At 63.7% G+C, this 105,792-nt stretch carries 113 protein-coding genes, 1 tRNA gene and 1 rRNA gene; 50 read left to right on the forward strand and 65 right to left on the reverse strand.

The features are described from left to right. Positions 1–145 precede the first annotated feature (145 nt). Both ACFRJ9_RS09840 and ACFRJ9_RS09845 read left to right on the forward strand, forming a co-directional pair. The gene (locus ACFRJ9_RS09840) at positions 146–949 is read left to right on the forward strand and encodes a putative protein N(5)-glutamine methyltransferase (protein ID WP_377666931.1); all 804 of its coding nucleotides are present in this window, start codon (positions 146–148) and stop codon (positions 947–949) included. A 263-nt stretch (positions 950–1,212) separates the two neighbouring features. After that, positions 1,213–2,847, forward strand: coding sequence for an MFS transporter (locus ACFRJ9_RS09845; protein WP_377666933.1), 1,635 nt, complete (start codon positions 1,213–1,215; stop codon positions 2,845–2,847). A 112-nt stretch (positions 2,848–2,959) separates the two neighbouring features. On the opposite strand, the gene ACFRJ9_RS09850 is transcribed toward ACFRJ9_RS09845, so the two are convergent. Next, positions 2,960–4,375, reverse strand: coding sequence for a PLP-dependent aminotransferase family protein (locus ACFRJ9_RS09850; RefSeq protein ID WP_377666934.1), 1,416 nt, complete (start codon positions 4,373–4,375; stop codon positions 2,960–2,962). Here ACFRJ9_RS09850 and ACFRJ9_RS09855 point away from each other — a divergent pair. Genes ACFRJ9_RS09855 through ACFRJ9_RS09865 form a run of 3 tightly spaced genes read left to right on the forward strand, consistent with a single transcriptional unit; the run spans position 4,374 to position 6,399 of the window. Beyond that, positions 4,374–5,306: a DMT family transporter gene (locus ACFRJ9_RS09855; protein WP_377666936.1), complete on the forward strand. Its 933-nt coding sequence runs from the start codon at positions 4,374–4,376 to the stop codon at positions 5,304–5,306. The two genes, ACFRJ9_RS09850 and ACFRJ9_RS09855, sit on opposite strands and share 2 nt — an antisense overlap. Before the next feature lie 40 nt (positions 5,307–5,346). After that, positions 5,347–5,970, forward strand: coding sequence for an FMN-binding negative transcriptional regulator (locus ACFRJ9_RS09860; protein WP_377666938.1), 624 nt, complete (start codon positions 5,347–5,349; stop codon positions 5,968–5,970). Positions 5,971–5,979: 9 nt separating this feature from the next. Beyond that, positions 5,980–6,399 (forward strand): VOC family protein, encoded by a 420-nt coding sequence (locus tag ACFRJ9_RS09865; RefSeq protein ID WP_377666940.1) that lies wholly within the window; start codon positions 5,980–5,982, stop codon positions 6,397–6,399. On the opposite strand, the gene ACFRJ9_RS09870 is transcribed toward ACFRJ9_RS09865, so the two are convergent. Further along, a complete protein-coding gene (locus tag ACFRJ9_RS09870; protein ID WP_377666942.1) occupies positions 6,372–7,406 on the reverse strand; it encodes an endonuclease/exonuclease/phosphatase family protein in 1,035 nt (344 codons plus the stop codon). The genes ACFRJ9_RS09865 and ACFRJ9_RS09870 overlap by 28 nt on opposite strands. Before the next feature lie 62 nt (positions 7,407–7,468). On the opposite strand from ACFRJ9_RS09870, the gene ACFRJ9_RS09875 reads away from it, so the two are divergent. Further along, complete coding sequence (locus ACFRJ9_RS09875; RefSeq protein WP_377666945.1) at positions 7,469–8,152, forward strand: response regulator transcription factor; 684 nt, start codon at positions 7,469–7,471, stop codon at positions 8,150–8,152. Further along, complete coding sequence (locus ACFRJ9_RS09880) at positions 8,149–9,513, forward strand: sensor histidine kinase (protein ID WP_377666948.1); 1,365 nt, start codon at positions 8,149–8,151, stop codon at positions 9,511–9,513. Before ACFRJ9_RS09875 ends, ACFRJ9_RS09880 begins: the two co-directional genes overlap by 4 nt. 12 nt (positions 9,514–9,525) lie before the next feature. Here the strand turns inward: ACFRJ9_RS09880 and ACFRJ9_RS09885 are convergent, their stop codons facing one another. Next, complete coding sequence (locus ACFRJ9_RS09885; RefSeq protein ID WP_377666951.1) at positions 9,526–10,041, reverse strand: GNAT family N-acetyltransferase; 516 nt, start codon at positions 10,039–10,041, stop codon at positions 9,526–9,528. Further along, positions 10,038–10,508: an SRPBCC family protein gene (locus ACFRJ9_RS09890; RefSeq protein ID WP_377666953.1), complete on the reverse strand. Its 471-nt coding sequence runs from the start codon at positions 10,506–10,508 to the stop codon at positions 10,038–10,040. Before ACFRJ9_RS09890 ends, ACFRJ9_RS09885 begins: the two co-directional genes overlap by 4 nt. 145 nt (positions 10,509–10,653) lie before the next feature. Between ACFRJ9_RS09890 and ACFRJ9_RS09895 the strand changes: the two genes are divergently transcribed. Further along, on the forward strand, positions 10,654–11,721 hold the full coding sequence (locus ACFRJ9_RS09895) for an FUSC family protein (RefSeq protein ID WP_377667193.1): 1,068 nt from the start codon (positions 10,654–10,656) through the stop codon (positions 11,719–11,721). Here ACFRJ9_RS09895 and ACFRJ9_RS09900 read toward each other — a convergent pair. The 5 genes from ACFRJ9_RS09900 to ACFRJ9_RS09920 all read right to left on the reverse strand — a co-directional run bounded on the left by ACFRJ9_RS09900 (position 11,684) and on the right by ACFRJ9_RS09920 (position 17,891). Beyond that, positions 11,684–12,463, reverse strand: a complete 780-nt coding sequence (locus tag ACFRJ9_RS09900; protein WP_377666956.1) for an SDR family NAD(P)-dependent oxidoreductase — start codon at positions 12,461–12,463, stop codon at positions 11,684–11,686. The two genes, ACFRJ9_RS09895 and ACFRJ9_RS09900, sit on opposite strands and share 38 nt — an antisense overlap. 100 nt (positions 12,464–12,563) lie before the next feature. Further along, entirely contained in the window at positions 12,564–14,405 is a 1,842-nt protein-coding gene (locus ACFRJ9_RS09905; protein ID WP_377666958.1) for an IucA/IucC family protein, read from the reverse strand. Further along, on the reverse strand, positions 14,402–14,992 hold the full coding sequence (locus ACFRJ9_RS09910) for a GNAT family N-acetyltransferase (RefSeq protein ID WP_377666961.1): 591 nt from the start codon (positions 14,990–14,992) through the stop codon (positions 14,402–14,404). Before ACFRJ9_RS09910 ends, ACFRJ9_RS09905 begins: the two co-directional genes overlap by 4 nt. Continuing rightward, on the reverse strand, positions 14,989–16,332 hold the full coding sequence (locus ACFRJ9_RS09915) for a lysine N(6)-hydroxylase/L-ornithine N(5)-oxygenase family protein (protein ID WP_377666963.1): 1,344 nt from the start codon (positions 16,330–16,332) through the stop codon (positions 14,989–14,991). Before ACFRJ9_RS09915 ends, ACFRJ9_RS09910 begins: the two co-directional genes overlap by 4 nt. After that, positions 16,329–17,891 carry a pyridoxal phosphate-dependent decarboxylase family protein gene (locus ACFRJ9_RS09920; protein ID WP_377666965.1) on the reverse strand — a complete coding sequence of 521 codons (1,563 nt, stop codon included), beginning with the start codon at positions 17,889–17,891 and terminating at the stop codon, positions 16,329–16,331. Before ACFRJ9_RS09920 ends, ACFRJ9_RS09915 begins: the two co-directional genes overlap by 4 nt. Before the next feature lie 277 nt (positions 17,892–18,168). Between ACFRJ9_RS09920 and ACFRJ9_RS09925 the strand changes: the two genes are divergently transcribed. Beyond that, entirely contained in the window at positions 18,169–18,522 is a 354-nt protein-coding gene (locus ACFRJ9_RS09925; protein ID WP_377666968.1) for a hypothetical protein, read from the forward strand. 239 nt (positions 18,523–18,761) lie between these two features. Here ACFRJ9_RS09925 and ACFRJ9_RS09930 read toward each other — a convergent pair whose 3' ends face one another. Beyond that, on the reverse strand, positions 18,762–20,396 hold the full coding sequence (locus ACFRJ9_RS09930) for a sigma-70 family RNA polymerase sigma factor (RefSeq protein WP_377666971.1): 1,635 nt from the start codon (positions 20,394–20,396) through the stop codon (positions 18,762–18,764). A gap of 145 nt (positions 20,397–20,541) precedes the next feature. On the opposite strand from ACFRJ9_RS09930, the gene ACFRJ9_RS09935 reads away from it, so the two are divergent. Next, a complete protein-coding gene (locus tag ACFRJ9_RS09935) occupies positions 20,542–21,123 on the forward strand; it encodes a hypothetical protein (RefSeq protein WP_377666973.1) in 582 nt (193 codons plus the stop codon). Between the two features lie 3 nt (positions 21,124–21,126). Here the strand turns inward: ACFRJ9_RS09935 and ACFRJ9_RS09940 are convergent, their stop codons facing one another. The 4 genes from ACFRJ9_RS09940 to ACFRJ9_RS09955 form a co-directional block, all read right to left on the reverse strand. Next, positions 21,127–21,483 (reverse strand): GNAT family N-acetyltransferase, encoded by a 357-nt coding sequence (locus ACFRJ9_RS09940; RefSeq protein WP_377666976.1) that lies wholly within the window; start codon positions 21,481–21,483, stop codon positions 21,127–21,129. After that, the gene (locus ACFRJ9_RS09945; RefSeq protein WP_377666978.1) at positions 21,480–22,841 is read right to left on the reverse strand and encodes an acyltransferase; all 1,362 of its coding nucleotides are present in this window, start codon (positions 22,839–22,841) and stop codon (positions 21,480–21,482) included. The genes ACFRJ9_RS09940 and ACFRJ9_RS09945 overlap by 4 nt, the downstream gene beginning before the upstream one ends. 102 nt (positions 22,842–22,943) lie before the next feature. Then, on the reverse strand, positions 22,944–24,149 hold the full coding sequence (locus ACFRJ9_RS09950) for a M20 family metallopeptidase (RefSeq protein WP_377666981.1): 1,206 nt from the start codon (positions 24,147–24,149) through the stop codon (positions 22,944–22,946). Continuing rightward, complete coding sequence (locus tag ACFRJ9_RS09955; protein WP_377666984.1) at positions 24,149–25,567, reverse strand: MFS transporter; 1,419 nt, start codon at positions 25,565–25,567, stop codon at positions 24,149–24,151. Before ACFRJ9_RS09955 ends, ACFRJ9_RS09950 begins: the two co-directional genes overlap by 1 nt. Before the next feature lie 112 nt (positions 25,568–25,679). On the opposite strand from ACFRJ9_RS09955, the gene ACFRJ9_RS09960 reads away from it, so the two are divergent. Both ACFRJ9_RS09960 and ACFRJ9_RS09965 read left to right on the forward strand, forming a co-directional pair. After that, complete coding sequence (locus ACFRJ9_RS09960) at positions 25,680–26,699, forward strand: Lrp/AsnC family transcriptional regulator (RefSeq protein ID WP_377666986.1); 1,020 nt, start codon at positions 25,680–25,682, stop codon at positions 26,697–26,699. Positions 26,700–26,764: 65 nt separating this feature from the next. Beyond that, positions 26,765–27,184 carry a VOC family protein gene (locus ACFRJ9_RS09965; RefSeq protein WP_377666988.1) on the forward strand — a complete coding sequence of 140 codons (420 nt, stop codon included), beginning with the start codon at positions 26,765–26,767 and terminating at the stop codon, positions 27,182–27,184. Here ACFRJ9_RS09965 and ACFRJ9_RS09970 read toward each other — a convergent pair. The 6 genes from ACFRJ9_RS09970 to ACFRJ9_RS09995 all read right to left on the reverse strand — a co-directional run bounded on the left by ACFRJ9_RS09970 (position 27,181) and on the right by ACFRJ9_RS09995 (position 33,024). Beyond that, positions 27,181–27,621 carry a VOC family protein gene (locus tag ACFRJ9_RS09970; protein WP_377666990.1) on the reverse strand — a complete coding sequence of 147 codons (441 nt, stop codon included), beginning with the start codon at positions 27,619–27,621 and terminating at the stop codon, positions 27,181–27,183. The genes ACFRJ9_RS09965 and ACFRJ9_RS09970 overlap by 4 nt on opposite strands. A 58-nt stretch (positions 27,622–27,679) precedes the next feature. After that, complete coding sequence (locus tag ACFRJ9_RS09975; RefSeq protein WP_377666992.1) at positions 27,680–28,072, reverse strand: DUF1304 domain-containing protein; 393 nt, start codon at positions 28,070–28,072, stop codon at positions 27,680–27,682. A gap of 39 nt (positions 28,073–28,111) precedes the next feature. Next, positions 28,112–28,987 (reverse strand): class II fructose-bisphosphate aldolase, encoded by an 876-nt coding sequence (locus ACFRJ9_RS09980; protein ID WP_377666994.1) that lies wholly within the window; start codon positions 28,985–28,987, stop codon positions 28,112–28,114. Then, the gene (locus tag ACFRJ9_RS09985; protein WP_377666996.1) at positions 28,987–30,453 is read right to left on the reverse strand and encodes a GntP family transporter; all 1,467 of its coding nucleotides are present in this window, start codon (positions 30,451–30,453) and stop codon (positions 28,987–28,989) included. The genes ACFRJ9_RS09980 and ACFRJ9_RS09985 overlap by 1 nt, the downstream gene beginning before the upstream one ends. A gap of 103 nt (positions 30,454–30,556) precedes the next feature. Continuing rightward, a complete protein-coding gene (locus ACFRJ9_RS09990; protein ID WP_377666999.1) occupies positions 30,557–31,459 on the reverse strand; it encodes an NAD(P)-dependent oxidoreductase in 903 nt (300 codons plus the stop codon). 77 nt (positions 31,460–31,536) lie between these two features. Further along, positions 31,537–33,024: a four-carbon acid sugar kinase family protein gene (locus ACFRJ9_RS09995; RefSeq protein WP_377667001.1), complete on the reverse strand. Its 1,488-nt coding sequence runs from the start codon at positions 33,022–33,024 to the stop codon at positions 31,537–31,539. A 128-nt stretch (positions 33,025–33,152) separates the two neighbouring features. Here ACFRJ9_RS09995 and ACFRJ9_RS10000 point away from each other — a divergent pair, with 128 nt between their 5' ends. Further along, on the forward strand, positions 33,153–33,956 hold the full coding sequence (locus tag ACFRJ9_RS10000) for an alpha/beta fold hydrolase (protein ID WP_377667003.1): 804 nt from the start codon (positions 33,153–33,155) through the stop codon (positions 33,954–33,956). Positions 33,957–34,033: 77 nt separating this feature from the next. Beyond that, positions 34,034–34,735 (forward strand): FadR/GntR family transcriptional regulator, encoded by a 702-nt coding sequence (locus ACFRJ9_RS10005; RefSeq protein ID WP_377667005.1) that lies wholly within the window; start codon positions 34,034–34,036, stop codon positions 34,733–34,735. Between the two features lie 72 nt (positions 34,736–34,807). Here ACFRJ9_RS10005 and ACFRJ9_RS10010 read toward each other — a convergent pair whose 3' ends face one another. After that, entirely contained in the window at positions 34,808–35,722 is a 915-nt protein-coding gene (locus tag ACFRJ9_RS10010; protein WP_377667007.1) for an AraC family transcriptional regulator, read from the reverse strand. A gap of 216 nt (positions 35,723–35,938) precedes the next feature. Here ACFRJ9_RS10010 and ACFRJ9_RS10015 point away from each other — a divergent pair, with 216 nt between their 5' ends. The 4 genes from ACFRJ9_RS10015 (at position 35,939) to ACFRJ9_RS10030 (ending at position 40,396) form a co-directional block, all read left to right on the forward strand. Next, on the forward strand, positions 35,939–36,088 hold the full coding sequence (locus tag ACFRJ9_RS10015) for a hypothetical protein (protein WP_377667009.1): 150 nt from the start codon (positions 35,939–35,941) through the stop codon (positions 36,086–36,088). 195 nt (positions 36,089–36,283) lie between these two features. Next, positions 36,284–37,909 carry a phytoene desaturase family protein gene (locus tag ACFRJ9_RS10020; RefSeq protein WP_377667011.1) on the forward strand — a complete coding sequence of 542 codons (1,626 nt, stop codon included), beginning with the start codon at positions 36,284–36,286 and terminating at the stop codon, positions 37,907–37,909. A 7-nt stretch (positions 37,910–37,916) separates the two neighbouring features. Then, on the forward strand, positions 37,917–38,723 hold the full coding sequence (locus ACFRJ9_RS10025) for a cyclase family protein (protein ID WP_377667012.1): 807 nt from the start codon (positions 37,917–37,919) through the stop codon (positions 38,721–38,723). Beyond that, on the forward strand, positions 38,720–40,396 hold the full coding sequence (locus ACFRJ9_RS10030; RefSeq protein ID WP_377667014.1) for a thiamine pyrophosphate-binding protein: 1,677 nt from the start codon (positions 38,720–38,722) through the stop codon (positions 40,394–40,396). Before ACFRJ9_RS10025 ends, ACFRJ9_RS10030 begins: the two co-directional genes overlap by 4 nt. Positions 40,397–40,476: 80 nt before the next feature. Here ACFRJ9_RS10030 and ACFRJ9_RS10035 read toward each other — a convergent pair whose 3' ends face one another. After that, on the reverse strand, positions 40,477–40,908 hold the full coding sequence (locus tag ACFRJ9_RS10035; protein ID WP_377667016.1) for a universal stress protein: 432 nt from the start codon (positions 40,906–40,908) through the stop codon (positions 40,477–40,479). Between the two features lie 206 nt (positions 40,909–41,114). On the opposite strand from ACFRJ9_RS10035, the gene ACFRJ9_RS10040 reads away from it, so the two are divergent. Beyond that, positions 41,115–41,324, forward strand: a complete 210-nt coding sequence (locus ACFRJ9_RS10040) for a dodecin (RefSeq protein WP_377667018.1) — start codon at positions 41,115–41,117, stop codon at positions 41,322–41,324. 54 nt (positions 41,325–41,378) lie between these two features. Here ACFRJ9_RS10040 and ACFRJ9_RS10045 read toward each other — a convergent pair whose 3' ends face one another. Beyond that, positions 41,379–42,260 (reverse strand): helix-turn-helix transcriptional regulator, encoded by an 882-nt coding sequence (locus tag ACFRJ9_RS10045; RefSeq protein WP_377667021.1) that lies wholly within the window; start codon positions 42,258–42,260, stop codon positions 41,379–41,381. Positions 42,261–42,480: 220 nt separating this feature from the next. On the opposite strand from ACFRJ9_RS10045, the gene ACFRJ9_RS10050 reads away from it, so the two are divergent. From ACFRJ9_RS10050 to ACFRJ9_RS10070, 5 genes are read left to right on the forward strand one after another with little or no spacing between them, the layout of a single operon-like run. Next, entirely contained in the window at positions 42,481–43,302 is an 822-nt protein-coding gene (locus tag ACFRJ9_RS10050; protein ID WP_377667023.1) for an aldo/keto reductase, read from the forward strand. Between the two features lie 19 nt (positions 43,303–43,321). Beyond that, positions 43,322–44,293, forward strand: coding sequence for an aldo/keto reductase (locus ACFRJ9_RS10055; protein ID WP_377667025.1), 972 nt, complete (start codon positions 43,322–43,324; stop codon positions 44,291–44,293). After that, the gene (locus ACFRJ9_RS10060) at positions 44,290–45,312 is read left to right on the forward strand and encodes an NAD-dependent epimerase/dehydratase family protein (protein WP_377667028.1); all 1,023 of its coding nucleotides are present in this window, start codon (positions 44,290–44,292) and stop codon (positions 45,310–45,312) included. Before ACFRJ9_RS10055 ends, ACFRJ9_RS10060 begins: the two co-directional genes overlap by 4 nt. A gap of 60 nt (positions 45,313–45,372) precedes the next feature. Continuing rightward, the gene (locus tag ACFRJ9_RS10065) at positions 45,373–46,203 is read left to right on the forward strand and encodes an aldo/keto reductase (RefSeq protein WP_377667030.1); all 831 of its coding nucleotides are present in this window, start codon (positions 45,373–45,375) and stop codon (positions 46,201–46,203) included. Positions 46,204–46,216: 13 nt separating this feature from the next. After that, entirely contained in the window at positions 46,217–47,239 is a 1,023-nt protein-coding gene (locus ACFRJ9_RS10070) for a lactonase family protein (RefSeq protein ID WP_377667196.1), read from the forward strand. 74 nt (positions 47,240–47,313) lie between these two features. Here ACFRJ9_RS10070 and ACFRJ9_RS10075 read toward each other — a convergent pair whose 3' ends face one another. From ACFRJ9_RS10075 to ACFRJ9_RS10090, 4 genes are all read right to left on the reverse strand, one after another. Next, on the reverse strand, positions 47,314–47,544 hold the full coding sequence (locus ACFRJ9_RS10075) for a hypothetical protein (protein ID WP_377667033.1): 231 nt from the start codon (positions 47,542–47,544) through the stop codon (positions 47,314–47,316). Next, positions 47,541–47,738 (reverse strand): hypothetical protein, encoded by a 198-nt coding sequence (locus ACFRJ9_RS10080; protein ID WP_377667036.1) that lies wholly within the window; start codon positions 47,736–47,738, stop codon positions 47,541–47,543. Before ACFRJ9_RS10080 ends, ACFRJ9_RS10075 begins: the two co-directional genes overlap by 4 nt. 215 nt (positions 47,739–47,953) lie before the next feature. After that, positions 47,954–48,949, reverse strand: a complete 996-nt coding sequence (locus ACFRJ9_RS10085; protein WP_377667039.1) for a hypothetical protein — start codon at positions 48,947–48,949, stop codon at positions 47,954–47,956. 1 nt (position 48,950) lies between these two features. Next, entirely contained in the window at positions 48,951–49,460 is a 510-nt protein-coding gene (locus ACFRJ9_RS10090) for an RNA polymerase sigma factor (protein WP_377667042.1), read from the reverse strand. A gap of 149 nt (positions 49,461–49,609) precedes the next feature. Between ACFRJ9_RS10090 and ACFRJ9_RS10095 the strand changes: the two genes are divergently transcribed. Next, positions 49,610–50,587 (forward strand): serine hydrolase domain-containing protein, encoded by a 978-nt coding sequence (locus ACFRJ9_RS10095; protein ID WP_377667045.1) that lies wholly within the window; start codon positions 49,610–49,612, stop codon positions 50,585–50,587. Here the strand turns inward: ACFRJ9_RS10095 and ACFRJ9_RS10100 are convergent. From ACFRJ9_RS10100 to ACFRJ9_RS10135, 8 genes are all read right to left on the reverse strand, one after another. After that, positions 50,584–51,630 (reverse strand): HoxN/HupN/NixA family nickel/cobalt transporter, encoded by a 1,047-nt coding sequence (locus ACFRJ9_RS10100; RefSeq protein WP_377667048.1) that lies wholly within the window; start codon positions 51,628–51,630, stop codon positions 50,584–50,586. The genes ACFRJ9_RS10095 and ACFRJ9_RS10100 overlap by 4 nt on opposite strands. Continuing rightward, positions 51,630–52,520: an urease accessory protein UreD gene (locus tag ACFRJ9_RS10105; protein WP_377667051.1), complete on the reverse strand. Its 891-nt coding sequence runs from the start codon at positions 52,518–52,520 to the stop codon at positions 51,630–51,632. Before ACFRJ9_RS10105 ends, ACFRJ9_RS10100 begins: the two co-directional genes overlap by 1 nt. Next, entirely contained in the window at positions 52,517–53,134 is a 618-nt protein-coding gene (ureG, locus tag ACFRJ9_RS10110; protein ID WP_377667053.1) for an urease accessory protein UreG, read from the reverse strand. Before ureG ends, ACFRJ9_RS10105 begins: the two co-directional genes overlap by 4 nt. Positions 53,135–53,147: 13 nt before the next feature. Then, positions 53,148–53,819 carry an urease accessory protein UreF gene (locus ACFRJ9_RS10115; RefSeq protein WP_377667056.1) on the reverse strand — a complete coding sequence of 224 codons (672 nt, stop codon included), beginning with the start codon at positions 53,817–53,819 and terminating at the stop codon, positions 53,148–53,150. A gap of 132 nt (positions 53,820–53,951) precedes the next feature. Further along, entirely contained in the window at positions 53,952–54,425 is a 474-nt protein-coding gene (ureE, locus tag ACFRJ9_RS10120) for an urease accessory protein UreE (RefSeq protein WP_377667059.1), read from the reverse strand. Between the two features lie 6 nt (positions 54,426–54,431). Continuing rightward, complete coding sequence (gene ureC / locus ACFRJ9_RS10125) at positions 54,432–56,162, reverse strand: urease subunit alpha (RefSeq protein WP_377667062.1); 1,731 nt, start codon at positions 56,160–56,162, stop codon at positions 54,432–54,434. Continuing rightward, positions 56,159–56,527: an urease subunit beta gene (locus ACFRJ9_RS10130; protein WP_377667065.1), complete on the reverse strand. Its 369-nt coding sequence runs from the start codon at positions 56,525–56,527 to the stop codon at positions 56,159–56,161. The genes ureC and ACFRJ9_RS10130 overlap by 4 nt, the downstream gene beginning before the upstream one ends. Before the next feature lie 8 nt (positions 56,528–56,535). Beyond that, on the reverse strand, positions 56,536–56,838 hold the full coding sequence (locus ACFRJ9_RS10135; RefSeq protein ID WP_377667068.1) for an urease subunit gamma: 303 nt from the start codon (positions 56,836–56,838) through the stop codon (positions 56,536–56,538). A 201-nt stretch (positions 56,839–57,039) separates the two neighbouring features. Between ACFRJ9_RS10135 and ACFRJ9_RS10140 the strand changes: the two genes are divergently transcribed. Next, entirely contained in the window at positions 57,040–57,558 is a 519-nt protein-coding gene (locus ACFRJ9_RS10140) for a flavin reductase family protein (RefSeq protein WP_377667070.1), read from the forward strand. Between the two features lie 20 nt (positions 57,559–57,578). On the opposite strand, the gene ACFRJ9_RS10145 is transcribed toward ACFRJ9_RS10140, so the two are convergent. The 3 genes from ACFRJ9_RS10145 to ACFRJ9_RS10155 all read right to left on the reverse strand — a co-directional run bounded on the left by ACFRJ9_RS10145 (position 57,579) and on the right by ACFRJ9_RS10155 (position 60,488). After that, positions 57,579–58,241, reverse strand: coding sequence for a heme oxygenase (biliverdin-producing) (locus ACFRJ9_RS10145; RefSeq protein WP_377667072.1), 663 nt, complete (start codon positions 58,239–58,241; stop codon positions 57,579–57,581). A gap of 121 nt (positions 58,242–58,362) precedes the next feature. Beyond that, a complete protein-coding gene (locus ACFRJ9_RS10150; protein WP_377667075.1) occupies positions 58,363–59,466 on the reverse strand; it encodes a D-TA family PLP-dependent enzyme in 1,104 nt (367 codons plus the stop codon). A gap of 17 nt (positions 59,467–59,483) precedes the next feature. Next, the gene (locus tag ACFRJ9_RS10155; RefSeq protein ID WP_377667077.1) at positions 59,484–60,488 is read right to left on the reverse strand and encodes a LacI family DNA-binding transcriptional regulator; all 1,005 of its coding nucleotides are present in this window, start codon (positions 60,486–60,488) and stop codon (positions 59,484–59,486) included. 202 nt (positions 60,489–60,690) lie between these two features. Between ACFRJ9_RS10155 and ACFRJ9_RS10160 the strand changes: the two genes are divergently transcribed. The 5 genes from ACFRJ9_RS10160 (at position 60,691) to ACFRJ9_RS10180 (ending at position 63,832) form a co-directional block, all read left to right on the forward strand. Further along, on the forward strand, positions 60,691–61,419 hold the full coding sequence (locus ACFRJ9_RS10160) for a GAF and ANTAR domain-containing protein (RefSeq protein ID WP_377667080.1): 729 nt from the start codon (positions 60,691–60,693) through the stop codon (positions 61,417–61,419). Further along, positions 61,416–62,204, forward strand: coding sequence for a GAF and ANTAR domain-containing protein (locus tag ACFRJ9_RS10165; RefSeq protein ID WP_377667082.1), 789 nt, complete (start codon positions 61,416–61,418; stop codon positions 62,202–62,204). The genes ACFRJ9_RS10160 and ACFRJ9_RS10165 overlap by 4 nt, the downstream gene beginning before the upstream one ends. A gap of 129 nt (positions 62,205–62,333) precedes the next feature. After that, positions 62,334–63,053 (forward strand): GAF and ANTAR domain-containing protein, encoded by a 720-nt coding sequence (locus ACFRJ9_RS10170; protein WP_377667083.1) that lies wholly within the window; start codon positions 62,334–62,336, stop codon positions 63,051–63,053. A gap of 10 nt (positions 63,054–63,063) precedes the next feature. Then, positions 63,064–63,375, forward strand: coding sequence for a hypothetical protein (locus ACFRJ9_RS10175; protein WP_377667085.1), 312 nt, complete (start codon positions 63,064–63,066; stop codon positions 63,373–63,375). Positions 63,376–63,469: 94 nt separating this feature from the next. Next, complete coding sequence (locus tag ACFRJ9_RS10180) at positions 63,470–63,832, forward strand: hypothetical protein (RefSeq protein ID WP_377667088.1); 363 nt, start codon at positions 63,470–63,472, stop codon at positions 63,830–63,832. Here the strand turns inward: ACFRJ9_RS10180 and ACFRJ9_RS10185 are convergent. Continuing rightward, a complete protein-coding gene (locus ACFRJ9_RS10185; RefSeq protein ID WP_377667091.1) occupies positions 63,829–65,343 on the reverse strand; it encodes an alpha-N-arabinofuranosidase in 1,515 nt (504 codons plus the stop codon). The genes ACFRJ9_RS10180 and ACFRJ9_RS10185 overlap by 4 nt on opposite strands. Positions 65,344–65,484: 141 nt before the next feature. Here ACFRJ9_RS10185 and ACFRJ9_RS10190 point away from each other — a divergent pair, with 141 nt between their 5' ends. Next, positions 65,485–66,090 (forward strand): class I SAM-dependent methyltransferase, encoded by a 606-nt coding sequence (locus ACFRJ9_RS10190; protein ID WP_377667094.1) that lies wholly within the window; start codon positions 65,485–65,487, stop codon positions 66,088–66,090. Positions 66,091–66,361: 271 nt separating this feature from the next. On the opposite strand, the gene ACFRJ9_RS10195 is transcribed toward ACFRJ9_RS10190, so the two are convergent. After that, positions 66,362–66,434: transfer RNA gene (locus ACFRJ9_RS10195), tRNA-Lys, on the reverse strand. A gap of 237 nt (positions 66,435–66,671) precedes the next feature. Here ACFRJ9_RS10195 and ACFRJ9_RS10200 point away from each other — a divergent pair. Then, positions 66,672–67,331, forward strand: a complete 660-nt coding sequence (locus ACFRJ9_RS10200) for a hypothetical protein (protein WP_377667096.1) — start codon at positions 66,672–66,674, stop codon at positions 67,329–67,331. Between the two features lie 234 nt (positions 67,332–67,565). On the opposite strand, the gene ACFRJ9_RS10205 is transcribed toward ACFRJ9_RS10200, so the two are convergent. Next, positions 67,566–68,288, reverse strand: a complete 723-nt coding sequence (locus ACFRJ9_RS10205; protein WP_377667098.1) for a hypothetical protein — start codon at positions 68,286–68,288, stop codon at positions 67,566–67,568. 197 nt (positions 68,289–68,485) lie between these two features. Between ACFRJ9_RS10205 and ACFRJ9_RS10210 the strand changes: the two genes are divergently transcribed. Next, on the forward strand, positions 68,486–69,103 hold the full coding sequence (locus tag ACFRJ9_RS10210; protein WP_377667100.1) for a DUF47 domain-containing protein: 618 nt from the start codon (positions 68,486–68,488) through the stop codon (positions 69,101–69,103). A gap of 1 nt (position 69,104) precedes the next feature. Continuing rightward, positions 69,105–70,121, forward strand: coding sequence for an anion permease (locus ACFRJ9_RS10215; protein ID WP_377667102.1), 1,017 nt, complete (start codon positions 69,105–69,107; stop codon positions 70,119–70,121). A gap of 160 nt (positions 70,122–70,281) precedes the next feature. On the opposite strand, the gene pstB is transcribed toward ACFRJ9_RS10215, so the two are convergent. The 4 genes from pstB to pstS form a co-directional block, all read right to left on the reverse strand. Then, positions 70,282–71,061 (reverse strand): phosphate ABC transporter ATP-binding protein PstB, encoded by a 780-nt coding sequence (gene pstB, locus ACFRJ9_RS10220; protein WP_377667104.1) that lies wholly within the window; start codon positions 71,059–71,061, stop codon positions 70,282–70,284. Positions 71,062–71,129: 68 nt separating this feature from the next. Next, the gene (gene pstA, locus ACFRJ9_RS10225) at positions 71,130–72,233 is read right to left on the reverse strand and encodes a phosphate ABC transporter permease PstA (protein ID WP_377667107.1); all 1,104 of its coding nucleotides are present in this window, start codon (positions 72,231–72,233) and stop codon (positions 71,130–71,132) included. Then, positions 72,234–73,163, reverse strand: a complete 930-nt coding sequence (gene pstC / locus ACFRJ9_RS10230) for a phosphate ABC transporter permease subunit PstC (protein ID WP_377667109.1) — start codon at positions 73,161–73,163, stop codon at positions 72,234–72,236. 147 nt (positions 73,164–73,310) lie between these two features. Then, positions 73,311–74,432, reverse strand: coding sequence for a phosphate ABC transporter substrate-binding protein PstS (gene pstS / locus ACFRJ9_RS10235; RefSeq protein ID WP_377667111.1), 1,122 nt, complete (start codon positions 74,430–74,432; stop codon positions 73,311–73,313). 238 nt (positions 74,433–74,670) lie between these two features. Between pstS and ACFRJ9_RS10240 the strand changes: the two genes are divergently transcribed. The 5 genes from ACFRJ9_RS10240 (at position 74,671) to disA (ending at position 80,069) form a co-directional block, all read left to right on the forward strand. Next, the gene (locus tag ACFRJ9_RS10240) at positions 74,671–75,798 is read left to right on the forward strand and encodes an aromatic acid exporter family protein (protein WP_377667114.1); all 1,128 of its coding nucleotides are present in this window, start codon (positions 74,671–74,673) and stop codon (positions 75,796–75,798) included. A gap of 111 nt (positions 75,799–75,909) precedes the next feature. Continuing rightward, positions 75,910–76,629, forward strand: a complete 720-nt coding sequence (locus ACFRJ9_RS10245) for a phosphatase PAP2 family protein (RefSeq protein WP_377667117.1) — start codon at positions 75,910–75,912, stop codon at positions 76,627–76,629. A gap of 10 nt (positions 76,630–76,639) precedes the next feature. Continuing rightward, the gene (gene radA / locus ACFRJ9_RS10250) at positions 76,640–78,013 is read left to right on the forward strand and encodes a DNA repair protein RadA (RefSeq protein WP_223947538.1); all 1,374 of its coding nucleotides are present in this window, start codon (positions 76,640–76,642) and stop codon (positions 78,011–78,013) included. 54 nt (positions 78,014–78,067) lie between these two features. Next, positions 78,068–78,691 carry a Pr6Pr family membrane protein gene (locus tag ACFRJ9_RS10255; protein WP_377667119.1) on the forward strand — a complete coding sequence of 208 codons (624 nt, stop codon included), beginning with the start codon at positions 78,068–78,070 and terminating at the stop codon, positions 78,689–78,691. A 301-nt stretch (positions 78,692–78,992) separates the two neighbouring features. Beyond that, the gene (gene disA / locus ACFRJ9_RS10260; RefSeq protein WP_024819020.1) at positions 78,993–80,069 is read left to right on the forward strand and encodes a DNA integrity scanning diadenylate cyclase DisA; all 1,077 of its coding nucleotides are present in this window, start codon (positions 78,993–78,995) and stop codon (positions 80,067–80,069) included. Between the two features lie 58 nt (positions 80,070–80,127). On the opposite strand, the gene ACFRJ9_RS10265 is transcribed toward disA, so the two are convergent. Further along, positions 80,128–80,835 (reverse strand): hypothetical protein, encoded by a 708-nt coding sequence (locus ACFRJ9_RS10265; RefSeq protein WP_377667122.1) that lies wholly within the window; start codon positions 80,833–80,835, stop codon positions 80,128–80,130. Between the two features lie 136 nt (positions 80,836–80,971). Between ACFRJ9_RS10265 and ACFRJ9_RS10270 the strand changes: the two genes are divergently transcribed. From ACFRJ9_RS10270 to ACFRJ9_RS10280, 3 genes are all read left to right on the forward strand, one after another. Further along, positions 80,972–81,934: an A/G-specific adenine glycosylase gene (locus ACFRJ9_RS10270; RefSeq protein ID WP_377667125.1), complete on the forward strand. Its 963-nt coding sequence runs from the start codon at positions 80,972–80,974 to the stop codon at positions 81,932–81,934. A gap of 110 nt (positions 81,935–82,044) precedes the next feature. Then, positions 82,045–82,524 carry a hypothetical protein gene (locus ACFRJ9_RS10275; protein WP_377667127.1) on the forward strand — a complete coding sequence of 160 codons (480 nt, stop codon included), beginning with the start codon at positions 82,045–82,047 and terminating at the stop codon, positions 82,522–82,524. A gap of 51 nt (positions 82,525–82,575) precedes the next feature. Continuing rightward, entirely contained in the window at positions 82,576–83,064 is a 489-nt protein-coding gene (locus tag ACFRJ9_RS10280; RefSeq protein ID WP_377667129.1) for a MepB family protein, read from the forward strand. Here the strand turns inward: ACFRJ9_RS10280 and ACFRJ9_RS10285 are convergent. Next, positions 83,044–83,865 carry a helix-turn-helix domain-containing protein gene (locus ACFRJ9_RS10285; RefSeq protein WP_377667131.1) on the reverse strand — a complete coding sequence of 274 codons (822 nt, stop codon included), beginning with the start codon at positions 83,863–83,865 and terminating at the stop codon, positions 83,044–83,046. The two genes, ACFRJ9_RS10280 and ACFRJ9_RS10285, sit on opposite strands and share 21 nt — an antisense overlap. Positions 83,866–83,930: 65 nt before the next feature. Between ACFRJ9_RS10285 and ACFRJ9_RS10290 the strand changes: the two genes are divergently transcribed. After that, complete coding sequence (locus ACFRJ9_RS10290) at positions 83,931–84,443, forward strand: VOC family protein (RefSeq protein WP_377667134.1); 513 nt, start codon at positions 83,931–83,933, stop codon at positions 84,441–84,443. A 20-nt stretch (positions 84,444–84,463) separates the two neighbouring features. On the opposite strand, the gene ACFRJ9_RS10295 is transcribed toward ACFRJ9_RS10290, so the two are convergent. From ACFRJ9_RS10295 to ACFRJ9_RS10335, 9 genes are all read right to left on the reverse strand, one after another. Further along, the gene (locus tag ACFRJ9_RS10295) at positions 84,464–84,823 is read right to left on the reverse strand and encodes a VOC family protein (protein WP_377667137.1); all 360 of its coding nucleotides are present in this window, start codon (positions 84,821–84,823) and stop codon (positions 84,464–84,466) included. 2 nt (positions 84,824–84,825) lie between these two features. Continuing rightward, positions 84,826–85,086, reverse strand: coding sequence for a DUF4235 domain-containing protein (locus tag ACFRJ9_RS10300; RefSeq protein WP_377667140.1), 261 nt, complete (start codon positions 85,084–85,086; stop codon positions 84,826–84,828). Between the two features lie 95 nt (positions 85,087–85,181). After that, entirely contained in the window at positions 85,182–85,358 is a 177-nt protein-coding gene (locus ACFRJ9_RS10305) for a CsbD family protein (protein WP_377667142.1), read from the reverse strand. A gap of 90 nt (positions 85,359–85,448) precedes the next feature. After that, positions 85,449–86,135 (reverse strand): dihydroxyacetone kinase phosphoryl donor subunit DhaM, encoded by a 687-nt coding sequence (gene dhaM, locus ACFRJ9_RS10310; protein ID WP_377667144.1) that lies wholly within the window; start codon positions 86,133–86,135, stop codon positions 85,449–85,451. After that, positions 86,132–86,794 carry a dihydroxyacetone kinase subunit DhaL gene (gene dhaL / locus ACFRJ9_RS10315; RefSeq protein ID WP_377667147.1) on the reverse strand — a complete coding sequence of 221 codons (663 nt, stop codon included), beginning with the start codon at positions 86,792–86,794 and terminating at the stop codon, positions 86,132–86,134. Before dhaL ends, dhaM begins: the two co-directional genes overlap by 4 nt. Positions 86,795–86,796: 2 nt before the next feature. Further along, positions 86,797–87,798: a dihydroxyacetone kinase subunit DhaK gene (gene dhaK / locus ACFRJ9_RS10320; protein WP_377667150.1), complete on the reverse strand. Its 1,002-nt coding sequence runs from the start codon at positions 87,796–87,798 to the stop codon at positions 86,797–86,799. A gap of 137 nt (positions 87,799–87,935) precedes the next feature. Continuing rightward, the gene (locus ACFRJ9_RS10325) at positions 87,936–88,145 is read right to left on the reverse strand and encodes a hypothetical protein (RefSeq protein ID WP_377667153.1); all 210 of its coding nucleotides are present in this window, start codon (positions 88,143–88,145) and stop codon (positions 87,936–87,938) included. 13 nt (positions 88,146–88,158) lie between these two features. Further along, positions 88,159–89,547: an FAD-binding oxidoreductase gene (locus tag ACFRJ9_RS10330; protein ID WP_377667156.1), complete on the reverse strand. Its 1,389-nt coding sequence runs from the start codon at positions 89,545–89,547 to the stop codon at positions 88,159–88,161. 208 nt (positions 89,548–89,755) lie between these two features. Then, positions 89,756–90,265 carry an amino-acid N-acetyltransferase gene (locus ACFRJ9_RS10335; RefSeq protein ID WP_144653232.1) on the reverse strand — a complete coding sequence of 170 codons (510 nt, stop codon included), beginning with the start codon at positions 90,263–90,265 and terminating at the stop codon, positions 89,756–89,758. A gap of 64 nt (positions 90,266–90,329) precedes the next feature. On the opposite strand from ACFRJ9_RS10335, the gene ACFRJ9_RS10340 reads away from it, so the two are divergent. Continuing rightward, a complete protein-coding gene (locus tag ACFRJ9_RS10340; RefSeq protein ID WP_377667159.1) occupies positions 90,330–90,854 on the forward strand; it encodes a Fic family protein in 525 nt (174 codons plus the stop codon). Here the strand turns inward: ACFRJ9_RS10340 and ACFRJ9_RS10345 are convergent. Together ACFRJ9_RS10345 and ACFRJ9_RS10350 are read right to left on the reverse strand one after the other, a co-directional pair. Next, positions 90,752–92,854, reverse strand: coding sequence for a S9 family peptidase (locus ACFRJ9_RS10345; protein WP_377667162.1), 2,103 nt, complete (start codon positions 92,852–92,854; stop codon positions 90,752–90,754). The two genes, ACFRJ9_RS10340 and ACFRJ9_RS10345, sit on opposite strands and share 103 nt — an antisense overlap. A gap of 81 nt (positions 92,855–92,935) precedes the next feature. Beyond that, positions 92,936–94,144, reverse strand: a complete 1,209-nt coding sequence (locus ACFRJ9_RS10350) for a glycosyltransferase (RefSeq protein ID WP_377667164.1) — start codon at positions 94,142–94,144, stop codon at positions 92,936–92,938. A gap of 113 nt (positions 94,145–94,257) precedes the next feature. Between ACFRJ9_RS10350 and ACFRJ9_RS10355 the strand changes: the two genes are divergently transcribed. After that, positions 94,258–94,941: a TetR/AcrR family transcriptional regulator C-terminal domain-containing protein gene (locus ACFRJ9_RS10355; protein ID WP_377667166.1), complete on the forward strand. Its 684-nt coding sequence runs from the start codon at positions 94,258–94,260 to the stop codon at positions 94,939–94,941. A 73-nt stretch (positions 94,942–95,014) separates the two neighbouring features. Here the strand turns inward: ACFRJ9_RS10355 and ACFRJ9_RS10360 are convergent, their stop codons facing one another. The 4 genes from ACFRJ9_RS10360 to lysS form a co-directional block, all read right to left on the reverse strand. Next, complete coding sequence (locus ACFRJ9_RS10360; RefSeq protein WP_377667169.1) at positions 95,015–97,507, reverse strand: ATP-dependent Clp protease ATP-binding subunit; 2,493 nt, start codon at positions 97,505–97,507, stop codon at positions 95,015–95,017. A 366-nt stretch (positions 97,508–97,873) separates the two neighbouring features. Continuing rightward, complete coding sequence (locus tag ACFRJ9_RS10365) at positions 97,874–98,200, reverse strand: Lsr2 family protein (protein WP_377667172.1); 327 nt, start codon at positions 98,198–98,200, stop codon at positions 97,874–97,876. A 127-nt stretch (positions 98,201–98,327) separates the two neighbouring features. Beyond that, positions 98,328–98,501, reverse strand: a complete 174-nt coding sequence (locus ACFRJ9_RS10370) for a hypothetical protein (RefSeq protein WP_377667174.1) — start codon at positions 98,499–98,501, stop codon at positions 98,328–98,330. Between the two features lie 2 nt (positions 98,502–98,503). Beyond that, entirely contained in the window at positions 98,504–100,033 is a 1,530-nt protein-coding gene (lysS, locus tag ACFRJ9_RS10375) for a lysine--tRNA ligase (RefSeq protein ID WP_377667177.1), read from the reverse strand. Between the two features lie 56 nt (positions 100,034–100,089). Between lysS and ACFRJ9_RS10380 the strand changes: the two genes are divergently transcribed. The 3 genes from ACFRJ9_RS10380 (at position 100,090) to ACFRJ9_RS10390 (ending at position 102,744) form a co-directional block, all read left to right on the forward strand. Continuing rightward, positions 100,090–100,983 (forward strand): alpha/beta fold hydrolase, encoded by an 894-nt coding sequence (locus ACFRJ9_RS10380; RefSeq protein ID WP_377667179.1) that lies wholly within the window; start codon positions 100,090–100,092, stop codon positions 100,981–100,983. A 9-nt stretch (positions 100,984–100,992) separates the two neighbouring features. Beyond that, the gene (locus tag ACFRJ9_RS10385) at positions 100,993–101,847 is read left to right on the forward strand and encodes an alpha/beta fold hydrolase (protein WP_377667181.1); all 855 of its coding nucleotides are present in this window, start codon (positions 100,993–100,995) and stop codon (positions 101,845–101,847) included. A 63-nt stretch (positions 101,848–101,910) separates the two neighbouring features. Further along, entirely contained in the window at positions 101,911–102,744 is an 834-nt protein-coding gene (locus tag ACFRJ9_RS10390) for an alpha/beta fold hydrolase (protein WP_377667183.1), read from the forward strand. Here ACFRJ9_RS10390 and ACFRJ9_RS10395 read toward each other — a convergent pair. After that, positions 102,741–103,589: an EamA family transporter gene (locus tag ACFRJ9_RS10395; protein WP_377667185.1), complete on the reverse strand. Its 849-nt coding sequence runs from the start codon at positions 103,587–103,589 to the stop codon at positions 102,741–102,743. The genes ACFRJ9_RS10390 and ACFRJ9_RS10395 overlap by 4 nt on opposite strands. Then, on the reverse strand, positions 103,586–104,479 hold the full coding sequence (locus ACFRJ9_RS10400) for an alkaline phosphatase family protein (RefSeq protein WP_377667188.1): 894 nt from the start codon (positions 104,477–104,479) through the stop codon (positions 103,586–103,588). Before ACFRJ9_RS10400 ends, ACFRJ9_RS10395 begins: the two co-directional genes overlap by 4 nt. 71 nt (positions 104,480–104,550) lie before the next feature. Between ACFRJ9_RS10400 and ACFRJ9_RS10405 the strand changes: the two genes are divergently transcribed. Further along, positions 104,551–105,414 (forward strand): LysR substrate-binding domain-containing protein, encoded by an 864-nt coding sequence (locus ACFRJ9_RS10405; RefSeq protein ID WP_377667190.1) that lies wholly within the window; start codon positions 104,551–104,553, stop codon positions 105,412–105,414. Between the two features lie 76 nt (positions 105,415–105,490). On the opposite strand, the gene rrf is transcribed toward ACFRJ9_RS10405, so the two are convergent. Then, positions 105,491–105,607 (reverse strand): 5S ribosomal RNA (gene rrf / locus ACFRJ9_RS10410). Between the last annotated feature and the right edge of the window lie 185 nt (positions 105,608–105,792).

The raw sequence follows: 105,792 nt of genomic DNA on the forward strand, positions 1-105,792 counted from the left end.
AGGCAGGGCCTCAACAGGCGTGGATTTTTGTCAGGTCAAACGCGGCAGCATGCTCAACGGCACACGCCGGTCTACTCAAAAATCAGTGTTCCCATGACTCATACCCTAACCAAGATCCTGCGGATTTGTGAACCCCTTGGCTAGCATGGCAAACGTGACCCGGAGAATGTCCATCGCCACCACCTTGCGCGCTGCCGGCTGTGTGTTCGCCGACGACGAAGCCCGCATCCTGATGGACGCCGCCCACACTTCGGAGGAACTGGCCCGCATGGTGGACCGGAGAGTCCGTGGATTGCCCCTGGAACACATCGTGGGGTGGGTGGATTTCTGCGGCAGCCGCATGGCCGTGGAGCCCGGCGTGTTTGTCCCGCGGCGTCGCACGGAGTTCCTGGTGCGGCAGGCATCGATGATCGCCAAGCCCGGTGCCGTCGTCGTCGATCTTTGCTGTGGCTCGGGTGCGGTAGGTGCGGCGCTCAGCGACCTCTTGGGGCGCTGCGAGCTACACGCAGCGGACGTGGATCCGGCGGCGACTCACTGTGCACGTCTCAACGTCGAGCCCCGTGGCGGCCGCGTCCATCAAGGTGACCTTTATGGGGCACTCCCGCTGGAACTCCTCGGGAAAGTGGACGTGCTGCTGGCCAACGCGCGCTATGTGCCCACAGGGTCCATAGGGATGATGCCGCCGGAAGCCCGGCTGCACGAGCCGATGGTGGCGCTCGACGGCGGCGCTGACGGTTTGGTCGTGCAGCGCCGGGTTGCGCATGGGGCAGCTGAGTGGCTGGCGCCGGGTGGGTCGCTGTTGATTGAAACGTCGGAGTCACAGGCCTTGGAGACCGCAAGGATCTTGGAGGAGTCCGGGCTGTTGGCAAGCGTGGTCTCGGACGGGGAACTGGACGCCACAGTGGTACTCGGGTCGAACCGCGGGATCCAGCAAACCATCAGTTTTTGACCCGTTTTTTACGCCGTTTGGTGGGCTTGGCTAAACAATTTGGTAACAACGTGCTCTGGAGGGCAAAAACGGGTCAACATCCGCGTCATTGCAGGGTAAGAGCGGGCAATGAGATGCAACACAGCTAGGCAATTTGCACCCTCAAACAGCCCAAAAATACGATCTCAACTCGGGTTTTGAGGCAAAACCACGTAAAATTGAAACCCTGCCCAGAGCGGGGCAGCAGAAGTCGCAAGCAAATGACCTCCCTAGGAGAAGCCCAAATGCCCACAGACCAAAGCAAGACCGTCTCTCCGGATGGCGCAAGGAACGCCACCGGGAACCAGGTATCGGCAGGCCACACCCCGGCCGCCGCAAACGCAGCAAACGCAGTAAAGAACGCCGCAAAGAAAACGAAGCTTCGCCCGAAGCGCCGGTTGAAAGAATCCGACGTCAACGTGGTGGACAAGCCGATGCTGAGGAAAGCACTCGGCGGCACGATCGTCGGCAACACCATGGAATGGTACGACGTCGGTGTTTTCGGCTACCTCATCACCACCATGGGCCCTGTCTTCCTGCCGGAAGCAGACAAGTCCGTCCAGACACTCTTCCTTCTGGGCACCTTCGCCGCAACCTTCATCGCGCGCCCCCTCGGTGGCGTCGTGTTCGGTTGGCTCGGCGACAAGGTTGGCCGCCAGAAGGTACTTGCAGCAACACTGATGCTGATGGCGGCAAGTACGTTCGCCGTCGGCCTCCTGCCCGGCTACGCGCAGATCGGCATCTGGGCCGCCGCGTTGCTGGTCATCCTGAAGCTCGTCCAGGGCTTCTCCACCGGTGGCGAGTACGCCGGTGCCACCACGTTCGTCAGCGAATATGCTCCGGACAAGCGCCGCGGCTACTTCGCGAGCTTCCTGGACATGGGCAGCTACATCGGCTTCGCCCTTGGTGCCGCGCTGGTGTCCGTTCTTCAGCTCACGCTGGGACAGGCCGCCATGGAGGAATGGGGTTGGAGGATTCCGTTCCTGATCGCTGGTCCCCTGGGCCTCATCGCGGTGTACTTCCGTAGCAAGATCGAGGAATCTCCCCAGTTCCAGGCCACCCTGGACGCCCAGGAAGCTTCTGCCAAGGACGCTGCATCGCAGGATGCAGCCGTCGCCAAGGGCCCCATTGGCATCATCAAGGCCTACTGGCGCCAGATCGTGCTGGCCATGATCCTCGCAGCCGCAGCCAACACCGTTGGTTACGCACTGACCTCGTACATGCCCACGTACCTCACGGACTCCAAGGGCTACGATCCCGTCCACGGCACCCTGCTGACCATCCCGGTCCTGGTGATCATGGCCGTCTGTATCCCCCTCACCGGCAAGTTGTCCGACCGTATCGGGCGCCGTCCGGTGCTGTGGATCGGCGCAGGCAGCACCATCGTCTTCGCCATCCCCGCCTTCCTGCTGATCGGCGTTGGCGAGATCTGGTCCACACTGGCCGGCCTTGCCCTCATCGCGTTCCCGGTAACGTTCTACATTGCCAACCTGGCCTCGGCCCTGCCGGCACTGTTCCCGACGTCCAGCCGCTACGGCGGAATGGGCATCGCTTACAACTTCTCGGTTGCGATCTTCGGTGGCACCACACCGTTCATCGTCCAGGGGCTCATCGAGGGCACCGGCGACGACATGATGCCGGCGTACTACCTGATGGCAACGTCCGTCGTGGGCGCGATCGCCATCTACTTCCTGCGTGAATCCGCCCAGCGCCCGCTGCCGGGCTCCATGCCCAGCGTGGACACCCAGGCAGAGGCACGCGAGCTCGTTGCCACGCAGGACACCAACCCGCTCATCAACCTGGACGAGATGCCGTTCGACGGCCAGCCCATTGATGACTCCGTGTTTGGCCGCCGCGACAAGGACTTGACCCCCGCTTAGGAATTCTTTGCCTGCAACTTCTGCATAGCGATTCAGCTGGTTCGCGGCAGCTTGCCGCCCACCGTAGCCACCAACCTCAAGGCGCTCTCCTTGATGTTGGTGGCTACGGCTGTTAAATCCCCAATTGGGATTGCACTGCCTCGCCAATAATGCGCGCACCTTCCGGGAATCCGCCGGGGTTTGGGCCGGCGTAGTTGAGCCTGATGTAGGGTCCCTCGGGTTCAGCGGGGAACCACTCCGTCCCTGCTGCAATGAGCACACCGGCTGCCTCGCAATCCTTGGTGAGTTGCTCGACGTCGAACCCGTCCGGCATCCGCAGCCACAAGTTCAAGCCGCCCTTGGGCAGGTGGCTGAGGTGCGCCTGCGGAACGTGGTCGCGCAGGCTGGTGACCAGGAGGTCGCGCCGGGACTGCAGCTGATGACTGAGTCCACGAAGGTGTGTTTGCCACCCCGGCTGAGTGACGACGTCGAGCGCTGCCGCCTGCAGCAGGCCGCTGACGTACATCGATTCTGCGGCCTGCGCGCCCATGATCCGCTCACGTGCGGGACCGCGGGCGATGACCGCCGCGATGCGGATGGACGGTGAGACGCTCTTGGTCAGGGAGCGGATGTACACCACGTGGCCGGAGTCGTCCTTGGCGGCAATCGGGACCGACGGAGTGGTGATGCCGAAGTCGTGCGCCCAGTCGTCCTCCACAAGGAACGCTCCGTGGCGCTGGACGATCCGCAGGACTTCCTCGCCGCGCTCGGCTGACCACTGGGCTCCCGTTGGATTCGCGAAGTTGGGCTGGGCATAGAACAGCCTCGCACCGGATTCCTCGAAGGCCCTGTCCAGTTCGTCGGGGTCCGGCCCATCGGGGCCGCTCGGCACAGGAATCACGTTCACCCCGGCCTGGCCGGCGGCCAGCAGCGCACCCCAGTAGCTGGGCGACTCCACCAACAATGGTTGCCCGTGTCCCACCAGCCCGCGGAAAATCGAGCTGAGTCCGCTCTGGCTTCCGGGAAGTACGACGACGTCGCTCGGCTGGGGCGGGGCGACGCCAACCGGCGTTGAGGTGCCGAGCTCCTGCGCGAACCAGGATTGCAGTTCCGGAAGGCCTTGCGCGGGCGGTCGCGACAGGGCCGCGTCTCCCCTCGCGGCGCGTGTCAGTGCGGCGCGGACCAGCCTTTCCGGCAGAAGCTCACGGGCCGGATAGCCGGAGTGGAAGGCGATGACGTCATTGGAGGCGCTGCGCATCGCGGCGGAGTTCAAGGGGCGCGCAGTTTGTGCCGAACGCAGGGCTGCGGTCTGCCAGCCGTAGTCGGCCGGCCTGGCGGTGCGATACGCCCGGACGAAGGTACCCACACCGGGACGGCTCTCAATCAGACCTTGTGCTGTAAGGGTCCTCAGTGCCTTCTGGACGGTGACCGGGCTCGCTTGGTACTCGGCCACGAGTTGGCGGGTGGATGGCAGCTTTGCCCCCGGAGCGGCTCCAGCGATCCATTCTTTTACTCGCGAGACGATGCGGGAGCTGCTATCGTTATTCATGAGTCACAATAGTAGCGCTACTACACTTTCGCGGCCAGTGGTATCCACAAAGACATCAACCGGTATCTGGTGGGGGCTCCTGGGAGTTGTTGCCTTTTCCTTCACTGTCCCACTCACACGGGTTGCTGTGGAGGGCATGTCTCCCCTTTTCATTGGGGCCGGCCGGGCAGTGGTTGCTGCAATCCTTGCAGCGCTTGCCCTCGGCCTGACACGTCAGCACTTTCCGCGCGGCATCCAATGGTTCCGGTTGGCAGTAGTTGCCGGCGGAATCGTTGCCGGCTTCCCGTTACTCACCACCTTCGCTCTCACCAGCACCTCCGCGAGCCACGGCGCCGTGGTGATCGCGCTACTGCCTGCGGCCACGGCAACGGTAGCGGTGATCCGGGGCCGCGAACGTCCACGTCCGCTGTTCTGGGTACTGACCGCGGTGGGCGTTGTAGCCGCACTGGTGTTTGCGCTGGTCCAGTCCGGCGGCTTCGGTTCGCTCCACTGGGCAGACTTGCTGTTGCTCGGGGCCGTACTGGCCGCAGCCATCGGTTATGCCGAAGGCGGGTTGCTGGCCCGCGAACTTGGTTCCTGGCAGACGATTTCCTGGGCCTTGGTGGTGGCGTCACCGGTAATGGTGCTGCTGACGATGGTTTCTTTGGGTTCGGGAATGCCTTCCGCAACACCCGTCCAATGGCTGTCCTTCGCGTACTTGGGCGTGGTGAGCATGTTCCTGGGCTTCTTCGCCTGGTACCGCGGACTCGCCATCGGGCCCATGGCGCAGGTCAGCCAGATTCAGCTGGTCCAGCCCGTCATGACCATCGCCTGGGCCGGTCTCCTGCTTGGCGAGTCGATGACGTGGACCACCGTGGTGGGTGGCTTGGCGGTGATCCTCTGCGCAGGTGCCGCTGTCCGCGTGAGGCTCAACCCGGCGTCGAGCTCTTAACGCACCTGCCGTTCCCAACGCACCTGAAAGGAAGTATTCCGTGTACACCCCAGCGCACTTCGCCGCCTCGGCGGAAGCCCTCGACTCGCTGCTCACCACTACCGGCGCCGCCAACCTCGTCACCATGTCTCCGGACGGGCTGCTGGCCACGCTCCTGCCCTTCGTATACGAACCTTCGGTTGGTGAGCACGGAGCTCTGCACGCCCATATGGCCCGCAACAACACGCAGTGGTCCTCCCCCGTTACCGGTGAGGCCCTGATGATCGTGCAAGGAGCGGATGCCTACATTTCGCCCTCTTGGTATGCCTCGAAAGCGGAGCATGGCCGCGTTGTCCCCACCTGGAACTACTCCACGGCCCACGTCTACGGCGAGCTGGTCATTCACGACGACGCCGACTGGCTGGGCAAGCATGTGCGGCGGCTGTCCAACCAGCACGAAGCCGGCATGCCGCGGCCCTGGACCGTTGACGAAGCACCGGAGCGGTTCATTGCCGGGCAGCTGAGGGCGATTGTCGGCGTCGAACTTGTGATCTCCCGGGTGGAGGCGAAGACGAAACTCAGCCAGAACCGCGCTCCAGCGGATGTCGACGGCGTGATCGCAGGGCTCCGTGCCGTGGGCGATCCGGCGAGCGCAGCCGATGTGGAACGGGCCCGGACCTCGTAGACTCGGCGCATGCGCGAGGTTGCTTCGGACTCCCCAGGGCCTAGGGGGTCCATCCACCATCTTGAGATCTGGGTGCCGCACCTTGAGCGGGCTCGGGAGGAGTGGGGCTGGCTGCTGGGCGAGCTCGGCTACGAGCCCTTCCAGGAGTGGCCCACCGGGTGCAGTTGGAAGCTCGGTGGCACCTACGTGGTGGTGGAAGGTTCCGACGTCATCACTGGAACTGCGCACCGCCGCACTGATCCGGGAGTCAACCACGTTGCCTTCCATGCGGGCACGCGGGAGAACGTGGACCGGATCCGGGCACTTGGCGCGGACGCAGGCTGGTACGAAATGTTCGAGTCCAAGTACCCCCACGCCGGCGGCCCGGACCACTACGCCGCGTACTTGATCAACACGGACAGCTATGAGGTTGAGTTGGTGGCGGGGTAAGTGGGGCGGGTTGTCCCGGGCTGCAACCGTGCCATCGTGGCCAGATGGTCCGTCCCTGGAGAGGAGATCACGGATGCACCGGTCATGGTAAAGCCGCGGAACAAAATGTGGTCCGGTCTCGTGGCGGGGAGGCGTGCCGGCCAGGTGAACCCGAAGCCGGCCCGGGCGTCGTCGAGGACTGCCAGCAATGGGGCGAAGGCGCGGTCGGTGTTGGCCGTATTAAAGTCGCCCACCACCAGCATGCGTGGCGAAGTGTCCGTTTCCACTATCCGGGTCAGTTTCTTAATCCCGTTGTTTCTGCTGCTGACGTCGCCGGGCCGGACAGAGGGCAAATGGACGGCGTAGAGCTGGACGGGACCGTCGGGCGATTCCAGCTGCACGCTCATGGCGCGTGACCAGCCGAGCCCCAAAGCGAGCGGCTCACCCTGGCTCAGCGGATACCGGCTCCATACGCCAACGGTTCCTGCCGTTTGTCGATGCCCGTATGTACCGTCCAGCAGGGGAGATATTCGTTCCAGGGTCGGCCCGGTGAGCTCCTGCAGGACCACAACGTCGGCACCTGACTCGATCAGCTCTTGGACGGCAGCGCCGGCATCGGGATTTCCTGCGCGCAGGTTTTGGGTAGCAATGGTCCATCCACTGGCCGCCTCCTGCTCCGTGGTGTCCACGGCCGATGCGGGGCCGACGCCCGCCACAAGGACTGGCAAAAAGACGACGCACCAGGCAATGAGTGCGGCGGCCACCGGAATGGCGCCGAACCAGGCTTTGGAAAGCAACGCCACCATCAGCAGTCCCGCCATGAACACTCCCAGCCAAGGCAGGAAGCTCTCGATGACCAGTGCCATCCCGTTGGCTTCCGGCACCAGTCCATGGCCGAAGAGCAATACTGTGAAAGCTCCCGCGAAGGCCCCTGCAACCCAGTCCCTGGCTCGTGGACGGCGCCGCCGGGCCTCAAGCAGCCCGCGCTGCGTGGCGGTTGCATAGGTGGTTCCGATGTCCTTATCCATGGCTCCATGGTTCAGAAAGGAACTTAAAGGATTCTGAAACCCTGCGAACTATGCTGGTGGCCATGACGGAGCCCATAACAGTCCTGGTCGTCGACGATGATCCGGACATCAGGAGCTCCCTGCAATCCTTGCTTGAAGCCTCCGGCTACCTGGTGGAATCGGCCGCTGACGGCAGGGAGGCACTCGAAAGGGTGGGCGCGACGTCCCCGGACCTGCTGGTGGCGGACGTTCTCATGCCGGTGATGGACGGACTCGGCCTCTGCCGGATGCTCCGGGCCGCCGGCAACACGGTTCCCGTGCTGCTGCTAACGGCCCGCAGCGACGTCGCTGACTGCGTTGCAGGTTTGGACGCGGGCGCGGATGACTACCTTTCCAAGCCCTTTGATCCTCATGAGTTGCTGGCACGGTTGCGCGCCATGGCACGGCGGACGGCCCACCTTCCGCATCGTCCCAACGGCTACCACGGTTTGGAACTGGTCCCGGAGGCTCATGCCGTGAGGTACAACGGGCGGTGGATTGACTTGAGCAGCACCGAGTACGCCCTTCTCTGCGTGCTGGCGGAAAATCCGGAGCAGGCGCTCAGCCGCGGCCAGATCAGTGACGCGGTGTGGGGATATGCCATGACTCCGGCGTCCAACTCCTTGGAGGTTTACATCAGCTACCTGCGCCGGAAACTCGAAGCTGACGGTGAACCGCGGCTCATCCAGACAGTGCGCGGAGTCGGCTACCGGCTGGCCGCGTCATGACGCTGAGATTGCGAATGACGCTGGTGATCGCTGCCGCCATCACCCTCACCGTCTTGGTGTTTGCTGTACTGGTTTACCTCCTGGTAGGGCACGAAGTGCGCAAGAACGAGGATCTTTCCCTGAGGCGTGAATCGGATCGCATCATCCAACTGATCCAAACCGATCCGAATTGGCAGGGCTTTTCACAATGCACCTGGGTCCGTTCGCCGGCATGCGCGCAGATCGTGGCGCCAACGCCCAGTGATGACCCGGACGCTGGTGACGGGCCGGCCTTGCCCATTACCGGGCAGATGCGGGAGGTGGCTTCGGGCGGGAGTGCCGCCTTCTTCACGGAAGCGGCCATCGGCGAAGATCCAATCCGCGTGTACGTCAGGCCGCTGCCAAATCAAAGGGCATTAGTGGTTGGAGTCAGGGACGACAGGGTGTTGGCGTCCTTTGAGCGCCTTGGTTGGCTGCTGGCGGCCACAGTGCTGGGCGCCCTCGTAGTTGCAGCGGGCACTGCCTACGTGGCCGCCAGACGCGGACTCCGACCCGTAGATCGGCTGACTGCCGTAGCCGAGAGCATCGCTCAAACCGGCAACACCGACGTCAGGATCCCTCGAAGCAACACCATCGAGATCGACAAGCTCGGCACCGCCTTCAACACAATGCTCGGCGAACTGGAACAATCCCGCCGCCAGCAGGAACAACTGATTGCCGATGCTTCCCACGAGCTGCGGACACCCCTGACCTCGCTTCGTACGAACGCTGCCATGCTCAAGAATCCCGACCTGGAACAGAGGAGTAGAGAACGCATCACAGGGGCCTTGGAGCATGAGCTGATAGGGATGCAGTCCCTCGTTGAGGACCTGATCGACTTGGCCCGCCATGAGGAGGCACCGTCCTTCGTCGAGGAAATGGACCTCAACGAACTTGTTCTCTATTGCTTGGACAACGCGCAACGGCGCTACCCGGTCATCGCGTGGACTCTGGAGGGATCCCGGCAGCACATCCTGGTGACCGGAGAACGCGCAAGGCTGGCCCGTGCGATCGCGAATTTACTGGACAATGCTGGCAAATTTACACCCGAGGCTGGCAAATTTACCCCTGCGCCGGGACAGGTCAGGGTGGCGCTCACCGTGTCCGAACGCACTGTCACTCTGGATGTGCGGGATACCGGACCAGGCATCCCGGCGCAGGATCTGGCCCACGTTTTTGACAGGTTCTACCGTTCAACCAACGCGCGAAGCGTGGCCGGATCAGGCCTGGGACTCGCTGTGGTGCACAACGTAGCCAAAGCACACAACGGCACGGCCCGGGCACATCCGAGCCCAAGCGGAGCGCACCTCAGCCTGACCCTGCCGCTGGCCGGCGGCAGCTAAGCCTCTGGAGGGCTACTTCGGCGGGACCACAGGTCGCCACATGGCTACCCGTGGCCAGCGGGTCAGGCCCAACTCAGCCTCGTGCTCCATCAGGCGGGTCAGCTCGGGACCCCAGGTTCCGGCGTCGAGCACGTCGAACCCAAGGCGCCGATAGTACGGGGCGTTCCACGGCACATCCCGGAACGTGCTCAGGGTTTGCTGCTGCATTCCGTGACCCCTGGCCCACACCCGGGCAGCGTGCAAGAGCTCGCGGCCCAGGCCCTGATGTGCTTGATCGGGGTGAACGCTGACCTGCTCCACGTGTCCGTTGCCGTCAATGATGTCCGCCAGCAAGTACGCCACGGGGTAGTCGAGCCCGTCCACGTAGACCCATGCCCGACCACCTGCCACGTAGGCGCCCAGCTCATCGACGGAGAATGGCTCGTCGTCGGCAATCCGGTCCATCCCCAATGACCTGAATGCCTGGCCCGCGGCACGCTCGATGTCCTGCAGGATCAGCAGGTCGTCCGCATGCGCGAGCCTGATCATTGCCGTGGATCCAGCGCTGGCGGTGCCTGTGCCACGAGGAATTCGTTGCGCTTCTCGATCAGGTCCTGCAGGTACCGGGCCAGGATCAGCTTCTCCGCCAAACGGCCCAACGGACCAAACGGTGCAGCGAACTCCACAGTGTCCACCATGAGGGTCCCGCTGCCCTCGGGCCGGAACTCGTGCGTGTGGCGGAGGTACTTGAAGGGGCCCTTCACCTGTTCGTCGGAGAACGACGCCGGTGCCTCCATACGCGTGATGCGGCTGGTCATGCGGAACCGGACTCCGAGGTGCCACGCCTGCCAAGTGACGGTCTCGCCCTCGGAGATCAGGCCGGAGGTGATACCGGCGATGGCTTTCTCGCGGCTCTGCGTCATGGACCCCACGTGGGCGTCGATGTTCCGGGAGAGATCGAACAGCTCCTGCGGCGGCATGGCGGAGCGGGTGCGGCAGACGAATGCGACGGGCATACCTTGATCTTCGCAGACCTTCCGCGGTCCGTGTGGCCAAGCTTGCTACGGGTTGTGACCGGGCTTATGGCGGCCGGGATGGTGATCCTGATAATTTTCGAAGACAACCCTGAATGATTGGTGGTGTTCTCCTGTGCCCGCACTTATGGCGCATGCCCGCGAACTCCACCGCCTTGGACCGGCGAACAACGATCGCCTCTCCGCCGTCCGGGTTGCCCTGAGCGTCGCAGCCCCCGGGCTGGTGTTGATTTTCATCGGCCGCCCGGACCTCATGATGTACGCCGTCTTCGGTGCGCTGACCGGAATGTATGGCCGCAACGAAACGCACCAATTCCGGCTCAAGCACCAAGCCCAGGCAGCGCTGATCCTGGTGGGCGGGCTGACCATCGGCGTGTTCTTGTCGGTCAACCACATCCATTCCTGGTGGTTGGTGCTGGTGGCAACCTTATTCGCCGGAGCTGGATCACTGTACGCCGACGCCGTGCGCCTCAAGCCGATCGGACCGTTCTTCGGCATCCTTGCTCTGGGCGCCTGTGCTTCCGTGCCCACCGATGTTCCGTTCACGACGGCGGTACTCATCGGTGCGGCGTCTGCCGCCTTTTCCCTTCTGGTGGGCTTCGTGGGCTGGTTCCGGCACCGCACCTGGGTGGCCGGGGCAGCCCGTGACGTTCCGGTCCTCCGCGGCCCGCTTCGGCAGGCAGCCCTCGTCCACGCGGCCCGTTATTCCCTCGCGGTAAGTGCTGCCGGGGCCATTGGAGTGCTGAGCGGCAGCGGGCACCCGCACTGGGCCATGGCCGCAGCCGCCGTGCCGCTGGCCGGCGCCGACCTCCCTAGCCGCGTCCACCGAGGCATCCACCGCATTGTGGGGACGTTCCTCGGGTTGGCGGTGGTCGCCGTCGTACTTTTCCCCAGTCCGCTCTCGCCGCTGCAGTACTTCCCCGGCCAAACCGCGGTGGTCCTCGCCATCCTGGTGGTGTTGTGCCAGTTCCCCACCGAGCTGTTCATGGCGCGGCACTATGGGTGGGCCATGGTGTTCTTCACGCCCGTGATCCTGCTGATCGCACAGCTTGCTGCGCCCATGGATCCCGGGGTGCTGGTGATGGAGCGTGCCATTGAGACGTTTGTGGGAGCGGTAGTGGGGATTGCCGTTGCGGTGCTTGTGCGGGCTCCCCGAGCTACGGTTTCAGGGGCCGGCGCGGCGGTCCGGACGTAAGCTTCGCCGGCATGACGCGCGCGAAGAAGCTGACCACTTTGTATCGACGTGTCGGGATGGAAACTCCCTTGCCCTTGGCGTTGTCCTCCAGCCCCTCCCGCACAACGCGCTCCGCGGTGAGCCACAGGAAACGTGGAGCCACTGACTTGTCCATGCCCATGCGGTCGTGGAATTCGGTGTGCGTAAAACCGGGGCAGACGGCGGTGACCTGCACTCCGGACTTCGCGTAGGCGATGTTTGCCCAGCGGCTGAACGTCACTTGCCAGGCCTTGGCCGCCGAGTAGCTGCCGCGGTTGGCGAACGCCGCCACACTTGCCACGTTGATGATCCGGCCTTTGCCGCGGGCCAACATGACTTCCAGCGCCGCATGGCACAACTCCATGGGCGTCTGGACGTGCAGCCGGAGATGACGGACTTCCTCTGCCAACTCGTTTCGCTCGAACGACTTCAATAGCCCGATTCCGGCGTTGTTCACCAGGACGTCCACGGGCCTTCCGGCGTCCCTGAGACGGGCGGCTACCGCCAAAACCCCGACGTCGGTGGTCAGGTCAGCGGACAAGACCTCCGCCGAGATGCTGAAGTCGCGCTCGAACTCCTCGGCTTTGGCTTTCAGGCGTTCCTCGTCGCGGGCCACCAGGACCAGGTGATGCCCGGATTCGGCCAGTTGGCGGGCGAATTCCGCGCCGAGCCCAGCTGTGGCGCCGGTAACCAGGGCGGTGAGTTCATTGGCTCGAGTCGTCATGGGCCAAGACTAGCCGCCTCCCCACCCCGCGCCGAGATGGCAGTTAATACCAATGTCTGCGAGCACCATTGTCATTTACTGTCACCTCGGCGGGAGCTGGCTAGGCGAACTTGGCCAAAGGGTTGGCCAAGCGCCCGGCCATCTGCAGACCACCGGACGGATCCGAGATGTCGAGCATCTGCTGGTTGTTGCGCAGCTGCAGGCGGTTGAGGCAGGAGAGTTCGAAGTCCGCAGCAAAAAGATCGTGCATGGCGAACTGGTCGGCAAGCTCCGGGTGGCGCTGCTGGTACTCGCGCAGCACGGCCGCGGCGGTTCCCCAGAACTCGTCCTCGCGCAGCGTCCCGTCCTCCACAAGGATTGCTCCGAGGAAGCGGAAGATGCAGTCGAACACGTCCGTGAAGATGGCCAGGACCATTTCCTCGGCAGGGATCTCGGCCTTGACGCGGGAGACTTCCTCCGGCAGTTCCAGCCGGTCCCCCATGACCACGATTTCCTCGGCAATGTCCTTCATGATCGCCCGGACCGGCACGCCGTTTTCGAGGATCAGGATGACGTTCTCACCGTGCGGCATGAATGCGAGCTCGTACTCGTAGAGGCAGTGGACCAGCGGCACGAGGTAAGCCTCGAAGTAGCGGCGCAGCCATTCGGTTGGCGCCAGGCCGGACCGTTCGATCAAGGAAGTCACAACGGACTCGCCGGACGAATCCACGTGCAGCAGCGATGCCATGGTGGCCAGTTGCTGGCCCTCCTTGAGCAACGGCAGCGGACTTTCCCTCCACAGGGCCGAGAGCATCTTGCGGTAGGGCGAACCCTTGGCCGAGGCCGCCTCGTAGTAGTGGTTGTGGTACCCGATTGCCGCGGTTTCACGGATCATGGCCAGGCCCCGGTTCTGGAGCTCCTGGTCATTGCCGATCAGTTCCTGCAGCCAGTCATTGATGGCCGGAGTTGCCTTCATGTACTGCGGAGACAGTCCGCGCATGAAGCCCATGTTCAGCACGGACATGGCCGTCTTCACGTAGGCCTTCTCCGGTGAGGTGGTGTTGAAGAACGTACGGATGGACTGCTGTGCCTGGTAGGAATCTTCGCCCGTGCCCAGGTTCACGATGTGGCGCTGGGCAATTTCTGCCGCGAACGTCACGGTGAGCTTGTTGTCCCACTGCCAGGGGTGCACCGGCATGAGGAGGTAGTCCTCGGGATCCAGGCCGGATGCCGACAACTCCGCGTTGAACCAGGCCAGAGTGGCGGGCCCGAGTTCAGCCTCGAAGTGCGTCCGGTAGTCGAGCCCGGCGCTGGAGGTGAAAACGGCCTTGCTGCGGTGCACTGCGATCCACTGCAGCTTCACCGTGGCACCGGTTTCCGGCGCGAATGCGTGGTAGTCGGCAATCCCGAATCCGAGCCGGCCGTTGTTGGCCACGAAGCAAGGATGTCCCTCGGTCATGCTGTGTTCGATGGCTTGGAAATCCGCGGCCCGGTCAGCGCCGCCGGTAATGCCCGCAGCCAACTGGGCCGAGCTGAACGGTTTGCCTTGCTTGTACGCGTGGCTTGCCAGGGTGCTGCTGACTTCCTCGAGGTACACCGGCAGCATTTCCGTCCGGATGGCCAGTGCCTCGTGGAACTCGGCGATGAAGTCCAAAGCGTCAATGGGCAATTGCTCGCCGTCGCGCAAGCGAGCAATGGAGTCAGCAAACACAGACCAGTGCTCAAGCTGCAGCACCCGGGCGCGGAAACGGTATTCGGTTGCGTCGTCGTCGCTGACTACTTTGTAGAGCCCGACCCCGGCACCCTCGTCGCGGATCAGCTCCGGAACCAGGATGCGCTCGTGCGAGAACTCGGCGATCGCCTTGCGGACCAAGTGCCGGTTGGCGGCGGCCCAGCGCTCGGGAGTCAGGTGCGTTACGGAATCAACGGCGGTGGTGGTCGCGGTGTCGGCGGTGGTGGTCACAGGGATTCTCCTCTGGTCGCCGCGACAGGCGCGGCCAGAATCGGGGTCAGGGTGGCGAGGAAGTCCTCGCGCGTGCAGAAGCTCAGGAGCCCCTGCTTGTGGTCTTCGGCAGGATCGACGGCGGGAAGGGTCACCACGCCGTGCGGGCGGAAGCCCACCTTTTCGTTCAGGACATGGATCTTGTGGTTGCGGGCATCAGGCTCGACGACGACCCGCCGGGTTGCTGGGTCATCGAACAGTTCCGTCATCACGGACTGCATGACGGCCGTGGTGTACCCGGGCCGGGGTTCGCCGTTGGGCGGGGACACCAGGAGGTGCATACCGATGTCGCCGTCCTGGACGTCGTACACGTCAGCCAACGGTGAGGACTCGGGCCGGTACCGCTCCATCAGGAAGGCGGGGGCACCGTCGTCGAGCCCCAGGAACGCTTGGTGATGGCCCGACTCGGCGATCCGCGTGTATTCCTCCACAACATCCTGCTCGGTGGCCGAAACCATGCCCCAGAACCGTGCGTACTCCTGGCTCACCCAGCTGTGGAGGACAGGTGCGTCTGCTACGGGATCGACTGGCCGGAACGTGAAGCTCATACGGTTGCTCCAGCGGTTGCCGGAACAGGAGCGGGGACGGCAGCGGGAGCGCCGAACTGCTGGAAGGCGATGCTGCGCTCCACCGGGTAGACCTCACGGCCCGTGATCTCGCGCAGGATGCAGGAGTTGCGGTAAGCAGCCATGCCGAGGTCCGGCGTGACGAAACCGTGGGTGTGCAGCTCCGCGTTCTGGACGAAGATTTCGCCGGGTTCCACGCCGGTTCCGTAGTTGCGTTCGACGTCGAAGCGGCCCTTGGCGTCGCGGCGGATGCGGTCCTGGATGCCGGCCAGGAAGGCGGGCTCTTTGTAGGTGTAGCCCGTTGCCAGCACCACGGCTTCGGACTCCAGGCTGTAGTCGCGTCCGTGTTCCTCGTGGTGCAGCTGGAGCGTGTGGGTGCCTGTGGCGGGATCCCAGTCCGCGGCGGTGAGGGACGAGTGCGTGTGCAGCTGGGTGTCCACCATGCCGGAGAGGCTCTTCGTGTAGAGGAGATCGTAGATGTCGTCGATCAGGTCCGAGTTGATGCCCTTGTACAGGTTTTTCTGGCTCTTGATCAGCGAATCGCGCTGCTCGCCCGGGAGCGAGTGGAAGTAGTCAACATACTCCGGCGACGTCATCTCGAGCGTGAGCTTGGTGTACTCCAGCGGGAAGAAGCGGCCCGAACGGGTGACCCAGTTGAGCTGGTAGCCGTAGACGTCGATTTCCTGAAGGAGTTCGTAGTAAAGCTCTGCTGCGCTCTGGCCGCTGCCCACGATGGTGATGCTGCGCTTGGCCTGCAGCTCACTCTTCCTCGACAGGTAGTCGGCGTTGTGGAGGACAAGTCCGCCAGCCTCGACTATCCCTGCACAGGAGTCGGGAACGTAAGGGGACGTTCCCGTGCCCAGGACCAGCTTGCGGGCGCGAAGCACCTCGGCGCCGTCCGGGCCCTGCACGGAAAGGCGGTACACTCCGTCGTCGTACGACACATCCAGCACATCCGTGCTAAAACGAACGGACTCAAGCTGGCCGGCCACCCACTGGCAGTACTGGTTGTACTCGGCGCGCAGCGGGTAGAAATTCTCGCGGATATAGAAGCGGTAGAGGCGGCCCGTCTGCTTCAGGAAGTTCAGGAACGAGAAAGGCGACGTCGGGTCAGCCAAGGTGACGAGGTCCGCCATGAACGGGACCTGCAGGTGCGCCGGCTCCAACATCATGCCGGGGTGCCAGTCGAAGGACTCACGGCGGTCCAGGAACACGCAGTCCAGGTGTTCCACCGGTTGGCTCAGTGCGGCAAGGCCCAGGTTGAAGGGCCCGACGCCGATGCCCGCGACGTCGTAAATCTTGCTGTTGTCTGGGGTGCTCACGCGGCGGCCTCCGTGGTGTTTGCGAGGAGGCTGGCGCCGGTCCTGCGGATCAGTTCGATGATTTCCTGGATGTCCCTCAAGCTGGCTTCAGCGTTGAGGAGGGTGAATTTGAGGTAGTGGCGGCCAGCTACCTTGGTGCCTGCAACAACGGCTTCACCAGAGGCGAAGATCGCGGCGCGGATGGCGGGGTTGAGGGCGTCTGCGGCGTCCTCGTCGATGGCCACACCGTCAACTGCCGGGCGGTAGCGGAACACCAAAGTGCTCAGCTGCGGCGCGGCGGCGAGCTCAAACTCAGCGTCGTCCGCAAGCAACGTTCCCACGCGGCCGGCGAGATCGATCGCTTCGTCAAACAGCGCACCGATGGCATCGGCGCCCATGATTCGGAGGGTCAGCCACAGCTTCAGGGCGTCAAAGCGGCGGGTGGTCTGGATGCTCTTGTCCACCTGGTTGGGGATTTCGGCCTTCGCCGCACTCTCCGGATTCAGGTAGTCCGCGTAGTAGGTGACGTGGCCCATCATGGAGCCGTTGCGGACCAGGACAGCGCTGGAGCTGACCGGCTGGAAGAAGGTCTTGTGGAAGTCCACGGTGACGGAGTCGGCCAGGTGGATGCCGTTCAGGAGATGCCGGTGACCACTGGAAACGATGAGCCCTCCACCGTAGGCAGCGTCGACGTGCAGCCAGGAGTCGTAGGCACGAACCAAAGCGGCAAGCTCCGAGAGCGGGTCCACCGAACCGAAGTCCGTGGTCCCGGCGGTGGCCACAACCGCCATCGGCACCAGACCGGCGTCGTTCGCTTCCGCCAAAGCGGCAGCGAGCGCGGTGGGGTCCATTCGGTGGTCTTCGGCGGTGGGGATGGCGATGACGGCGTCGAACCCGAGGCCCAGCATGGACGCCGACTTCTGGATGCTGAAGTGGCTGTCCGCGGAGGTGAAGATTCGGAGCCGGTCCAGCAGATGCGGCAACCGGGCGTCCTTGTTCTCAACGCGCAGCTTGGAAACGGCGTGGTTGCGGGCGATCAGCAGGGCCTGGAAGTTGGACTGGCTGCCACCGGAGGTGAACACGCCGTCAGCGTCGGCGCCGAAACCGATCCGCTCGGCAGTCCAGTCGATGAGGCGGCGCTCAATCATGGTGGCACCGGCGCTCTGGTCCCAGGTGTCCATGGAGGAGTTCACGGCCGAAAGCACGGCCTCGCCGACCAGCGCGGGGATGACCACAGGGCAGTTCAGGTGTGCGGCGTAGCGGGAGTCGTGGAAGTAGATGGCGTCCTTGAGGTACAGCTCATCGAGCTCCTCCAAGGCAGCAGCCGTGTCCGGCAGCGGACGTTCGAGGTCGACGGCACCAACTTTGGCCTTCAGCTCTGCATGCGCGACGCCGGTGAACGGCTGGGTGGTCCGCTGCACCTTGGTGGAGACAGCGTTGACTCCCTGAAGCACCTGCGCCACGTAGCTGGGCGAATTTCGTGCGTTGAACAGCTGGTTTGTGGCAGCGAGGGCCAATTCCACTTTGGAGGCAAAATCCTGCTCCTGAGCGATCTGCTCTTCGACACTAGGTGACGTCACGTCAGCTTCCTTCCATTGCGTTGGGGCGCTTGATAGCAAAGGTAAGCCTTACTTAGGCATGCCTTTCCGTCAAACTTTTGTGACCTATTTCGCTTAGAAGGCGGTTTCTGGCGGATCTACCGCGCAGTAGCGCGTCATTGACTTTTTTTCGAGCGGGTTAAGGTGCAAAATATGGCACTCTTTTCGGCCAAGGAGTGACTTGTTTGGGCCACGCCCTTGGTCCGGAGCGGAGGAGTAGAGTGCTAGGACTATCCGCGGTCAAAAGGTTGGGGACCCATTGAAAGACCACGTTCACGAGCGCCTCGGTTTCAGCGAAATCGACGAGCAAGGCAACGCAGTCCGGGCGGTGAGTCCCCACGCGCCGGAGCCCGTGGAAAACCCTCGGAAGCGGGCCACCATCAACCCGTTCATCGTTGCACTGTGGGTGCTGGACGCAGCCTTGGTCTGGTTCTGCCTGTGGGCATTCGCCGAGACAATGCAGCCCAGCGGGCCTACCCTGGGACAATCCCTGCCCATCAATTTCGTTGTACTTTCGTCCGTCCCGTACGTCCTTCTGGGGGCCATCCTGATCACAGCCGGCCTCCTGCTCTGGCATGCAGTCCAGTGGCAGAATCGGCGTTCCCGGGGGTAGGCATCGGCCGACTGACCCACCAGCCCGGACACAAAGAAGCGGCCGGCCAGGGCTTTGCCTGCCTGGGTATCCTTGAAAGTCTGTTTCCGCGGGCGAGGACCGCGGAGGTCTTCGGGTGGCGTCGATGATGCCCTTGCCCACAGCAAAGAGCACGTCAAAGTTCACGTCGAGTCGTGACGCAGAATTAGAAAGTTTCTCTCAAAGCGCCGCCGGTCCTCACATCGGGGCTGCGGATGAGGCTAGTGGAACGTGTTCGCGAACGACTTAGAAACGATGCCCTGGCCGCCGAACTGGTACTTCAGCGTGCCCAATTCCGAGGCCTGCGGCATTGATACTCCCAGCGTGAAGCTGAGCCGATCCGGGTTCAATGAAGCACTGGTGCAGCGGATCTGCCGGGCGCTTGCCGGAGAATTGCCGCAGGTCCATCCCTCCGGAGCCACGGTCTTGCCGGGCACGAAAGTGGCTTCGTCCGGGAGCGTGAAGATTGCCTCACCGGTGGTGGGTGCGCCGTCACCCTGGAGCGCGAACTGAACCAGCAGCTCCCGCTCGGTCGGACCGGATCCCGAGCCGGCCGCGAATGTCGCCTCAACCGTTTGAGTCAAAGGTGCTGCTGACGCCGGAGCCTGCGGCGTCGTCGTCGAGGCGACCGTACCGGAGCCGACCACCACGGCATTCCGTTGTGGCAGCTCGGCCCGTGGAAGCACGACGGCGGGTTGCTCCGGCGCCGCTGCCACTGGCGGGTCCGCAGCGGGAACCGAAGGCGGATCCGACGTCGGTTCGGGCGCGGCGCTCTGCGCGGCACTTGGCGCGGGGGTCGGCGCCGCTTTTTCCAAAGCGGGCGGTGTAGGGAGGTTCGTAGATGCGTCCGCGGCGACCGAGGACTGGGGACTCACGTTGGACTGCAGGAGCCAGGCCAGGATTCCCACCAGCGCGACGGCTCCCAGAACAACTGCCGCAGTCAACTGCAACACCTTGCTGACGCCCCGGGGACCGGCCGCAATGCCGGACACTGCAGTACCGACGGCTCCCGAGCCCCCGGCAGCGGTGCTGGCTCCAAATGCGGCGACAGCGGCCGGCGTGAAGGCAATCCCGGTAACCAGGGGGAACAGGATGCCCCTCATGGCGCCCTCAACGTCGTTGAGTTCCATCAACAGGGCCGTGCACTTGGCGCAGGACTCCAGGTGGGCGCTGACCTTCTCCTCTGTTGTGCGCTTCAGGGCGTTTCTCGCGTATTTCCCAAGCTGTCCGGCAAACTCCGCACAGGAGCCGTCTACTGCTTGGCTGATGTGTTGTTGCAGGTATGCCTGCCGCAGCCCTTCCCGGGCCCGGATAGCCAGCGACGAAACGCCGTTAGGAGAGAGGCCTACAAATGGTGCAGCCGCAGCAGGCTTCAGGCCTTCAATGTCCAAGTGCCAGAGAACGGCCTGCCAGCGCTCCGGTAGTGATTTGAATGCCCTCGCCACGATGCTCGACTCAAGATCACCAAGGACAGGATCGCCGTCCACCACCGCCGAATCGAGGATCGCGTGATCGGTGGCCGGCGGCGTACGACGGGCCTTGCGGTTGCGGTCATGCGCCGTGCGGCGCACTACTGTCAGCAGGTAGGAGCGAAAGAAGTCCTTGGGCCCTTTCCCCTCTTTCAGGGATTGGAAGACCGATGCGAAGGATTCGGCAACGACGTCATCGGCGTCACTCGGGTTATCCGTCTGCGTGCGGGCAACGTATTGGGCGATCTGAAGGTGCCGGATGTAGAGGATGTCGAACGCATCCGTGACGCCTTGGCGGACCAAGGAAATGATGTGGGGATCGCTGTCCGTAGACATCGCCAAGGCCGGGAGAGCTCCATCAGCCCCTGCCGCAAATAGTTGATCCATAAACAATAGTGTGACATCACATGGCGTGTGACTTGAAACGGATGACGCAGCCCCTTAAATAACCTTCCTTTCGCATCACGATTCCGCCCTTGGCCCCACATTTAAGGCGTGAACCTCCCAAACCCCTGGAGCGATTCGAGGAGAAATGGATATCCGACGCCCCCGCCCCCTCCTGAAGCTGATGCGTGCCATCCACACTGATGCCACCCTGCAACAGAACATCATCGTTCGAGGACTGCCGCCCCGCCGCTCGAGCGTGCTCGCGCGAAAAAAGAACGCGGGACACGTAGCGCTCGTCTACGGAGCTGACAAGCCAGTGGCCATTCCTGGCGACACCGTCATTTTCACAGCGTGGATCACCAATGACTCCGCAAGCTACCTGCGTGATGTGACCCTGGTTCCTCGCTCGTTCACCAACGAGGGCATGGAGATGCTCCAGTACACGGCAGAACCCGTGGAGCGTGACCTGACAACAAACCTCTTGGCTCCCGGCCAATCCGTGATGCGGAGCTTCAGCTATCTGGTCACGGACTCGGACCATGTCCATGGCGGCAGCCTGATCAGCGCCATGCGGGTCCGTGCTGCATGCCGAGGCCAAGTGGTCCAGGACGAGCACGATGCCATAGTCTCCCTCAGCGGAACGCGGAGGGACTGGCCCTTTCCGCCTGCCAAGACCCGGCAGCAGCGAAGGCGGTGGAAAGGCTTCGATCAATCAGTGCTCGTGTAGGCCCTACTCGTTGTCGGGTTCCCCCACCGGCTTCTCAGCGGGCCAGTCCACATCCTGTTCGTAGCCCTCGTGCTTTTGCAGGTAGGCCGCTATGTACGGGCAATGGGGAATGATCCGTTTCCCGGACGCCACCACGTCATCCAGCGCAAAGTGGGCCAGCACTTTGGCAAGGCCCTGCCCTTTGAACTGGGGCTTTGTCTCGGTGTGAGTGAAGTCGATGTGACCGGGTCGGTCGATGAACTGGGAAATCACGGCCAGTTCTCCGTCTACGTGAAGCTCATAGCGGTGAAATTTGTCGTTGCGCACCGTGGTGACGCCAGCGCGGAACGACTCTGCCAGTGAATCCGTGTACTCGGTCATGTTTCGAGATTGGCACGTAAACCTGGCTCTGGCAACGTACCCGGCTGCCCTCCGCGCACTTCTTCGACTTTTACGTCAGGCATCGTCAATACCGGTACGGGAACCCTGCCGAGCAGCAGGACCGCCAACGCGAAGCACGCCGCTCCCCCACCCAACAAAGCCAACGTCAAACCATTGAACGCGGCGTCCGCCACGGGGATGAAGACCACGACGGCGGCCGTCACCACTGCGGTACGCGACGGCCCGCGGGCGTGGCTGGCCGCCGTCGGACGGTCCTCAAGGCGACCAAAAATCCAAATCACCGGCACCAGCACGGCAATGACAGCGCAGAAGACCGGGATCCTTGCCCACCACCACTCGGCAGTACCGGCCGCGGGCTGCCGGAAGGCCGTGAGCAGCATCAATCCTGACATTCCGACCAAGAGCGGGAGGTGCCAAAGATAGACGGTCATGGAGCGTCGTCCGGCAACGGCGATCACCGCTTGGATCCAGCGGATTCCCGCGATCCAGCGGATACCGGGCCCCAGCAGCTGCAGCGTCGCCGTCTGGGAAACAGCCAGAAGCAGCAGGCAAAGGTTGGGGGGATTGATGTTGTCAACCATGTTTCCCGGGTAGACGGCTACGCCGGTGACAAGCCCCAGCAGAAGGTTGCTGCACACAATCGCGCCAACCAACCACGTACGGCTGCGTTGTTCGAAGAAGCCATCGGCCATGAGGAAACCCAGCTGCTGGACAGCACACCAAACAAAGATCATGTTGGTGAAGGCGAGAACGGGCACGGCTCCGCGAAGGGAATCCACCGTGATGACCAGGACCACCAGTGAAGCGAATGTCAGCAGCGGGGCACGCTCATGGAGGCGGGCCAAAAGGGGAACGCTGAGTTGGGCAGTGAGGTAGGCGGCCAGAAACCACAGGGGCATTGCTGCGCCGGTGGTCATCAGTTGGATGACTTGGGGGTGGACGCCAAGGAGGAGCGCCACCCACAGCCCTCCCCACATGACCGCGAGCAGGGCCATGGCAGGGCGAACCAGGCGCAAAAGCCGGAGTTGGGCGAAGTCGAATCCGGTACCGCCCCGGGCCTTCAATCGCCGCCACGACTGGAGCCCGGTCACGCCGCCCATGACGAAGAACAGCGGGACGATCATCAGCACCCACGCAACGGGGACGAACCAGCCTTGCTCCATGAGGGTGTTCTCGGTGGAGACCGTCCCGTCCCTGTGCAGGACGGGGCCGACCATCATGCAGTGCGCGGCGATTACCAAGAGGAGGCAGAAAAAGCGGACAAGGTCGATCGCAGGATCCCTCTCCGCAGCCCTGTCCCGACTGGCGGAAAGGCGCGTTTGCCGTTCCCTCTCCATGGCTCTCCCAACGACGGCACGTGTCCGCGTGCTGACTCCATTCTCCGCCCGGGCGAGGAAAGGAGCCAGCATGCGGACCGCGGCCTTTAGTCTGCCGTCCGGTTAACGTGCCGTCCGGCGGAGCAGCCGCTCCCTTTGACCGGGGTCCATGGCGGCGGCACATGCAGCCGCGGCCATGCCGAACGAACTGTCCACCACCGCCTTGTCAGCGCCCGCAGAAGCGCCGAAAGCGGCGAACTCGGCGGTGTGGTGAACCGCGCCCCGCACGTCATAGCCCACAACAGGGTGGATGGACGGCACCAGCTGCGAGACATTGCCCATGTCGGTGGACGCCACCGGATCGGTGTTGAAGGCAACCTCCCGGCCCTTGGCCTTCATCCCTTCCTGGTAGGCCCTGGACAGGAAGGTGTCCTGACGCAGTTCGGCGTAGTCGTTGCCGGAGGGGGTGATCTGCACTGTGCAGCCGCTTGCGTGGGCACCTGCCTCGAGGCAGCGCCGGACCTTCTCTTGGATGACGCGCAGTTGTCCGATCGCGGGAGCCCGCATTTCCACGCTTGCCCGTGCACGCTCGGGAATGACGTTGACGGCACTTCCGCCTTCGGTGACGATCAGCGAAACAATCGAGCCTGCAGGTAGTTGCTGCCGCGCCAACGCAATGGCCGTCTGCGCAACCACCAGAGCGTCCAACGCGTTGACTCCCTGCGAGGGAGCCGCTGCCGCATGCGCGGGGCGGCCCTCAAATAAGACATCCCACATGGACATGGCCAAGGACGAGCCACCCACCACGTCCTCAGCACCGGCATGCGCCATCATGGCCAGGGATACGTCGTCGAAGAAGCCTTCCTCGATCAGGTCCACTTTGCCGCCGGTGGTCTCCTCGGCAGGAGTTCCGAGCACTTTGACGGTGATACCCAGCTCGTCTGCCACGGCCGCCAGGGCCAGCGCTGCTCCCACGGCACTTGCCGCGTTGACGTTGTGCCCGCACGCATGGCCGATATCGGGCAAGGCGTCATACTCAACGCAGAGCGCCACCACCAGCTCGCCGGAACCAAAGCGTGAAATGAAAGCCGTGGGCTGATCCGGCTGCGGGTCATCGAAGGTGAACCCTGCCTTCCTCAGCACCTGCCGCACCCTTTTGACGGCACGGAACTCCTGGCCGCCCAGCTCCGGATCCGCGTGGATGGCATGGCTGAGGTCCAGGATCTCCGGCTTCCAGCGCTGCAGCGCAGCCGTCAGGATGGACTCAATTTCGTCATTGGATACCGGCACGACGGCGGCATCTTGGGTTTGGGTGTTGTGTCCAGTCATCACGCTGTCACCTCAGCAGCCTGTCGCTTCGGGTACCGTGCACTGGCCGCCGCGGCGATCAGGGCGGCCACTGCCAAGGCGCCCCAGATGGAGAACAGTCCGGCTTCGGTAATGTGGCCGGACTCCGCAGAAGCGGAGGAGATCAGCTTGACCACAGCCGCGCCCACCGCGATTCCAACGGACAAAGCAAGCTCGTTGAGGCCGGCCGCCGTCGAGGTTTCTTCCAGGGGGACGCCTTCCACTGACAGCGAGCGCGTTCCTGCCTGGTACATCCCCAGGCTGAGGTTGAACATGGCGAACCCGATGCAGTATCCCGTGAACGATCCGTGGGCAACGACCATCACCAGGAAGCCCCCTGCCAGCAGGGCACCGGCGAAGACCAAGGTGGCGCGTTCACCGAAACGCCGGAGTGCCCGCGCCGTCAGGAGTGAGGAAACCAGGGAAAGTATTGAGGCCAGGGCCAGGACAATCGCGATCATCAGCGGGCTGAGGGCGAACCCGTAGCCTGTTTTGTCCGGGTTGGAATGCAGGAAGATGCCGTTGGTCCCGAAGTAGCTGATGGACGCGAAGCCGAAGAAGAACGTGGCCACGGATATGGCGCGGATGCGGGGATTGGCCAGCATGCGCAGATCCATGAACCGCTGTCCGGCGGCGCCGGTGTAGTCGCGTTTGGCCCAGAACGCCAGCAGGGCGAGCCCCAGCAGACCTGCGGCGATCGTACGGACGTCCAGCCAGCCCCATTCCGGCGCCATCGAGAGCGCCACAACAAAGCCAATGAGACCCAGCGAGCATGCCAGCAGTGGCGCCAGGGCGATGCCCTCACGGGTGGGGATCCCGGCGTCGGGCAGGAGGAAGGAACAGACGAAAGCGATCACCGCGAACGGCACGGCAACCCAGAAACCCAAGGTGGGATCAGTGACGCCGACAATTCCGGCAAGCAGTCCGCCGGCCCCCACCATGATCATGAGCATGCCGATCATGACGCTGACCCCCGTACGGGTGTGGGCCGGGCTGGTAACTCGGAGGATTCCCATCATGAGCGGGATGAAGCCCACCACGCAGGTGAGCATGACGACGCCGAGGGTCACCGTCCAGAGCGATGGCCACAGGGCCATCTGCAGCACGCCCAGCGTCACTACGCCCGTGGACCAACGGAGCACCAGGCGGTAGCCGTAGCTGTCGCCCAGCCTCGAAATGATGGGCGTGAGGACGGCGAAGCTGACGTTGGAGATGAGGAAAATGCCGTTGATGGTGGGGTCGTCAATGTCGAATACCGGTCCCAGCGCAGGCAGGATGGGGTTCAAGTACCCTTGCGTGACGCCGCTGAGCGATTCGATTAATGCCATTGCCAGGATCATCCCCGCAATGGTCCTGCGCGTGGTGGCCGCTGCCGCAGGAGGTGCTGTCTTGCTTGCCATGTGTTTCCTTGAGTCCAGGGCGGATTCGCCGGTGGTGATGCGAGTCACAACGTTAGAACCGTCGATTACACTGAGCCTCAGATTGTAAGAAAACCATTTGAGGCAGCAAATTTTGAACGAATCAACCACAATCTCAGAGTTAGACCTTGAAATCGTCAATGCCCTCCAGATCAATCCCCGGGCGGAATGGAGCCGCATTGCGGATGCGCTGGGGCTGTCCGGTCCCACGGTTGCCCGGCGCTGGAGCTCCATGGCCGAGCAGAGGCTGGCATGGATCACCCCGTCTCCAGGGCAGCGCTACCTCAGCGCCGGGTGGTCCGCGTTCATCCAACTGTCCTCATTGCCGGGCGAAAGCGAGGCGCTGATCCAGCGGCTGTGCGCGGAACCGGCTTTCGGCACGGTTTCCATGGTTACCGGCTCCCACGATGTCTTCATGGATTGCTTCGCTTCCAGCCATGAGGAACTCATGGACATTGTGACAGGGTCCTTCTCCAGGCTGCCCGGCGTCACTCACCGCGAGGTTGTCTTCGTCACCAAGCTGTACCGGCAGGCCTCCGAATGGCGCAGCGGAACACTCGAACCCGCCCGCGCACGGCTGGTCTCAACGGAAGCCAAGCCCGCGCCGGCAGGCTACTCCCCTGATCGATTGGACGTCGCACTGCTGGAGGAACTCGCCAAGGACGGCAGGGCCAACTGGGCTGAACTGGGTGCCGCCTGCGGTGTATCGCCCCAGACTGCCCGACGCCGGGTGGAACGGTTTCTCGCGTCCGGCTACATCACATTGAGGTGCGACGCGTCCACGGCTGCGAACAGGGGACTGCGGGAAGTGACGCTCATGCTCAACGTCCCTGCCCAGTATGTCGACGACGTCGGCCGCTACTTCGCCGCACAGACGAACTGCCGGCTGAGCGCCCAAGTACTCGGCGCCCAGAACCTGGTTGTCACGTTGTGGGTCCGCGACTATTTGGAAGCCCAGGCATTCGAGCGGGAACTGGCCGAACGTGCCCCCGGCAGCACGGTGATCTCACGGCAAGCGGTAGTCAGGACCTACAAGCGCCTTGGCCATATTCTCGACGAGACCGGACGCAGCCTGAGCGTGGTGCCGCTGCCTCTGTGGAGGAGTGATTCCTAGGCGATGTCCGCAAGCGGCCGCCCGGGGTCTGGACGAGGCGTCGAAACACCGGCAGGATCAGACGCATGACAACCTCCATTTTCGTGAACCTGCCCGTCAGCGACCTCGAGGCCTCCAAGGCGTTCTACACGGCTCTCGGCTACTCCATCAATCCGAACTTCACCGATGAAACTGCTGCCTGCGTGGTCTTCAGCGACACCATTTACGCCATGCTCCTGACTCATGCCAAGTTCGCCGAGTTCACCAAGCAGCCCATCGCGGACACGCAGAACTCGACGGCGGCAATTGTCGCCCTTTCGGCGGACAGCCGTGAAGCTGTGGATTCCCTGGCCACCAAAGCCCTCGAAGCCGGCGGCTCGGAGACTTACGACGCACAGGACCTCGGATTCATGTACAGCCGCGCGTTCCGGGACTTGGATGGCCACCACTGGGAAGTCCTGTGGATGGACGAGGCCGCTGCCCAGGCTGGTCCGCCGGCGTCCTAGTCAGTCTTTTTCAGTTCCTCGGCGAGCATCACCAGGATTCCACTGGGGCCCCGAAGATAGGTGAGCTTGTAGATGTCCTCGTAGTTCGCTACCCCGCGCAGGGGATGGCATCCGTGCTTTGCGGCTATCTCGAGGGCTTCTTCGATGTTGTCTACCGAGAAGGCCACACGGTGCATGCCAATGTCGTTGGGCAGGGTCGGGTCCGACTCGATCGCTTCGGGATGGATGTATTCGAAGAGTTCGAGTCGACCATGACCGTCCGGGGTCTGGAGCATCGCGATTTTGGCGTGGTTTCCGTCCAGTCCTACGGCAGTGTCGGTCCATTCGCCGCTGACCGTGTCACGGCCGACGACTTCCAGACCCAGATCGGTGAAAAAGGCGATGGTGGCTTCGAGGTCACGAACCGCAATGCCGACGTTCTCAAGTTTGATGGCCATGCGTTGAAAGCTACCAAGGCGAACCGAATAGCTCTAGTGGCGCTGGCTGTACCGAAAGCTAGCTGATGGTCACGGCCAGAACGCCAAGCACGACGGCGAGAAGCGGTGTGGTGCCTTGCAGCGTCGCTGCGCGGAGGTACTTCTTTCCGCTGGCGGCAAGCACCAAGGCGGCCAGAAGCATGGAACCGCAGCTGCTGAACACGAGGGTCCAGCCGACCTGCGGGGCACCCATGGCCACGGCGATGATGCCGATCAGCGCACCGATGGCCAGGAACAGGTTGTAGAAGCCCTGGTTGTAAGCAAGGGACTTGGTGGTCTCGGCGTCGGCCTGGGAGGTAAGGCTGAAGCGTTTCCAGGTGGCCGGTTTGGTCCAGGTGATGGACTCCATGGTGAAGATGTACACGTGCAGCACTGCCGCAAGCAAGGCAAAAATCAGGGAGGCCAGGATCATGGTTTGATCCTAGCCTCCCCGTGTTCTTGAGCCGGGCCGTTAGGCGCTGAGCAGCTCCAGCGTGGCGCCCGCGAACGTCGCCGCGGAAGTGTTCCAGCGAGCCAACAGGCCTTGGAGATTCTCCCCGTCGGCCCGGTGTGCGGCGGTTTCGGTCTCCAGGGTGGACAGGATTCCCGTGCGGAGCTCCGTGTTGAAGTTCACCTTGCCAACTTGCATTGCGGGAGCCTTCGCCAACTCGTCGGCGGGGATGCCGGAGGCTCCGTGGAGCACCAAGGGCACGCCGGTCCGGGCGGCGACATCCTGGAGCACGTCCCACCGGATGTTGGGCTCGCCTTTGTATTTGCCATGCACGTTGCCCACGGCAACAGCCAGCAGCTGCGCACCCGTGCGCTCCACGAAGTCGGCCACCTGCGCGGGGTTCGTCAGCCCCGCAACCGGAGTGCCGGCGTCGTGCGCTGGATCTTCGGCACCAAATGCCTTGTCCTCATCGCCCGCAAGGCCGCCGAGCTCCGCTTCGATCACGACGTCGGAAGCACCTTGGGCGTCCAGCTCGGCACGGACCTCGCGGACCAGGGCGATGTTGTCCTCGTAGGGCAGCGACGATCCGTCAGCCAGGACCGCATCGGCACCGGCGGACACGGAATCGCGGATGACCTGGAGGTCGGACGCGTGGTCCAGCTGGACGGAGACCGGGACGCCGGCAGAGTCAGCCAAGCCGCGGAGTGCCGTGATGAGCCTCAGGCCATTGCCGGTGGACGCAGTCTTCGGGGCGACGAGCAGGATCACGCCAAGCCGTGCTTCTTCCGCCGCCGAAACAACAGCTAGGGCGGTGGTGAAGTCGTAGCAGGTGAACGCCGGAACGGCTGAGCCTGAAGCCAGGGCAGAACTGACGAGGTGGTCGAGTTTGGCGCGCATCAGTGGGCCAGGCCTCCCACCAGGATCCAGGCAACGTAGCTCAGCGCGAAGCCGGCCAGGCCGAGGATGGTGGTGAGGACGGTCCAGGTCTTGAGTCCATCGGAGACGGTGAGCCCGTAGTAGCGGACCACGGTCCAGAAGCCGGCGTCGGTCACGTGCGACAGGCCCAGCGCGCCGAATCCGATGGCGATCACGATGACTGCGATTTGGGCGGGCGAATAGCCACCTTCCATGACGGCAGAGGTGAGCAGGCCCGTCGTCGTCACGATGGCGACGGTCGCCGAACCCTGGGCGGCACGGAGCGCCAGCGAGATGATGAAGCCGAGCACGATCACCGGCAAGCCCAGGCTGTCCAGGGTGTGGGACAGTGCTGCGCCGATGCCGGAGGTGCGGAGGACTTCACCGAACACGCCGCCGGCGGCAACAACCATGAGGATGGACGCAATGGGAGGCAGTGCGCCTTCGAAGATCTCGCCTGTTTCCTTGAGGGACCAGTTGCGGCGGACAGCAAGCAGGAAGAAGGACAGCGCTACCGCTACAAGGAGCGCGAAGAACGGGTTGCCGATGAACGCGGCCACGCCGTACCAGTAGCTGTCCTTGGCGATGGTCAACGTGCCAACGGTGCCAACCAGGATCTGGACGATCGGAGCGGCGATCAGGAACATGATCAGGCCGGGACGCGGAGGAGCAATGGCGCGGGCGCCGGGGCCGTCGTGGCCAACGTGGACCAGGGAGTCGGAACCGAATTCATCCACCTGGGCTTTGACGCCGGGGAGAAGCTCGTAGTCCTTGCGGTTCATGATGCTGGCAACCCAGTAGGACAGGAAACCGAGCGGCACGCAGATGATGAGCGAGATCAGGGTGATGAGCCCGATGTCCGCGCCGAAGACGCCAGCACCGGCAACGATGCCCGGGTGCGGCGGGACGGCAACGTGAATGGAGAGCATGATGCCGGCCATGGGCAGGCCGAATTTGATCGGGTGCACGTTCGCGATCTTGGCGAAGGCGTAGACGATCGGGACGAGGACGATCACGCCCACCTCGAAGAACACGGGGATCGCCACGAGGAAGCCGACCGCGGTCAAAGCGATGGCGACCCGCTTGGCGCCGAGCTTCTCAGTGAAGTGGGTGGCCAGCGACTGCACGCCACCGGAAACCTCGATCATGCGGCCAAGGATGGCGCCCAGGGCAATCAGCAATGCCACTTTGCCCATGGTGCTGCCCACACCGTTGGCCACCACGGTGAAGATGTCCTTCAGCGGAATCTGGGCTGCAACGCCTACCAGGATGCTGACGGCAAGGAGTGCAACGAAGGCCTGGATCTTGAAGCGAATGATCAGCACCAGGAGCAGGACGATGCCTGCTGCGGCGATGGTCAGCAGAAGGGGTGTTCCCAGCTCCACTGCGGGCTTGATGGCGGGGGCATCGGCCGCCCGAACCATCAACGAGTTAACGAGGGGATTCATTGGGGGTGTCTCCTTTGACAGACCAGTCTAAAGAAGACCGGCGGGAGGTGCGACGACGGCGAAGGGGGGACCGCCGTCGTCGCGGGTTCTTGTGGGGGTGGAGTTAGGCGGTGCGCTTGGAGGGCGCGACAACCTTGATGACGGCGGAGTCGTCGGCGGCGGCGAGGCCCTGGGCCTGACCGAGGAGGTAAAGCTGTTCTGCGGCTGCGGCAACGGGTGCGGCGAGTCCGGCGGCGCGGGTTGCCTTGCCCACGATGCCCATGTCCTTGACGAAGATGTCCAGGCGGCTGAGCACCTCGGCGCCGTCTTCGGAGTAGGCCTCGAGGATGCGCGGGCCGCGGTTGGAGAGCATGAAGGAACCGGCTGCTCCGGCTTCGAGGGCTGCGAGCGTCTTGGCCTGGTCGAGGCCGAGAGCGTCGGCGAGGGCCATCGCTTCGGCCGCAGCTGCGATGTGGACGCCGCACAGGAGCTGGTTGACGGTCTTGAGTGCCTGGCCGTCGCCGGGCTTGTCACCCACGATGCTCAGGGTGGAAGCCAGCAGTTCCAGCGCGGGACGCGCCTTTTCGAGTGCTTCGGGCTCGGCGCCCACGACGATCAGCAGGTCACCTTCGCCGGCACGCTTGGGGCCTCCGGACAGCGGAGCGTCCACCAGCGAAACGCCGTATTCGGCCAGCTTGGCCACCGTGGCCGGGATAGCCTCTGTGCCGACGGTGCTGCCGAGGATCACGACGGCGCCCGGCTTCAGTGACGAGGCCACGCCGCTCTCACCAAAGAGGACATCGTTGAGCTGCTCGCCGTTGCGGACCGCCAGGAGCAGCGCGTCAGCGCCCTGGGAAGCTTCGCGGGCCGAGGCGAACGTCTTGATTCCGGCCGCCGCGGCGAGCTCCAGGCGGGGCTCGGCGATGTCGAAACCGTGGACGGTCAGCTCGGATGCGAGCCGGGTTGCCATGGGCAGGCCCATGGCGCCGAGGCCCAGGACGGTGACGGTGTAGTTGCTGCTGGTCATGGTGTTCTCCATTGAATAGGGCCCACGCTTGCCGGGTTCCCTGGCCGAGCTTGCGAGGTTAGGGGGCTGGCGGGGATTTAGAAAGTGGCGCTGAGCTTGCGGGTGACCTGGGTCAGTGACTGGTCATCGCCCACGTTGCCTGCGAAGACGATGTACGGGATGCCCTTCGCAGGACCGTCCACCGGCTCCCACAGCGAGACAATGCCGGGGAGCATGGGGCCACCGACGATTGCGTGGCGGATTTCCAAGCCGTGCGCGGCCACGTCCGAGGACGTGATGCCGCCCTTGGCGATGACGAACCGCGGCGGGAAGGTCTTCAACGTCCGGTTCACAACAGCCACGACGGCGGCCGAGACGGTGCGGGCGATCTTCAGGCTCGCTGCGGCGTCGTCGGTCTTGATGAGCAGGCGGCTGGTGTGGACGATGACGTCGCCCTTGCGGAGGGCGTTCACGACGTCGGACACGACAGTTGCGATGTAGGTGTCGGCTTCTGCTTCGAGCAGCTTCTCGACATCGATCTCGATGGTGCGAGCCGAGCTGTGCTCTGCCGTGAGGTCATTGAGCTGGCGTGTGGTGACACCGACGTGCGAGCCCACCACAATCAATCCGCCGGCGGTGGAGGGAGTGTTGCCCGCGAAGGCTTCTTCGGGGGTCAGCGCGGTGCGGATTTCCTGGCCGATGCGGCCGCGGACGAACGGCGGACCAACGCGGTAGAGGAGCTTCTTGCCGCGGCGTTCCGCTTCCTCCAAGCCGAGGGCCAGTGCGCGGAAGTCGTTCTCGGTGACGATGTCGGCAACGATCGGGGTGGAGTTGGTAGCGGACTCAATGGCGTCGGCAATTGCCTTGGCGGAAATCATCGGGTCCTGGGCGGAGGCGCCGGCACGGATGATGTTCAGGTCAAGGACAATGACGTCGCTGGCGGGGAATCGGCCCTGCGACTTCTCCTCCACATACTTCGCCATCTCGGAGTTGGCGAAACCGAAGCTCGCGTCCTTGGCGAATTCCGTCTCGGCCACGGGAGTCAGGGAACCGAGGTTTTCTGCTGCGCCCCGCATGTAGTGCACCCCGCCGATGGTGACGCGACCGGCGTCGGGAAAGGCTGGAACGATCACCACGCCGTCGGTGGCTTCGCCGGTTTCAGCAGCCACGGTGGCGGCGATGACGTCCGGCTCCAGCGGGTAGTGGCCACGGAGGGTGGAGTCGCTCCGGCTGACGAACCCGAGGCGTACGTTGCCAGCCGCTGCGGCCAGTGCGTTGCGGACGATTTCCTCGTTGCGGGCTGCGGCTTCTGTCGGATCCAGGCTCCGGGTGTTGGTGAGGACGTAGACGGCCGGCTTGGTCTGGTTCTCACGGATGTGGGTAAACGCCCACGTAAAGTCTGCGACCTCCCAGCGGGTGAGGACCGCCAGATCTGCAACGGACTGCGTGCCGGTGGGGTCGTCGTCGAGAACTACCAGGACGCGGGGGGACGTTGCCGAGGACGCCGCAACGGCGTCGGCAACCAGCTGAGCAGGAATCTGGACTTCCGCCGGGAAAGCGGCCAGTACGTCGGCTTCAAGGGTCACTGTGCACTCCATCGTGGGAAATCTCTGTTGCGGTTAGTGAATGTAAGATGTCTGACATCTAACATTTGAATTAGTGTGACACACGGCTCCTCACGGCGCAAGGTGCCCGGCGTCACTACGCTGGACGCATGAGCAACAGCGCAGTTCCGCTCCCCTTCGTGGATGCCCGCACACCTGCGGCTTCCGCTGGGAAACAGATTCCAGCCGTGTTGATCCACGGTTGGGCGTCCGGCTCCATCTACTGGGAACCCCTCGCCGGGCGACTGCTCGACGCGGGCCGGCCCGTCTGGATTCTCGACCTTCCGGGCTATCACCCAGGGCAGGAGCTGCCGCTCGATTTCGAATGGACGTTGGACTCCGCGGCTGCTTCGGTAGCTGCGGCCGTGGACGCCCGGGGTGGCGGCCCCGTGCATTTGGTGGGACATTCCATGGGCGGCAGCGTCTCCCTGGCCCTGGCCGCAGCCCGTCCGGAGCTTGTGGCCACGTTGACGCTGGTGGGAATGGTTCCGGCTCCCCAAAATGAGGGCTTCAAGAACCTTCTCGTGTCACAGCTGAAGCAAGGATTTTTCGACGCCGGAACCAAGGCGAAGCTCATGAACGCTTGGTACGGGCCGTTGGCCGGCGAGGACATGGAGCGGCTCAGCCAAGGGTTCGGTGTTCCGTTCACGGTTCTGGCCGCCAGCGCCCAGGCGTCCATGACCGGCGTCGAACCTTCAGTGCCCGGGCGCGTTCACGCGCCGCTGCTGGTGATCGCCGGAATCGGGGACCGCGTGCGGTCCATCGAGCAGATGCAGACGTTCGTGGCATCAGGACCGCAGCGGCAGCTCAAGGCGATTCCCGACGCCGGTCACAGTGTGCACTGGGAGCATCCGGATGCATGCGCCGAGGCATTGTATGGATTTTGGGAAACGAGCTGGCCACCGCCAGCGTAAGATGTCTGACAACCAACCCGCCCCGGGGGAAAATCCGCGGGGCGTCGGGCGGTCTGGAGTACAGGAAATGGGGATACATGGCACGCAAGTCGCTGGTCGGCGTCGTGGCTGATGAGTTGCTGGACCGGATCATCGCGGGCGAATTTCCGCCCGGAACCGTGGTACCGGGCGAGCTTGAGCTCAGCGCCAAGCACGAGGTGAGCCGCATGACGGTGCGTGAGGCCATGAAAACCCTTGAAGCGCAACGGATCCTCAGCGTCGAGCGGGGGCGTGGAACATTCGTCAACCCCCTGAATCAGTGGGCGTCACTGGAGGCGGTGTTGCGCGCAGCTTCTGAAGGAACCAAGGATGCAGCCGCCGCGATCCAGCTGATCGAGCTCCGCCGCATGCTGGAAACGGGCGCCTGCGAACTCGCCGCGGAACGCATCTCCGATTCCGAGCTCACCGTGCTCAAGGAGCATGTGGAAAAGATGCAGTCGGCGCACGAGGTGAACGACCTCCCCGGGTTCGTTGAAGCGGATCTCGCCTTCCACGACGTCATCCTCCATGCCTCGGGCAACGTGTTTGTGGCCGTGCTCTTCGAACCGCTGCATCGCGTTCTGGAAGCCCGACGCACGGAGACTTCCGCCTTCCCGGAGATCCAGGAACATGCAATCGGACATCACCGAAAGATTGCCGCTGCCTTGGAATCCCGCAATCCCAATGAAGCCCGGCTCGCGATGGACGCCCACATGCAGCAGACGCTGGACGACCTGAAGACGTTCGTGCTGGAGGCGTAACAACCGCCCAACTGACTCGCATTTGTGGTTGTTTTGAGGGCTCAGAACAACCACAAATGCCAGCTACTTGGGTCAGCGGCGCAGGCTCTCCGAGGGCAGCTCGCCGAAGGTCTTCAGATACAGCGCGGAGAAGCGCCCCTGATGCGTGAAGCCGCAGAGCTCCGCGATAAACGTGACGGTCTGCTCGCGCGGGCTTGCTTCCAGCAGCATCTCCCGGGCGCGATCAAGCCGGATACTCCGCAGCAAGTCCGACGGCGTCGCACCGGTTTCAGCCCGCAGCGCGGTTTGGAGGGTCCTGACTGAAACACCCAGGCACTCAGCAATGTCCGGCACCGTCAATTCCTCGAAGGCATGCCGCTCCAGCAACTCACGGCATTCCCGCACCAACCGGCTTTCGGCGTCCACGTCGCGACTCTCACCCGCAGGCGTTTCCATGGCCATCAGGAACCGTGACACCATGCTGTCCGCAAGCAACCCTTGGACGAACGCCGGGGCCGTGGACTGCCGCTGGCTGATCATGTCGTCATGAAGTTCGACGACGGACCTCAAGAAAGCGCGACCGGCGGCACCTGCGAGGTCCATGCCATAGCCCAGCTCCACAGCGCTTTCGCCATAGAGCTGCCCTGCCACGCGTTCCACCGCTGAGCGACGGACGTAGACAATCAAATGCGGGCTTCCACCGTCCCAGCTCATGGAGAACGGCCGGTCGAGTGGAGGCACCGTCGCCCGCTGCGGCGAGGATTCCACCGTGCTCGATCCCACGCGCATGGACGCATGCCCTGCCAGCGGAATCTGCACCAGATGGAAATCGTTCAGGCCATCCGGTTCAATCCGGACATCGGCGCCGTAGTCCAGGAACTCAATACCCACATCGCCGCGGTGCAAAGAGCGCAGCTTCATGGCAACGGCCGTTTCCCGGGTCCGCGGCGATAGTTCATGTCCGCAGAACAGCTCGGAGACTTTCTCGTGTGCCTCGTCGACGTCCATCGTGACCATAGTTGGACGCCCACGCAGAACATCCCGGGGAAGAATCCTCACCAATCGGCACCTACTTCACAGGGTCAGTTCAGGGGTTTTCGCTTTTCGGATGATCCTCACGCTCAGTGGATATTCCGGATTGCAGCATCTATCTAGAGTCGTTTCCAAGACCAGTATGACCCAGCTCACACAACGATAACAGTGCCGAAAGCGAGGTGAGGATCAGTGCAGAACATCAAGCTCATACACGACCGTCGGGACGAATGGGAGCGGAACCACTTCGAACTCTGGGCGGCGGAGCTCCACGCCAAAGACGTCCAACTCACCTCCGCGGCTTGGGTTGGTTGGCACGAAGAAGAGGACGACCCTGCGTAATTCGGATGATCCTCGCGCCAAGTGGATATTCCGGACTGCCGCCGCTGTCTAGAGTCGCACTCAGAACAATCATGACGCACGTCATATTTCTGCAACATGGTAAATACTGGAAAGGCATGGAGGATGTCAGGACTTGAAGGCAAGACAGCAACAGCCACTCACCCTGATTTCTAGGCACTTCTGAAAGGAGCGGTCATGGACGATTCCGTTGACGTCGCCATCATTGGATCCGGCATCAATTCGCTTGTGGCAGCAGCGGAGCTTGCCCTGGACGGAAAACGCGTGTGCGTCATTGAGCAAGCGGACCGTTTGGGAGGCTTCATCCATTCCTCGGAGCGGACGCTGCCCGGTTTCATCCACGACTCGCTCTCCTCCTGGCACCCGCTGTTCGTGTCCGGTGGCGCCTATTCGGCGCTCGGGGAAGAGCTTCATTCACGCGGCCTGGAGTATTGCAACACTGCCGGACCCGTGACCGCCAGCATCGCCGCGGACCCTGGCTCGGGAGCCCATCGCATCGCGATCGCGCACAGGGACCCGGCGCAGACGGACTTCGAGAGTCCTAGTGACCATGCCGCTTACTTGGCAATGCTCGAGGACCTCGGCCGCAACGCAGGCACCGTTTTCGGGGCCTTCGGGGCGGAGCTTCGATCCTTCAAGGACGTCGCGAAGATCGCTTTCGGAGCTGTTCGGCGCGGGCGTTTCTCCGGGACGGAGGCTTTTGTCCGGGACTCCGTGATGAGCGGCAGAAACTACGTCCGCAGCCGGTTCGATGGCTGGGAGGCAGACCAGCTGTGGGCGCCGTGGCTCCTGCACGCCGGGATTGGTCCGGACCAGGCAACCGGCGGGGTGATGCTGCCCGTGATGGCCATGAGCATGCACGGCTTCGGACTCCCGGTGGTGAAGGGAGGCGCTTCACACTTTGTTGCGGCCTTTGAGACTTTGCTGCGCGACAACGGGGTCCGGATCATGCTGGAGACTGAAGCGGAAGAAATCCTGGTTTCGGGCACAGCCGTCACCGGCGTCCGGACCTCGCAGGGCCTGGTCACTGCTGACACCGTGCTGGCGAACGTCTCTCCCCAGGCCCTTTACACTTCGTTGCTCCGCCAGCCTCCGCCGGCCGCGGCCACAGCAGCAGCGCGGTACCAGAATGGCCGCGGGGCCATGCAGATCCATCTGGCCTTGGACAAGCCTGTTGAATGGCTCGATCCCCGGCTCAACAAGGTGCCGCTGGTGCATATCAGCAACGGTTCGGACAGCACGGGCATAGCCTGCGCCCAGGCTGAAGCGGGCTTGCTCCCGCATGAACCCACCGTGGTAGTGGGACAGCAGTGCATCCTGGATCCGTCCCGGGCACCGGAGGGCAAGGCGACCCTGTGGCTGCAGTTGCAGGAAGTGCCTTTCACCCCGGTGGGTGACGCTTCCGGGAAACTCGATGTCAGCGGCGGTTGGACCGAAGAACTGAAACGGGGCTACCTGGACCGCGTCCTCACACGGCTGGAGCAGTTCGCACCGGGCACTCGCGCCACTGTCCTGGCCTCGGACGTTATCGCACCGACGGACCTGGCCGCCGCCAACCCGAATGCAGTGAACGGCGACCCCTACGGCGGATCTGCTGAGCTCTTCCAGAACCTCCTGTGGCGGCCGTTCCCCGAGGCGGCAGGTCACCAGACCGCCGTCGAAGGTCTCTGGCACATCGGCGCTTCAACCCATCCCGGGCCCGGGCTGTCGGGCGGCTCGGGACACTTGGTGGCGCAGAAACTGACCGCGAAACCTTCACGATTTTCCCGTATTCAAGCAGCACTGAAACCAAGCAAGCGATAGGAGAACAATGTCTGTTCTGGCCGGGCTCACTGCAGCCCTTTCGAATGGTTCGGTGGAGATCATCGACCTCACCACACCGCTCAGTTCCGAAACCCCCATCCTGAACCTGCCCCAGCCGTTCGCGAACACGGTGGGGCTCTCCGTCTCGCCGGTGAGCAATTTCGACGACGCCGGACCGGCGTGGGCGTGGAACGACGTCACCGTGGGAGAGCACGCCGGGACGCACCTGGACGCTCCGGTCCACTGGATCACGGGCAAGGACGGCAAATCCGTGGACCAGATCGAACCGCACCGCCTGGTAGGGCCTGTGGTGGTGATCGACAAATCCCTTGAGGTAGCGGAAGACCCGGATTTCCTGCTGGAACCGGAGCATTTCGAGCAGTGGCAGTCCGAGCATGGGTTGTTCCCGGAGAACTGCTGGGTCATTTTCCGGACCGGGTGGGCGGTCCGCGGCGCTGACGCTGCGGCTTTCGTCAACGCGGACGACGCCGGACCCCACACTCCCGGGGTCTCCGCCGCGGGTGCCAAGTGGCTCGCCGGAAACGCCTCGATCAGCGGCTTCGGCGTGGAAACGGTGGGCATCGACGCCGGCCAAGCCGGGGCACTGGATCCGATGTTCCCGGTCCATTCGTTCTTGCTGGGCGCCGACAAGTACGGGGTGACGTCGCTCCGGAATGTGGACCGGCTCCCCGTCACGGGCGCCACGCTGGTGGTAGCTCCCTTGCCAATCGTGGGCGGGACGGGAAGCCCCAGCCGGGTGTACGCGCTGGTAGAAAAGCACGCGGCTGAAAAAGGCGCGGTGGAGCGCGCATGAGTGGGCAGGTCCGGGTTTCAACCCTGGTGGGCAGGACACTTGCCAAGCTCGGCGTCGGGCATGTCTTCGGGGTGGTGGGCAGCGGCAACTTCGATGTCACCAGCACACTCATGGCCCAGGGCATCCCGTTCACCGCCGCCCGGCACGAGGGCGGCGCGGCCACCATGGCCGACGCCTACTCGCGGATGTCCGGGAAGGTTGGAGTGGTCACCACGCATCAAGGCTGTGGGCTGAGCAACGCCATCACAGGGATCGGCGAGGCAGCGAAGAGCCGCACCCCCATGATTGTGCTCACGGCCGATACCCAGGCCGCGGCGATCCGTTCGAACTTCAAGATCGACCAGGATGCCCTGGCCCGCAGCGTCGGTGCCGTCGCGGAACGGATCCATTCCCCCGCCACCGCCGTCGCGGACACCATCAGGGCGTTCCGGACCGCGGTGAATGAGCGCCGAACCGTGGTCCTGAGTCTGCCGTTGGACGTCCAAAGCGGAACCGCTGCGTACGAGGTGAGTGCCGTCGTCGTGCCTGTCCCGCTGAAGGTGCGCCCGGACGCTGCTGCCGTGGAAAAACTCGTGGAGCTGATTGCGAATGCTGAACGGCCCGTATTCGTCGCCGGACGCGGCGGGCGCGGTGCCCGGGACGAAATCCTCGCACTCGCCCAGCACGCCGGGGCGCTGGTGGCGACGTCGGCGGTGGCGAGCGGGCTGTTCAACGGCGATGCGCACAACCTCGGCATCTCGGGCGGTTTCTCCTCCCCGCTGACCGCCGAACTGATCAGTGGCGCGGACCTGATCGTGGGTTGGGGTTGCGCGCTGAACATGTGGACCATGAGGCACGGGCGGCTGATTTCCCCGGACGCCAAGGTGGTCCAAATCGACGTCGAGGATGCCGCTCTGGGCGCCAACCGGCCCATCACCCTGGGCCTGCTGGGTGACTCGGGGCTGACCGCGGCCGACGCTCTGGTGGCGCTTCGGGGCGTGCAGCCCGAACCGGCGGAAAAGTACCGGACCGAAGCCAACGCCCTGGCCATCAAACAGGGCTCGCGGTGGCGGGACGTGGAGACAGAAGACCTGTCCACGGCCACGTCCATTGATCCGCGCGTCCTCACCCGCGAACTCGATACCCTGCTCCCGGCCGCGCGGATCGTTGCCGTGGATTCTGGCAACTTCATGGGCTACCCCAGCCAGTACCTTGCTGTGCCGGACGAGTTCGGATTCTGTTTCACCCAAGCATTCCAGGCAATCGGGTTGGGCCTGTACACGGCCATCGGAGCCGCCCTCGCCCAACCGCACCGGCTGCCCGTCCTCGGCGCAGGAGACGGCGGCTTCCTCATGGGCATCAGCGAACTCGAGACCGCGGCACGACTGAAACTGCCCTTGGTCTGCATCGTCTACAACGACGCCGCCTACGGAGCCGAAGTCCACCACTTCGCTTCGCAGCACTCAGAGCAAGAACTCTCCAGCGTGGTGTTCCCTGACACCGACATCGCCGCGATCGCCCGCGGATTCGGGGCGGAAGGCGTCACCGTCCGAACCCCGGCCGACCTCGAAGCCGTGCGCCCGTGGATTGCCGACTACCACGCCGGGACCCAAGACCGGCCGTTGGTGATCGACGCGAAAATCGCCTCCGACGGCGGCTCGTGGTGGCTGGCCGAAGCCTTCCAAGGCCACTAGCCCCGGGACACCCAACTGGGTAGCAGAAGAGGCCGTTTTGAACCCTCAAAACGGCCTGTTCTGCTAGTTACTTGGGTGGGTTACGCGTCGATGTCCGTGTTCACGATGTAGACATCGCACGGAGCTCCGTGCGCCACGCTGTTGGCGATGCTGCCCAGGACACGGCCCAGGCCCTTCATCCGCTTGTTTCCCACCACGATCAGAGAGGCGTTGTTGGCCTCGGCATAGTTGATCAGGGCATTGGCCGGAGTACCGCGGGCCGCGAAATACTTGACGCTGCCACCGGGGATTTCAAGTTCCTCGGACACCTTGCGGGCCACGTACTCTGCGGAGTCCGCCGAGGAGACGGTGATCCGGTCACTGCCGCTGCCGAACTCTTCGATGCGGTCGTCGGAAAAGCCGCTGATCACGTGCAGTTCGGCGCCAAGTGCGGTGGCGAGCTTCGCTGCTGCCACTGCTGCCCGCTTCGCCGTTTCGCTGTTGTCAACGCCGACGACAATAACTTCTGACATGAGTACTCCTGGTTGTGGGATTCACTGAGTGGTGCTCCAAGAAAATCTACACTCCATCACGATCGGCCGGGATAGCTCGTTGACGACTCGCGTGTTTGGAGCCCGTACGGACTCTGGTCGCGAGGAGATCCGTGGGCTAGTCTGCATGAACGGCTTGCCCGGCGAGCCGGCTTTCCAGGGATTCAGAGACGATGATGAGGAGCACCATGGCTGACCACACATATAGCGTTTCCGAGATTGTAGGAACTTCTTCCGAGGGCGTGGACGCGGCAGTCAGGAATGGCATCGCAGCGGCTTCCCAGACACTGCGCAACCTGGACTGGTTTGAGGTCAAGGAGATCCGAGGTCACCTTGAGGACGGCGCAATCGCCGACTGGCAGGTCACCATCAAGCTTGGCTTCCGCCTGGAGCGCTGACTCACCCTCCCGCGAGATGACAGTTAATGCCAATGTTCCTGAAAAACATTGGCATTAACTGTCATCTCGGCGCGCGGGCTCCTTGACCTCAGCTTGGGTGCCCACCTCACCAAAGCTGCTGAGCAGCGTCAAAGCGTCCGACGACGGCGAGCCCGCCTTGGCGGAATACACCCGCAGCAATTGGTCGGGGTCGTCCGGGAGACTCAGGGTTTCGAAGTTCAGTTCCAGATCCCCGACGATCGAGTGGTGCAACCGGACCGTTCCCGCGGACCGTGAGGCCACCCTGTGTCCGGCCCACCATTGGCGGAAATGGTCGCTGTGCACGGCGAGCTCGCCCACGAGCTGGTTGGTTTGGGGATCGTTCGGGTGGCGGCCCACATCCATGCGCAGAGCTCCGACGGCCTCGGCGGCTACGGTCTTCCAATCCCTGAACAAGGCCCCGGCCACAGGGTCCAGAATGATCCAACGAGTCAGGTTCCGCTCCGGGGCAGGCAGCGAGGCGAAGTCAGCGAACAGCAGCTGCGCCATACGGTTTCCTGCCAGGACGTCAGCTCTCCGGCCCAGCACCATCGCGGGGACATCCCCGACGGCGTCGAGCAACTGCCGCAAAGCGGGCCGTACTTTTTGTACGGGTCCCGGACTACTGGCGGAATTGGCGCAATGCTCCAGCAGATCCATCATGTGCGCCTGCTCCCCCGCGTCCAAGCGCAGCGCGCGTGCCACGGACTCCAGGACGGCCTTGGAGGGATGGATGTTGCGGCCCTGCTCAAGGCGCGTGTAGTAGTCAGTGCTCACTCCGGAAAGTCGAGCAACCTCTTCACGGCGGAGCCCGGGCACCCTGCGGGAACCACTGGACTCGAGTGTTCCTGCGTCTTCCGGAGACAGGCGGGCACGCATGACTTTGAGGAACTTGCCGAACTCGGCGCTTTGACCCATCTGTCCATTCTGCCGCCCGTAGCGTGCCAAAGGCCACCGTTCTGGGTAGGACTACCAGACCTAGGAAAAACAGGATCATGCAGGATTGCTGACTCCAAGGCAAAAACTGCATAGGCTCAGTACAGTGCCTCCGAAAACGCTTTCTGGAAACCAGCTCCATGCTGCCGAACAGGAACCTGGAGCGTCGCATCCATAACCATTTCCGTCAAAGGAGACCGTCATGCCAGAGCTGACATTGAATAACGGCGTCACCATCCCCCAGCTCGGATTCGGTGTCTTCCAAGTCCCTGCGGATGAAACGCAGAAGGTAGTGGAGGACGCCCTCGAAGCGGGATACCGCCACATCGACACCGCTGCCGCCTACCGGAATGAGGCTGGTGTCGGGGCCGCCATTGCCGCCGCCGGGATCCCCCGGGAAGACCTTTTCATCACCACCAAGCTTCGCAACGGGGAGCAAGGCGAAGCCTACGATGCCTTCCAGCGCAGCCGGGAAGCGCTGGGCTTGGAGGTCATTGACCTCTACTTGATCCACTGGCCGGTCCCCTCGCAGGGCCTCTTCACTCAGGCGTGGAAGGAAATGGAGAAGCTCCACCAGGACAGGCAGATCCGGGCCATCGGTATCTCCAACTTCCTTGCAGACCACGTGGACACGCTGCTGCGGGAAACGGACGTGGTGCCGGCCGTCAACCAAATCGAGCTCCACCCCACATTCCAGCAGGGAGAGCTTGCGGCAAAGTGCCGCAAGTTGGGAATCGCTGTTGAGGCATACAGCCCGCTGGGTCAAGGCAAGGACCTCAACGCTGAGGTCGTGGCCCTGGTGGCGGCGGCCCACGACGCCACCCCGGCGCAGGTGATCCTTGCCTGGCATCTTGCGCAGGGAACCATCGTGATCCCCAAATCCGCAGACTCCACCCGTATGCGCGAGAACTTCGGTGCCGCGGACCTCAGCCTCAGCGAATCCGAACTGGCGGCCATCACCGCCCTGGAGGCGGGCGCCCGCATTGGTTCCGATCCCGCCGTCGCAGCTTTTACCCAGTTCTAGCAAAAGGAAAAAATCAGACATGCAGTACACCCACCTGGGCCGCTCCGGCCTGAAAGTTTCCCGTCTCTGCCTGGGCACCATGAACTTCGGTCCGCAAACCGACGAGGCAACAGCACACTCGATCATGGATTCCGCACTGGATTCCGGGATCAATTTCTTCGACACCGCCAACGTTTACGGCGGAACGGAACATCGCGGCTGGACCGAGGAAATCATCGGCCGCTGGTTCGCGAAGGGCGGCGAGCGCCGCGAACGGACTGTCCTGGCAACCAAGCTGTACGGCACCATGACTGACCGGCCCAACGAGTCCAAGTTGTCGGCGCTGAACATCCGGCGCGCATTGGACGCGAGCCTGAAGCGCCTGCAGACGGACTACATCGACATCTACCAGTTCCATCACATCGACCGCGATACCCCGTGGGACGAGATCTGGCAGGCGATCGAGGTCGCAGTGCAGCAGGGCAAGATCCTGTATTCGGGCAGCAGCAACTTTGCCGGCTGGCACATCGCCCAGGCTCAGGAAGCTGCACGCAAGCGGAATTACACGGGCCTGGTCAGCGAACAGTCCATCTACAACCTGTTTAAACGTGAAGTCGAGCTTGAGGTCATCCCTGCCGCCCAGCAGTATGGGCTGGGCTTGATCCCGTGGTCGCCGCTGCAGGGCGGGCTCTTGGGCGGGGTGCTGAAGAAGGAAGAGCAGGGCGTCCGCCGGGCTGAAGGACGGGCACTCGAGACCCTCAGAAAGCATGAGGACCAGATTCGCCAGTACGAGGATTTCGCGGACGAACTTGGCCAAAAGCCCGGCGACGTGGCGCTGGCTTGGCTGCTTCACCAGCCTGCCGTGACTGCGCCGATTGTTGGACCGCGGACCCAGGAACACTTGGATTCGGCCATCCGTGCGCTGGACGTCACCCTGAACGATGACGCCCTCAAGCGCCTCGACGACATCTTCCCCGGCCACCGTCCCGCGCCCGAAGACTACGCCTGGTGAGCAGCCTCCTCCCGGCAGCGGACACGGTCTCGCCCCGCAATATCCTGTTCATCGGCGGGACCGGGGTCATCAGTGCGGCGGCGGCTGAACGCGCCGTCGCACTGGGCCACCGGCTGACCATCCTCAACCGGGGACGGTCAGCCGGGCGGCCGGTTCCGGAAGGCGCGGAAGTGCTGCACGCGGACATCCGCGATCCCGGGGCTGTGCGTGAGGTACTCCAGGGAAGGGAGTACGACGCCGTTGCGGACTTCATCTCCTTCACCCCGGATCAGGCGCGGGCTGGTTTGGATTTGTTCCGCGGGCGGACGGGCCAGTATGTCTTCATCAGTTCCGCTTCGGCCTACCAGAAGCCGCCAACGACGCTTCCCGTCCGGGAGTCGACGCCTTTGAAGAACCCCTTCTGGCAGTATTCGCGTGACAAGATCGCATGCGAGGAATTGCTGTTCGAGGCCTACCGCGAGCAGGACTTTCCTGTGACCGTGGTGCGGCCTTCCCACACTTACGATCGGACCAAGATCGCTATGGTGGGCGGGTGGACCGATATCCATCGCATGCGTGCCGGGATGCCGGTCATGGTGCACGGAGACGGGACCTCGCTTTGGACCCTGACGCATAGCCGGGACTTTGCCAAGGCGTTCGTTGGTCTCTTGGGCAGGCCTCAAGCCGTGGGCGAGAGTTACACCATTACCTCTGACGAGTTCCTCCCGTGGGACCAGATTTACCGCCTGTTCGCCCGTGCGGCCGGTGTTCCTGAGCCTGAGCTCTTCCATGTGTCCTCGGAAACCATCGCGGCCCACAGCCCTGAACTCGGGCCCAACCTGCTGGGCGACCGCTCCCACTCGGTGGTGTTCGACAACTCCAAGATCAAGGCATTGGTTCCTGACTACCGGGCCACGATCCCGTTCGCCGACGGTGCCAGGGAAATCATCGAATGGCACGATCAGCACCCCGAACTGCAAGTGGTGAAAGAGGATTACATGGAGCTGAGCGACCGGCTTCATGACTGGTCGCGCAGCTAGCTGTTGCCAAGCAGCCGGCGCCCGGCGTAGAAACGTAGAAACCCAGAGGAGATAACGCCCATGACACTTGCCCCGCTCATCGAGCTCAACGATGGCCACAAGATCCCGCAACTCGGGCTGGGTACCTGGCCCCTGAACGACCCCCAGGTTGCGGACGCCGTGGCGGAGGCTGTTTCGCAGGGTTACCGGCACATCGATACTGCGGTGAAGTACGGCAATGAGAAGGGCGTAGGTAACGGCATCCGCAATTGCGGGCTGGATCGAAGCGAACTCTTCATCACCACCAAGTTGGACGGCGGGTTCCAAGGTTCCGGCAAGGCAATTGGCGGGCTGGAGGGATCCCTTGAACGCCTGGGCTTGGACTACGTTGACCTGCTCCTGATCCATTGGCCGCTCCCCCGCCGGGATGAGTTCGTGTCCACATGGAAGACGTTCCAGGAACTTCAGGCTTCCGGCAAAGTCCGGTCGATTGGTGTCTCCAACTTCAAGCCTGCGCATCTTGACCGACTGCTGGCCGAGACGGACATCGTCCCGGCAGTCAATCAAATCCAGGTCAGCCCTTCCATCCCTCGGTCGGTTGCCCGCGCCTTCAATGAGCAGCACGGCATCGTCACCGAGTCCTACAGCCCTTTGGGTGCCAGCAGCGATCTGCTCAACGCTCCCGTGCTGGCTGATGTTGGCGCCAAGTACGGAAAGACGCCGGGCCAAGTGGTGCTCCGTTGGCACGTCCAGCAGGGCCTGGTTGCCATCCCCAAGACCGCGAACCCGCAAAGGATGAAGGAGAACCTGGACGTCTTCGACTTCGCGTTGGACCAGGACGACCTCACCAGGCTGCAAACCCTCGACGCCGGACCTGACGCGGGCGTCGACTCGGACGTCCAGGGGCACTGACGTGGAACCACTGATGTGGGCCGGCTGTTACACGGCAGACAGGGACGGCAATGGCAAAGGCATCGTCGCGCTCTCGGCAGATGGGAACGGGAAACTGACGTCTGCGGGGTTGGCGGTAGCGGCCAACTCGCCGTCGTTCCTTGCCTTGCACCCGACGCTGCCGGTGATCTACGCCGTGGCTGAGGAGGGCAAGACCGTTCGGGCTTATCGTCAGGCTGGCGCCGCCGAGTTGGAGGCCTTTGGCGAGCCCTGGCCCGCCGGCGATGCCACCTGCCACGTCGCGGCGGATCCACACGGACGGTTCATCGTGGCCACCTGCTGGGGTGATGGCCAGGTGATTCTCTACGAACTGGACCACGACGGCGCTATCACCTCGCGCACCAGCGCGGCACCCGCCGTCGATCCCCACTCCACGGCACCGGCCGACGACGAGCGGCCCAGCCGCGCGCACGCCAGCCTGGTACTCCCCGACGGGCGCGTCATGACAACCGACCTCGGGCACGACCTGGTCCGGGTGTGGAAGTACGTGCCGGGAGGGGGCCTGCAGCCCGACCATCAGGTTGTCCTGCCCAAGGACTCCGGCCCCAGGCATCTGGCTCGCCACCACAGCGGGACCGTTTTTGTGGACACGGAGTATTCGGTGGAAGTTGCCGCCGTGCGGATGGAACCGGACGGCACCTACGAGCTCTCGGCCATGGTTCCGGCCAGCATCAACAAGGCGTTCGACGGCGACTCCGGGGCGGAGATCGCACTGTCGCCGGACGGCCGGTTCGCGTACGTGGGCGTCCGTGGATCCAACCGCATCTGCGTGCTGAAGGTTGCCGACGACGGAACCGGCCTTGAGCCCGTGGCCGAGGTGCCGAGCGGCGGCGACTGGCCCCGCCACCACCTGGTCCGCGAAGGCTGGCTGGACGTGGCGCACGAAAGGTCTGACGACGTCGTCAGCTTCACGCTGGACCCGGAGACCGGGCTGCCTGACGGGCCGGTCAGCCGCGTGGAAACGGGCTCGCCGAGCGCGCTGGTGCTCGCCCGTTAACTGACGCCGAGATGGCATTTAATACGTATGATCCGCTCAGACATTGGTATTAAATGCCATCTCGGCGAGTCTTTTCAGACGGACCAGACCTCGACGTCGTCCGTGCCGCAGATCAACTTGCGGCCCGATGGTTCCAAGATCACCCAGAGCAGCTCCTGGTGCTGGGAGACGTCGTCAACGCGACCCGTACCTGCGCCCCACGCGACGTCGTAGATCCACACGGGATCGCCCGTGCTGAGTTCGGTCCACTGATCCGCGGGAACGTGCCGGTAATCGGCTGGCCTATTCAGGATGGTGGTGGTCATGCCGACACTTCAGCGGCAGTTCGCCGCCGCCAGACAGTCGCCGCACCGTTGTAGGCGGGGAGGACGTGGCCCTCGGCGAAAACCTGCACGGCATCCGGATTGGAATCCGGACTCCACAAGCCCGACGCCGGGCAGTGGGAACCGGTGGGCATGACGCGGGTGGCTCGTTCGCGCAGGAGGGCGATGCTCTTCATCGTTGAAACTCATCCTTGGGTAGCTCGGGCACTGCGTGGTGTGAAGCAGATCTCTTCAACCCTATGCAAGTCACAAGAGCTTCGTTATGGACGAATGCATAACGTTTACCGCTGGAGCCATGCATTGACACAGTGGGATTGAATGCCAACCCACGTTGGGGGACAGCAAACGTCGCCCTGAGTTGTCAGAGCGACGTTTACAGTCCCGGGTGGAGCTATTTGTAGCTCACGCTCAAGAGCATGGACTTCAGTTGGGCGTACTGCGTGGTGCCCATCCATGCCTTCGCAGCCTCCGGGGTGGCAAAGGTGGGCCGCTTGTCGATGTCAAACTTCACGTACGCGATCATGAACCCGTTAGGCATCTTGATCTGATTTGTGCCGGAAGAAGCCTGCCCGGATTGAAGCTCAGAGGACAGACGGATGTCCATGACGTACGCCGGAGGAGAGTCGGAACGCCCACCAGCCGTGGGCATTCCTCCGTTACCGGAGTTGTAGTCGACGTTCATGAAGTAGTTCAAGGAGAAACCGAATTCCACCTGGTTTCCTGCTGTATCCGTTACTCCAGGAACCACGGCACGGTCCAGAACTGTCCTGTCCACCAGCCCGGCAGTACCGTCGCCGTAGAAACCGCTGCTCATAAAGGCGACCTCGGCACCGGTGCTGTCCAAAACGGTGGCCCCATCGGAAGGACCTTGTTCCGGGCGAACGGTCCAGCCCAAGGGGTAGGTGAAGGAAACGTGTCCGTCCGGGAACGTGAACGTCTGCGACGTCGGCAACGGCGGAACCACAGGCGCGGTGGTGGCAGCAGCCGGGACGGTGGGAGTTGGCGCCTGGGTAGGCGTGGTGGTCGGAGTCGCCTCCGGGGTGGCCGACGGCGTGGGGGTGGGGGTAGGCGTGGCTGAGGCACTCGGCGTGGGCGTTGCTTCCGTCGGGGTGACGGTCACTGCCGGCGCAGGAACAGCCGCAAGCTGGCCGAGGTTGGCAGCAACAAGGACACCTGCGGTTACGGCAGCGGCAGCGAGCAGCAGCCCCCCCGTGATCCTGGCCTTCCGGCGCCTGCGCTCTTCCAAAGACACCACGGTTGGGTTGTTGTCGCTGAAGACGCGCGGTCCGGACAACATGCGGCTTAAGGCCTCTGCCCCGTTGATCTCAGTCTCCGGATCATTCTTCAGAGGGTCGATCGCGGAAATCTGGCTCTTGATCGGATCCATCTCAGACTCCCATCTTCTGTGTAGTCGTTTCGGCGCCCGCGGGCAGCTGCTTCCGGAACGCTGCGCGGGCGCGGTGCAGCCGGACCTTCGCTGCGGATTCGCTGCAGTTCAGCACCAGTGCAATCTCGGCTGTACCCAAGTCGTCCCAGTACGCCAACTGCAGGACGTCCCTATCCTTGGCGCGCAGCCGGTCCATCGCATCCTGGACCACGACGTTCTCGGAGTTATCGCCGTAGCGTTCCACCGCCGTCGTGCGCAGTTTTTCCTGCAGCGCGTGCTGCCGATCGCGGCTGCGGTAGGCGTTACCCACGAGGTTGCGGGCAACGGTCAACAAGTAGGGAAGATCCGGATGCGAGTCATCCGCCCATTTTTGCCAGACGACCCGGAAAACATCGGCGGCGATTTCTTCAGCCATCTCCACCGATTCCACGCGCCGGCGAACGAACCGGAAAACGGATGGATAGCTGTCTTTGTGAATGGCGATAAACGCCAATTCGCGCTCTGAAAGCACGATTTTCCCCCTGGAAAGTAGAGCCCTGAACTGCAGGATACTTGTATAGTTTCCGGCCGAGTTGCCATGGTTACAGGTTTTGAAAAACTTTTGGCCGATGCCCGCGATAGATTCGACTCACCAACCCCGAGCGAAAGCGTGGCAGAACCATGGTGGAATCAGGACCCGCAGCAGACTGGGCCCGCAAGCAGGTTGACCTTGGGCGGATACCGGTGGGGGTGTTGGGGATTGCGTCCAGCGAGGGCATCGAGGAGGTCGTGGCGTTCGGAGCCGACGGCGGCAGGCAAGCCACGGCCGAGGACCACTTTGCGCTGTTCTCCGTCTCCAAACCCATCAGTGCCATGACGGTCATGCGCCAGGTGGAGCTTGGGAAGTTGTCACTGGGCAATGCGCTGAGCGACGCCCTGCCCGGCTTCGGCGCCGGCCGCACGGACACCGTGACGCTGGAACACCTGCTCAGCCACCGCTCAGGGATTGCCGATCCAGCGCTCGACGGCGGCACCCCCCTCCGCGAGGACCTCACCTCCGCGGAGCAGGCCTTTTACGCGGGGTCTCTGGTCCAGTACTGCAATGTCGCTTTCGAGGGTGCCGCGGCCATGGCCGAGTGGGCTGATGGGCGCCCCTTCGAGGAGCAACTCCTGTCCTTGGCGGGTGACACCGGCGCCAAAGGCCTCACGTTCAGCACCGACTCCAATCCGCACACCGTCCACGGCACCGACGCGGCAGGCCTGGACGTCCACGCGATGTACCGGAAAAGGCACCCAGGTGCCGGGCTGTTCGGCACGGCCACGGACCTGCTCAACCTGGGCTCGGAGCTCCTGCGGGATTCCGGAAAGGCTGTCCGACCCGCAACGTTGGCTGCCATGCGTCGCCCGCGGACCACGGAGCTTTCCCACATCACCACCCGGCCCAAGCCACTGCGCCACACCGGCCTTGGTTTCCAGTTGCCCGCCAACCAGTCCGAGCTATTGGCACAGGGAATCTACGGGCACCCCGGGTGGGCCGGGACGGAGTGGTGGATGTTCCCCGAACAGGACCGTTGCGTCGTGTTCCTGACCAACGTGCTGGACACCCCGGACCGTGGCGTGGACACCACCGAGTTGTTCAACGCTGTGGCGGCTTCCTAGGACCCGGCTCTGACGCTCCGGCCACGCCAGGCTGAGACGGCCCACACGATCACGAAGAGTCCCACCAGGATCAGTCCGGCGTCGCCAAGGTCTATTTCTCCGAGCCACGTTGTCAGCGGGTCCTCCAGCTCAAATGCCGCGTTCACGAAACCGCCCAGGGTGATCACGGAGATGAAGAGCGCCGAAACAGCGGAAATGCCGGTGATCACGGCGTTGAAGCCGAGCTTGCGCTGCGGGTTATGGATGGCCGATTTGTACATCTTCATCATGGCCACGCCGTTGGCGGAATCGCACAGGGTCATGGCGGCGGTGAACGCGAGCGGGAGCGCCATCAAGGCGAGCGGTGAGACACCCGCGAGTGACGCCGTCGTGGTGATGACCAGCAGCCCGATGGTGGTGGCGGTGTCGAACCCGAGCCCGAACAGGAATCCGATCACGTAGATATTGCGCGGCCGCTCCACCTTGGACAGCGGCTTGGCAAGGAGCCGGGCCACAAATCCCTTGGCTTCAAGGTCTTCGGCGCGGACCTCGCCACCGGCTTGGACGTTCCGATAGACCTGAGTGGCGCGCAGGAACGCCGAGCCGTTGAACAGCCCCATGGCGAGCAGGAACAGCCCCGACACTCCGCTGCCGATCAGGCCCAGAACCTTGTTTCCGGTGGTGCCGTCGTCCATGAACTGCCCGATCATGGTCGCCCCTGCCACCACCAGCAAGCCCGCCAGGACCACTACGGAACTGTGGCCCAGGCTGAACGCGAAACCCACGCTTACGGGATCCTTGTGCTGCGCCACGAACTTCCGGGTTGAGTTGTCGATCGCCGCGATGTGGTCCCAGTCGTAGCTGTGCTTGATGCCGGCCACGTAGGCGGTGATCACCAACCCGAGCGCCAGCGGCTGCCCCGCACCTGCCGATCCGGCAAGCAAGAGCACGACGGCGGCAATGTGCAAAGCGGCCACTGCACCGAAGGTGAACAGCAGCCGGGTCCGAAGGGACAGCTTCTCCCGCTCCCGGTACATGGTGGCGAACTCGGTCAGCGCAGTCATCAGTACTTCCTCAGGTTCAAGGGCTCCTGGCCGTACCAGCGTTCACGCAGAACGCCGGTGCAGGCTCCCAGCAGTTTGTTGAGTTCCTCAGTGCTGTTCGACAACGATCGCAACACAAGCCCGCAGGTCCCGGCAATAGTCATCGTCAAAGAAACTCCCGTATACGCATCAGAGTCCCGGGCTATGTTGGCCAGCTCATCGGCGAGCGCCTGATCCACCCGCGGGTCCACCACCACCAACGATCCCAGGTGGCTAAAGCCCTCCATGAACCCCATCCCCGTGACATCGTTGACGGGCGGGAGAATCAGGAGGTTGTCGAGGGCCAACAGCTTCGCGCCGTATTCGTCCTCGACCCGGATCTCGTTACGCAGCCGCACTTCCTCGTACTTGAAGGAAGCCCCGTCCGGGGACCACCCCGGTGTGATGACCTCGGCCATGACAAGGCTCGACGACGGGTGGAGACTGATGCGCGAATTCTGCCGGTAGCTGGCCTCCCGGTAGGCAATCAATTGGTCCGGCACCAACTCCAACCTGGCGCCCTCCCCCAGCCTGATATTCATCCGCTGCTCGGCGAACGACCCCGGAGTCCGGTACACCTTTGTAGCCGACTGAGTGGTCAACAACAGCGCGGCCCCCGCCTCAACGTCTACATCAATGAGGAACAGATCGGCCCCAAGATACGCCCCTCCAGGATTGACCATGACGTAGCAAACCTGCCCGCTCTGATCCAAGTAATGCGGCCGCAGCACCCGCAAAGCGCCCTCATGAAACTGCCGCGAAGCAACGGACCTCCCGCCCCGCACACTGACTCCGAGTTCAAGCCGCCCCCGCACCTCCCGCTCCGGGGCGCGGTCCCTTATCCCCGCCGAAGCGGTGACGGCCGTCCTCATAGAGCCAAGTCGAGCATCAAGACGTCGCGCCGGATCCAGTTCAGGACATTCCCCAGCCCTTCGTCGGTCTTCAGATTCGTGAAGCAGAACGGTTTGTTGCCGCGGAATTCCTTGGAGTCCCGCTCCATGACGGAGAGGTCTGCCCCGACGTGTGGGGCCAGGTCCGTTTTGTTGATGATGAAGAGGTCGGACTTGATCATTCCTTGGCCGGCTTTGCGGGGGATTTTTTCCCCTTGGGCGACGTCGATGATGTAGATGGAGAAGTCGACGAGTTCGGGGCTGAAGGTGGCGGACAGGTTGTCGCCGCCGGATTCGACGAAGATGACTTGCAGGTCGGGGTGCCGGGTTTTGAGTTCTTCGATCGCGGCGGTGTTCATGGAGGTGTCTTCGCGGATGGCGGTGTGGGGACAGCCGCCGGTTTCGACGCCGATAATCCGGTCCTCGGGCAAGATGCCGTTGGCGGCCAGGATTTTGGCGTCTTCGATGGTGTAGATGTCGTTGGTGATGGCGGCCATGGAGATGTCGCCGCTCATGTGGCGGGTGATGCGTTCCACGAGCTGCGTTTTGCCTGCTCCGACGGGCCCGCCGACGCCGATTTTGATGGGTTCTGTCATGTGTCCTCCTGGGTTAGCTCATGAACATGCGGGCGCGTTGCCGTTCGTGCCGCATTTGTGAAATTTCCAGTCCGGGGCTCACTGCCCCGAAGTCGTCCCAGCACAGCCGTGCTACATCCCGGACGGCGGCAGCAACGGCGTCGTGCGCTTGACGAAGTACCCGCTGCCCGGCGTTCTGCCCCAGCGGAATGGCGCGCACGGCGTTCTGTGTCAGGGAAGTAACCGTGGCAAACAAATAAGCGGAAAGCGCGTCCTCGAAAGGAACGCCGAGCGACCGTGCGATAACCCCAAAAGCCAAAGGTTGATGCCCCGAAGCACCCCCCTCACGAATGAGCCCCCGGTACGCCTCCAGTTCCGCCGACGGAAACACTTCCCCGCCAATCTCCAACAGCCGTCCCCCCATCTTCAAAGAAGCCTCCCGCACCTCCCGGGCCAACAGCTGCCCGCTCAACACCCCATCCAACAAGCCAACATCCACCCCCTCAAACAGGAAGCGCAAAGCCAACCCATCCGAATAAACCAACTGCTGCCCCACAAACGCAGCCAACCACGCGCTGAATGTCACCTCATCACCCACGAGCCCACGGTGGATGTAGCTCTCAAACCCCAAAGAATGAGCAAACGCCCCCGTAGGCAGCGCCGAGTCGGTCAACTGCTGAAGAGCCAGCTGATACGTCGCACTCATCGCGGGCCCTCAAGGGTGAGCCGACAGACAGCCGCGCCGGATTTTTGGGCCGCGGTGTGGAGGGCATCGCGAAGCGGGCACGGCCCAAAATCCGGGGCGGCGCCCCAGCCGCCACCACCCGCGGGCACACGATTAGTGCGAATGCTCAGCATGGCGGAACGGCACCGGCATGACCCGCTCTTGCCTGTCATAGGGGATGCCGACGCTCTTCAGATAGTCCTCTACGGTGTGGTCGTACTGGCACACCATGACCTCGGCCCCGTACTCGCTCGACTCGTCGAAGAACTGTGCCTGGAGATGCCGGTTGCCGAGCGAGTGCGCTACGACCCCCATTTCGTGGATGCTCCGCGGCCCGATAACAAGGACGTCCGTGGGCAGCACCGAGATGACGATGACGTTGGCGTCTTCGACGGCGAGGATGTCGCCGTCGCGCAGGTCGCCTGTACCGGTGGGGAGGCGGATGCCGAGTTCTTTGCCGTGGTCGGTGGTGACGCGTTGGATGCGTTTGACCAGCAGGGCGCTGGGGAGCACCACCTTTTCTTTGTGGTGGTTTGTGTAGGCGTCGGGCTGTTCGTGCAGGTTGCCGAGAATTTTTTCGATGATCATGGGGTCCTAGAAGAGGAAGTAGCGCTGCGCCATGGGCAGCACGTCGGACGGCTGGGAGGTGACTTCGACGCCGTCGACCGTCACCTTGTAGGTTTCGGGGTCGACGGCGATGTCCGGGGTTTCGCCGTTGTATTTCAGGTCCGCTTTGGTGAGGTTGCGGATGCCGGTGACGGGTTTGATGATGCGTTCGAGGCCCAGCTCGGCGGGCACTCCGGCGTCGATGGCTGCCTGGGACAGGAAGGTGATGGATGTCTTCTGGAGGGCTTTGCCGTAGGTGGCGAACATGGGCCGCATGGTGCGGGGTTGCGGCGTGGGGATGGAGGCGTTGGAGTCGCCCATGAGTGCGTAGGCGATCTGCCCGCCCTTGATGACCAGCTCGGGTTTCACGCCGAAGAACGCGGGATCCCAGAGCACAAGGTCGGCGAATTTGCCCTCTTCCACGGAGCCGATCGCGTCTGCCATGCCCTGCGCGATGGCCGGGTTGATGGTGTATTTGGCGACGTAGCGCTTGAGGCGGAAGTTGTCGGATTCAGCGGAGCCGTGGACGGTTCCGGACGGGTCCTTCAGCACTCCGCGTTGGCGTTTCATGGCGTCGGCTACCTGCCAGGTCCGGGTGACCACTTCACCTACGCGGCCCATGGCTTGGGAATCGGAGGAGGTGATGGCGAAGATCCCAAGGTCGTGGAGGACGTCCTCCGCGGCGATGGTTTCGGCGCGGATGCGGGAGTCTGCGAAGGCGACGTCCTCGGGGATGTCCGGGTTGAGGTGGTGGCAGACCATGAGCATGTCCAGGTGCTCTTCGATGGTGTTCTTGGTGTACGGCAGGGTGGGGTTGGTGGATGCCGGGAGCACGTTGGGCAGCCCGGCGATCTTGATGATGTCCGGGGCGTGCCCGCCGCCTGCGCCTTCGGTGTGGAAGGTGTGGATGACGCGACCGTCGATGGCCCGGATGGTGTCTTCCACGAACCCGCATTCGTTGAGGGTGTCGGTGTGGATGGCAACCTGGACGTCGTATTCGTCGGCGACGCGCAGGGACATGTCGATGGAGGACGTGGTGGAGCCCCAGTCCTCGTGGACCTTCAGTCCGACGGCACCGGCGCGGATCTGCTCCGCGAGGGGCTCGACGGCGGAAGCGTGGCCTTTGCCGAACAGGCCGATGTTGACCGGGAGCCCTTCGGCGGCCTGGAGCATCCGCGAGATGTGCCAGGCGCCGGGCGTAATGGTGGTGGCTTTGGTTCCTTCGGCTGGACCTGTGCCCCCGCCCACCATGGTGGTGATGCCATTGCAGAGCGCCGCGGGAACCTGTTCCGGGGAGATGAAGTGGATGTGGGTGTCGATGCCACCGGCTGTGAGGATCTTCCGTTCGCCGGCGATGATCTCCGTGCTGGCACCGATCACGATGTCCACGCCGTCGGTGATCTGCGGGTTGCCGGCCTTGCCGATCTTGAAGATGTGCCCGCCCCTGAGGGCAACATCCGCCTTGTAGATACCGGTGTAGTCCAGGACAACCACGTTGGTGATGACGGTGTCCGGAATGTCCTCCGCGCGGGTCAGTTGGCCGTTTTGGCCCATACCGTCGCGGATCACCTTGCCGCCGCCGAACACCACTTCTTCGCCGTGAACCGTGTAGTCCTTCTCGATTTCGAGGAACAGTTCGGTGTCGGCCAGGCGGATGGCATCGCCGGTTGTCGGGCCATACAGCTCGGCGTACTGCCGGCGGGGAATCTCGAAGCTCACTGGTGGTCCCTTTCCGCCGCGACGCCCGGGCGGGGTTCTCCGGCAACGCCAGTTCCGCCGTCGAGCTTTCCGTTAACTGCGTTGCTGAGGCCGAACACTTCACGGGACCCGGCGAGCTCGATCAACTGGACCGTTTTCCTGTCGCCTGGCTCGAACCGTGCGGCCGTGCCCGCAGGGATGTCCAAGCGGAGGCCGCAGGCGGCTTCGCGGTCGAACTCCAGGGCCCGGTTGGCCTCGGCGAAGTGGTAGTGCGAGCCGATCTGGATGGGCCGGTCGCCGCGGTTCACAACCTCGACGGCGATCGCCTCACGGCCGCTGTTGCAGGCGATGGATCCGGGCTGGAGCCTGTATTCACCGGGGATCATGGGGGCTCCTATCGGATGGGGTCGTGGACGGTGACGAGCTTGGTGCCGTCAGGGAAGGTGGCTTCGATCTGGACGTCGTGGATCATCTCCGGGACGCCTTCCATCACGTCTTCCCGGCGAAGCAAGGTGGTTCCGTAGCTCATGAGTTCGGCGACTGTTCGGCCGTCGCGGGCGCCTTCGATGAGCTCGTAGCTGATGATTGCCACGGCTTCCGGATAGTTCAACTTGAGGCCGCGCCCTTGGCGGCGCCGGGCAAGATCGGCAGCCACCACGATCATGAGTTTCTCCTGCTCACGGGGCAAAAGGTGCATCGATTCTCCTAGCGTCCGGGCACGGCTGTGACAGTTGTGACCAGCGTAGGGAGCGGAAGTTTCGGCAACGTTTCCATGGCGTCACAGGCGGGGGTCGGAATCACCCGAATTGACCTCAACTTAAGTTGAGGTCCTAGCATCGGTCAGGTGTGCGCCCGCAAAGCGGCGCCATCCCGCCCCAGTAACACCAGAGGTGTATGAATGACCCACCCCCAATCCCTGCCCGCGCCCGTCGGCGAGCTTTTCAGGGCTGCGTTCCGCGCCCACCCAGCGGGAGTCGCCATTGTGACTGCATCCGGGCCCGAGGGAGCGGTGGGGCTGACGGCATCCTCCGTTGCATCAGTGGCGGTGGATCCAGCGACGCTCGCATTCTCTGTGACCGGCGGCCGCTCCGCTTCCTTCATTGCGGCCGCGCAGACAATCGTGGTGCACCTGATAGGCGCCGATCAGCTGGACATGGCGCGGACTTTCGCGGACCCCACCGCGCCACGCTTCACCGAAAGCATGGACTGGGAGTTGCTGCCCACCGGTGAGCCACTCCTCAGGGAGGCCCAGTGGGCGCTGCGCTGCGAAATCGTCCATCGGGCATCCTTGGGTGGCTCGGCGCTGCTGGCAGCGAAGGTTCTGGATATCCGGTCCAATCCGTCCAGCTCAGCTCCGCTGGTTTATCACAACCGCGAGTTCCATACGCTCTTCCAAGGCGTGCCTGCCGTGGCCTAGTGGTTTGCGCCGGCAGTCGCCTAGAGCCTCGAGGATGACTGCGAGTACTGCTGCATCAGGTCCACGAAGACCTGGCGGTTGGTTTCGAATGCCACTACGGCGTGGTGCAGGATTTCCTGCTTTTCATCATCCGAGAACTCTGCCTCGTCCAGGTGGCTGCGGTAGGCGTCCTTGTAGGGTTTGATCTTCCCGATGCCGTCGAAGGCGTAGAAGTTCAATCCTTCCGGGCCGAGGCCGTAGTGCCGCTGAACAAGCGCGGAGATGATCTGCCCGCCGGAAAGATCGCCCAGGTAGCGGACATAGTGGTGGGCCATGAGGTAGGTGGCTGAAGCCGGCCCGAGCGCAGCTAGCTCGTCGGCGTACGCCGTCGCACCGGGCGTCACGTGCAGTTCACCCGAGGCGAGCTGCTGCTCCCAGTCGTCGCCGTAGTGCACAGCCAGATCCTGCTCCAGCGCCTGGACCCTCATGAGGGCCGGGTCGGCGAAGGCCTCGAGCCGTGGATCCTTGTTGGCCTCCAGGGCTGTTTCCAGGGCCCGGTAGATGACAAGGTTCTGCAGCAGCATGGCGCCCACCTGGCTCGCGTCCATCCGACCGGCCAGCAACTCCGTGACAAAACCAGCCTGTTCGGCATGCTCATGTGCGGCCACCGTATGGTTCTTGAGCTCCTCGGAAAAGGGGTTCATGGGGGTACTCCAGTCATCAATCGAAGTGGACCAAAAGGCCGTTTGATGACACTCTGTCACACGACTTGTATTAGGTAAAGCTTTTGTGCCCTAATGCGAAATACGCGGTCTACAAAAACGCCTAGCTGTTGCGCCCCCGCGCCGCCACAGCCCATCTGTCCACCACGGAACCTCCCCGCACTACGGTGACCTCGTCCACCAGGTTCATGGCCAGGCAGACGTGGTTCGGGATCACCCGGAGCCGGGTGCCAAGCGGCGGAAGCTCCGACGAGTCCGGCCACACAACCGTGGCGTGGTGTTCGGACAGCGCAGTGACTCTGGCCTCCGGGAACTCAGGAAGCCGGGCGTACCCCGTAGCCCAATCCGGGCGGTCGCTGCCCAGGATCTTGCTGCCGGCGTCCACCACCACACGGCGCACGTTTCCGCCGTTGGCCTCGTGCCGGCTGACCACGGTAGCTGCGACGGTCAAGGCGATGTCGTCCCAGGTGCACCGTTCAAGTTCCAACTGCTGGGCATCCCCGAAAACGTAGACGCCGGGGCGCAGTTCCGAGGCCATTGTTTCCCCGGAGATCAAAGCAGTGGGCGTGGAACCCCCGCTGATGGTGTGCACCTCAAAACCCGCAGACGTCAACGCCTGCGCAGCGAGTCCCAGGGCTTCGTTTTCGTTGCTGGCCGCACCCGTGGGCATACCGGGCTTGTAGCTGTGCCCCGGGAACGTAAAGACGCCCGCCACGTTCAACCCGGCCGAGGCAGCCGCGCGGGCAACTTCCACCACTTCCTCCGGCAGCACACCGCTTCGGTGGTGCCCGCTGTCCACCTCGATGAGCACCTCAATGCTCGCCGCATCCGCGCCGAGCTGGCGACCCATCGCCGTCGCGCCTTCCGCCGAATCCACGCCCACCGCAAGACGGCAGGTGGCGGCCAGTGCCCGCAGGCGTTCAGCGTGACGTGCTTCCACCCACAACGGGTAGGCAATGAAAATGTCGTTCACCCCGTCCGCTGCGAAAACCTCAGCCTCGCCGATGGTGGCTACGGTGATCCCCACAGCTCCAGCGGACAACTGCTTGCGCGCTATCTCCAACGTCTTGTGTGTCTTCACGTGCGGGCGGAGCTTGAGCCCACGGCTGAGCGTGCTGGACGCCATCCCTTCAATGTTCCGGTCAAGGATGTCAACGTCGATCAGGACGGCTGGCGTAACAACTTCGGCAGGGATCACATGGCTCACCCTTAGACAGTAACGCCCTACGGCGCGGACTGCCTGACGCGCAGCGCATAGGCGGCCCGGGGCTGCTGCACGCTACCGATGCTGCCCTTGCCTTCGATCCGTTCAATGAGGAGTTCGACGGCGCGCTCCGCGATTTCCGCACGCCCCGGCGCCACCGTGGTCAACGACGGCGACGCGAACCGCGCCTCGTCGATGTCGTCAAAGCCCGCCACGGCAACGTCCTCCGGGACTTTCTTGCCGCGGACCAGAAGCTCGTGGAGCGCACCCAGGGCAAGGGCATCGTTGAGGCCAAAAACGGCGTCAAAAGCCACACCGCTGTCCAGCAATCGCGCGGTGGCGTCAGCCCCGCCGTCGCGCCTCCAGTCGCAGCCGACCACCAGCGCCGGGTCATACTCAACACCGGCGGCAGCGAGCGCAGCCTTGTACCCGCTCAACCGCAGGCCGTTGCTGCCGGTGGTGTCGCCGTCGACCGCGCCAAGGACGGCTATACGACGGCGTCCGCCCGCGAGCAGGTGCGTGGTGACCGCGGCGGCGGCCTCGTGGTTCTTGATGAGGACCATATCCAGCCGCGGATCCTCCACGAACTCACCCAGGAGGACCAACGGTTTGTTGCCCGCCGCGGTGATGATGTCCCCGGCGTCGAGGGCCAGCGGGATGAAAAGGAGTCCGTCGGTGAGGCTGCGGAACTGGCCTTGCAGGGCTGCCCGTTCGTGGCCGGCCTCGTTGCCGGACTGCTCCACGAGGACCCGGTAGCCCCGCTCCCATGCAGCCTTCATGATCTCCGAAGCCAGCTCAGCGTAATAGGGGACCGAAAGGTCCGCCAGGACCAGGCCGATCATGCTCGTCTTGCCCGAACGCAGGCTGCGGGCCGTCAGGTTGGTCTCGTAACCGAGCTCGTCGATGGCATCAAGGACGCGTTGCTTGGTGGTTGGCCGGATGAACTCGTAGTTGTTGATGACGTTCGAAACTGTCTTCAACGAGACCCCGGCCGCGCGCGCGACGTCGTTCATGGTGACGGCCATCAAGGTGCTCCTTCGGTTGCGGTTGGGATACATCGTTGCAGATCGGGCCCACCGGCTCCTTACATGTCGGGCAGGCGTAGTGTGAAGAGTAGGAGATTCCGCGCGGCGGGCTGGTTCGGGATTGACGTTCGGGGTTGCGCACGAATACGAGTGCTCGGCCGCTAGCTGGAGTCCACGCTTTGGCGTTAGGGAATGAGGCCGCATGGCCCCGCACGACGCACTACCTACAGCGGAACAACTGCAGGACCTGCTCCTGGAAAGTTCGGGCTTCACCGAGTTTCTTTTAGGCCTGACCACCATTTCAGCGGCCCTGCTGGGCGGGGACCGGCCCATGCTCTGCGCCATCACGGTGGAGCAGGCATCCGGTCCGTCCACAGTAGCCAGCAGTACTGACGCCGCCCGCCGCCTGGACGAGAAACAGTACGAGTTCGACGACGGTCCATGCCTGACTGCCTTGCGGCAGCAACGCACGGTGCTCATCGCCGATCTACACACCAATGATCGGTGGAGCCACTATGCCCGGGTGATCCAACCCGAAGGTATCCGGACCATCCTCGCCGTCCCCATCGGTACGGACAACGGGTCAAGGGCGGCGCTGAATTGCTACTCGACGTTCATCGACGCTTTCGATCCGGCCACTGTGGAGTCCATCGAGAGGCACGCCGTTGCCCTGTCCAAGACCTTGCGGCTGGCTCTCCGTTTGCACGCTCCGGACCCCTATCCGCAGGATTTGAGGACCGCTTTGGCATCCCGGGCCGTGGTTGACGCGGCGATCTCCTTGGTGATGATTCAAAACAGCTGCAACCGAGAAACGGCTCTAAAGCTCATTCATTTGGCTTCCCGTGACAGCAACAGGCGGATTCACGCGATCGCTGAAGATATCCTGAAACAGGCCGGAGGCGGGAAGCAGGACGACGGGGGAACGCGATGACCGGACGGCAACATCTGACACGTACGGGCAGCGTCAACCACCGATCGCACCCCGGAGCCCGGGACAATGCCGAATTCGTCGCGCAGCTGCAGGACCTCTTGGTGGAGAGCGCGGATATCCCTGACTTCCTGCCGGAGCTCGTCACAGCGACTGCCTCCCGGTTTAGCGCGATGGGCAGCCCCGTGGCGTGCGGAGCCACCGTCATCAGCAACAAGAAACTTCTGGCCGCGGCGAGCAGCAGCCCCCTTGCCAAGAAGCTTGACGACATCCAGTACAGGTACGGCGACGGTCCAGGCCTTGCAGCGGCCCGGACCCGCGCAACCATCCATGTACCTGATGTTCATACTGAACGGCGCTGGCCGGATTACGTGCGTGCCGCCGAGGCCACGAAGGCCCGCTCCATCCTGGCCCTTCCGTTGGACTTAGGACCGTCCGCTGATGGCGTGATGACGTTGTACTCAACGCATGACCACGCGTACTTCGACAGGGACATTTTGGCGGCGCGGCAGGTCACGGGTGTTGCGTCCAAGGCGCTGCAGCTGGCCCTGAAGATGGCCCAGTTGCGTGACACCAGGGATGACATGGCAGCTGCCTTGGAATCCCGCACCACGATCGACACCGCGGTGGGAATGATCATGGCTCAGAACCGGTGCAGCCGTGACGAGGCTTTCCAGATCCTGGTCAAGGCATCCAACCATCGCAACATCAAGTTGAGGACAGTTGCGGCAGGCGTCATTGCGGGCGTTGCCGGCGACCACAGGATCAGAACGTCCTTCGACGACTAAGGGCTCGAACCTTTTCCAGCGCCTCACAGGCAGCGGAAAGGACTACGCTGGAACTACCACAAGAGATTCTGAGCGATCCACAGTATTCCCCGGACGGCCGCCCGCCCGGAACGGCCGGAGGCACTACCCATGATCAACAAGCTTCCTCTGGATGAGTTGTCTACGGCGATCGGCCGGATCCTGGGGCTCCTCCTGACCGAAGAAAAAGTGGACCACGCTGTCCAGCGGCTTTCCCAGGCCGTCAAGGAGTCTATTCCCGGAACGCTCGGGGCAGGGGTATCCATCCTTGATGCACAGGCTCGCCGAACAAGCACAGGCCATACGGATGCCGTGGTGGAGCAGGCGGACACCATCCAGTACGAGCTGGGCCAAGGACCCTGCCTTACAGCCTGGGCCGCTGAAGAAACCGTGCTCGTTGACGATGTCGGCGCGGACAGCCGTTGGCCTGAATGGAGTGCCGCGGTCAGGTCATTGCCCATCAAATCGGTCATCAGCGCACCTTTGATCGCTGACGGTCACAGCATCGGTGCCATGAAGGTCTATGCAGCCCGTCCCTTCGCGTACGGCCCCGACGACTCCGCCTTGATGGAACTCTTCGCGTCCCCCGCCGCAACCCTGCTCTCCCACATCCAGAGCGCGGAGACACCCCGACGCATCAGCGAGGGACTCCAGTCCGCCCTCTACGGACGGGACCTGGTGAGCCGTGCCTGCGGAATCCTGATGGAACGCCACAAGGTCACTCCGGAGCGTGCCTTGCAGTTGCTGATGAAGGACGCTCGCGATCAGCAGCGCACCCTGCAGGACGTCAGCGCGCAGCTCGTAGCCGGAACACCGGCCGACCCGAACTAGGCGGCAGGACATGGGCTTCGACATCAACGAACCCGAGCAACGCCGGAGACTCCAAACGGCGCTCGATGCCGCGCGGATCAACACCGGCAACCTGTGGCTCTACTACTTCAGCATCGGCGGGTCCGTTGGCGAATATGAAGTGGAGGCCTACCTGCAGGGCATGCTGTCCATTCCCGAACTGGAACGTGATTTGTTGGCCATGGCAGCCAACGAGCTCCTGAACAATCATTCGGGCGGGCCACGTGCGCCGTTCTCGGACGAGCTTCCGGGCAACGACTCACGTGACCCGGAAGCCCATGATGACGACCCCTCCCCGTCCTAGCCGTCACACATCGCACATCCCCCTGCAACGCCCCCGCAACATCAATGCGCAATGCTGAGGTCCACAGACAGCGAGCCAGCTGAGGGGAGCAGACATGACCATCGCAAACAGGGATCTTTTCCAAGCGTTGAAAACACAAGCCAGCCTGGCACAGGCATTCGGCACCCTGCCGGGGACCGCAGAGGAGCCGCACGCGCTGAGTCCCGGCGACTACATCGAGGCGTGGCACAACGGGCGCCTCTACCACCGGGGCACCGTGGTCAAGACGGTTGGAGGCACCGAGTTGTTCTGGCTCCGGGACGAAACCGGCACCAGGCGGCTCCTGGACATGGAGTCCATGGAGATCGTGACCACGGAAGCTCCGGCGCCGGCACTGCCGACACCGGAGCCCACCGCCACCGTCACGCCCATCTCCATCTATCCGATGTTCCAGGACGGTTCGCAGGCGATTGCCTAGGACTCGAGCGACAAACGGATCATGGTCCAGCTCACGGCCGGGAGCCCGGCGGTGAGCCGGGCGCCGTCGAGCTTTGCCGTGACGTTTTCGGACGGCAGGACCGAGGTCGAATCGTCAGCTGTCGCCTGCCAGTACGGGTCCTTGTTCGTGTAGGTCACCGCCTCGACAATGCGCGCGGCACCCAAACTTCCGACGGCGGCATCGAGCGTGAGTGCCTGCGTCGCCGAGCGGTTCACGGCGAACACCACGGCTTCCTTGGCTTCGGCATCATGGGTGGCCACGGCAGACAGTGACGTGTAGCCACCCTCCAACTCCGGCGACTCGACTGCGAGGTTCAGCACTGTCCCCGAGGCGTGACGCGACGTGAGCGCGAACGGGTGGAAGGTGGTCTGCTTCCACGAACGCCCGCCCGGCTCGGTCATGATCGGGGCGATGACGTTGACCAACTGCGCGAGGCTCGCTGCATGGACCCGGTCCGTGTTGCGCAGCAGCGTGATGAGCAAATCTCCCACCAGTACGGCATCCGCCACCGTGTAGCGGTCCTCCAGCAGCACTGGAGCCACCGGCCAATCGTCACCCGTGGGGACCTTGGATTCGTCCCGCGATGCGTGCCAAACGTTCCACTCGTCGAACGAGATGTTGACCTGCTTTTTGGACTTGGTGGCCGATTTCACGTGGTCGATGTGGGACACCAGGTCCTTGATGAAGCCCTCCATCCGATGCCCGGCGGACAGGTGTTCCTGCAGGTCGCCGTGGTCCTCGAAGTATTGGTGCGCGGAGATCAGGTCAACGAGTTCGTAGGTTTCGTTGAGGACCACGCGCTCCCATTCGCCGAACGTGGGCATGCTGGGGGCCGAGCTGCCACAAGCCACCAGTTCCAGGTCCGGATTGACCATCCTCATGGCCCGGGCCGTTTCAGCCGCCACACGCACGTATTCGCCGGCTTTCTTGTGGCCGATCTGCCAGAAGCCGTCCATCTCGTTTCCGAGGCACCACATCTTGATGTTGTGGGGTTCGACGGCGCCATTGGACTTGCGCTGTTCGGACAGGGCGGTCCCGCCCTTGATGTTGGAGTACTCCAGCAGATCCAGGGCTTCCTGCGTGCCTCTCGTGCCCAGGTTGACGGCCATCATGGGTTCGACTCCGACTTTCTCGGACCATTTGGCGAACTCATCCACCCCCACCAGGTTGGGGTCGGTGGAGTGCCAAGCGAGGTCGAGTCGTGTTGGGCGCTCTTCCACGGGGCCAACGCCGTCTTCCCAGCGATACCCGGAGACGAAGTTGCCGCCAGGATAGCGGACCGTGGATACGCCCAGTTCCTTGGTGAGTTCAATGACGTCGGTGCGGAATCCGTCCTCGTCGGCCTTGGGATGCTCCGGCTCGAAGATACCCGTGTACACGCAGCGGCCCAGATGTTCAACGAAAGCGCCGAACGTCCTCCGCCGGACAGGCCCCACGACGAACGCGGGATCGACGGTGATGTGGGCGGTGGGGGTTGATTGGTTTCCCAAGAGCGGGTTCCTTGTCTGCTGGTTTCTGCGCTGGTTTACAACGTTGTAGAAACCATGCTGGCCGGAGGCAGGGGGTGGAGTCAAGTGGTTTCTTCGGCGGGGCCGGTCGGACCCGCCCTCTTCGTCGCCTAGGCTGATCCCATGTCACCCGGCATCGTTGCAGCCGCCTACTCTGCCCGCGCAGCCGAGTACACCTCGCTTTTGGGATCCATGGAGAGCACCCACCCTGCCGACCGGGAGCTCGTCCGCTCGTGGGCACCGGGATTGTCCGGAAAAGTCATCGATGCCGGTTGTGGGCCGGGGCAGTGGACCAACTTCCTGCATTCTCTCGGAGTCGAGGTTGAGGGCGTCGACTTTGTCCCTGAGTTCATAGAGACCGCCGGGCAGCTCCATCCAGACGTGGCTTTCACCTTGGGAACTCTTGAACGGCTGCCGACGCCGGATCAATCGCTGGCAGGGATCCTCGCTTGGTACTCGGTGATTCACACCCACCCAAAGGACATCGACCGGGTTTTGGGTGAGTTCGCCCGCTGCGTCAAACCTGACGGCAGCCTCTTGCTGGGCTTCTTCGAGGGCGCCTCCGTTGAAGAATTCCCCCATGCTGTGGCCCCGGCTTGGTTCTGGCCCATTGCGGAGATGAGGACACGTCTTCTGGGAGCGGGCTTCGAAGTGGTGGACACATACTCGCGTGCCGACCCCGGCGTCCGCCCACACGCGGCGATCGTTGCCCGGCGCATGGAACATTGACACCCGACCTTCCCCCTTCGGGCAACCAACTACCTAAGGGGCTTGTAGTCCCATAACTCCAGTTCGTCCCAATACGAGGGAAACCCCATGTCCCTTCAGAGGAGAGTCCCGGACCGTTGGGAGATTTGAGCTTGGTTATAGTGCGCAGGGCGCGAGGCCAGTTCGATTGTCGGTCGATACGCGGACCTAAGTAGGCAATAGGCCACGCAGCCCAATCTCCGGGCACACAAAAAATCCCCCGGAACCGCGTGGTTCCGGGGGACATGGAGGGTGGGCCCTGTGGGGATCGAACCCACGACCCACGGATTAAAAGTCCGATGCTCTACCAACTGAGCTAAAGGCCCTCCAGCTGTTGAAACAGCCATGAATACTGTACCCCAACGTCAAGGCAGTCGAGGAACCCAAGGCCGCGTGCGCCGTCGCGACCTTCTTTGAGGAAAGTTCGACGGCGACGCGCGGCAGCGGCGGCGTGTCGGGCCGGCTGCGGCGGCAAAGTGGGTCGTGGCGGCACGGCCCCAGCATGGGCGCGGCCCCGCCAACCGTTACTCGACCCCACCAAAGCACAGGAGTACGGTGAACTCATGAGCGAACAGCCAGGACCACGCGCATACGGCGGAGCAAACAGGCACCACAAGCCCAAGCCCTTCGCGCCCATCGATTTCGAACCGTTCGCCGGCGGGGCAGACCCCGCGCGCGTTTCCGAGGCCGCCCACCTCGCAGCCCAGGCCTTGGTCCGGCGGGGCCGCGACAGTGACGACCCCAAAGTCACCCACCGACTGGTGAAGCTGGCCGATGAGCAAGGCCTCGAAGCCATCGCCGAGATGTGGGCCGAAAGCCCCGCCCGGTCCCTGCCCGGCGCGCTGTGGAGGCTCTACGCCCTCCGCGCCGCCACCATCCAGAACCCCGAGCGGATCTCCGTCTACTTCCGGGCCGGTCGCGATACCGCCCAGGTTTCCAACGTCGTCGCTGGCGTAGCTGAGCCGCCGGGGGCCGAGGAAATGAAGACCATGGCAGACGCCATTTTGTCCGGCGCTTTCGACGGCGAGTTCGACGTCGCGCTGGAACGTTCCGCCGCTTTCTGCCGCGTGGTGGCGCTCGGCCAGGCGACCCTCGCCGACGGTGCGGAGCATAGCAACGAGGGCCACGCCAGCAAGCTGACCCGCAACTCCCACCAGCTGGTCAAGACCGCCGAGGACCTTGAGCACGCAGCCAATGCCTGGCGCTTGGGAGAGCTGGACTAGGGCGTAAAACCCCGGAATCTACCCACGTTGGGCCCGGACTGTCAATGTTGACTTAGGCCGCCCAACGGTGAAAACTGAAACTGGTGTCGAACCGCGAAACCCCCGGGCTTCAACTTATAGCCGCTTCGAGCGGCCTACCGCCGAGAGGCGTATCCGGTTCGGCACCATTTTTATGCCCGGACGCACTTTGCCCGGACCAGCACTGGCGCAGGCCCGGGCAAAGTGCAGGGTGAACTACTTCAGCGTGACCGTGGTTTCGGCTTCTTCGCGCTTGTCGTGGTCCAAGGAGCCGGCAGCGTTTTGCGGCGTCAGGGTTGCCTTGACCTCCGCTTCCTTGCCTGCGGTGTAGGCGAAGTTCTCGGCAATGTTGAATGATTCGCCTGGAGCCAGCACGAATGGTGCATCCTCCTTGAGCTTGGTGCCGGAGCTGCTCAGGCCGTGCTTCTTGTAACCGTCGCTGCTGGAGTCGGACGGCATGCCGCCAAGGTACTTCCAGTCCGTGTACTTGGCATTCGGCGTGATCAGCGAGTGGCTCAGTGGGATTTCGGCCGATGACGTGTTGGTGACCACGTAGTTCACGTACACCACGGGTGCGCCCTTCTTGAGCAGGTTCTCCTTGGTTTCCTTGTCCACGAACATGCTGTCCTTGGACGCCACGTCGGTGGCTACCTGGTAAATGTCAACGCTGAAGCTGTCGCCCTTGATGGTGCCTAGCTTGTCTCCCTTGTCCGTGATCGCGAGTGCCCAGGCGGCGGCCTTGTAGGAGCCCGAGGAGGCCCCTGCCGCGTCGGAGGAAGCCGGAGACGCCGACGGCGATGCCGAGGCAGTCGAGGTGGAGGACGACGGCGATGCCGAACCACCCGTCGTCGAGCTCGCCGTGGTGGCGCCGCAGGCGGTCAGGGCCAGCAATCCCGCAGCGGCCAGGCCGGTGATCTTCACTACATTGTTGATGCGCATAATTCCCCCATTGATTGGATTAATTCGAGTCCTGCCAAGTGTTGCATGGTCTTCGCCGGCGTCGCGATGGGGACAACTCCCCGCAACGTTCCCGCATGCTTCCCCGCCGCCGTCGTGGGACCGGTAAAGTTGGCAACGAAACGGGCAGCGTCAAGTCAAGCCGTCCGCCGCCCATCCGTCCCCAGCCCGGAAGCGACATGAAGCTGCGCCTTTTCCCCCAGGAACCTGCCGGGCTCGTACTGCTCGCTCAGATGGCCGGCGTCATTGTGGCTGCCACCGGAACCCTCTCGGAAATCCTCGGCGCACAGGCCAGCGAGCACCAGCGCCTCGCCGAAGAACTGCACGAGCACGAGTCCAAATCCTTGGACCTGCATTTCGCGCTCCTGACGCACATGCGCACCAGCTTCGTGAACCCGCTTCCCCGCGAGGACATGTACACGCTGTCCCGCCACCTCAACGAGGCCATGGAGAAGCTGGATGCCGCCGGTGAGCTGGTGGCCCTCTACAAGCTGGAGCGGCTGCCCAAGCGCGCGGCCGACCAACTGGAAATCATCAGCCGCCAGGCCGAACTCACTGTGAACGCCATGCGGAAACTTGAGGACCTGGACGAGCTTGAGGACTACTGGATCGAAATCCTGAGGCTTGCCAAACGGGCGGAGCGGTCGCATCGCATCTGGGTGGCCGAGATGCTCAAGGACATGAAATCCACGCAGTACGCGCGGCACCGGGACATCGCCAACCAGCTGGTTGATGTCACCAAGGACATGCGGAAGGTCGCCACCCAGGTAGGCAGCATCATCGTCAAGGAATCATGACGTGACGGTCGCTTTCCTGGTCCTGGTGGTTGGCCTGGCTTCAGGGTTCGCATTCCTCAACGGCTTCCGCGACGTCTCCAACGCCGTCGCGCTGTCCACGAGGACCCGTGCGCTGACGCCGTCCATCGCAGTCCTCCTCGCTGCTGTCTTCAACTTTGTCGGCGCCATGCTCAGCGGCAGCTTCGTGCTTGCCTTCACGCAGTCCTGGATCATCCTGCCGGATGGCACCAGCGGCCTGAGCATGCTGGCCTCCACGCTCACGGCGGCCATCCTTTGGGGTGTCTACGCGTGGTGGCGCGGCATCCCGTTGTCCTCCACCAACTCACTTGTGGGCGGGCTCATCGGCGCGGGGGCGGCGAGCGTGCTGGTGGGCGGAAACTCGATTGGCGGCGTGGATAACGTGGTCCTCACCCAAGTAGTGCTGCCGCTCCTCCTGTCCCCCGTGATCGCCTTTGTTGGCGCGTACCTGCTGGTGTGGCCGGTGACGTGGGCGGCCAGATACACGCAGCCGAACGTGGTGAACAGGCGCTTCCGACGCGCCCAGGCGGTGTCCACGGCAGCGGTGGCGTTCGGTCACGGACTTCAGGACGGCCAGCGAACGGCCGCAGTGATCGTGCTGGCCATGGTGGCGGCAGGATTGTCCGGTGGCGGGGAAGTGCCGTTCTGGACTTTGTTGCTTACCGCGGTGATGCTTACTGCGGGGACCATGTTCGGCGGCTGGCGGATCTCCCACACGCTCGGCCACAAGCTCATCCGGGTGGATCCGCTGCGCGGCTTTGTGGCCCAAACCCTGACGTCCGTCATGCTGTTCGTCGGCGCCATCGGGCTGCACCTGCCCTTGTCCACGACGCACACACTGACGGCGTCCGTGCTCGGGGCGGGGACCAATCAACGCTTCTCCATGACCAACCGCCGCCTGGTCCGGAGGATCCTGCTGTTCTGGCTGGTGACTCCGCTGATCACCGCTGCCGTGGCCTTCATCCTGGAGCTGGCGTTCTCACCCCTCGCGGACCTGTGAGACCCAACTAGCTGGCATTAGTGGTTGTTTTGAGGCCTCAGAACAACCACTAATGCCAGTCAGTTGGGCAACAAAAAACGACGGCGGCCGTACCCCCAAGGCGACGGCCGCCGTCGTTCTGCGCCGACTCCCCCCATAGAAGCCGGAATCTGCGAAACCCTTATCCGAAGCGGCCGGAAACGTAGTCTTCCGTGGCCTTCTGGCCGGGGTTGTTGAAGATGCTGGTGGTGTCCGCGAACTCGATGAGCTTGCCGGGCTTGCCGGTGCCGGCGATGTTGAAGAACGCTGTCTTGTCAGACACGCGCGCCGCCTGCTGCATGTTGTGGGTCACGATGACCACGGTGTACTGGTCCTTGAGCTCGTTGATGAGGTCTTCAACGGCCAGCGTAGAGATGGGGTCCAGGGCGGAGCAGGGCTCATCCATGAGGATCACCTGGGGTTCAACGGCGATGGCACGGGCGATGCACAGACGCTGCTGCTGGCCACCGGAAAGGCCGGAGCCGGGCTTGTCCAGGCGGTCCTTGACCTCGTTCCACAGGTTGGCGCCAACCAGGGACTTCTCCACCAGGGCATCCGCTGCACCCTTGCTGATCCTCTTGTTGTTCAACTTCACGCCGGCCAGCACGTTGTCGCGAATGGACATCGTGGGGAACGGGTTGGGGCGCTGGAAGACCATGCCCACCTGGGTGCGGACGGTGACGGGGTCCACGCCGGGGCCGTAGAGGTTGTCGCCGTCCAACAGGACTTCCCCTTCGACGCGGGCGCCGGGAAGGACCTCGTGCATTCGGTTCAGGGTGCGGAGGAAGGTGGACTTGCCGCAACCGGACGGGCCGATGAAGGCCGTGACGGACTTGGCTTCAATGTTGATGTTGACGTCCTCAACGGCCAGGAAGTTGCCGTAGTAGACATTCAAGTCCTTGACGTCGATGCGCTTAGACATGGTGTTCCTTTGTTCCTTGGGGGTTTGGAAGTTTTGAGGGGCCAGCCCGAAATCGGGGGCCGGCCCGGCTAACGGCCCGTTTTGGGCGCGAACAGGCGGGCAATGAGGCGGGCTCCGAGGTTCAGGAGCATCACCAGGATGATCAGCACCAGAGCCGCGCCCCAGGCCCGCTGGTCCGAGGGCTCAGGGTTGGACGGCGACGTCGGGTTAAGGATCTGCGTGTAGATGAACGTGGGCAGCGAAGCCATCCAGCCACCGAACACATTGTTGTTGATGGTGGTGGCGAAGCCGGCGGTGACCAGGATCGGCGCGGTCTCGCCGATGACTCGCGCGATCGCCAGGGTAACGCCGGACGCGATGCCGGAGATCGCCGTCGGGATGACCACTTTGGTGATGGTGCGCCATTTGCGGACGCCCAGCGCGTACGAGGCCTCGCGGAGTTCGTTCGGGACGATCTTGAGCATTTCCTCGCTGGAGCGGACCACCACCGGGATCATCAGGACTGAAAGCGCGACGGCGGCTACCGCACCGGTCTTGGTGCCGGGGCCGACGACTGCGAAGAAGAACGCTGCCGCGAACAGGCCGGCCACGATGGACGGGATGCCGGTCATGACATCCACGAAGAACGTGATGGCGCGGGCCAGCGGACGGTCGTTGCCGTATTCCACCAAATAGATGGACGTGAGCAGGCCTACCGGGACGGAGATGATGGTGGCCAGGAGGGTGATCTGGAGCGTGCCAAGGAGAGCGTGGTAGACGCCGCCAAGAACGGCGCCGCCCTCTTCCACGGCTTTGTTGTCGAACGCGCCGGTGACGCCGTTCATGGACGTGGTGAGGAAGCCGGGGGTGATCAGCCCGGGGATGCCGTTGACCAGCACGGTCCAGATGACCGAGATCAAGGGCAACAGGGCAATCAGGAATGCTCCGACAACCAGGCACGTCGCGAGCTTATCCTTGGCTTTGCGGGCACCCTCAACAGCAGCGCTCCAGGAAACCAGGCCCACGGCGAAGAGGATCGCGGAGACAAGGCCCCAGCCAAAGGTGTTGAAGCCGATGAGGGCGAGGATGGCCGCACCGACGATCAATGCGACGGCCAGGACAATGTAGGGCGCGAACTTGGGCAGCTGGCCCTTGGTGAGCGCGGAGCGCTTGCGGACTACTGTGGCGGTCATTTAGTTGGCTCCCGAGAATTCTTTGTGCCGGGTGATGATCCAGCGGGCAATCATGTTCACGCCGAGCGTGATGACGAACAGCACCAGGCCGGCGGCGATCAGCGTGTTGACCTTGAGTCCGCTGGCTTCCGGGAAGTTCAGGGCGATTTCGGCGGCGATGGTCTGGTTGCCGGACTGGATGAGGCTGGCAGTCAGTACGCCGGAGGACAGCACCAAGGCCACTGCCATGGTCTCGCCGAGTGCACGGCCCAAGCCCAGCATGATGGCACTGACGATGCCCGGGCGGCCAAACGGCAGCACGGCCATGCGGATCATCTCCCAGCGGGTGGCTCCGAGGGCGAGCGCTGCTTCCTCGTGCAGCTTGGGGGTCTGCAGGAAGATTTCACGGGACAGCGAGGTGATGATGGGCAGGACCATGACGGAAAGGACGATGCCCGCGGTAAGGATGGTCTTGCCGGTGGCCGAAGCCGGGCCTTCGAAGATCGGGATCCAGCCCAGGTTGTTCGCGAGCCAGTCGTAGGCCGGGGAGATTTCCTTGGCCAGGAAGGCCGCACCCCAGGCGCCGTACACAACCGAGGGAATCGCGGCGAGCAAGTCCACCACATAGCCGAGCCCGGAAGCGAGGCGGCGGGGCGCGTAGTGGGAGATGAACAGGGCGACGCCGATAGCCACGGGGGTGGCGATGACGAGGGCGATCACGGCGGCAATCAGGGTACCCACCACGATCGGGCCGATATAGGCGAAGAAGCCCTTGCCGCCCTGGATGTCCTCAGGCGGGGCCACCAGCGCAGGGATTGCCTGCACCACGAGGAACAAGGCGACTCCGAAGAGAACCGCCAGAATCAGGCACCCCGCGGCCATGGCGGCCCCGGAAAATACCTTGTCCCCGGCGCGTCCGGCGCCTTGGGAGGTGGTCAGGGAGTTGGTCACTTCACGATCCTTCAGTCTCAGTGAACTGGTCTTACATGGCTAAAGTTCCCTGCCCCACGGAGTGGACCAGCCAGCGGCTGCAGCCACTCCGCGCGGGACAGGGAACTTCAATGTTCAGCCGGGTTCAGGCAAACCCGCCGGGAAACCTTAGGCCTTGGCCTTGATGGTTTCGATAGCGGCCTTGGCCTTGTCCTGCAGCGTCTTGGAGAGCGGTGCGGACTTTGCGGCGTCAGCTGCGGTCTTCTGTCCTTCGTCGGAAACCACGTAGGTTTCGAAGGCCTTGACCAGGTCAGCAACAGCCTTGGTCTCGTACGTGGTGCAAACAACGTGGTACGAAACGAGGACTACCGGGTAGGCGCCCGATGCGGTGGTCTTGCGGTCCAGCTTGATGGCGACGTCGTTCGCGGCGCGGCCGTCAACAGCCTTGCCTGCTTCGACAGCCTTGGCAGCAGCGTCCGCGGAGATCTTGACGAACTCTTCGCCAACCTTGATGGAGGCGGTGCCCAGCTTGCCGGAAACAGCGGAGTCGTCAGCGTAGGTCACGGCGCCCGGGGTGTCGGTGACGGTCTTGACCACACCGGAGGTGCCCTTGGCGTTTTCGCCCTTCAGGCTTGCGGGCCAGATGCCGGCGGCCTTGTCCGTCCAGACCTCGGGAGCAGCAGCTGCGAGGTAGTCGGTGAAGTTGGTGGTGGTGCCGGAGTCATCGGAGCGGTTCACCGGGGTGACCTTGAGGTCCGGGAGGGTGACGCCGGCGTTCAGGGCTGCGATGGCGGGATCGTTCCAGTTGGCGATTTCGCCACGGAAGATCTTGGCGACCGTAGCGGCGTCGAGCTTCAGTTCCTTGACATCAGGGATGTTGAAGGCCACCGCGATCGGCGAGATGTAGACCGGGATGTTGATGGCACCGTCGGCGCCGCACTTGGCCTTGGAGCTTTCGAGCTCTTCGTCCTTCAGGTAGGCGTCCGAGCCGGCGAACTGTGCCGAGCCGTCGATGATGGCCTTGCGGCCTGCGCCGGAACCATCCGGGGAGTACTGCACGGTGGCGCCCTGGTTCGCAGTGGCGAACCCGGCCTTCCAAGCGTCCATTGCGGCGCCGGTGGAGGAGGCGCCGATGCCGGTCAGGGTGCCGGTGACCTTGGTGCCGGATGCCGCCGACTGGGTGCCAGCCGGGGTGCCGGTTGCGTTGTCTGAACCGCAAGCGGTGAGCGCGAGAGCGCCAGCTGCGATGACCGCGATTGCCGCGTTGCGGCCGAAGCGAGTTGCCTTCACTTGGATGTACCCCTTCCAGGGATTTCTCTGATGCGGGCCGAACGGAGATTTCGGCGTGCGCGAGCTGTGGACCAATTTGTTCCTTTACTGAAGGTATGGAGCGCAGGTAACGGGACCTGTGGTGGCAGGTGAACGGGAAGTGAACGACGGCGGACCATTGGGTTATGTGGCGCGTCGCACCTTGAGCGACGCCCGGGTTGCCGTGGTTGGCGGGGGTTCGGCAAATAGACTGGAGGACATGGCTGCCGCGAAGGGACTTTCCGCAAGCAAGAGGTTCCTCCGTGCCCGCGTCCGCACCGGCCTGGTCCGCAGCCGGAACTCCCTGATGCCGGCCATCCAGATGACCGTCTGCGCGGTGGGCGCCTACGCCTTTGCCGAATACGTGCTGGGACACCAAGGGCCCTTGTTCGCTGCAACGTCGTCATTGATTGCCCTGGGCTTCTCCCGGGATCCGCGCCTGCGCCGTGTTGTGGAGGTGGGCCTGGGCTGCACACTCGGGATCGTGGTGGGCGACCTCCTGCTCCACTGGCTGGGCGCCGGGATCTGGCAGGCCGCCGTCGTACTTCTCTTCTCTATCCTGCTGGCCAGGTTCCTGGACAGCGGAACGATCTTCACCACCCAACTGGGGCTGCAGTCCTTGCTGGTGGTGTTGCTGCCGGCCCCGGCGGGCGGGCCGTTCACGCGAAGCCTGGATGCCGTTGTCGGGGGTGTTTTTGCGCTGCTGGTGACCGTTCTGGTGCCCAAGGATCCGCGCAGGGAACCCCGGAAGGACGTCCAGAAGATCCTGTATGAGCTTGCCGAGGTGCTCCGCGAATGCGCCAAGGCATTGATCGACAGCGACTCAACCACCGCCTGGCACGCCTTGATCCGTGGCCGCAACTGCCAGCCGCTGGTGGACAGGATGCGGCAGACCCTGCGGGCGTCTGGCGAGGTTGCTACGCTGGCCCCCGCGCACCGCAGGCACCGGGACGAGCTCGCCGGCCTGGAGCATTCCCTGGAGTACATCGACCTCGCACTGCGTAACAGCCGCGTCTTTGCCCGGCGGCTCACGAGTGCCATTAATCATGCCGCACTGTCCGACGAGGCCATCGAAAGTATCTCCGAGGTCCTGCAGGAAACCGCCGCCGCGATCGACGAGATGACCGTCGGATTGTCCGAGCAAAGCGAAGGGACCCGCCGCGTGCATCTGCGGCGCGCCCGGAACGACCTTTCGGACATCGCCGCGCGGCTGCACCCCAAAATGCTGGATGTACAAAGGCTTGAGGGCGAAACCGTGGTGATGCTGTTCCGGCCGCTGATGGTGGACCTGTTGGAGGCCAGCGGCATGGAGCCCGAAGAGGCGCGGGCTGTGCTGCCCCCGCTCTAGTCCTCGCGCCGAGATGCCATTTAATGCCAATTCCACGGCCTGGCATTGGCATTAAGTGGCATCTCGCGGGCCTCTCAGCCTAGCCTCAGACCCGTTTGGCAGAATGAGCCGATGATCCCTGCCTTTTCCATGCAACTCCGGGCCGCGCCGGCACTGCGTTTGCGGCAACGGCCGTTGTTCCTTGTTGCGGCCCTGCTGCTGGTAGCGGGAGATGTCATCTTCTGGCTCATGTTTGCCGCTGTGTTGTCGGACTCCGGACTGGCCACAGTCGACGGCACCGTCCACAGCTTCATGGTCGATTCCCGCAGCCCCGCGCTCACAGCGGTCTTCGCCGCCGTGACCACCGTGACCTCTCCCCTCTGGATGACGTTCATAGGCGTCACCGTGGCCATCGGGTGGGCTGTGTGGAAGAAGGAACTCTGGCGCCCTGCCGTACTCCTGGGCTCCATGGTGCTTGCCGTCATCCTCTCCACGCTGGTCAAGCAAGAAGTGGGCAGGGCCCGTCCGTCGTCGTCCGATTTCCTCCTGGGCCCGGACGACGCCCTCTCCTTCCCCTCCGGCCACACGCTGGGCGCCGGCATCTTCGCGCTGGTCCTTGCCTACTTGCTGGCCTCCCGTTCGGGTACCCGGACGACGACGGTCCTGGCCTTCGCGGGGGCGGCTGCTTTCACGCTGGTGGTCGGGTATAGCCGCCTATACCTCGGATATCACTGGATGACGGACGTTGTAGCGTCCCTAGGGGTGGCCCTCGGCGTCACAGGTATTGCTGTGTTCGTCGACGCAGCCCGGCACGGATCCTCGGGCGCCAATACTGTCAGCCCCCGCGACTAACCTTGAACCCATGGCTTCCAAGACCTCCCGCGCATCCAAGACTCCCGCTTACAAGTGCGCCGAATGCGGCTGGACCGCCATCAAGTGGGTGGGCCGGTGCGGTGAGTGCCAGGCCTGGGGAACCGTTGAGGAGTACGGCGCCACGGTAGCGCGTACGACGCCGGCCGCTACCGTTTTGGAGCCTGCCCGCCGTATCGCTGAGGTGGATGGCACAACGGCCGCGTTCCTGCCCACCGGCGTGGACGAGCTCGACCGCGTCCTCGGAGGAGGGCTCGTTCCCGGGGCCGTCATCCTGCTCGCAGGGGAACCCGGCGTCGGGAAATCCACGCTCCTGCTGGACGTCGCGGCGAAGTTCGCCCGCACCGGCCAGGACGTCCTCTACATCACCGGCGAGGAATCCGCGGCGCAGGTCAAGCTGCGAGCGGAACGGATCGACGCCGTCGCACACACCTTGTACTTGTCCGCGGAAACCGACCTCGGGCAGGCGCTGGGCCAGGTGGAAAAGCTTGAACCCAAGCTGCTGATCGTGGATTCCGTGCAGACGCTGAGCAGCGCCGATGTGGAGGGCAGCGCCGGCGGCGTCTCGCAGGTCCGGGAGGTGGCTGCGTCCATCATCGCTGCGGCCAAGCGCCGCAACATGACTACCCTCCTGGTGGGCCACGTGACCAAGGATGGCACCATCGCCGGACCCCGGTTGCTGGAACACCTGGTGGACGTCGTCTGCCAGTTCGAAGGCGAGCGCCACTCCCGCTTGCGGCTGCTTCGGGCGGTCAAGAACCGTTACGGCGCCACGGACGACGTCGGATGCTTCGACTTGAACGAGGCCGGGATCGAAGGCCTCGCCGATCCCAGCGGGCTGTTCGTGTCCCGCACCCGCGAGCCCGTTTCAGGCACATGCATCACGGTGACCATGGAAGGCCGCCGGCCCCTGCTTGCTGAGGTCCAGTCGTTGCTTGCGGAGAGCGCCAACGCCCAGCCGCGGAGGGCAACCAGCGGGCTCGAGAGCTCGCGGGTGGCCATGCTGCTGGCGGTCCTTCAGCAGCGCGCAGGATGCATGCTGCACAAGGACGATTCCTACGTCGCCACTGTGGGCGGCGTGAAGCTCAGCGAACCGGCCACGGATCTTGCGGTTGCTTTGGCCGTTGCTTCGGCCAAGTCGCGGAAGGCTCTCCCCCAGCGGCTGATCGCTTTTGGCGAGGTCGGGCTGGCAGGCGAGGTACGCCCGGTTCCCGGAATCAACCAGCGGATCCAGGAAGCACACCGGCTGGGCTTCACGCATGCGATCGTTCCCGCCAGCCCGGCAGGTGCCGGCGTCATTCCCGAAGGCTTCTCCGTACGGGAAGTAGGCCATCTTGCCGAGGCACTGGAACTGCTGATCACCTGACCTTACCGGGGTGTCGAGCACCTTCTGAGCTGCGGGTTCAGCAAGGATTGGCCTATGACCAAACGGAATGTGCTTATCGGGGGACGCTTTTTCTTTGGCTTGTTGACCTTGGTGGCGGTGGCAACACAGCTAACGGTTCATCTGGGCATGGGCTATGACATCTGGAACTTCTTCAGCTACTTCACCAATCTGTCCAACATCTTTGCGGCCGTGGTGCTGCTGATCAGCGGCTACAGGGTGTTGATCCGCAAGCGCCCCAGCGAGATCGACGACGTCACCCGGGGCACAGCCACAATCGCCATGGCCGTGGTCGGGCTGGTGTTCGGTGCCCTCCTGGCCGGCGAGGACCTCGGCTCACTGCTGCCATGGGTCAACTTTGTGGTGCACTACCTGATCCCGGTTGTCATGGTGGCGGACTGGCTCGTCCAACCCCCGCGCGCCACCCTCAAGCCCAAGCACATCTGGTATTGGCTGCTCTTCCCCATCGGATACCTGGTCTACAGCCTTGTCCGCGGCGCGTTCGTGGGCTGGTACCCGTACTGGTTCATCGACCCCGCCCGTGCCGGTGGCTGGGGCGGTGTTGTGGTCTTCTCCTTGGCAATCTCCGTCGGGTTCTTTGTGGTCAGCCTTGCGATGCTGTGGTTGGGCAACAAGCTGAAGCGGCAGGTGGACTACTAGCGGCAGGCTGAGAGCCGCAGTCCCTCCCGCCTCGGCCAATATATACACCAATTTGTTATATACGCCCACGTCAGCAGGCAGTGTTCCCAAAGTGGGCCTGCCGGACCGGCCCCGGTTCCCACCTTCGGTCGATGGTCATCCACGGCAAAATGACCCACTTTGAGGCTTGCTGGTGCGGTTAACGGTGCCCGGAAGCTCTATCATTGTGCTTGTCGTCATGAGGGCATTTTCCGTCTCCGCTCCTTGATGCCGGATTCAGCTTGCCTGTGAGCTGTGGCTTGCACCTTCGAAGGGAAACCCTATGGCCCGGAGCCCGGAAGAATCGCTCAAGGCGACTCTGGCCAGAGTCGCACCAGGAACTCCTTTGCGCGATGGCCTTGAGCGCATCCTCCGAGGACGCACCGGTGCACTGATTGTGCTGGGCTACGACCGCACCATCGATTCCATCTGTTCCGGTGGCTTCGATATCGGCATTGACTTCTCGCCCACCCGCCTGCGTGAACTGGCCAAGATGGATGGCGCCATCATCTGCGACAAGGACGCCAGCAACATCGTCCGCGCGGCCGTCCAGCTGGTTCCGGATTCGAGCATCGAAACCCAGGAATCCGGCACCAGGCACCGCACAGCCGAGCGCGTGGCCATCCAGACCGGCGTCCCCGTTATCTCGGTAAGCCAATCCATGCAGATCATCGCGCTCTACGTGAACGGCCTGCGCCACGTGCTGGAGGGCTCCGAGAAGGTCCTGGCCCGCGCCAACCAGGCTTTGGCAACCTTGGAGCGTTACAGTGCGCGGCTGGACCAGGTCACCAGTTCCCTCTCGGCCCTGGAGATCGAAGCACTCGTGACGGTCAGGGACGTCGCGGTCACGCTGCAGCGCCAGGAAATGGTCCGCCGCATCTCTGAGGAAATCGCCCAATACGTCCTTGAACTCGGTGAGGACGGACGCTTGCTGTCCCTCCAGGTCGAGGAACTCACCATGGGCCGCGGCCCGGGCAGCGATGTCATCATCCGCGACTACTCGGATCCGGACGCTACGCCCGAGGAGATCGAGGAAGCGGTCCAGGCCCTCCTCAACCTGGGCCCGACGGAACTGATTGATCTGAGCAGGATCGCCCACATCATCGGATTCGCCGGCGGCGTTGAGCAGTTGGACGCCGTGGTTCAGCCGCGAGGCTACCGCTTGCTGTCCGGCTTGAAGTCGGTGCCAAAGGCTGTTGCGGACCGCCTTGTGGACTACTTCGGCGGGCTCCAGAACCTCATGGCCGCCACCATCGACGACCTCATGACCGTGGACGGCATCGGCGACCAACGCGCACGCACGGTCCGCGAAGGCCTGAGCCGCATGGCCGAGGCCAGCCTCCTGGACCGTTTCCTCTAAACCGGCCGCCGCCGTCGAACGCTGTTGCCGGGCCGTAGTTAGGCGCTGTTGCCGGGAACTAGTTCAGCTGGAAGACGGCCTTGGCGCTCGACTTGTTCCCCAGCCGTGCCTCGAACGTGTAGTAGGCGCCGCCGCCACCTGGCTTGGCGTTGATGGCACCGCAACCCTCCAGGGTGCGGTTGCGTTCCCACGGGAAATTGGCGGTCTCGCTCTTGCCCGCCTGGATGGTCTTGATGAGGTCCACGCCGCCGGTCTGGCAGTCCTTGGAGGAGAAGATCCGGTCCGAGCCGCTCATTACCAGGTACTCCATTTGGGACGTACCCACGTTGACCTCGCAAGGGGCTGCATTGCCGTTGGTGATGGTCATGGTGAGCAGTGGTTTTTCGTCAGCGCCGTAAGCAGCTTTGTCCGTCTTTGCAGCGACCGTCATGAGGTTGAAGTCGCACACCGGCGTCGGTGAGGCGGACGGTGACGGCGTTCCGGTGGGCACACTCCCCTGCGTCGCGGCCGGAGACGCGTCAGGCGGGTTGACGGCTTGTGGTTCGGAGTTGCCGGCCAGCGACGTGCTGATGGCCACCACCCCGGCTACGATCAGCGCGAGCACCACCAGCAGGGCGCCGAAGACAACCTGCCGACGACGACGGTACACGGCAGGGCTCGGACGCCGCCTTGTGGTCGGGGCACCGGACCCGGATGAGCCACGGGCAGCACCCTTCGCCGGCGCTGTTGAGCGCGCGGTCGACTGCTGCTTACCCTTGGTGGCCATGGTTCTAGGCTAGGCTCGTGGCCGTCGGGGCGCCTAACCTACACGCCGCTGGGACCCAATCCGGCGGTGTGTGACGTCGGCCATGAACCGCTTCGCGGCGGACGCCGGCCGGGATTCCATTACAGTGGATGGCAGCATGACACTTCCCCCAACACTTCCCGACTCCGGCCAGCTCGCCGAGCTCCACGACGCCCTGGATCTATGGTTCGCCCAGACCGCCCGGGATCTTCCGTGGCGGGAGCCCGGCTGCAGCCCGTGGGGCATCCTGGTCAGCGAAGTCATGCTCCAGCAGACCCCGGTGGTGCGCGTACTGCCCGTGTGGCGGGATTGGGTGGAACGTTGGCCCACCCCTGCCGACCTCGCCGGGGAGCCCTCCGGGGAGGCCGTCCGACATTGGGGCCGCCTCGGGTATCCGCGCCGTGCGCTGCGGCTGCATGCTGCCGCCGTCGCCATTTGCGAGCAGCACGGCGGCAACGTTCCGGACACCTATCCCGAACTGCTCGGCTTGCCGGGTGTGGGTAGCTACACCGCTGCCGCCGTGGCCGCTTTTGCGTTCGGCCGGCGCGAAACCGTGGTGGATACCAACATCCGGCGCGTCCACGCGCGGCTCGTCCTTGGCCATGCCCTGCCGGCGCCGGCACTGACCGCTGGCGAGATGCGCCTGGCGGACGCCCTCCTCCCCGCTGCGCAGGACCTGTCAGTTCGCTGGAACGCTTCCGTCATGGAACTTGGCGCAATGGTCTGCACGGCCCGCAGCCCCAAGTGCGCCGACTGTCCCGTGCGCTCGAGCTGCGCCTGGCTGGCGGCCGGTGAGCCTCCGCCGTCGTACACGCCCAAGGGTCAGTCCTGGCACGGCACCGACCGCCAAGTCCGCGGCGCGGTCATGGCGGTACTCCGCGAGGCCGATGCGCCCGTGCCGCGAGAGATGTTCGAGCAGGCGCCGGCGGACCTCGGATTCCCGCCGTTCGGCGTCGGCGTCCCGCTTGCCGCGCTTCACCGTCTCAATTCGGCTCCCGAGCAGCTGGGGCGGGCGTTGGACGGCCTGCTTCAGGATGGGCTTGCAGAGATGCACGACGGCGGCTTGCGGCTTCCAGCGTAGCGGCGGCCAGCCCGGTATCACTTGGGCAACGGGCTGATGCCCACGTAACGATGCAGGGCCCTTTTGGCCCGGACTCACCAAGCCGGCCACGTCCGGCCCTACTCTGAATCATGGGCAGAATCGGATTGGCTTTGACCCTTGCAGGCACGGCGCTACTCCCGGGCTGCTTTCCGCAGGAAGTGGCTTGCCCGGCCATCGGGCAGGTGGCGGGCGTGTCCCTGACGGTGTCGGCCGGCTATGCCGGTGATGTTGCTTCGCTCCGGCTCAAAGCTTGCCAGGACGGCGTCTGCTCGGAAGGGGATTTGATGCTGCACCCGGGCGCCGTTTCCGTGGACCAAGGGTGCTCACCGGACGGTGTTTGCTCCGCGACGTCCTCCCCCGACGGGACCCTGCTGGGGTCCCTTGAATTGCCGGCGCTTTCAGAATCGCCCATGGAGGCGACAGTGAGCGGTACTTCCCGCTCAGGAACGGCGTTGCCGACGCGGACTTTGACGTTTACCCCCAGAGGGGATTATCCGTATGGCGAGCAATGCGGCCGGTTTATCTCTGCGGCAGTGACCTTGGATGGCGAGGGGCTGCGGCAGAGGTAAGTTGGGATCCGCGCCGGTTGCCAGTATCCCGGCTTGGAGAACGGTGATCCTGTGACTGCCCAGAGTGTCCATCCCGACGTCGCGGACGCAGTGCGCGTCCTCAGCCTGGAGGGTGAAGAGTGTCCGTACCCGACTCCGGAGGCCGATAACCTCGAGTACGGGGCGGCCATCGCCAACCTCCGCCAGGGGACTGTCCGGTTCCGGGTCGGCAAGCTCACGCCCACCAAGGCAGGGCTATTTGTTGCAGCCTGGCGGAGGGCATCGGGCGGCTCCACCGAACCGTTCCCGGCTGAGGACAGCACCGGGACTCTGGTGGTAACGGTCCGGGAAGGAGCCAACGCGGGTTACTTCGCTTTTCCCAAGTCCGCCCTGGTCAAGCACGGGATAGTTTCCGTGGACGGCGAAGGTGGGAAACGCGGATTCCGGATCTATCCGCCGTGGTCCGTCACCACTAATCGCCAAGCGACGCTGACCCAACAGTGGCAGTGCGAGTACTTCCACCAACGCACAGGCGAGGACTCAAGCCTCCCCCGCCACTGACCGCCGATACGTACTCGGTGTGAAGCCCAGGTACCGCTGGAAATCATTCGTCAGATGCGCATGGTCGGCATAGCCAAGTTCGACGGCGATCCCGGCAAGGTCCGCTGTTGGATCGGATCGGGTGCGCTCGGCGGCATCTTGTAGGCGGCGTCTCCGAATGAGCGCGCCAGGACTAAGCCCGACGTACTTCTTCGCGATCCTCTGCAGTGTCCGGGGCGAGACCGCCAGCAGCGAAGCCACATCGTCAATCAGGATCACTCCGGGTTCGGATCCGATGACTTCCACCATCCTGTTCGCCAGCAGCGCTTCCTCGGTCAGGACATCGTCCCGGGAAGCCAGCCACGCGACGAAAGCATCCACTGCCAGCGTGCGGCGAGCGCCGTCGTCGGACGCTGTTCGGTCAGGCGCGCCGCCATCGGACGGTTTCATGGCAGCCGAGACGGAGGCGTGGAGATCCTTGAACGCCAATACCGTCTCGGCGTCCCGCAGGCCCCCGGGGTCGCTGGTGAAAAGGGGTACGGCGGCCGGATGCAGCAAGGCACCCACGGCCCAGCCTCTGCCACGCAGGTCCCTGTAGGCGGCATGGGTTGTCGGTCCCGAAAAGACAACATCTTCCTGCTGGACCACCAGGTTGGACGCAGGGTACGCAATCAGGTGTTGGCGGGATGTCCGGCCGGGCTCAATATCCCACTCCGGGATCCAGAACCACTGCACCAAGTCCGCTACGGACGCGGGGGCCGGCAGCCGGTTGAAGGTGGGAAGCCGCGCGGGATACAGGATGCCTTTGAATGAACCCTCCATGGGACCCCCCAAGCTGTCGCGAATCTCCAAGCGCCTATGAGCTGCAGGCACGTAGCGTCATAACCATGACAGATACTACAAGCACAGAATCAACCACCGCCGCCCATGGCGTGCACACCAGCCACGGCATTCCCAACGGGCTCACCAGTCTCACCCCGTTCCTGGCCGTTCCCAACGCCAAGGAAGCCATTGCGTTCTACCGGGATGTGTTCGGCGCCCGCGTGGTGGGTGCCACGGAGATGGGCGGGGTTGTGGTCCATGCTGAGCTCGACCTTGGGAACGGGCATCTTCAACTTGGGGAGCCCAACCCCGAATACCATTTAGTCCCGGCCCCGGAGGGTGAGAACGATTGCTATTCCATGGGCTTCTATTGCTCTGACGCGGATGCCCTCGTCCAGCGGGCCGAGGCTGCCGGAGCCAAAGTGCGGGAACCGCTGACGACGTTCGTCTCAGGTGACCGCTACGCCAGCATCCGTGATCCGTTTGGTGTTCGCTGGTCCATCATGACCCGCGTTGAGGATCTATCCGAGGAAGAAAGCAATCGCCGTGTCGAAGAGTGGGCGGCGCAGCAGGGTTAAAGCACGGATGGGTTGAGCGGCTAGGTGAGGCACAGGCAGAACGGATGCCCGGCCGGGTCAAGCAACACGCGGAACGTCGTCCCCGGCTGGTATTCGGCTTTGCTGGCTCCGAGGGTGACGGCAACTTCCTCGCCCTTGTCCAGATCCTCCACGATCATGTCGAAGTGCATTTGCTGGGGAATGTCCTGTCCGGGCCACGCCGGCGGCTGGTACGCCTCTACTTGTTGGAATGAGATGCAGTTGCTGCCGTCGCTCGGGCGGATATCGAACCAGTCACCCTTGTCTTCCACTTCCCAGCCCAGCAGTTCGCCGTAAAAGGCGGCCAGGGTGGAAGCGTCGGGACAATCGATGACGACACTTGGGAACTTGGCTATGGCCATGGTTAAACCTCGTCTGCTGTTTTCTTCATGCGGGCCAAGGCGCTTTTGGTGCCCCGCTGGGTCAGGACGTGAACTACTGCGCCAACCATTGCCGACACGACTGCGAAGACCAGGACTCCGGGAAGGGAGTCGCTGAGGTTCGTGCCGTCTTTGGGTGCGGGCTTACCGGTTTTCTTCTCCCAAAGGGCCTCCAACGTCTTGTTCGCGAGGGCGCCCGCACCCAGGCTGATTGCCAGGCCGAACAGTTTCACGAGTACATTCACGAAGATCCTCCATCAGATAGCGCGCCGCGACGACGCCTTACATCACATCAAAACAAGACAGGGCCGCTGCAACCGCAGCGGCCCTGTCCACATTCCTAGTCCTTCTTAAAGGCGTCTTTCAGCTTCTCGCCGGCACCCTTGAGGTCGGCCTTGACCTGGTCGCCCTTGCCTTCAGCTTCAAGGCCTTTGTCGTCCGTCAGCTTGCCGGCAGCTTCCTTCGCCTTTCCGCCAAGCTTCTCGCCGGCGTTCTCCAACTTGTCGTCCGCACCCATGGTGCACCTCTTTCGTCGTAGGAACCTTGTCCCTCTACAACATCACTAATCAGCATACTTAGCAATATTTGGGCCGGAAAACTCCGGAAACTACATCTCCCCGAACCCTTCCTCCACAAGCTTGCCCACGTACTCCAGCGCCTTCGCAGAATCCTTGCCACGTGCTTCAACATGGAGGGAGGACCCCTTCGCTGCGGCGAGCGCCATCAGCGCCATGATGGACATTCCATCCACGCCGTTGACCGTCACTTCAACGTCCAGTCCGGACAGCCCGCCTGCAATCTTCGCTGCCGGCCGTGCGTGCATGCCAAGGGGGTTGATGAGTTCGAAATCGCCGCTGGCGTCAGGCTCATCCGCGCCAACGGCTTCCGGAGTACCAACTGCAGCCGCAGCACCAAAGCCGACGGCCTCGGCAGCCTTTCGCACATCCTCGACGCCGGCACCTCCTTGCGCGGCAACGGCCGCCGCCACGAGCCCCTCAACCAGGGGCGCGTCAGCGAGCAGCACAGCGTCAGGATCGCTGGCGAACTCCACAGCGGATTCGGCCGTCATCACGGCCGAGCCCAGATCGGTCAGCACCACCACGCCGTCACCCCCGGAATCCACCAGTGATTGCTCGACGGCGGCCAACACCTTTTCGAGGCTCGTCCCGATCCGGTCGTCGTCAGTGCCCCCGGCGGCGGCGAGTTCGACGTCGGGCGCCATCTGGGCGGCGAGTTCCACCGCGCCCTCCGCGATCTTGCTGCTGTGCGAGACCACCACAATCCCAACGGTCATACGGCGTCGGATCCTGCGTCGCCGGCAGACCCTGCTGCAGCGGCGGCAGCTGCGCGAAGAAGGAGCGCGGTCGATGCCGCCCCTGGGTCCCGGTGGCCTGCGCTGCGTTCACCGAGGTAGCTGGCACGGCCTTTTCGCGCCACCAAGGGGTCCGTCGCCACGGCGCCGGCCTCAGCGGCTTCCGCGGCCGCTTCCAGGACAGCCAGTGGATCCGCGCCACCCGCGGCGGCGTTCCGGGCAGCTTCCACGGCAGGTGTCCAGGCGTCAACCATGGTTTTGTCGCCAAGCTCGGCTTTGCCGCGGGCCACCACGCCATCCCGCGCAGCAGCCAAGGCCGAAACCAAGGCAGCTGCGTCGATGTCCGTGGCGTCACCCCAGGCAGTGGACGCCCGCAGATAGGCCGTGCCGTACAACGGGCCGGCGGCCCCGCCCACCTTGGACATAAGGGTCATGGCCGTGGTCTTCAGCGCCGCGCCAGGAGTTTCCGGTGGCGTCTCGTCCAGCTTCTGGAGCACCGCCTGGAATCCGCGGTCCATGTTCTCGCCATGATCCGAGTCGCCGATGGGCCGGTCCAGTTCGATCAGTTCCACGCGGTGTTCAGCCATGGCCTTGGCGGAGAGCTTCAGCCAATCCACGGCCCAATGGACGTCCAAGCCCATTTTCACGCTCCCCAACGCAGGGCGGCCGTATGGACGGGAGCGTCCCACAGCCTGGTCATTTCCTCATCGAGGCGCAGGACTGAAACGGAACAGCCCTGCATTTCCAGCGACGTTACGTAGTTCCCCACCAGCGAGCGCTCCACGGTGGCACCGTGCTCGGCAAGAACCTGCGCCGCCCGGCGGTACACGATGTACAGCTCGCTCTGCGGAGTGCCTCCCATGCCATTGACGAACAGCAGCACTTTGTCGCCCGAAGCCAAGGCAAGGTCTTCAAGGACGGGCTCCAGCAGGCGGTCTGTGATGGCGTCCGCGCTTTCCATGGCGATGCGGTGACGGCCGGGCTCGCCATGAATGCCGATGCCGATCTCCACCTCGTCATCGGCCAGCTCAAAGCTGGGCGTCCCCGCGTGCGGTACCGTGCAGCCGGAGAGGGCAACGCCCATGGTCCGCACGTTTGCCACCACGCGTTCCGCAATGGCAGTCACTGTATCCAGGTCGTCACCGCGTTGGGCCGAGGCCCCCGCGATCTTTTCCACCAGCACCGTCCCGCCAACACCGCGGCGTCCCGCCGTGTACAGGGAGTCCTCCACCGCGACGTCGTCGTTGACCAGCACGGAACGCACGTGCACGCCTTCGGCTTGCGCCATCTCTGCCGCAGTCTCAAAGTTCAGGACGTCGCCCGTGTAGTTCTTCACGATATGCACGACGCCGGCGCCCGAGTCCACGGCGACTGTCGCCGGAATGATCTGGTCGGGGGTGGGCGAGGTGAAGACCGCACCGGGGACAGCGGCGTCGAGCATGCCCAGCCCCACGAAACCTGCGTGCAAGGGCTCGTGACCGCTTCCTCCGCCGGATACCAGGGCGACTTTGCCCGCTACGGGTGCGCCTTTTCGGACGACGAACTTTGGCTCGGGATGGACGTCCACAATGTCGGCATGGGCCATGCCGAAACCTTCGACGGACTCGTCCACCACTGCGCGTGGATCATTGATGAGCTTTTTCATGGGATGCTCCTGGCGTGCTGTGACTGGTGCTCTGACCCTACTACCGGCGGCCCGGCCCACGGTAGGGCCTTCGGCGGTGGAACGGCGCTTAAATAGCGGAAGGGACAGCCCCCAATGCCTGTCCCTGCCGAAAAGCGCTAATCGTTGTGGTGCAACGGCTTCACTGCCCCGCCATGGGGAGGATCGTAGTCGGCCTCTGACTCGTGCCTGGCCAGGAACTCAGGCCAGAAGGCTGAGTAGAGGTCCTGGTTTGAGTGCCCCGGGCCGGAGTTTTCGTGCGGCCAGGACCCATGCGGCATGTCGATCTGAAATGCGGAGAAATCGGGAAACGTGACACGGTTCTGCACTGTCCGCATCCCCTTAGTTGCTCAGCACGGCGTCGCCGCCAGTGGTTACCACGTCTTCGAGGAGCACGGTCTGGTCAATCACAGGAAGCCCCACCACGTGTCCGAAGCTGAACATGTTGTTGGGATCCAGTGTGGCCTTTGCCGACCGGAGCCGCTCACGAACGGTGGGACTCCACGGCCGTTCCCTGTCCTCGTCGTCCACATAGTGGCCGTGCAGGTTGACGAACGTTCCGCTGCTGGTGACCTCGCGCAGATCTTCTCGGACGGCAGCGAATGCCGACGGCAACAGCTCCATTACCGGCGGCACCGCGATCGCCCCCATGAAGAAACTGAAAGCTGCGTCACGGGCGCCCACGCAATCCTCGCCGTCGGCGCTCTTGGCCAAGGCTCCCCCCAGTAAGCGAAGTTCCGCCATCAGCACGGGACTCTCGACGCCGGGACCAAAGTGCCGCAGGATGGCTTGGGCAGCCGCGTCATCCAGGCGGTCAAGCAGGAATCCGTGTTCGCGGACGGGCACTGGTTGATCGGGGTCCTCGTGGATGGTGTCGAACTGTGTGGGATCCAAAGGCCCGGTCCGGTCCATCATGAAGGGAGCGCTAAGGCGCATCGGCTCCAGGAGCTGCGAGGCAACGCCAGCGTCGCCTTGGAAGGCGTAGCGCAGGTGGAGCACGAATTTCCCGCGGAGGGGTTCGGGAATGATGTCCATTTCGGGCAAGCGAAGGAAAGCCAACGACGCCGACGCTTCGGTGGGCAGCGACGGCACCCATTCCATGAACTGCTTGAGCACGGCCGGAGCGTGCTGGCCGTCGTAGTACAGGCCGCCTGCGAAGAGATCCGAACCGGGGAACAGATGGAATTCCATGGCCGTGACGATGCCAAGGTTGCCTTTGCCGCCGCGGAGGAGGAAGAACAGCTCCGAATCCTCGTCCTTGGTCACGCGGCGCTGCGTGCCGTCGGCGGTGACCAGTTCGAATGCGATGACGTGATCCGAAGCGAAGCCGTACTTGCGGCCCAGGATCGGAAGGCCGCCACCCAACGTGTAGCCAACTACTCCAACATCAGTGGTGGATCCGCAGAGCCCCATCAAACCGAAGGTCGCGGCGAGCTCCACCACGGCCTTCCAACGGACGCCTGCGCCGACGCGGGCCGTCTTCTCCAGGGGATCAATACTGAGCTCAAGCATGCGGCGGGTGCTGATCAGCAGGCCACCCTCAATGGCATTGGTGGCACCGTGTCCGGTGGATTGGACGGATACGGGCAACCCGCGCTCCGCCGCCCAGCGAATCGCAGCAGAAACGTCCTCGGCATCGAGGGCGCCGAAAGCGAGATCCGGCTGGTGCTGTGTGGATAGGTTGAAGGCCGCTACTTCGGCTGCGAAGCCGGGATCGGCAGGCGTGAACACTGGACCGCGCACGCTGAGTTGTAGTTCTGAAACACCTGAAAAGGACGCGTGGGACTGCATGATCTTCTCTCAATTGACCGATGTGGTGGAAGCTTCCCCAGCAAGCCTCAACCAGTTTATCCATCAACTTTAGATAAAAGAAGAGTATTAAATCACCCATAATTGGGCAGTGTTGACCGACACGCCGTGTCCTGCCGAAAAAGGGGTGTTAGAGCTGCTTGATCATCCGGGTGTTGCCCAAGGTGTTTGGCTTTACGCGGGCCAGGTCCAGGAACTCGGCGACGCCTTCGTCATGCGAACGCAGCAGCTCCGAGTACACCTGCGGATCCACGGCCGACTGGTCTGCCATGACTTCAAATCCGTGGCGCTTGAAGAAGTCCACCTCGAACGTCAGGCAGAACACGCGGCTCACTCCGAGGGCGCGGGCTTCTTCCAGGAGATTCTCCACCAGCACATGCCCCACTCCGCGTCCTCGCCACGAGTCAGCCGCAGCGAGAGTGCGGATTTCGGCAAGGTCCTCCCACATCACGTGCAGGGCACCACAACCGATGACTTCGCCGTCACCCGACTCAGCGATCCGGAATTCCTGGAGGCTCTCGTAGTACGCCACGGTTTCCTTGGCCATCAGAATCCGTTCCTCCGCGAGCGGCGCCACCAGTCGCTTGATAGCTGCCACATCGCTGGTGCGGGCAGGACGGAGGCTGAAGGTCGAATTCACTCCCCCATCCTAACGAGGCATACGTGCGCCCGACCCACCGGCTCCCCCGTGTGACGGAGGGCCGGTGTACAGCCGGGCGGGCACGCAGATCGAACACTTGAGGACGTCGGCCAAGCAGCTCGCCCTCGCCGAGATCGACGCGGGCGACAAAGCCAACGCGCTAACCGTCTTAGGCAACGTCCGCGCCATGGAGGCAGCCATCCAGTTGGCCGCTGACATCAGCGAGGACTCCATCCTCGCGATGCACAAAGCACTGATGCTCCACCAGCCCGGCTTCGATCCTTCCGGCGCCGGCCGCTGGCGGGACGAGCAGGTCTGGATCGGCTCTGGCCAGGCCGGACCGCTGATGGCCGAGTTCGTTGCTCCACACCATGACCGCGTCCACGGTGCAATCACGGACCTTGTTAAGGTCATCGACCGCCAGGACGTCTCCGTACTCGTTCAAGTGGCGGTCAGCCATGCCCAGTTCGAAACGATCCACCCTCTTTACAAACCCAGCTCCTCCGGGAGGTCCGCCTCCTCCCCCAGCACCTGCTTTGCCAGGAAATGCTCTACGACCCCGTACCAGACCTTCGCGTGCTGCGGCTGAAGCACCCAGTGGTTCTCGTCCGGGAAGTACAGGAAGCGGTGGGGACTCTGGCCGTTGTCGTCGGCCGGCAGCTGCGAGGAGGACAGGAGCTCGTACCAGAGACGCAATCCTTCGCCGATGGGCACTCGATAGTCCTTGTCGCCGTGAATCACCAGCATGGGCGTTTTGATGTTGCCCACCTTCAGGTGCGGCGAGTTCTCCATCGCCATCCCTGCCGTCATTTCCTTGAGCCAGTACTGGGCCGCATCCGTGGTGGGGCCGAACTGGTCCAGTGCCCACAGGCTTGCGTGGGTGACGATCGCCTTGAAGCGGTCGGTCTGGCCAGCCACCCAGTTGGCCATGTACCCGCCGAAGGATCCACCCATGGCCGCGGTCCGCGACTCATCAATGTCCGGCCGCGCCACCACTGCATCCGTGATGGCCATGAGGTCGGTGAACGGCTTCTTTCCCCATTCGCCCCATCCGCGCTGGATGAACTCCTGGCCGTAGCCCGTGGAGAGGGCTGGATCCGGCAACAACACAGCGTAGCCCTTGGCCACCAACAGCCACGGGTTCCAGCGCCACGTCCATGCGTTCCACGAACCAAGCGGGCCTCCATGGATCCAGAGCAGGAGCGGGGCCGGCGTATCAGCGGACGCATCATCCGGAAGCGCAAGGTACGCCGGGACTCGTGAGCCGTCCTCCGCCGTCGTATCCACACGCTCCAGTCGGCCCTTGTAGGCTGGCCGCTCGGCTGGCGCCTGCAGCCTGAGCACCTCACCAGTGGCGAGGTCGATCCGCACCGCTTCAGCGGGGAACTCATAGGAACTGCGCAGCGCGTATGCCATGGTTCCGTCCGGGGAAATGACGACGTCGGAGTAAGCGGCGGCGTCCTTCGTCACCCGCGTAACGCCACCGTCAGCGACGTCGATCCGGAAAACCGGCGACGCGCCGTCGTCGTCCGCTTTCGCCAGGATGGCGCTGCCGTCCGGAAGCCATGCGAGGGCGTTGGCCCAGCGGTCCCACTGGTGCGCGAGCGGCTCCAGGTCCGTGGCGCCGCCGCCGGAGACGTTGAGCAGGTGCAGCTTGACCTGGGGAGCCTGCGTTGGCGTCGTGTCGCTTTCGCTTTCCACCACCAGAGTGCCGTTGTCCGGGCTGACCGGGCCCGGGAAGTAGCTCATGCCTTCATGGTCCAGCAGCACCTTGACGTTGCCGGTAGAGACGTCGACGGCGACGAGCACCTCGCGGCTGTCGGCCTTCGCGAGCGCCTTGGTCATGCTCGTGTAGATGGTCTTGCCGTCGGGGCTCACTACCGTCTTGGCTTCCCGCAGCGAGCCGCCGACGCCGGGGGTGAGGTTGCGCAGCGTGAGCGGCGCGACAGCGTCCACCGTGGAAGGCTTGCCGGGTTCCTGCTCTTTGCCTGCCTCCACCGCGAAAATGCGGGGCTCGGCAGGGCCGAGGTCGGCATCCCAGTAGCGGACCGGGTAGCCGGTGTGCAGGATGGCCGAAACCTTGTTCTCCTTGCGGGCTTTACGGCGTTCCTCGTCGTTTTCCTCGTCGGCGGAGCCCGCCAGGACGGAGGCGTTGACGAACGTTGCGTCCGCATCCTTGGCCGTCATGACAGAACCTATGCCGCCGGAACGTGAGTGCGCTACGCGGGCTTCTCCGCCGTCTGCCGGGAGCAACCATAGTGCGTTCACGGGATCCGCGTCCGGGCTTTCCGGATCGGGGCGTGCCGACGTGAAATAGAGGTCCCCGTTGGCTGCGAAGGCGGCGCCGGCTTCACCCTTGGAGCTGCGGGTAATCCTGCGTGCATGGTTTCTGCCCGTGGGGTCGATCTCCCACAGGGCTGTTGCGAACTCGGTGCCCTTGCCGTTCAGCGTCGAAACGGTGGTGACCAGACGCTTGCCATCGGGACTGAGGGTAAGTCCACCAACCCGGGGGATGGAGAGGTAGTGGTCCATATCGTGGAAAGGAGTTTCGGGCTGTTCGCCCGGGGTGTGATTGTCAGTCGAATCCATCCTCTGATTGAACACGGAATGTGCGCTTGATCACAGGGTGGTTCACTCACAGTGAAACACTACTTTCAGATATTCCCTTGGTCAGAGGTTTCGCAGGGCACCCACCACGGCAGTGGTTCCGTCCTCTTTCGCGATGGCGGCCGCCACGTCCGCGGCCCGGTAGGTGTACGACGACGTGTTGACGGCTTGCTTGATAGCGTCGCCCAGGCGCTCGGAAGTGAGCGTCTTGTACGGAACCGGCGCGGGGCCTGCGCCGAGTGCGGCAACCCGGGAAGCCCACAACGGCTGATCGGTATAGACCGGGACGCCCACCGTGGGCACGCCGGCCCGCAGCCCCGCCGCCGTGGTTCCCGCTCCAGCATGATGAACCACGGCGGCCATGCGGGGGAAGATCCACTCATGCGGAATGTGCCCCACACCGAGGGCATCACTGCCCGTCACGCCCTCCATGCCCTGCAGGACTGCGCGCACCCCTGCGCGCCGGGTGGCTTCGAGGATGAAGTCGGGGTCAACGTGGGCACTGCTCCCAAAGCCGACGAAGACCGGCGGCGGACCGTCCGCGAGGAAGTCCATAAGGTCCGCGGAGGGCTGCCAATCGGGCTCCACCGCAGGCCGCCAATACCCCGCCATGACCAGGCCGGAGTGCCAATCAGCAGGCCGCGGCAGGACGGTGGGGCTGATGCCATGAAGGATGGTCGCCTTCGCCTTCCTCCGCCGCCGCTCGCCAACCGCACGACTTTCCTTCTTAAGCCCCAGCGCTTTGCGAAGGCGCGCACTGGGACCGTCATAGGGAGCCGGGCCGGCAGCTGCGCGCTCACCAATGATCTTGTTGCCCAACGAGCCGAGGCTTCGCGCCGAGTTCATCAGCACAGGAGGGTAGTCCGCACTGGGTTCCGTGGGCTGCAAATGTGCGCCAATGGCGGGGATACCGAAGGCCTCGGCAATGTCGTAGGCATAGGGCGCCACCGAATTGGCCAGAATGACGTCGGCACCGGCCTCGGCGGCGGCCAAAGTCCCGGTAGCCGCACCCTCCATGTAGTCACTGAGCTTCCGCCAGAAGGAGAGCACGCTTCCGCCCGCGGCCTTCGCACCCGGCGCAGGCTGTCGGATCAGCTCGGTCAGGTCACCGGGAAGCTGCCGATACTCGCATCCTGAAGCGACAACCAGCGGCGCGTAGGCCGGGTTGGCCGCAATTGCGACCTCAAAGCCCTGCTCCTGCAGGCGGTTACCGAGCCCCGCCATGGGCGCGACATCCCCGCGCGTACCCGGAGTGACCATCAGTATCCGCATTGCTGCCCCTCATCTTTGGTAATTGCGATCACCGTTCGCAATTCAGAATATAGTGAAATAGGACCAGGACCAAACCACATCGACCCAGGAAAGGCGGTACTCGATTGCCTGCTTTGGATCCCACTGATCTATGGCGCCGCCCTGAGCGCTCGGCGGTCGGGCCCAAACCTGAGCACTCAAGGGAACGGATAGCGGCCGCGGCGATCCGCATCGCTGACCAGGAAGGCCTGTCCGCTGTATCCATCCGGCGAGTCGCCGCCAGCATCGGTGCCGGCGCCGCGTCCCTCTACAGGTACGTCAAATCGCACGATGAACTCGTTGAACTCATGATGGACACGGTGAGCAGCGAGTACCAGCTTGCGTCCGCCGCCGGTGGACCACGGGAGCAACTGCTGGATCTTGCGCACCAAGGCCGGAACATCATGCAACGGCACCCTTGGCTGGCCCCACTGCTGTTGACCCGGCCGTCCATGGGCCCTCATTCGCTCCGATACTTGGAAGCCGCTCTGGCCGCTTTGGGAACGGTGGACCTTCAGGGCCCCGCCAAACTCCAGACGGTGGCCATGCTGTCAGCCATCACTTCGGCATTCGTCCAAAACGAGATGGCCGCAACGCGCCCGCCCGAACCCGAGGGTGCCGCCGCAAACCGCGGTCAGTACCTCGTCGATGCCCTCCAAGCCGGGGACTACCCGCATCTGGCCGCCGCACTGACCGGACACACCGGCGACGGCCACCCGGAGGAGCAATTTGCCCGCATCATCACCAACTATCTGGCCGGCGCAGGCGTCCCGGCTTAGGTTTCCTCGATCAACGAAAAAGCCCCGCCGTTCCTTGCGGAACAGACGGGGCTTTTCTGTCAGGACAGATGCCTTAAGCGGTGGGAGCGATCTCCGGGATTCGCGGCTTGGCGTTGCCTTCGAACGTGAACTTGGCTTCGTCTCCTTCGCCATCCACGTCCACCACCACGATGTCGCCGGGGTGCAGCTCGCCGAACAGGATCTTCTCGGACAGCTGGTCCTCGATCTCGCGCTGGATGGTGCGGCGCAAAGGCCGGGCACCCATCGCAGGATCGTAACCACGCGTCGCCAGGAGTACCTTGGCTGCGGTGGTGAGCTCGATGCCCATGTCCTTGTCCTTGAGGCGGCGCTCCAGGCGGGTCACGAACAGGTCCACGATCTCGATGATCTCATCCTGCGTCAGCTGCGGGAACACCACGACGTCGTCAACACGGTTGAGGAACTCAGGACGGAAGTGCTGCTTGAGCTCCTCCGTGACCCGGGCCCGCATGCGGTTGTAGCCGGTCTGAGTATCCGTGCCGGACTGGAAACCAGTAGCCACGCTCTTGGAGATGTCTCGCGTACCAAGGTTGGTGGTCATGATGATCACGGTGTTCTTGAAGTCCACAACGCGGCCTTGCGAGTCGGTCAGGCGGCCGTCTTCCAGGATCTGCAGAAGCGAGTTGAACAGGTCCGCGTGGGCCTTCTCAACTTCATCGAACAGGACCACGGAGAACGGACGACGACGGACCTTCTCGGTCAGCTGGCCGCCTTCTTCGTAGCCGACGTAGCCCGGAGGAGCACCGAAGAGACGCGAAACCGTGTGCTTCTCGGAGTACTCGGACATGTCCAGCGTGATGAGCGCATCCTCTTCACCGAAGAGGAACTCGGCGAGGGCCTTGGCGAGCTCGGTCTTGCCGACGCCGGTGGGGCCGGCGAAGATGAACGAGCCACCGGGACGCTTGGGGTCCTTCAGGCCTGCACGCGTGCGGCGGATTGCCTGCGACAGGGCACGAATGGCCTCGTCCTGGCCGACGACGCGCTTGTGCAGTTCGTCTTCCATCTTGAGGAGCCGCGAGGACTCTTCCTCGGTGAGCTTGAAGACAGGAATGCCGGTGGAGTTCGCAAGAACTTCGGCAATCAGGTCTTCGTCAACCTCGGAGATGTCGTCCATGCCGCCGGACTTCCAGTTGCGTTCCTTCTCTGCGCGTTCGGCAATGAGCTTCTGCTCCTTGTCGCGCAGCGAGGCAGCACCCTCGAAGTCCTGGGCGTCGATGGCGGATTCCTTCTCCATCTTCACATCGGCAATGCGCTCATCCATGGCTTTGAGCTCCGGCGGAGCGGTCATGCGGCGGATGCGGAGTCGCGCGCCGGCTTCATCGATGAGGTCGATCGCCTTGTCCGGCAGGAAACGGTCCGAAATGTAGCGTTCGGCCAGCTGCGCGGCTGAGGCAAGTGCGCCGTCGGTGATCGTGACGCGGTGGTGTGCCTCGTAACGGTCCCGGAGGCCCTTCAGGATTTCGATCGCGTGCGCGACAGACGGTTCCTTGACCTGGATCGGCTGGAAGCGGCGCTCAAGCGCAGCATCCTTCTCAATGTGCTTGCGGTATTCGTCCAGCGTGGTGGCACCGATGGTCTGGAGTTCACCACGTGCGAGCATCGGCTTCAGGATGGACGCAGCGTCAATGGCGCCCTCGGCAGCACCCGCACCAACGAGCGTGTGGATCTCGTCGATGAAGAGGATGATGTCGCCGCGGGTGCGGATTTCCTTGAGGACCTTCTTCAGTCGCTCTTCGAAGTCACCGCGGTAGCGTGAACCGGCAACCAAAGAGCCGAGGTCAAGCGTGTACAGCTGCTTGTCCTTGATGGTCTCCGGGACATCGCCACGGACGATCGCCTGGGCAAGGCCCTCGACGACGGCGGTCTTACCGACGCCGGGCTCACCGATCAGCACCGGGTTGTTCTTGGTACGGCGGGAGAGGACCTGCATGACGCGTTCCATCTCCTGCTCGCGGCCGATCACAGGATCGAGCTTGTTCTCGCGGGCAGCCTGCGTAAGGTTGCGGCCGAACTGGTCCAGGACCACCGAACCGGCAGGAGTTCCCTCCGGCTGTCCCTGGCCGGAACCGGAACCGGGAGTTTCCTTGCCCTGGTAGCCGGAGAGCAGCTGGATGACCTGCTGGCGGACACGGTTGAGGTCCGCACCGAGCTTGACCAACACCTGGGCGGCCACGCCTTCGCCTTCGCGAATGAGGCCGAGCAGGATGTGCTCAGTACCGATGTAGTTGTGGCCGAGCTGCAGTGCTTCGCGGAGCGAAAGCTCAAGCACCTTCTTGGCGCGGGGCGTGAAGGGGATGTGGCCGGATGGAGCCTGCTGGCCCTGGCCGATGATCTCCTGCACCTGCTCGCGGACGCCATCGAGCGAAATGCTCAGGGACTCAAGCGCCTTGGCAGCAACGCCTTCACCCTCGTGGATCAGACCCAAGAGGATGTGCTCGGTACCGATGTAATTGTGATTGAGCATCCGTGCCTCTTCTTGGGCAAGGACGACCACGCGACGGGCACGGTCCGTAAATCTCTCAAACATTTCGCCACACTCCTAGCTACGACGTACTTTGACTCTACGTGCCGGAGCAACAGTTTTGGGGCGTGTTCGCCACAGGGGAAACATGACGCCTTGGCGGAATAAATCCGCTTCCAGCCCTTGACCGGGGGCCGCCGCGGTGTCATCCTGACGCCCGGCCCAGCGGCAGTGAACAGCCAATCACCGGGAGTATTTCCGGGTAGCTTCCACCACGGCTATGCATCCACCCAATAGGGCCGTTATGCAGACTCCCCCGGCAAGGCGTGATTCACACGAAATTCCAAGCGTTGGACGAACGCCGAATCGCACAAACGGAGTGCTTAAAAAGCCAATGCCCCGGCAGTAGCTGCCGGGGCATGAAGCGATGAATCAGGAATTAGCCTTTTGGTAGGCTTCCTGAATTTCGGCCTGAATACGACCGCGGCTGTTGACCGTGTAACCGTTATCACGGGCCCACTGGCGGATCTGTGCGGAATCCTGGCTCCGTACAGCGGTGGCCCGTCCTCGCGTAGCGCGACCCGAAGAAGTCTTCCTGGCCTTTGCAACGTAGGGCTCCAAGGCCTGACGCAGCGAGGCCGCGTTAGCCGTGGACAGGTCCATCTCGTAGCTCACGCCGTCCAAGCCAAAGCGGATAGTTTCGTCCGCAGCCCCTTCATCCAGGTCATCGACAAGGATGATTTTTACTTTCTGTGCCATGAGTAGCCTCTCCTTTGGAGGGTGGATAATCAGAAATGCGCGAGTTCCTATTGTTGATTATCGTTCACACCCGGCACGCACGTCAAAGGGACATTTTGGATTCCAGCTTTAGGGAAGCCAATTAGGGCTATTTAGCGACCGGCCCTTCCGGCGACGGGCCGGAATTCCGGGAATTTGCTTCCGCTTGGGCGCGGGCCTCGGCCTGCCGCTCGGATTTGTCCGCATTGAAGATCGACTTCATGGCGAACCAGAAGATCAATCCAACCACCACGGACGGCGCCAGGACTGCGATGTACTCCATGATTAGTGTCCTTCGGGCTTCAGCAGGGGGAACAGGATGGTTTCGCGGATACCGGCACCGGTGAACAGCATGACCAGCCGGTCGATTCCGAGGCCGATGCCACCCATTGGCGGCGCACCGTATTCGAGCGCGCGCAGGAAATCCTCATCCAGCTGCATGGCTTCAACATCGCCGGCCGCAGAACGGCGGGACTGTTCGGTCAGGCGTTCGCGCTGGATCACGGGGTCAATGAGCTCCGAGAAGGCGGTACCGCGCTCCATTCCGCCAATGATCAGGTCCCAAGCCTCGATGAGGCGGCCGTCCTCGCGGTGCGGACGGGCCAACGGCTGGGCGGACGGCGGGTAGTCGTAGACGAAAGTGGGGTTCAGCAGTGTTGGCTCCACGATTTCGCCGAACAGCTCAACCACGAGTTTCTCGGCGTCCCACTTGGGATCAACCTTGACCTCGTGCTTGGCAGCAAGGGCCAGCAGCTCGTCCACCGTGGTGTCGGGAGTGATTTCCACGCCTACAGCTTCCGAGAGACCCGGGTACACCGAAATCCAAGCCCATTCGCCGTCGAGGTTGATTTCCCCGGCGTCCGTCTGGATGGTGCGCGTGCCCACCACGTCCGCCACGTTCAGGATGATTTCCTTCATGCGCTCGGCCATGACGAACTGGTCGGCCCAGGCTTCGTAGCATTCCAGGGTGGTGAATTCGGGGCTGTGCGTGGAGTCGACGCCCTCGTTACGGAAGACACGGCCCATGTCGTACACGCGGTCGATTCCGCCGACCACCGCACGCTTGAGGAACAGCTCTGTGGCGATTCGCAGGGTCATCTTCTGGTCGAAGGCATTCATGTGCGTCTCGAACGGACGGGCCGAGGCCCCGCCGTGGACCAGCTGCAAGATGGGGGTCTCCACCTCCACGTAGCCGTGGCGGTCCAAGGTGTCGCGGACAGAGCGGGTGATGGCGGCACGCTTGTAGACCATCTCGCGGGCTTCATCGCGGACCATGAGGTCCACGTAGCGCTGGCGAACACGCGTTTCCTCGTTCAGTTCAGCGTGCAGGACCGGAAGCGGGCGCAGCGCCTTGGAGGCCATGGACCAGGAGTCGGCCATGACGGAGAGTTCGCCTCGGCGGGAGGAGATGACCTCGCCCTTGATGAACACGTGGTCCCCAAGGTCCACCAGGGCTTTCCAATCGGCGAGCGCTTCTTCGCCAACGTTGGCCAGGCTCAGCATCGCCTGGAGCCGTACGCCCTTGCCGTCCACGCCACCTTCCTGGAGGGTGGCGAAGCACAGCTTGCCGGTGTTGCGGACGAAAACGACGCGGCCGGTGACGCCCACGATGTCGCCTGTGGTCTCGTCCGCTTCAAGGTGCGCGTATTTCTCGCGGATTTCGCTCAGGGAATGGGTCCGCTCAACACCCACCGGATAGGCCTCTGTACCGCGCTCGATCAGCTTGGTGCGCTTTTCCATACGGATTCGCATCTGCTCGCTGGCGTCGACGGGCTCGGCGGAGGTGTTAAGGGCTGGGGTGTTTGCGGAAGTCACAGTCCTTAAGTTTACCGGTGATTATGGGCCTTTACTTCCGGACATAGACTCGGGCTGTGGAGACGTGGACAGTTGAAACGGACGACGGCGGCGGCCAGCTGGAAGTGCACACCTTCCGGCCCGCGTCGGGTGCTTCGATTCCGGGGTCCCACGCCCCCACGGAAGCCGGCGTCGTGCTTGTCCATGGCACCTTGGTGACCGACTCCCTGTACTGGCCGTTTGCGCGGACCCTCAGCGTGATGCTGGGACGTCCGGTTCACAGTTACAACCGGCGCGGCCGCGGGCGTTCTGCCCCGCAGCCGCCGGGATATTCCGCCGACACCGAGATCTCAGACCTGCACGCAGTGTTGGAGAAAACGGGTTCCACGGACGTCGTGGCGCACAGCTACGGCGGTTTCGTCGCGCTGCAGGCTGCCCGCCAAGGGAAGATCAAACGGCTGGTCACGTACGACGCCGCAGTGTCGCTGTCCGGCAATCTCAGCAGCCGATGGCGTCCAGAACTTGAGGAGGCCGTCACGGCCGGTCAACTCGATCATGCCTGGGCGCACCTGGTGCAGGGCCTGGGGACCGCCGGCCCGATCTCCTACCTGCCCATGGGGGCGTTGCGGACACTCAGCATCCTGTCTGCCCGGACCCGGCTGGGCCTGGAGATGCGCTCCTTGCTGCCCACCGCCGTCGCTGAAATGCGGGCGGTCCTGGACTCGGACGCGCACCTTCACGACTTCACCAAACTGTCCACGCCCACTCTCATGCTCAGTGGCGGCTGGAGTCCTTCCTATTTTGCCGAGACCGGTCGGATGCTTGCCGGAGCTGTCCCGGTGATCGACTTCGCAATCGTGCCATTGCAATTCCATGAAGGTCCGCTCCGGCCCGGCAAACGCCTTGCTGCCCGGATCGCCCGGTTCCTCTCGGGAAACCACCTCCCCGGGGATCCTGCCGGCGCCGCCTAGGATGTTCCGGTGAGGGAACGCGAGATCAAGACGCACGACGGCGGCAGGCTCGCCTTGTACAGCTACGGCACGGAGGACGCGCCCGGGGAGCGCCGGGTGGTGCTCATCGGAGGTGCGTTCCTCACGGCGCTCATCTATCGTCCGTTCTCCGTCGCCCTGTCCAAGGGCCTCGGCGATGGCTGGGCCGTGGACGTGTATGACCGCCGTGGCCGGGGCAATTCCACAGAGCAGCCGCACGATTACTCCATGGCCACGGAGATCGCCGATGTCCGCACCATCATGGACACCACGGGCGCCCGGAACATCATGGGCCACAGCCTTGGCGGCTCCGTCGCCTTGAACGCCGCCCAGGAGTTTGCCGGCACCGATTACCAACCGGACAAGCTCGCCGTGTACGACGCCGCCGTGAATATCGACGGAAGCATGGACACTGGCTGGCTGGAGGGTTTCGCTGACTCAGTCAACAAGGGCGATGTTGGCCGGGCCATGGCCCGGATGAAACGTGGCATGAACCAGGGAACAGCTTTGGCCAAGGTTCCTGAACCCATCCTGGCCGGTCTCATGGCGGTGGTTTCGAGGACCAAAGTCAACAGCTTGTTCCGCGAACTGATGCCCTCTGGCGTGGGCGAGCTCAAAGCCGCTTTTGAGGAGGCCGAGACGCCCCGCGACTTCTCCGTGCTGCCTCCCAACACCCACTTCATGGTGGGCAAGAAGAGCCCGCAATTCTACAAAGTCACTGCCTCCCGCCTGAACAGGGCTGTCCCCGGCAGCACGCTGCAAGTCTCCCCGAAGGGGTTCCACGGTTCGGTTCCGGCCGCGGTCAACGAGCTCGTCGCCGATATTTCGGACTACTTCAAAGGCTGACTGGTTGTCCACATAAGGCCGGGCATGCTGCGGGCTTTCAGGTGGCTCGGATAGGCTCGACTCATGACGCGCGACATCATCATCACAGCCGACGGCGGACACCTCGAGGTACTCACCACGGGTGGTGAGCTGGCAGCGGCAGGTTCCGGCGTCGTCGTCGTCCCTGCATCCATGGTGACGGCAACCGACTACACGCGTTTCGCGCAGAAGCTGAGCGAGGCCCTCGGCCGCCCGGTCCATACGTTCAACAGGCGCGGCCGCGGTGATTCGTCGCCGCAGGCCGAGGATTACACGTTGGAAGCCGATATCCGGGACTTGGATGCCGTCATGAAACACACCTCGAGCACGGATGTGTTCGGGCACAGCTTTGGTGGCGCCGTGGCGCTGCACGCCGCGCGGACCCTCCCGGTGGAACGCCTCGCGGTCTACGACCCCGCGGTTTCCGTCAACCACAGCGTCAAGGCTGACTGGACGCCCGAATATGAACGCGCGACGGCGGCGGGAGACTATGATCGCGGCCTCGCTGTCCTGATCAAGGGAGTCGAGACCGGGGGCGCCTTCGCGCGCATGCCGCTGTCCATGTTGACCCTCGCCACGAAACTGGCTGCCGGGACTCCGCTGGGCAAGCAGATGCGTGAACTGATGACCTGTGGTGTCCGGGAAATCAAGGCTGTGATCGCCGCCGACATGCCGGCGGAGCCGTTCCTTGAGCTGCCCTTGGAGACGTTGATCGTGGTTGGCGAGAAGAGCCCGGCCTACTTCGGTGTTGCCTGCGGCCAGATTCACGATGTCCTGTCCGGCTCGAGCTACACCATCCTGCCTGGCTTCGGGCACGATGGACCCAACAAGGCTCCGGACAAACTGATCGCGGAGTTGTCGGAGTTCTTCTCCGGCTAGCCGAGCTGGATGGCCGCGATGCCGGCAACCGCTACTACGGTCAGCGCCAGCCGCACGCGGCTGAACCGTTCGTTGAAGAACACCGCCCCAATGATCCCAGCCAGCAGGACACTGGTCTCACGCAATGCTGACACCAAGGCCAACGGCGCAAGGCTTTGGGCCCACACCACGATCCCGTAGGCAAGCATGGACACCAGGCCACCTATGAAGCCGGGTTTCCAGTAACGGACCACCCGCTTCGCGAACGTTCGCCGTTCCGCGGCCAGCCGCCAACAAACGCACGGGATCAACAGGCCCTGAAGCAGGAACAGCCAAGAGATGTAGGCCAGAGGGTCCCCGGAGAGCCGAACTCCTACGCCGTCCACCAAGGTGTAAGCCGCGATGGACGCACCGGTCAGCACCGCGAAGATTGTGCCCTTGCGGTTTGAAGGTGCCCGGCGTTTCCCTGCGAGGGCCAGGCTCAGCAAGGAACCGGCGACGACGGCGACTCCCGCCAGCTGCCACGGGCTCAGCTTTTCTGCGAGGAAAGTCGTGGCCACTGCTGTCACAAGGAGAACGGCCAGGCCGCGGGCGAGCGGATACACCTGGGAGAAGTCACCATGCTTGTAGGACGTGGTGAGCAGGATGAGGTAACAGGTCTGGAGTGCTGCGGAGGCAAAAACGAAAGGCCACGATGGTCCGGACGGAACACCGAAGACAATCGAACCCGCTACTCCGGACACCAGGTAGGCCACGGCGATCATCGTCGAAGATGCCAGGCGATCCGGAATCGCCTTGGCGATCGCATTCCAGGCGCTATGCAGGACCGCTGCGAACAGCACGGCGGCCATCACAGTGAGGGTCATGCCCGTTCCGGCGCGCCCTGCCCGCTAAGCTCCCGGCGCTCCTGTCCCCTAGCCTGCCGTTGGCCGAACGGCACGCCCTCGGAGTTCGTCGCCTTGATGCCGAACATGGTCAGGACGTGGGCGAAGACGTCAGCGTGGTCCACCTCCGTGATGTCGTGGGGCACACTTGTTCCGCACCCAGCAATCCACGCCGTGCGCTCAGCTTCGCTGTCCCCGCCATGGCCGCCGGAGTCCAAGTGACCGTGGTCCGTGGCCACGATGACCGTCCAGTCTTCCCCAACCCGTTGAGGCCTCCTTTCGATCGCCGTCAGCAGGGCATCCAAGCGGGCATCACAGCGCTCAATGGCTGCGGTATAGCCGTCGCCGGTGCCACGGTTGTGGGCTTCGACATCGGCCTCGCCAAAGTAGACGAAGGACGCTGCAAGATCCTCGGTCTCCAACCGTCGGGCCGCATATTCCATAACGGCGTCATCCGCACTGACCCAGCTATCGGCGTCGTTCGCTTCTTCCGGGTCCGGCTGGGGCACCCAACCCCGGGAGGAAAAGAGCGGGCCGCAGTGCACCCCCTCCGCAAGGGGGTGCCAACTGGCGGCGATCATTGTTTGCAGGCCTGGACGCGATTCTCGAAGAGCCGCGGTGAAATCCGGATAGCGGTCCAGTTCCTCCGGGTGGTGGCTGTTGCCTGTCACCAGATGCCTGTCGGCGTACACGCCAGTGGCAACCGTGGCCCACACCGGACCCGAGATGGTTGCGTTCTTCCTGTGGACGCGGGCAGGGATCAGGAAGCCCTGCGAGGCTATTCGGTCCGCAGCGGGAGTATTTGCGGCCAGCAAAGAGTCGTAGCGGACGCCGTCGATGCCGACAACCAGGACGCGGGGTTCATTCTTCACACCGACGACGGTACTTGGCCTGATACCGAACGCATAGGGACAACCATTCACATCTATAGAAGACTTAGGCCATGCCTATGAATCTGACGCACCTCCGGGCTTTTCACCACGTCGCCACGTACGGAAGTTTCGTGGCGGCAGCTGCAGCCGCCAACGTCAGCCAGCCGACGCTGTCCGAACAAGTCCGGCTCCTGGAGAAGCAGCACGGCGTGCAGGTCTTGCAACGATCCGGACGATCCGTGGAGCTCACCGCACCGGGACGGAAGCTCTTTGCCGTCACATCCCGGCTCTTCGCCGCTGAAATGGAAGCTGAAGCGGTGCTGGCCAAGGCGCGGCGTGTCATGCACGGCGAGCTCCGATTCGGCACGGATGCGCCCATCAATGCCGTGGGGGTGCTCAGCACCTTCCGCCGCCGGAATCCCGGGCTAGGCATCCAGCTTGTCAGCGGCAACTCCGCTGCGATCAGGAAGCGCGTGCTTGCGGGCACCGTGGATGTAGGCATCATCGCGGACGAAACGCCCCACCCCGAACTGACGGCACGTGCGCTGGGGACACAGGACCTGGTGGCTTTCGTGCGGCACGACAATCCCTTGGCCGGCGCCAAAACGATCAGGCTCCACCACCTGGTAACGCAGCCACTGATCATTCGGGAAGTGGGGTCCGTGACCCGGAGAAGCATCGAGGAAGCCCTCACCAAAGCCCAGCTGCAGCCGGCGGAAGTGCTCGAGACGGACAGCCGCGAGGCGGTCCAGGCCGCCGTGATCGCAGGCCTGGGAATCGGCGTCATCGCCGAGGATGAATTCACAGACGATCCCCGCCTGGTCCTCCTGGACTTCGCGGATCCAGTGCCGCCCATAACGGAATACCTGGTGTACCGCACGGACAACCAGAGGAGCCATGTGGTGGAAGCCGTGGTGGAGTGCACCGCACGCTGAGCTGTGTGTGGTGTTTGGTGGTTAAGTGGGGAGAGCCCCGACCGTCGTGGTCGGGGCTCTCCCGTTTTTAATGTGTGTCCGGCGGTGTCCTACTCTCCCACACCCTCCCGGGTGCAGTACCATCGGCGCTGTGGGTCTTAGCTTCCGGGTTCGGAATGGGACCGGGCGTTTCCCCCACGCTATGACCGCCGTAACCTTGTTACCCGTCCCCCCTCTGTGGGGGTGGGAAGTGTGTGGTTACAACATTGTGGTGTTGTTATTGAGTTGTTGGTTCCTGTGAACGGTTTTGTTGTTCGGGAACCACATAGTGGACGCGTGCAGTGTGTTGTGTGGTGTAAGTTGTTGGCCTATTAGTACCGGTCAGCTTCACGAGTCTTT

The organism is Paenarthrobacter sp. NPDC056912, from assembly GCF_042786555.1.
Classification (GTDB): domain Bacteria; phylum Actinomycetota; class Actinomycetes; order Actinomycetales; family Micrococcaceae; genus Arthrobacter.

Bases quoted from the DNA above. Each gene is read 5' to 3' on its own strand.
- ACFRJ9_RS09840 (WP_377666931.1), top strand. From the start codon at position 146: ATGGCAAACGTGACCCGGAGAATGTCCATCGCCACCACCTTGCGCGCT.
- ACFRJ9_RS09845 (WP_377666933.1), top strand. From the start codon at position 1,213: ATGCCCACAGACCAAAGCAAGACCGTCTCTCCGGATGGCGCAAGGAAC.
- ACFRJ9_RS09855 (WP_377666936.1), top strand. From the start codon at position 4,374: ATGAGTCACAATAGTAGCGCTACTACACTTTCGCGGCCAGTGGTATCC.
- ACFRJ9_RS09850 (WP_377666934.1), bottom strand. From the start codon at position 4,375: ATGAATAACGATAGCAGCTCCCGCATCGTCTCGCGAGTAAAAGAATGG.
- ACFRJ9_RS09865 (WP_377666940.1), top strand. From the start codon at position 5,980: ATGCGCGAGGTTGCTTCGGACTCCCCAGGGCCTAGGGGGTCCATCCAC.
- ACFRJ9_RS09870 (WP_377666942.1), bottom strand. From the start codon at position 7,406: ATGGATAAGGACATCGGAACCACCTATGCAACCGCCACGCAGCGCGGG.
- ACFRJ9_RS09875 (WP_377666945.1), top strand. From the start codon at position 7,469: ATGACGGAGCCCATAACAGTCCTGGTCGTCGACGATGATCCGGACATC.
- ACFRJ9_RS09880 (WP_377666948.1), top strand. From the start codon at position 8,149: ATGACGCTGAGATTGCGAATGACGCTGGTGATCGCTGCCGCCATCACC.
- ACFRJ9_RS09885 (WP_377666951.1), bottom strand. From the start codon at position 10,041: ATGATCAGGCTCGCGCATGCGGACGACCTGCTGATCCTGCAGGACATC.
- ACFRJ9_RS09890 (WP_377666953.1), bottom strand. From the start codon at position 10,508: ATGCCCGTCGCATTCGTCTGCCGCACCCGCTCCGCCATGCCGCCGCAG.
- ACFRJ9_RS09895 (WP_377667193.1), top strand. From the start codon at position 10,654: ATGGCGCATGCCCGCGAACTCCACCGCCTTGGACCGGCGAACAACGAT.
- ACFRJ9_RS09900 (WP_377666956.1), bottom strand. From the start codon at position 12,463: ATGACGACTCGAGCCAATGAACTCACCGCCCTGGTTACCGGCGCCACA.
- ACFRJ9_RS09910 (WP_377666961.1), bottom strand. From the start codon at position 14,992: ATGAGCTTCACGTTCCGGCCAGTCGATCCCGTAGCAGACGCACCTGTC.
- ACFRJ9_RS09930 (WP_377666971.1), bottom strand. From the start codon at position 20,396: ATGGATCAACTATTTGCGGCAGGGGCTGATGGAGCTCTCCCGGCCTTG.
- ACFRJ9_RS09935 (WP_377666973.1), top strand. From the start codon at position 20,542: ATGGATATCCGACGCCCCCGCCCCCTCCTGAAGCTGATGCGTGCCATC.
- ACFRJ9_RS09940 (WP_377666976.1), bottom strand. From the start codon at position 21,483: ATGACCGAGTACACGGATTCACTGGCAGAGTCGTTCCGCGCTGGCGTC.
- ACFRJ9_RS09945 (WP_377666978.1), bottom strand. From the start codon at position 22,841: ATGGAGAGGGAACGGCAAACGCGCCTTTCCGCCAGTCGGGACAGGGCT.
- ACFRJ9_RS09950 (WP_377666981.1), bottom strand. From the start codon at position 24,149: ATGACTGGACACAACACCCAAACCCAAGATGCCGCCGTCGTGCCGGTA.
- ACFRJ9_RS09955 (WP_377666984.1), bottom strand. From the start codon at position 25,567: ATGGCAAGCAAGACAGCACCTCCTGCGGCAGCGGCCACCACGCGCAGG.
- ACFRJ9_RS09965 (WP_377666988.1), top strand. From the start codon at position 26,765: ATGACAACCTCCATTTTCGTGAACCTGCCCGTCAGCGACCTCGAGGCC.
- ACFRJ9_RS09970 (WP_377666990.1), bottom strand. From the start codon at position 27,621: ATGGCCATCAAACTTGAGAACGTCGGCATTGCGGTTCGTGACCTCGAA.
- ACFRJ9_RS09975 (WP_377666992.1), bottom strand. From the start codon at position 28,072: ATGATCCTGGCCTCCCTGATTTTTGCCTTGCTTGCGGCAGTGCTGCAC.
- ACFRJ9_RS09980 (WP_377666994.1), bottom strand. From the start codon at position 28,987: ATGCGCGCCAAACTCGACCACCTCGTCAGTTCTGCCCTGGCTTCAGGC.
- ACFRJ9_RS09985 (WP_377666996.1), bottom strand. From the start codon at position 30,453: ATGAATCCCCTCGTTAACTCGTTGATGGTTCGGGCGGCCGATGCCCCC.
- ACFRJ9_RS09990 (WP_377666999.1), bottom strand. From the start codon at position 31,459: ATGACCAGCAGCAACTACACCGTCACCGTCCTGGGCCTCGGCGCCATG.
- ACFRJ9_RS10000 (WP_377667003.1), top strand. From the start codon at position 33,153: ATGAGCAACAGCGCAGTTCCGCTCCCCTTCGTGGATGCCCGCACACCT.
- ACFRJ9_RS10005 (WP_377667005.1), top strand. From the start codon at position 34,034: ATGGCACGCAAGTCGCTGGTCGGCGTCGTGGCTGATGAGTTGCTGGAC.
- ACFRJ9_RS10010 (WP_377667007.1), bottom strand. From the start codon at position 35,722: ATGGACGTCGACGAGGCACACGAGAAAGTCTCCGAGCTGTTCTGCGGA.
- ACFRJ9_RS10020 (WP_377667011.1), top strand. From the start codon at position 36,284: ATGGACGATTCCGTTGACGTCGCCATCATTGGATCCGGCATCAATTCG.
- ACFRJ9_RS10025 (WP_377667012.1), top strand. From the start codon at position 37,917: ATGTCTGTTCTGGCCGGGCTCACTGCAGCCCTTTCGAATGGTTCGGTG.
- ACFRJ9_RS10030 (WP_377667014.1), top strand. From the start codon at position 38,720: ATGAGTGGGCAGGTCCGGGTTTCAACCCTGGTGGGCAGGACACTTGCC.
- ACFRJ9_RS10035 (WP_377667016.1), bottom strand. From the start codon at position 40,908: ATGTCAGAAGTTATTGTCGTCGGCGTTGACAACAGCGAAACGGCGAAG.
- ACFRJ9_RS10040 (WP_377667018.1), top strand. From the start codon at position 41,115: ATGGCTGACCACACATATAGCGTTTCCGAGATTGTAGGAACTTCTTCC.
- ACFRJ9_RS10045 (WP_377667021.1), bottom strand. From the start codon at position 42,260: ATGGGTCAAAGCGCCGAGTTCGGCAAGTTCCTCAAAGTCATGCGTGCC.
- ACFRJ9_RS10050 (WP_377667023.1), top strand. From the start codon at position 42,481: ATGCCAGAGCTGACATTGAATAACGGCGTCACCATCCCCCAGCTCGGA.
- ACFRJ9_RS10055 (WP_377667025.1), top strand. From the start codon at position 43,322: ATGCAGTACACCCACCTGGGCCGCTCCGGCCTGAAAGTTTCCCGTCTC.
- ACFRJ9_RS10065 (WP_377667030.1), top strand. From the start codon at position 45,373: ATGACACTTGCCCCGCTCATCGAGCTCAACGATGGCCACAAGATCCCG.
- ACFRJ9_RS10070 (WP_377667196.1), top strand. From the start codon at position 46,217: ATGTGGGCCGGCTGTTACACGGCAGACAGGGACGGCAATGGCAAAGGC.
- ACFRJ9_RS10075 (WP_377667033.1), bottom strand. From the start codon at position 47,544: ATGACCACCACCATCCTGAATAGGCCAGCCGATTACCGGCACGTTCCC.
- ACFRJ9_RS10080 (WP_377667036.1), bottom strand. From the start codon at position 47,738: ATGAAGAGCATCGCCCTCCTGCGCGAACGAGCCACCCGCGTCATGCCC.
- ACFRJ9_RS10085 (WP_377667039.1), bottom strand. From the start codon at position 48,949: ATGGATCCGATCAAGAGCCAGATTTCCGCGATCGACCCTCTGAAGAAT.
- ACFRJ9_RS10095 (WP_377667045.1), top strand. From the start codon at position 49,610: ATGGTGGAATCAGGACCCGCAGCAGACTGGGCCCGCAAGCAGGTTGAC.
- ACFRJ9_RS10100 (WP_377667048.1), bottom strand. From the start codon at position 51,630: ATGACTGCGCTGACCGAGTTCGCCACCATGTACCGGGAGCGGGAGAAG.
- ACFRJ9_RS10105 (WP_377667051.1), bottom strand. From the start codon at position 52,520: ATGAGGACGGCCGTCACCGCTTCGGCGGGGATAAGGGACCGCGCCCCG.
- ureG (WP_377667053.1), bottom strand. From the start codon at position 53,134: ATGACAGAACCCATCAAAATCGGCGTCGGCGGGCCCGTCGGAGCAGGC.
- ACFRJ9_RS10115 (WP_377667056.1), bottom strand. From the start codon at position 53,819: ATGAGTGCGACGTATCAGCTGGCTCTTCAGCAGTTGACCGACTCGGCG.
- ureE (WP_377667059.1), bottom strand. From the start codon at position 54,425: ATGATCATCGAAAAAATTCTCGGCAACCTGCACGAACAGCCCGACGCC.
- ACFRJ9_RS10130 (WP_377667065.1), bottom strand. From the start codon at position 56,527: ATGATCCCCGGTGAATACAGGCTCCAGCCCGGATCCATCGCCTGCAAC.
- ACFRJ9_RS10135 (WP_377667068.1), bottom strand. From the start codon at position 56,838: ATGCACCTTTTGCCCCGTGAGCAGGAGAAACTCATGATCGTGGTGGCT.
- ACFRJ9_RS10140 (WP_377667070.1), top strand. From the start codon at position 57,040: ATGACCCACCCCCAATCCCTGCCCGCGCCCGTCGGCGAGCTTTTCAGG.
- ACFRJ9_RS10145 (WP_377667072.1), bottom strand. From the start codon at position 58,241: ATGAACCCCTTTTCCGAGGAGCTCAAGAACCATACGGTGGCCGCACAT.
- ACFRJ9_RS10155 (WP_377667077.1), bottom strand. From the start codon at position 60,488: ATGGCCGTCACCATGAACGACGTCGCGCGCGCGGCCGGGGTCTCGTTG.
- ACFRJ9_RS10160 (WP_377667080.1), top strand. From the start codon at position 60,691: ATGGCCCCGCACGACGCACTACCTACAGCGGAACAACTGCAGGACCTG.
- ACFRJ9_RS10165 (WP_377667082.1), top strand. From the start codon at position 61,416: ATGACCGGACGGCAACATCTGACACGTACGGGCAGCGTCAACCACCGA.
- ACFRJ9_RS10170 (WP_377667083.1), top strand. From the start codon at position 62,334: ATGATCAACAAGCTTCCTCTGGATGAGTTGTCTACGGCGATCGGCCGG.
- ACFRJ9_RS10175 (WP_377667085.1), top strand. From the start codon at position 63,064: ATGGGCTTCGACATCAACGAACCCGAGCAACGCCGGAGACTCCAAACG.
- ACFRJ9_RS10180 (WP_377667088.1), top strand. From the start codon at position 63,470: ATGACCATCGCAAACAGGGATCTTTTCCAAGCGTTGAAAACACAAGCC.
- ACFRJ9_RS10190 (WP_377667094.1), top strand. From the start codon at position 65,485: ATGTCACCCGGCATCGTTGCAGCCGCCTACTCTGCCCGCGCAGCCGAG.
- ACFRJ9_RS10200 (WP_377667096.1), top strand. From the start codon at position 66,672: ATGAGCGAACAGCCAGGACCACGCGCATACGGCGGAGCAAACAGGCAC.
- ACFRJ9_RS10205 (WP_377667098.1), bottom strand. From the start codon at position 68,288: ATGCGCATCAACAATGTAGTGAAGATCACCGGCCTGGCCGCTGCGGGA.
- ACFRJ9_RS10210 (WP_377667100.1), top strand. From the start codon at position 68,486: ATGAAGCTGCGCCTTTTCCCCCAGGAACCTGCCGGGCTCGTACTGCTC.
- pstB (WP_377667104.1), bottom strand. From the start codon at position 71,061: ATGTCTAAGCGCATCGACGTCAAGGACTTGAATGTCTACTACGGCAAC.
- pstA (WP_377667107.1), bottom strand. From the start codon at position 72,233: ATGACCGCCACAGTAGTCCGCAAGCGCTCCGCGCTCACCAAGGGCCAG.
- ACFRJ9_RS10240 (WP_377667114.1), top strand. From the start codon at position 74,671: ATGGCTGCCGCGAAGGGACTTTCCGCAAGCAAGAGGTTCCTCCGTGCC.
- ACFRJ9_RS10245 (WP_377667117.1), top strand. From the start codon at position 75,910: ATGATCCCTGCCTTTTCCATGCAACTCCGGGCCGCGCCGGCACTGCGT.
- radA (WP_223947538.1), top strand. From the start codon at position 76,640: ATGGCTTCCAAGACCTCCCGCGCATCCAAGACTCCCGCTTACAAGTGC.
- ACFRJ9_RS10255 (WP_377667119.1), top strand. From the start codon at position 78,068: ATGACCAAACGGAATGTGCTTATCGGGGGACGCTTTTTCTTTGGCTTG.
- disA (WP_024819020.1), top strand. From the start codon at position 78,993: ATGGCCCGGAGCCCGGAAGAATCGCTCAAGGCGACTCTGGCCAGAGTC.
- ACFRJ9_RS10265 (WP_377667122.1), bottom strand. From the start codon at position 80,835: ATGGCCACCAAGGGTAAGCAGCAGTCGACCGCGCGCTCAACAGCGCCG.
- ACFRJ9_RS10270 (WP_377667125.1), top strand. From the start codon at position 80,972: ATGACACTTCCCCCAACACTTCCCGACTCCGGCCAGCTCGCCGAGCTC.
- ACFRJ9_RS10275 (WP_377667127.1), top strand. From the start codon at position 82,045: ATGGGCAGAATCGGATTGGCTTTGACCCTTGCAGGCACGGCGCTACTC.
- ACFRJ9_RS10285 (WP_377667131.1), bottom strand. From the start codon at position 83,865: ATGGAGGGTTCATTCAAAGGCATCCTGTATCCCGCGCGGCTTCCCACC.
- ACFRJ9_RS10290 (WP_377667134.1), top strand. From the start codon at position 83,931: ATGACAGATACTACAAGCACAGAATCAACCACCGCCGCCCATGGCGTG.
- ACFRJ9_RS10295 (WP_377667137.1), bottom strand. From the start codon at position 84,823: ATGGCCATAGCCAAGTTCCCAAGTGTCGTCATCGATTGTCCCGACGCT.
- ACFRJ9_RS10305 (WP_377667142.1), bottom strand. From the start codon at position 85,358: ATGGGTGCGGACGACAAGTTGGAGAACGCCGGCGAGAAGCTTGGCGGA.
- dhaM (WP_377667144.1), bottom strand. From the start codon at position 86,135: ATGACCGTTGGGATTGTGGTGGTCTCGCACAGCAGCAAGATCGCGGAG.
- dhaL (WP_377667147.1), bottom strand. From the start codon at position 86,794: ATGGGCTTGGACGTCCATTGGGCCGTGGATTGGCTGAAGCTCTCCGCC.
- dhaK (WP_377667150.1), bottom strand. From the start codon at position 87,798: ATGAAAAAGCTCATCAATGATCCACGCGCAGTGGTGGACGAGTCCGTC.
- ACFRJ9_RS10345 (WP_377667162.1), bottom strand. From the start codon at position 92,854: ATGGATTCGACTGACAATCACACCCCGGGCGAACAGCCCGAAACTCCT.
- ACFRJ9_RS10350 (WP_377667164.1), bottom strand. From the start codon at position 94,144: ATGCGGATACTGATGGTCACTCCGGGTACGCGCGGGGATGTCGCGCCC.
- ACFRJ9_RS10360 (WP_377667169.1), bottom strand. From the start codon at position 97,507: ATGTTTGAGAGATTTACGGACCGTGCCCGTCGCGTGGTCGTCCTTGCC.
- ACFRJ9_RS10365 (WP_377667172.1), bottom strand. From the start codon at position 98,200: ATGGCACAGAAAGTAAAAATCATCCTTGTCGATGACCTGGATGAAGGG.
- ACFRJ9_RS10370 (WP_377667174.1), bottom strand. From the start codon at position 98,501: ATGGAGTACATCGCAGTCCTGGCGCCGTCCGTGGTGGTTGGATTGATC.
- ACFRJ9_RS10390 (WP_377667183.1), top strand. From the start codon at position 101,911: ATGACGCGCGACATCATCATCACAGCCGACGGCGGACACCTCGAGGTA.
- ACFRJ9_RS10395 (WP_377667185.1), bottom strand. From the start codon at position 103,589: ATGACCCTCACTGTGATGGCCGCCGTGCTGTTCGCAGCGGTCCTGCAT.
- ACFRJ9_RS10405 (WP_377667190.1), top strand. From the start codon at position 104,551: ATGCCTATGAATCTGACGCACCTCCGGGCTTTTCACCACGTCGCCACG.